At 74.2% G+C, this 106,721-nt stretch carries 114 protein-coding genes, 1 tRNA gene, 2 pseudogenes and 1 riboswitch (1 of these 118 running past the window's edge); of the genes and pseudogenes, 53 read left to right on the forward strand and 64 right to left on the reverse strand.

Features of this window, described 5'->3' with window-relative positions; translation table 11 throughout:
- Nucleotides 1-471 (forward strand): annotated as a pseudogene (locus ACFVFS_RS05075) (hypothetical protein); the annotation flags it as partial.
- 152 nt (nt 472-623) lie between these two features.
- On the opposite strand, the gene ACFVFS_RS05080 reads toward ACFVFS_RS05075, so the two are convergent.
- Nucleotides 624-1,199 (reverse strand): TerD family protein, encoded by a 576-nt coding sequence (locus ACFVFS_RS05080; RefSeq protein WP_380620288.1) that lies wholly within the window; start codon nt 1,197-1,199, stop codon nt 624-626.
- A gap of 114 nt (nt 1,200-1,313) precedes the next feature.
- Nucleotides 1,314-1,811 carry a hypothetical protein gene (locus ACFVFS_RS05085; RefSeq protein WP_380620291.1) on the reverse strand — a complete coding sequence of 166 codons (498 nt, stop codon included), beginning with the start codon at nt 1,809-1,811 and terminating at the stop codon, nt 1,314-1,316.
- Between the two features lie 69 nt (nt 1,812-1,880).
- Between ACFVFS_RS05085 and arfB the strand changes: the two genes are divergently transcribed.
- Nucleotides 1,881-2,315: an alternative ribosome rescue aminoacyl-tRNA hydrolase ArfB gene (arfB, locus tag ACFVFS_RS05090; RefSeq protein WP_380620293.1), complete on the forward strand. Its 435-nt coding sequence runs from the start codon at nt 1,881-1,883 to the stop codon at nt 2,313-2,315.
- 15 nt (nt 2,316-2,330) lie between these two features.
- Here the strand turns inward: arfB and ACFVFS_RS05095 are convergent, their stop codons facing one another.
- Complete coding sequence (locus ACFVFS_RS05095) at nt 2,331-2,948, reverse strand: flavin reductase family protein (RefSeq protein WP_380620296.1); 618 nt, start codon at nt 2,946-2,948, stop codon at nt 2,331-2,333.
- Between the two features lie 306 nt (nt 2,949-3,254).
- Here ACFVFS_RS05095 and ACFVFS_RS05100 point away from each other — a divergent pair, with 306 nt between their 5' ends.
- Together ACFVFS_RS05100 and ACFVFS_RS05105 are read left to right on the forward strand one after the other, a co-directional pair.
- On the forward strand, nt 3,255-5,141 hold the full coding sequence (locus ACFVFS_RS05100; protein ID WP_380620298.1) for a diguanylate cyclase domain-containing protein: 1,887 nt from the start codon (nt 3,255-3,257) through the stop codon (nt 5,139-5,141).
- Nucleotides 5,142-5,281: 140 nt separating this feature from the next.
- Nucleotides 5,282-6,274 (forward strand): hypothetical protein, encoded by a 993-nt coding sequence (locus ACFVFS_RS05105; protein ID WP_380620300.1) that lies wholly within the window; start codon nt 5,282-5,284, stop codon nt 6,272-6,274.
- An 85-nt stretch (nt 6,275-6,359) separates the two neighbouring features.
- Here the strand turns inward: ACFVFS_RS05105 and nagA are convergent, their stop codons facing one another.
- On the reverse strand, nt 6,360-7,532 hold the full coding sequence (gene nagA, locus ACFVFS_RS05110; RefSeq protein WP_380620303.1) for an N-acetylglucosamine-6-phosphate deacetylase: 1,173 nt from the start codon (nt 7,530-7,532) through the stop codon (nt 6,360-6,362).
- Nucleotides 7,529-8,476 (reverse strand): ROK family protein, encoded by a 948-nt coding sequence (locus tag ACFVFS_RS05115; protein ID WP_380620306.1) that lies wholly within the window; start codon nt 8,474-8,476, stop codon nt 7,529-7,531. Before ACFVFS_RS05115 ends, nagA begins: the two co-directional genes overlap by 4 nt.
- 328 nt (nt 8,477-8,804) lie before the next feature.
- On the opposite strand from ACFVFS_RS05115, the gene ACFVFS_RS05120 reads away from it, so the two are divergent.
- Complete coding sequence (locus ACFVFS_RS05120; RefSeq protein WP_380620309.1) at nt 8,805-10,091, forward strand: extracellular solute-binding protein; 1,287 nt, start codon at nt 8,805-8,807, stop codon at nt 10,089-10,091.
- A 28-nt stretch (nt 10,092-10,119) separates the two neighbouring features.
- Here the strand turns inward: ACFVFS_RS05120 and ACFVFS_RS05125 are convergent, their stop codons facing one another.
- On the reverse strand, nt 10,120-10,470 hold the full coding sequence (locus tag ACFVFS_RS05125; RefSeq protein ID WP_380620311.1) for a cupin domain-containing protein: 351 nt from the start codon (nt 10,468-10,470) through the stop codon (nt 10,120-10,122).
- Between the two features lie 103 nt (nt 10,471-10,573).
- Between ACFVFS_RS05125 and ACFVFS_RS05130 the strand changes: the two genes are divergently transcribed.
- Both ACFVFS_RS05130 and otsB read left to right on the forward strand, forming a co-directional pair.
- The gene (locus tag ACFVFS_RS05130) at nt 10,574-10,873 is read left to right on the forward strand and encodes a DUF3263 domain-containing protein (protein ID WP_380620314.1); all 300 of its coding nucleotides are present in this window, start codon (nt 10,574-10,576) and stop codon (nt 10,871-10,873) included.
- Nucleotides 10,874-10,903: 30 nt separating this feature from the next.
- Complete coding sequence (gene otsB, locus ACFVFS_RS05135; RefSeq protein ID WP_380620316.1) at nt 10,904-11,755, forward strand: trehalose-phosphatase; 852 nt, start codon at nt 10,904-10,906, stop codon at nt 11,753-11,755.
- Here otsB and ACFVFS_RS05140 read toward each other — a convergent pair.
- The gene (locus ACFVFS_RS05140) at nt 11,739-13,208 is read right to left on the reverse strand and encodes a trehalose-6-phosphate synthase (protein ID WP_380620318.1); all 1,470 of its coding nucleotides are present in this window, start codon (nt 13,206-13,208) and stop codon (nt 11,739-11,741) included. The two genes, otsB and ACFVFS_RS05140, sit on opposite strands and share 17 nt — an antisense overlap.
- A 38-nt stretch (nt 13,209-13,246) precedes the next feature.
- A complete protein-coding gene (locus ACFVFS_RS05145; protein ID WP_380620320.1) occupies nt 13,247-14,254 on the reverse strand; it encodes a glucosyl-3-phosphoglycerate synthase in 1,008 nt (335 codons plus the stop codon).
- Between the two features lie 161 nt (nt 14,255-14,415).
- Nucleotides 14,416-14,547: riboswitch (SAM riboswitch) on the forward strand.
- 15 nt (nt 14,548-14,562) lie between these two features.
- Between ACFVFS_RS05145 and thrC the strand changes: the two genes are divergently transcribed.
- The 7 genes and pseudogenes from thrC to ACFVFS_RS05180 all read left to right on the forward strand — a co-directional run bounded on the left by thrC (nt 14,563) and on the right by ACFVFS_RS05180 (nt 23,048).
- Complete coding sequence (thrC, locus tag ACFVFS_RS05150; protein ID WP_380620323.1) at nt 14,563-15,843, forward strand: threonine synthase; 1,281 nt, start codon at nt 14,563-14,565, stop codon at nt 15,841-15,843.
- Between the two features lie 71 nt (nt 15,844-15,914).
- A pseudogene (locus tag ACFVFS_RS05155) lies at nt 15,915-16,187 on the forward strand (ubiquitin-like small modifier protein 1); the annotation flags it as partial.
- Nucleotides 16,188-16,771: 584 nt separating this feature from the next.
- On the forward strand, nt 16,772-16,975 hold the full coding sequence (locus ACFVFS_RS05160; protein ID WP_030289665.1) for a cold-shock protein: 204 nt from the start codon (nt 16,772-16,774) through the stop codon (nt 16,973-16,975).
- A gap of 313 nt (nt 16,976-17,288) precedes the next feature.
- Entirely contained in the window at nt 17,289-18,911 is a 1,623-nt protein-coding gene (gene groL, locus ACFVFS_RS05165) for a chaperonin GroEL (RefSeq protein WP_344334086.1), read from the forward strand.
- A 95-nt stretch (nt 18,912-19,006) separates the two neighbouring features.
- Nucleotides 19,007-19,366 (forward strand): hypothetical protein, encoded by a 360-nt coding sequence (locus tag ACFVFS_RS05170; protein WP_380620326.1) that lies wholly within the window; start codon nt 19,007-19,009, stop codon nt 19,364-19,366.
- A gap of 170 nt (nt 19,367-19,536) precedes the next feature.
- Nucleotides 19,537-20,283, forward strand: a complete 747-nt coding sequence (locus tag ACFVFS_RS05175; RefSeq protein ID WP_380620329.1) for an ABC transporter ATP-binding protein — start codon at nt 19,537-19,539, stop codon at nt 20,281-20,283.
- Nucleotides 20,283-23,048, forward strand: coding sequence for an FtsX-like permease family protein (locus tag ACFVFS_RS05180; RefSeq protein ID WP_380620331.1), 2,766 nt, complete (start codon nt 20,283-20,285; stop codon nt 23,046-23,048). Before ACFVFS_RS05175 ends, ACFVFS_RS05180 begins: the two co-directional genes overlap by 1 nt.
- A 43-nt stretch (nt 23,049-23,091) precedes the next feature.
- On the opposite strand, the gene ACFVFS_RS05185 is transcribed toward ACFVFS_RS05180, so the two are convergent.
- Complete coding sequence (locus ACFVFS_RS05185; RefSeq protein WP_380620333.1) at nt 23,092-23,748, reverse strand: hypothetical protein; 657 nt, start codon at nt 23,746-23,748, stop codon at nt 23,092-23,094.
- A gap of 81 nt (nt 23,749-23,829) precedes the next feature.
- On the opposite strand from ACFVFS_RS05185, the gene ACFVFS_RS05190 reads away from it, so the two are divergent.
- The 3 genes from ACFVFS_RS05190 (at nt 23,830) to ACFVFS_RS05200 (ending at nt 26,061) form a co-directional block, all read left to right on the forward strand.
- A complete protein-coding gene (locus ACFVFS_RS05190) occupies nt 23,830-24,225 on the forward strand; it encodes a PadR family transcriptional regulator (protein WP_344334095.1) in 396 nt (131 codons plus the stop codon).
- The gene (locus ACFVFS_RS05195) at nt 24,222-25,214 is read left to right on the forward strand and encodes a hypothetical protein (RefSeq protein WP_380620336.1); all 993 of its coding nucleotides are present in this window, start codon (nt 24,222-24,224) and stop codon (nt 25,212-25,214) included. Before ACFVFS_RS05190 ends, ACFVFS_RS05195 begins: the two co-directional genes overlap by 4 nt.
- A 160-nt stretch (nt 25,215-25,374) precedes the next feature.
- Nucleotides 25,375-26,061: a copper homeostasis protein CutC gene (locus tag ACFVFS_RS05200; protein ID WP_380620339.1), complete on the forward strand. Its 687-nt coding sequence runs from the start codon at nt 25,375-25,377 to the stop codon at nt 26,059-26,061.
- An 86-nt stretch (nt 26,062-26,147) separates the two neighbouring features.
- Here ACFVFS_RS05200 and ACFVFS_RS05205 read toward each other — a convergent pair whose 3' ends face one another.
- The 3 genes from ACFVFS_RS05205 to ACFVFS_RS05215 form a co-directional block, all read right to left on the reverse strand.
- Nucleotides 26,148-28,223: a HelD family protein gene (locus ACFVFS_RS05205; RefSeq protein WP_380620341.1), complete on the reverse strand. Its 2,076-nt coding sequence runs from the start codon at nt 28,221-28,223 to the stop codon at nt 26,148-26,150.
- A 250-nt stretch (nt 28,224-28,473) separates the two neighbouring features.
- Nucleotides 28,474-30,111, reverse strand: a complete 1,638-nt coding sequence (locus ACFVFS_RS05210; protein WP_380620344.1) for a DNA repair helicase XPB — start codon at nt 30,109-30,111, stop codon at nt 28,474-28,476.
- Nucleotides 30,112-30,226: 115 nt separating this feature from the next.
- Nucleotides 30,227-30,631, reverse strand: coding sequence for a hypothetical protein (locus ACFVFS_RS05215; protein WP_380620347.1), 405 nt, complete (start codon nt 30,629-30,631; stop codon nt 30,227-30,229).
- Between the two features lie 129 nt (nt 30,632-30,760).
- On the opposite strand from ACFVFS_RS05215, the gene ACFVFS_RS05220 reads away from it, so the two are divergent.
- Nucleotides 30,761-31,033 carry a hypothetical protein gene (locus tag ACFVFS_RS05220; protein WP_380620349.1) on the forward strand — a complete coding sequence of 91 codons (273 nt, stop codon included), beginning with the start codon at nt 30,761-30,763 and terminating at the stop codon, nt 31,031-31,033.
- Between the two features lie 56 nt (nt 31,034-31,089).
- On the opposite strand, the gene ACFVFS_RS05225 is transcribed toward ACFVFS_RS05220, so the two are convergent.
- Complete coding sequence (locus tag ACFVFS_RS05225; RefSeq protein ID WP_380620351.1) at nt 31,090-33,597, reverse strand: helicase C-terminal domain-containing protein; 2,508 nt, start codon at nt 33,595-33,597, stop codon at nt 31,090-31,092.
- A gap of 197 nt (nt 33,598-33,794) precedes the next feature.
- Between ACFVFS_RS05225 and ACFVFS_RS05230 the strand changes: the two genes are divergently transcribed.
- Together ACFVFS_RS05230 and ACFVFS_RS05235 are read left to right on the forward strand one after the other, a co-directional pair.
- The gene (locus ACFVFS_RS05230; RefSeq protein WP_380620353.1) at nt 33,795-34,829 is read left to right on the forward strand and encodes a hypothetical protein; all 1,035 of its coding nucleotides are present in this window, start codon (nt 33,795-33,797) and stop codon (nt 34,827-34,829) included.
- 161 nt (nt 34,830-34,990) lie between these two features.
- Nucleotides 34,991-35,365 (forward strand): VOC family protein, encoded by a 375-nt coding sequence (locus tag ACFVFS_RS05235; RefSeq protein WP_380620355.1) that lies wholly within the window; start codon nt 34,991-34,993, stop codon nt 35,363-35,365.
- Here the strand turns inward: ACFVFS_RS05235 and ACFVFS_RS05240 are convergent.
- From ACFVFS_RS05240 to ACFVFS_RS05255, 4 genes are all read right to left on the reverse strand, one after another.
- Nucleotides 35,362-35,973, reverse strand: a complete 612-nt coding sequence (locus ACFVFS_RS05240; protein ID WP_380620358.1) for a potassium channel family protein — start codon at nt 35,971-35,973, stop codon at nt 35,362-35,364. The genes ACFVFS_RS05235 and ACFVFS_RS05240 overlap by 4 nt on opposite strands.
- Nucleotides 35,974-36,176: 203 nt before the next feature.
- A complete protein-coding gene (gene tatA / locus ACFVFS_RS05245; protein WP_380620361.1) occupies nt 36,177-36,476 on the reverse strand; it encodes a Sec-independent protein translocase subunit TatA in 300 nt (99 codons plus the stop codon).
- 335 nt (nt 36,477-36,811) lie between these two features.
- A complete protein-coding gene (locus ACFVFS_RS05250) occupies nt 36,812-37,450 on the reverse strand; it encodes a class I SAM-dependent methyltransferase (RefSeq protein ID WP_380620363.1) in 639 nt (212 codons plus the stop codon).
- A gap of 166 nt (nt 37,451-37,616) precedes the next feature.
- Nucleotides 37,617-39,164 (reverse strand): MFS transporter, encoded by a 1,548-nt coding sequence (locus tag ACFVFS_RS05255; RefSeq protein ID WP_380620364.1) that lies wholly within the window; start codon nt 39,162-39,164, stop codon nt 37,617-37,619.
- A gap of 109 nt (nt 39,165-39,273) precedes the next feature.
- Here ACFVFS_RS05255 and ACFVFS_RS05260 point away from each other — a divergent pair, with 109 nt between their 5' ends.
- Nucleotides 39,274-39,882, forward strand: a complete 609-nt coding sequence (locus ACFVFS_RS05260) for a TetR/AcrR family transcriptional regulator (protein ID WP_380620365.1) — start codon at nt 39,274-39,276, stop codon at nt 39,880-39,882.
- Between the two features lie 30 nt (nt 39,883-39,912).
- Here the strand turns inward: ACFVFS_RS05260 and ACFVFS_RS05265 are convergent, their stop codons facing one another.
- Nucleotides 39,913-40,230, reverse strand: coding sequence for a cupin (locus ACFVFS_RS05265; RefSeq protein ID WP_380620366.1), 318 nt, complete (start codon nt 40,228-40,230; stop codon nt 39,913-39,915).
- A 151-nt stretch (nt 40,231-40,381) separates the two neighbouring features.
- Here ACFVFS_RS05265 and ACFVFS_RS05270 point away from each other — a divergent pair, with 151 nt between their 5' ends.
- Nucleotides 40,382-40,648 (forward strand): hypothetical protein, encoded by a 267-nt coding sequence (locus ACFVFS_RS05270; protein ID WP_380620368.1) that lies wholly within the window; start codon nt 40,382-40,384, stop codon nt 40,646-40,648.
- Between the two features lie 113 nt (nt 40,649-40,761).
- Here the strand turns inward: ACFVFS_RS05270 and ACFVFS_RS05275 are convergent, their stop codons facing one another.
- Nucleotides 40,762-41,919 (reverse strand): acyl-CoA dehydrogenase family protein, encoded by a 1,158-nt coding sequence (locus tag ACFVFS_RS05275; protein ID WP_380620369.1) that lies wholly within the window; start codon nt 41,917-41,919, stop codon nt 40,762-40,764.
- Between the two features lie 347 nt (nt 41,920-42,266).
- Here ACFVFS_RS05275 and ACFVFS_RS05280 point away from each other — a divergent pair, with 347 nt between their 5' ends.
- Nucleotides 42,267-43,406: a TetR/AcrR family transcriptional regulator gene (locus ACFVFS_RS05280; RefSeq protein WP_380620370.1), complete on the forward strand. Its 1,140-nt coding sequence runs from the start codon at nt 42,267-42,269 to the stop codon at nt 43,404-43,406.
- A 36-nt stretch (nt 43,407-43,442) separates the two neighbouring features.
- Here the strand turns inward: ACFVFS_RS05280 and ACFVFS_RS05285 are convergent, their stop codons facing one another.
- Entirely contained in the window at nt 43,443-43,766 is a 324-nt protein-coding gene (locus ACFVFS_RS05285; RefSeq protein WP_380620371.1) for a hypothetical protein, read from the reverse strand.
- 266 nt (nt 43,767-44,032) lie between these two features.
- Here ACFVFS_RS05285 and ACFVFS_RS05290 point away from each other — a divergent pair, with 266 nt between their 5' ends.
- The 4 genes from ACFVFS_RS05290 (at nt 44,033) to ACFVFS_RS05305 (ending at nt 49,634) form a co-directional block, all read left to right on the forward strand.
- Nucleotides 44,033-44,752: a DedA family protein gene (locus ACFVFS_RS05290; RefSeq protein WP_380620373.1), complete on the forward strand. Its 720-nt coding sequence runs from the start codon at nt 44,033-44,035 to the stop codon at nt 44,750-44,752.
- Between the two features lie 130 nt (nt 44,753-44,882).
- Nucleotides 44,883-46,730, forward strand: coding sequence for a threonine/serine exporter family protein (locus ACFVFS_RS05295; protein WP_380620375.1), 1,848 nt, complete (start codon nt 44,883-44,885; stop codon nt 46,728-46,730).
- A 69-nt stretch (nt 46,731-46,799) separates the two neighbouring features.
- Complete coding sequence (locus tag ACFVFS_RS05300; protein ID WP_380620377.1) at nt 46,800-47,903, forward strand: hypothetical protein; 1,104 nt, start codon at nt 46,800-46,802, stop codon at nt 47,901-47,903.
- A gap of 282 nt (nt 47,904-48,185) precedes the next feature.
- Entirely contained in the window at nt 48,186-49,634 is a 1,449-nt protein-coding gene (locus ACFVFS_RS05305; RefSeq protein WP_380620379.1) for a C40 family peptidase, read from the forward strand.
- Between the two features lie 91 nt (nt 49,635-49,725).
- Here ACFVFS_RS05305 and ACFVFS_RS05310 read toward each other — a convergent pair whose 3' ends face one another.
- A complete protein-coding gene (locus tag ACFVFS_RS05310; protein ID WP_380620381.1) occupies nt 49,726-50,292 on the reverse strand; it encodes a dihydrofolate reductase family protein in 567 nt (188 codons plus the stop codon).
- 238 nt (nt 50,293-50,530) lie between these two features.
- Nucleotides 50,531-51,259 (reverse strand): dienelactone hydrolase family protein, encoded by a 729-nt coding sequence (locus ACFVFS_RS05315; RefSeq protein ID WP_380620383.1) that lies wholly within the window; start codon nt 51,257-51,259, stop codon nt 50,531-50,533.
- A gap of 136 nt (nt 51,260-51,395) precedes the next feature.
- Here ACFVFS_RS05315 and ACFVFS_RS05320 point away from each other — a divergent pair, with 136 nt between their 5' ends.
- Nucleotides 51,396-52,709 carry a GNAT family N-acetyltransferase gene (locus ACFVFS_RS05320; protein ID WP_380620385.1) on the forward strand — a complete coding sequence of 438 codons (1,314 nt, stop codon included), beginning with the start codon at nt 51,396-51,398 and terminating at the stop codon, nt 52,707-52,709.
- Between the two features lie 39 nt (nt 52,710-52,748).
- Here the strand turns inward: ACFVFS_RS05320 and ACFVFS_RS05325 are convergent, their stop codons facing one another.
- Entirely contained in the window at nt 52,749-53,543 is a 795-nt protein-coding gene (locus ACFVFS_RS05325) for a TetR family transcriptional regulator (protein ID WP_380620387.1), read from the reverse strand.
- Nucleotides 53,544-53,723: 180 nt separating this feature from the next.
- On the opposite strand from ACFVFS_RS05325, the gene ACFVFS_RS05330 reads away from it, so the two are divergent.
- Entirely contained in the window at nt 53,724-54,263 is a 540-nt protein-coding gene (locus ACFVFS_RS05330; RefSeq protein ID WP_380620389.1) for a GNAT family N-acetyltransferase, read from the forward strand.
- On the opposite strand, the gene ACFVFS_RS05335 is transcribed toward ACFVFS_RS05330, so the two are convergent.
- Both ACFVFS_RS05335 and ACFVFS_RS05340 read right to left on the reverse strand, forming a co-directional pair.
- Nucleotides 54,251-54,736 (reverse strand): macro domain-containing protein, encoded by a 486-nt coding sequence (locus ACFVFS_RS05335; RefSeq protein ID WP_380620391.1) that lies wholly within the window; start codon nt 54,734-54,736, stop codon nt 54,251-54,253. The two genes, ACFVFS_RS05330 and ACFVFS_RS05335, sit on opposite strands and share 13 nt — an antisense overlap.
- Before the next feature lie 9 nt (nt 54,737-54,745).
- Nucleotides 54,746-55,993 (reverse strand): MFS transporter, encoded by a 1,248-nt coding sequence (locus ACFVFS_RS05340; RefSeq protein ID WP_380620393.1) that lies wholly within the window; start codon nt 55,991-55,993, stop codon nt 54,746-54,748.
- A 145-nt stretch (nt 55,994-56,138) separates the two neighbouring features.
- On the opposite strand from ACFVFS_RS05340, the gene ACFVFS_RS05345 reads away from it, so the two are divergent.
- Nucleotides 56,139-57,104 (forward strand): LysR family transcriptional regulator, encoded by a 966-nt coding sequence (locus ACFVFS_RS05345; RefSeq protein WP_380620395.1) that lies wholly within the window; start codon nt 56,139-56,141, stop codon nt 57,102-57,104.
- 237 nt (nt 57,105-57,341) lie between these two features.
- Here ACFVFS_RS05345 and ACFVFS_RS05350 read toward each other — a convergent pair whose 3' ends face one another.
- Nucleotides 57,342-57,959: a YceI family protein gene (locus ACFVFS_RS05350; protein ID WP_380620397.1), complete on the reverse strand. Its 618-nt coding sequence runs from the start codon at nt 57,957-57,959 to the stop codon at nt 57,342-57,344.
- 171 nt (nt 57,960-58,130) lie between these two features.
- Here ACFVFS_RS05350 and ACFVFS_RS05355 point away from each other — a divergent pair, with 171 nt between their 5' ends.
- The 4 genes from ACFVFS_RS05355 to ACFVFS_RS05370 all read left to right on the forward strand — a co-directional run bounded on the left by ACFVFS_RS05355 (nt 58,131) and on the right by ACFVFS_RS05370 (nt 60,760).
- Nucleotides 58,131-59,252 carry a MerR family transcriptional regulator gene (locus ACFVFS_RS05355; protein ID WP_380620399.1) on the forward strand — a complete coding sequence of 374 codons (1,122 nt, stop codon included), beginning with the start codon at nt 58,131-58,133 and terminating at the stop codon, nt 59,250-59,252.
- 88 nt (nt 59,253-59,340) lie between these two features.
- On the forward strand, nt 59,341-59,754 hold the full coding sequence (locus ACFVFS_RS05360) for a helix-turn-helix domain-containing protein (RefSeq protein ID WP_380620401.1): 414 nt from the start codon (nt 59,341-59,343) through the stop codon (nt 59,752-59,754).
- A 20-nt stretch (nt 59,755-59,774) separates the two neighbouring features.
- Nucleotides 59,775-60,293 carry a hypothetical protein gene (locus ACFVFS_RS05365; protein WP_380620403.1) on the forward strand — a complete coding sequence of 173 codons (519 nt, stop codon included), beginning with the start codon at nt 59,775-59,777 and terminating at the stop codon, nt 60,291-60,293.
- Between the two features lie 113 nt (nt 60,294-60,406).
- A complete protein-coding gene (locus tag ACFVFS_RS05370) occupies nt 60,407-60,760 on the forward strand; it encodes a DUF2516 family protein (protein WP_380620661.1) in 354 nt (117 codons plus the stop codon).
- 76 nt (nt 60,761-60,836) lie between these two features.
- Here ACFVFS_RS05370 and ACFVFS_RS05375 read toward each other — a convergent pair whose 3' ends face one another.
- On the reverse strand, nt 60,837-62,339 hold the full coding sequence (locus tag ACFVFS_RS05375; protein WP_380620405.1) for a PP2C family protein-serine/threonine phosphatase: 1,503 nt from the start codon (nt 62,337-62,339) through the stop codon (nt 60,837-60,839).
- A gap of 241 nt (nt 62,340-62,580) precedes the next feature.
- Here ACFVFS_RS05375 and ACFVFS_RS05380 point away from each other — a divergent pair, with 241 nt between their 5' ends.
- Complete coding sequence (locus ACFVFS_RS05380) at nt 62,581-63,132, forward strand: O-acetyl-ADP-ribose deacetylase (protein ID WP_380620663.1); 552 nt, start codon at nt 62,581-62,583, stop codon at nt 63,130-63,132.
- A 152-nt stretch (nt 63,133-63,284) separates the two neighbouring features.
- Here the strand turns inward: ACFVFS_RS05380 and ACFVFS_RS05385 are convergent, their stop codons facing one another.
- On the reverse strand, nt 63,285-64,130 hold the full coding sequence (locus tag ACFVFS_RS05385) for a class I SAM-dependent methyltransferase (protein ID WP_380620407.1): 846 nt from the start codon (nt 64,128-64,130) through the stop codon (nt 63,285-63,287).
- A 319-nt stretch (nt 64,131-64,449) separates the two neighbouring features.
- Between ACFVFS_RS05385 and mshA the strand changes: the two genes are divergently transcribed.
- Both mshA and ACFVFS_RS05395 read left to right on the forward strand, forming a co-directional pair.
- Nucleotides 64,450-65,832 carry a D-inositol-3-phosphate glycosyltransferase gene (mshA, locus tag ACFVFS_RS05390; protein WP_380620665.1) on the forward strand — a complete coding sequence of 461 codons (1,383 nt, stop codon included), beginning with the start codon at nt 64,450-64,452 and terminating at the stop codon, nt 65,830-65,832.
- Between the two features lie 69 nt (nt 65,833-65,901).
- Nucleotides 65,902-66,435, forward strand: coding sequence for a YbjN domain-containing protein (locus tag ACFVFS_RS05395; RefSeq protein ID WP_380620409.1), 534 nt, complete (start codon nt 65,902-65,904; stop codon nt 66,433-66,435).
- A gap of 33 nt (nt 66,436-66,468) precedes the next feature.
- On the opposite strand, the gene ACFVFS_RS05400 is transcribed toward ACFVFS_RS05395, so the two are convergent.
- Nucleotides 66,469-67,815 (reverse strand): MDR family MFS transporter, encoded by a 1,347-nt coding sequence (locus ACFVFS_RS05400; protein WP_380620411.1) that lies wholly within the window; start codon nt 67,813-67,815, stop codon nt 66,469-66,471.
- A gap of 148 nt (nt 67,816-67,963) precedes the next feature.
- Here ACFVFS_RS05400 and ACFVFS_RS05405 point away from each other — a divergent pair, with 148 nt between their 5' ends.
- Entirely contained in the window at nt 67,964-68,722 is a 759-nt protein-coding gene (locus tag ACFVFS_RS05405) for a phosphoglyceromutase (RefSeq protein WP_380620413.1), read from the forward strand.
- A 233-nt stretch (nt 68,723-68,955) separates the two neighbouring features.
- A complete protein-coding gene (locus ACFVFS_RS05410; RefSeq protein ID WP_380620415.1) occupies nt 68,956-69,543 on the forward strand; it encodes a lytic polysaccharide monooxygenase in 588 nt (195 codons plus the stop codon).
- Between the two features lie 162 nt (nt 69,544-69,705).
- On the opposite strand, the gene ACFVFS_RS05415 is transcribed toward ACFVFS_RS05410, so the two are convergent.
- Together ACFVFS_RS05415 and phoU are read right to left on the reverse strand one after the other, a co-directional pair.
- Complete coding sequence (locus tag ACFVFS_RS05415; RefSeq protein WP_380620417.1) at nt 69,706-69,882, reverse strand: hypothetical protein; 177 nt, start codon at nt 69,880-69,882, stop codon at nt 69,706-69,708.
- A gap of 192 nt (nt 69,883-70,074) precedes the next feature.
- The gene (gene phoU, locus ACFVFS_RS05420) at nt 70,075-70,758 is read right to left on the reverse strand and encodes a phosphate signaling complex protein PhoU (RefSeq protein WP_380620419.1); all 684 of its coding nucleotides are present in this window, start codon (nt 70,756-70,758) and stop codon (nt 70,075-70,077) included.
- Between the two features lie 307 nt (nt 70,759-71,065).
- Here phoU and ACFVFS_RS05425 point away from each other — a divergent pair, with 307 nt between their 5' ends.
- Nucleotides 71,066-72,349, forward strand: coding sequence for a sensor histidine kinase (locus ACFVFS_RS05425; RefSeq protein ID WP_380620421.1), 1,284 nt, complete (start codon nt 71,066-71,068; stop codon nt 72,347-72,349).
- Between the two features lie 2 nt (nt 72,350-72,351).
- Entirely contained in the window at nt 72,352-73,044 is a 693-nt protein-coding gene (locus tag ACFVFS_RS05430; protein WP_030305055.1) for a response regulator transcription factor, read from the forward strand.
- 136 nt (nt 73,045-73,180) lie between these two features.
- On the opposite strand, the gene ACFVFS_RS05435 is transcribed toward ACFVFS_RS05430, so the two are convergent.
- Nucleotides 73,181-73,825 (reverse strand): DUF461 domain-containing protein, encoded by a 645-nt coding sequence (locus ACFVFS_RS05435; protein WP_380620423.1) that lies wholly within the window; start codon nt 73,823-73,825, stop codon nt 73,181-73,183.
- 416 nt (nt 73,826-74,241) lie between these two features.
- On the opposite strand from ACFVFS_RS05435, the gene ACFVFS_RS05440 reads away from it, so the two are divergent.
- From ACFVFS_RS05440 to ACFVFS_RS05470, 7 genes are all read left to right on the forward strand, one after another.
- On the forward strand, nt 74,242-74,724 hold the full coding sequence (locus ACFVFS_RS05440; RefSeq protein WP_030244332.1) for a CarD family transcriptional regulator: 483 nt from the start codon (nt 74,242-74,244) through the stop codon (nt 74,722-74,724).
- A gap of 259 nt (nt 74,725-74,983) precedes the next feature.
- A complete protein-coding gene (gene ispD, locus ACFVFS_RS05445) occupies nt 74,984-75,742 on the forward strand; it encodes a 2-C-methyl-D-erythritol 4-phosphate cytidylyltransferase (protein ID WP_380620667.1) in 759 nt (252 codons plus the stop codon).
- The gene (gene ispF / locus ACFVFS_RS05450) at nt 75,732-76,232 is read left to right on the forward strand and encodes a 2-C-methyl-D-erythritol 2,4-cyclodiphosphate synthase (protein WP_380620425.1); all 501 of its coding nucleotides are present in this window, start codon (nt 75,732-75,734) and stop codon (nt 76,230-76,232) included. The genes ispD and ispF overlap by 11 nt, the downstream gene beginning before the upstream one ends.
- 189 nt (nt 76,233-76,421) lie before the next feature.
- Nucleotides 76,422-76,817, forward strand: a complete 396-nt coding sequence (locus ACFVFS_RS05455) for a PPOX class F420-dependent oxidoreductase (protein WP_380620427.1) — start codon at nt 76,422-76,424, stop codon at nt 76,815-76,817.
- Between the two features lie 115 nt (nt 76,818-76,932).
- Entirely contained in the window at nt 76,933-78,327 is a 1,395-nt protein-coding gene (gene cysS, locus ACFVFS_RS05460) for a cysteine--tRNA ligase (protein ID WP_380620429.1), read from the forward strand.
- Nucleotides 78,328-78,465: 138 nt separating this feature from the next.
- The gene (gene rlmB, locus ACFVFS_RS05465) at nt 78,466-79,461 is read left to right on the forward strand and encodes a 23S rRNA (guanosine(2251)-2'-O)-methyltransferase RlmB (RefSeq protein ID WP_380620431.1); all 996 of its coding nucleotides are present in this window, start codon (nt 78,466-78,468) and stop codon (nt 79,459-79,461) included.
- Nucleotides 79,462-79,754: 293 nt separating this feature from the next.
- Nucleotides 79,755-81,464 (forward strand): DoxX family protein, encoded by a 1,710-nt coding sequence (locus tag ACFVFS_RS05470; RefSeq protein WP_380620433.1) that lies wholly within the window; start codon nt 79,755-79,757, stop codon nt 81,462-81,464.
- Between the two features lie 86 nt (nt 81,465-81,550).
- On the opposite strand, the gene ACFVFS_RS05475 is transcribed toward ACFVFS_RS05470, so the two are convergent.
- From ACFVFS_RS05475 to ACFVFS_RS05485, 3 genes are all read right to left on the reverse strand, one after another.
- The gene (locus ACFVFS_RS05475) at nt 81,551-82,336 is read right to left on the reverse strand and encodes an NDP-sugar synthase (RefSeq protein WP_376086379.1); all 786 of its coding nucleotides are present in this window, start codon (nt 82,334-82,336) and stop codon (nt 81,551-81,553) included.
- A 102-nt stretch (nt 82,337-82,438) separates the two neighbouring features.
- Entirely contained in the window at nt 82,439-82,882 is a 444-nt protein-coding gene (locus tag ACFVFS_RS05480; RefSeq protein WP_376086378.1) for a hypothetical protein, read from the reverse strand.
- 203 nt (nt 82,883-83,085) lie between these two features.
- The gene (locus ACFVFS_RS05485; protein WP_380620436.1) at nt 83,086-84,177 is read right to left on the reverse strand and encodes an ABC transporter ATP-binding protein; all 1,092 of its coding nucleotides are present in this window, start codon (nt 84,175-84,177) and stop codon (nt 83,086-83,088) included.
- A gap of 284 nt (nt 84,178-84,461) precedes the next feature.
- Between ACFVFS_RS05485 and ACFVFS_RS05490 the strand changes: the two genes are divergently transcribed.
- Together ACFVFS_RS05490 and ACFVFS_RS05495 are read left to right on the forward strand one after the other, a co-directional pair.
- A tRNA-Thr gene (locus tag ACFVFS_RS05490) sits at nt 84,462-84,538 on the forward strand.
- A gap of 523 nt (nt 84,539-85,061) precedes the next feature.
- Nucleotides 85,062-85,301 carry a helix-turn-helix transcriptional regulator gene (locus tag ACFVFS_RS05495; RefSeq protein WP_380620438.1) on the forward strand — a complete coding sequence of 80 codons (240 nt, stop codon included), beginning with the start codon at nt 85,062-85,064 and terminating at the stop codon, nt 85,299-85,301.
- Between the two features lie 8 nt (nt 85,302-85,309).
- Here ACFVFS_RS05495 and ACFVFS_RS05500 read toward each other — a convergent pair whose 3' ends face one another.
- The 5 genes from ACFVFS_RS05500 to ACFVFS_RS05520 form a co-directional block, all read right to left on the reverse strand.
- Nucleotides 85,310-85,591: a hypothetical protein gene (locus ACFVFS_RS05500; protein ID WP_380620440.1), complete on the reverse strand. Its 282-nt coding sequence runs from the start codon at nt 85,589-85,591 to the stop codon at nt 85,310-85,312.
- Between the two features lie 103 nt (nt 85,592-85,694).
- Nucleotides 85,695-85,838, reverse strand: a complete 144-nt coding sequence (locus ACFVFS_RS05505) for a hypothetical protein (protein ID WP_380620442.1) — start codon at nt 85,836-85,838, stop codon at nt 85,695-85,697.
- A complete protein-coding gene (locus tag ACFVFS_RS05510) occupies nt 85,835-86,038 on the reverse strand; it encodes a hypothetical protein (protein WP_380620444.1) in 204 nt (67 codons plus the stop codon). The genes ACFVFS_RS05505 and ACFVFS_RS05510 overlap by 4 nt, the downstream gene beginning before the upstream one ends.
- Nucleotides 86,035-86,217 (reverse strand): hypothetical protein, encoded by a 183-nt coding sequence (locus tag ACFVFS_RS05515; RefSeq protein WP_380620446.1) that lies wholly within the window; start codon nt 86,215-86,217, stop codon nt 86,035-86,037. Before ACFVFS_RS05515 ends, ACFVFS_RS05510 begins: the two co-directional genes overlap by 4 nt.
- Before the next feature lie 31 nt (nt 86,218-86,248).
- Complete coding sequence (locus ACFVFS_RS05520; protein WP_380620448.1) at nt 86,249-86,479, reverse strand: hypothetical protein; 231 nt, start codon at nt 86,477-86,479, stop codon at nt 86,249-86,251.
- 97 nt (nt 86,480-86,576) lie between these two features.
- Here ACFVFS_RS05520 and ACFVFS_RS05525 point away from each other — a divergent pair, with 97 nt between their 5' ends.
- Genes ACFVFS_RS05525 through ACFVFS_RS05535 form a run of 3 tightly spaced genes read left to right on the forward strand, consistent with a single transcriptional unit; the run spans nt 86,577 to nt 87,628 of the window.
- Nucleotides 86,577-86,900: a GntR family transcriptional regulator gene (locus ACFVFS_RS05525; RefSeq protein WP_380620450.1), complete on the forward strand. Its 324-nt coding sequence runs from the start codon at nt 86,577-86,579 to the stop codon at nt 86,898-86,900.
- 36 nt (nt 86,901-86,936) lie between these two features.
- On the forward strand, nt 86,937-87,341 hold the full coding sequence (locus tag ACFVFS_RS05530; RefSeq protein ID WP_380620669.1) for a UTRA domain-containing protein: 405 nt from the start codon (nt 86,937-86,939) through the stop codon (nt 87,339-87,341).
- 35 nt (nt 87,342-87,376) lie between these two features.
- A complete protein-coding gene (locus ACFVFS_RS05535) occupies nt 87,377-87,628 on the forward strand; it encodes a hypothetical protein (protein ID WP_380620452.1) in 252 nt (83 codons plus the stop codon).
- A 67-nt stretch (nt 87,629-87,695) separates the two neighbouring features.
- On the opposite strand, the gene ACFVFS_RS05540 is transcribed toward ACFVFS_RS05535, so the two are convergent.
- The 24 genes from ACFVFS_RS05540 to ACFVFS_RS05655 all read right to left on the reverse strand — a co-directional run.
- A complete protein-coding gene (locus ACFVFS_RS05540) occupies nt 87,696-87,896 on the reverse strand; it encodes a hypothetical protein (protein ID WP_380620454.1) in 201 nt (66 codons plus the stop codon).
- Between the two features lie 56 nt (nt 87,897-87,952).
- Complete coding sequence (locus tag ACFVFS_RS05545; protein ID WP_380620456.1) at nt 87,953-88,180, reverse strand: holin; 228 nt, start codon at nt 88,178-88,180, stop codon at nt 87,953-87,955.
- Between the two features lie 30 nt (nt 88,181-88,210).
- Nucleotides 88,211-89,272 (reverse strand): peptidoglycan-binding protein, encoded by a 1,062-nt coding sequence (locus ACFVFS_RS05550; protein WP_380620458.1) that lies wholly within the window; start codon nt 89,270-89,272, stop codon nt 88,211-88,213.
- 67 nt (nt 89,273-89,339) lie between these two features.
- Complete coding sequence (locus tag ACFVFS_RS05555; protein ID WP_380620460.1) at nt 89,340-89,720, reverse strand: hypothetical protein; 381 nt, start codon at nt 89,718-89,720, stop codon at nt 89,340-89,342.
- 10 nt (nt 89,721-89,730) lie between these two features.
- A complete protein-coding gene (locus ACFVFS_RS05560; RefSeq protein ID WP_380620462.1) occupies nt 89,731-90,192 on the reverse strand; it encodes a hypothetical protein in 462 nt (153 codons plus the stop codon).
- Nucleotides 90,189-91,277, reverse strand: a complete 1,089-nt coding sequence (locus ACFVFS_RS05565) for a hypothetical protein (RefSeq protein ID WP_380620464.1) — start codon at nt 91,275-91,277, stop codon at nt 90,189-90,191. Before ACFVFS_RS05565 ends, ACFVFS_RS05560 begins: the two co-directional genes overlap by 4 nt.
- Complete coding sequence (locus ACFVFS_RS05570; RefSeq protein WP_380620466.1) at nt 91,274-92,317, reverse strand: hypothetical protein; 1,044 nt, start codon at nt 92,315-92,317, stop codon at nt 91,274-91,276. Before ACFVFS_RS05570 ends, ACFVFS_RS05565 begins: the two co-directional genes overlap by 4 nt.
- 9 nt (nt 92,318-92,326) lie before the next feature.
- Nucleotides 92,327-93,199, reverse strand: coding sequence for a hypothetical protein (locus ACFVFS_RS05575; RefSeq protein WP_380620468.1), 873 nt, complete (start codon nt 93,197-93,199; stop codon nt 92,327-92,329).
- Between the two features lie 12 nt (nt 93,200-93,211).
- On the reverse strand, nt 93,212-97,285 hold the full coding sequence (locus ACFVFS_RS05580) for a phage tail tape measure protein (RefSeq protein ID WP_380620470.1): 4,074 nt from the start codon (nt 97,283-97,285) through the stop codon (nt 93,212-93,214).
- Entirely contained in the window at nt 97,278-97,547 is a 270-nt protein-coding gene (locus ACFVFS_RS05585; protein WP_380620472.1) for a hypothetical protein, read from the reverse strand. Before ACFVFS_RS05585 ends, ACFVFS_RS05580 begins: the two co-directional genes overlap by 8 nt.
- 50 nt (nt 97,548-97,597) lie before the next feature.
- Nucleotides 97,598-98,122, reverse strand: coding sequence for a hypothetical protein (locus ACFVFS_RS05590; protein WP_380620474.1), 525 nt, complete (start codon nt 98,120-98,122; stop codon nt 97,598-97,600).
- On the reverse strand, nt 98,122-98,601 hold the full coding sequence (locus ACFVFS_RS05595; RefSeq protein ID WP_380620476.1) for a hypothetical protein: 480 nt from the start codon (nt 98,599-98,601) through the stop codon (nt 98,122-98,124). The genes ACFVFS_RS05590 and ACFVFS_RS05595 overlap by 1 nt, the downstream gene beginning before the upstream one ends.
- Before the next feature lie 65 nt (nt 98,602-98,666).
- The gene (locus ACFVFS_RS05600) at nt 98,667-98,996 is read right to left on the reverse strand and encodes a hypothetical protein (protein WP_380620478.1); all 330 of its coding nucleotides are present in this window, start codon (nt 98,994-98,996) and stop codon (nt 98,667-98,669) included.
- A gap of 13 nt (nt 98,997-99,009) precedes the next feature.
- Nucleotides 99,010-99,417, reverse strand: coding sequence for a hypothetical protein (locus ACFVFS_RS05605; RefSeq protein WP_380620480.1), 408 nt, complete (start codon nt 99,415-99,417; stop codon nt 99,010-99,012).
- Complete coding sequence (locus tag ACFVFS_RS05610; protein WP_380620482.1) at nt 99,414-99,797, reverse strand: hypothetical protein; 384 nt, start codon at nt 99,795-99,797, stop codon at nt 99,414-99,416. Before ACFVFS_RS05610 ends, ACFVFS_RS05605 begins: the two co-directional genes overlap by 4 nt.
- The gene (locus tag ACFVFS_RS05615; protein WP_380620484.1) at nt 99,794-100,207 is read right to left on the reverse strand and encodes a DUF6093 family protein; all 414 of its coding nucleotides are present in this window, start codon (nt 100,205-100,207) and stop codon (nt 99,794-99,796) included. Before ACFVFS_RS05615 ends, ACFVFS_RS05610 begins: the two co-directional genes overlap by 4 nt.
- The gene (locus ACFVFS_RS05620) at nt 100,204-100,566 is read right to left on the reverse strand and encodes a hypothetical protein (protein WP_380620486.1); all 363 of its coding nucleotides are present in this window, start codon (nt 100,564-100,566) and stop codon (nt 100,204-100,206) included. The genes ACFVFS_RS05615 and ACFVFS_RS05620 overlap by 4 nt, the downstream gene beginning before the upstream one ends.
- Before the next feature lie 3 nt (nt 100,567-100,569).
- Entirely contained in the window at nt 100,570-101,751 is a 1,182-nt protein-coding gene (locus ACFVFS_RS05625; RefSeq protein ID WP_380620488.1) for a DUF5309 family protein, read from the reverse strand.
- 49 nt (nt 101,752-101,800) lie between these two features.
- Nucleotides 101,801-102,421: a hypothetical protein gene (locus ACFVFS_RS05630; RefSeq protein ID WP_380620490.1), complete on the reverse strand. Its 621-nt coding sequence runs from the start codon at nt 102,419-102,421 to the stop codon at nt 101,801-101,803.
- Nucleotides 102,422-102,466: 45 nt separating this feature from the next.
- Complete coding sequence (locus ACFVFS_RS05635) at nt 102,467-103,471, reverse strand: hypothetical protein (protein WP_380620492.1); 1,005 nt, start codon at nt 103,469-103,471, stop codon at nt 102,467-102,469.
- Nucleotides 103,464-104,846 (reverse strand): phage portal protein, encoded by a 1,383-nt coding sequence (locus tag ACFVFS_RS05640; protein ID WP_380620494.1) that lies wholly within the window; start codon nt 104,844-104,846, stop codon nt 103,464-103,466. The genes ACFVFS_RS05635 and ACFVFS_RS05640 overlap by 8 nt, the downstream gene beginning before the upstream one ends.
- A complete protein-coding gene (locus tag ACFVFS_RS05645; protein WP_380620496.1) occupies nt 104,846-105,037 on the reverse strand; it encodes a hypothetical protein in 192 nt (63 codons plus the stop codon). Before ACFVFS_RS05645 ends, ACFVFS_RS05640 begins: the two co-directional genes overlap by 1 nt.
- Nucleotides 105,037-106,668, reverse strand: a complete 1,632-nt coding sequence (locus ACFVFS_RS05650; RefSeq protein WP_380620498.1) for a terminase — start codon at nt 106,666-106,668, stop codon at nt 105,037-105,039. The genes ACFVFS_RS05645 and ACFVFS_RS05650 overlap by 1 nt, the downstream gene beginning before the upstream one ends.
- Nucleotides 106,669-106,670: 2 nt before the next feature.
- Nucleotides 106,671-106,721, reverse strand: the end of a protein-coding gene (locus tag ACFVFS_RS05655) for a hypothetical protein (protein WP_380620500.1). The gene runs 405 nt beyond the window's last position; the window shows 51 of its 456 coding nt (coding positions 406-456); the start codon falls outside the window, past its right edge — the gene reads right to left on this strand; the stop codon is at nt 106,671-106,673.

A 106,721-nucleotide genomic window follows, 5' to 3' on the forward strand; every position in this document is an offset into this window, starting at 1 on the left:
GCCCCGGCCCGGCCGGTGCTGACGGCGGCCGTCGGGCAGCTCGGCGGAGCGCCGGCCGCGCCGCCGGCCCGGGCGGCCGAGCGGCAGCGTCCGCGTCCGGCGGTCTCCCCGGCCCCGCGTCCGCAGGGCTTCAGCTTCTTCGGCCGCGGCTCCGGCGCGGCGGTCCGCCCGGCGGCTCCGGCGCCGGCCGTGCGCAGCGTCGCGGAGCTCGGCGAGCGCGCCGACCTGGCGGACGTGGTCGGCGACGAGGCGGTCGCGGCCCAGGCGCAGGAGCAGGCCGAGGCCCAGGAGCAGGCGCAGGCTCAGCTGCAGAGCCGGGAGCAGGAGCGGACGGCGGCGCGGGCGGCCGAAGCGGAGGCGGAGACCCGGGTGCTGCCGCTGGTCGGCGACGCGGACCCCGAGGTGGTCGACCTGACCCCGCACGACGAGACCGAGCAGATCGAGGTCCCGGAGCTGCGCGCCTCGCGCTGAGGCGGCGGCCGGCCGGGGAGCGGCGCCGGGTGGACGGGGACGTCCGCCCGGCGCCGTTCGCGTTCCCGCCGGACGGCCGGTCCGGGAACGACGCGGCGCCCGCCCCGCCGGGTGGCGGAACGGGCGCCGGAACGGCACGGCGTGCCGGAGCGTCAGATCTGGACGCCGAAGTCCTGGGCGATGCCGGCCAGGCCGGAGGCGTAGCCCTGGCCGACCGCGCGGAACTTCCACTCGGCGCCGTTGCGGTAGAGCTCGCCGAAGATCATGGCGGTCTCGGTGGCGGCGTCCTCGGAGAGGTCGTAGCGGGCGATCTCGGCGCCGCCGGCGGAGTTCACCACGCGGATGTAGGCGTTGCGGACCTGGCCGAAGTTCTGCGACCGGGCGACGGCGTCGTAGATCGAGACCGGGAAGGTGATCCGGGCGGCCTCGGCCGGCAGCGAGGCGAGGTTGACGTTGATCGCCTCGTCGTCGCCGGCGCCCTCGCCGGTGCGGTTGTCACCGGTGTGGACGACGGTGCTGTCCGGGGTGCTGGTGTTGTTGAAGAAGACGAAGTGGCTGTTGGACAGCACCTTGCCGTCCGCGTTCAGCACGATCGCGCTGGCGTCCAGGTCGAACTCGGCACCGGTCGTGGTGCGGACGTCCCAGCCGAGGCCGACGGTGACCGCGGTCAGGCCGGGGGCCTCCTTGGTCAGCGAGACGTTGCCACCCTTGGAGAGGCTCACTGGCATGGTGTGTGCTGTCCCTTCGATTGCTTGTTGCCGGGGATAACGCGGGAACCGCAGGAGTTGGTTCCGCGCGGCCGGGGCTTTTCCGTCACCGGCACGATTTCGGGTATTCCCACGTCAGACCCGTCGGAACCGGCCCTGGAGCTCCCAGATCGCCGGATTGTCGGCGAGGTCGGGGTGCATGTCGAAGAGGTCGGCGAGGGTGTCCTGGAGGAAGTCGCGGGCCTCGCGGCGCAGATCGGCGTGGCGCACCACGGCGGGCGGCTCGTCGGGCAGCCAGGTGGCGGTGACCTCGACCCAGTTGAAGCGGCGGGCGAACCGCAGCAGTTCGGTGTTCTGGGTGAAGTCGAGGTCGGCGGTCTGCACCCGGGCCGCGCGGCCGCCGGCCGGGTCGCGGTCGAGTTCCTCGACGATGTCGCAGAGCGCCCAGGCGAAGTCCAGCACCGGGACCCATCCCCAGGCTGTGGACAGGTCCGCGCCCTCGGCGTCCAGGTAGACGTCGCCGCAGAACAGGTCGTACCGCAGTTCGCGCACGCCCGCGGTCCGGTAGTCGGTCTGCGGGGGGTCGGGGAAGCGGTTGGAGAGGGAGTAGCCGAGCTCGATCACACAGGCCATTGTCGGGGTTCTCCGGTCCTGGCCGGATAACCGGGTGACCGGCGCGGCCCGGCGCGGGATGATGGGCGCATGCCCGAGCCCATTCGCGTCCGGGGATCGGTGGTCGTCCCCGACGCCGAGCTCGTCTGGCGCTTCTCCCGTTCCTCCGGCCCCGGTGGCCAGCACGTGAACACCTCCGACACCCAGGTCGAGCTCCGCTACGACCTGGCGGCCTCCGACGCGCTGCCCGAGGTGTGGAAGCAGCGCGCCCTGGAGCGGCTGGCGGGGCGGCTGGTGGACGGCCGGGTGCTGGTGGTCAGGGCCTCCGAGCACCGCTCGCAGTGGCGCAACCGGGAGGTCGCCGCGGCCCGGCTGGCCTCGCTGCTGGGCGAGGCGACCGCGCCGCCGCCGAAGGCGCGCCGGGCGACCAGGCCGAGCCGGGGCATGGTCGAGCGGCGGCTCTCCAACAAGCGGCACCGCTCCGAGCTGAAGCAGGGACGGCGCTCCCCGCGCGGCGAGGGGTAGCGCGGGCGCGCGGCTTCAGCCCAGGGCGCGGTAGCCGCCGCGGAAGTACAGCAGCGGGCGGCCGCCCGGGTCGGGCACCGTCGCCTCCAGCACCCGGCCGAGCAGCAGGGTGTGGTCACCGGCGGCTATCCGCTGCTCGGTGCGGCACTCGACGGTGGCGAGCGCGCCGTCGATCAGCGGGGCTCCGCTGAACGGGCCGCGGTGGTGCGGGGCGTCGGCGAACAGCAGCCGGTCGCTGAGCCGCCCCTTCATGGCGAACCGCGAACCGAGGGCCTTCTGCTCCTCCGTCAGCAGCGAGACCGCCCAGGTGTCGGCCCGGGAGAGCACCTCGTCCATCCGGGAGTCCTCCCGGACGGAGATCAGGACCAGCGGAGGCTCCAGCGAAACGGAGAGGAAGGACGTGGCGGTCATGCCGACGTCCTCGCCGTCGTCCGGGTCGTGGACGGTCACCAGGCTCACACCGGAGGCGAGCTGGGAGAGCGCCGCCCGGAACTCGTCGGGGGTCGCTTGGGTGGCAGCTTCGGGCTGCGGGGACGGGTACACGTACCGCACGGTAGCCCGCGACCGGGGGAAGCGACATCGGGCCCTGGTCGTAGGACCAGCGGCGCAGCGCCGTTCGGCCCGCCGAAGCATTGAAAAGGTTACGGTCCGCGTCCGGCCTCACTCGCAGGAGTGAAGGGGACGGGCTGCCCGGCGGTCAGCCGGCTACAGCGCGCGGCCCATGCGACCGACCACGGGAAATGTTCCGATGAGGCCTGATGTCCAGGTATGGGACGGATGAACTGATTAAGGGCGCATTAGTCTTGTGTGATTTAAGTCACAAGTGCTGACCTATTGCTGACCGAGCGTGCCGAACGCTGTGCTCCCTGTGATTCAGTTCTTCTGGCAATCGGACGATAACCAATCAAGACCTATCCGAAGCAGCCGGGGAGCCCCCGCATGGAAGCCGAGTCGGAGCCGTACGTCCGTCTCGCGACCCTCCGCACCTTGCACCGGGTCGTGGCGGACCTCAACGCTGCCCGCAGCCTGGCGGGCACGCTGCAGGCCGTGGTCGAGGGCGCGGTGCACGGACTCGGTTTCGACGCCGCCGCGGTCAGCCTGGTGCGGCCGGACGGCGACCTCGTGGTGGCGGCCGTCTGGGAGCTGGAGGAGAGCGCCATGGGCGGGCCCTCCGTCCTGCTCGGCCAGGTCGGCTCCCGCGAGTCCTGGGACCGGCTGCTCGGCGTCAGCGACCACTGGGGCACCCTGCGCTTCCTCCCCTACGACCGCGGCTGGGCGGTCGCCAGTGACATCCCGCGCTGGATCGGGGACGGTCCGATGCCCGTCTACGCCAACGACTGGCACCCCGCCGACGGCCTGCTCGCCCCGATGTACAGCGCCGGCGGCGACCTGCTCGGCGTCCTCTCGGTGGACCGCCCGCGCAGCGGCAAGCGGCCCGGCGCCTGGACCCGCGAGGCCCTGGAGATGTTCTCCCTGCAGGCCTCCATCGCGATCGGCAACGCCCGGCTGCGCGCCGAGATGCAACGCGCGCTGGCCCGCCTGGAGAAGGAGCAGCAGGCACTGCGGGCCAGCGAGGAGAGCTTCCGCCAGGCCTTTGAGTACGCCCCCAGCGGGATGGCCATCACCGAACTGCACGGCGCCGGGCGGGGTCAGCTGACCCGGGTCAACGACGCGCTCTGTCGCCTGCTCGGCCGCCCCCGGGCGGTGCTGCGCCAGCAGAGCTTCGCCGACCTCGTCCACCCGGACGACCGGGCGCTGCTGGAGCGCACCAGCGCCGAGAGCGGCCGGGCGGAACTGCGGCTCTCCCGCCGGGACGGCGGCTACCAGTGGGTCTGCCTGCGGAACTCGATCGTGGCCGACGCCGCCGAGGGTCCGAGCTTCCTGCTCACCCACGTCGAGGACATCGAGGACCGCAAGCGGCACGAACTCCAGCTCGCCCACCGGGCCAGCCACGACGCGCTCACCGGCCTGCCGAACGGCGCGGAGCTCAAGGCCCGGCTGGGGCGCCGGCTCTGCGCGCTCCCGCAGACGGCCGCCGCCGGGCACCAGGCCGGGCCCGCCGAGGCCGGCCACGGGGGCGGCGGACACGGCGGCGCGGCGTACGGGAGCACGGCGTACGGGGGCACCGGGCACACCGGGTACGGCGCCGACGGTTTCGGCGGGTACCCGGAGAGCCTGTTCGGCGACTCCTACCGCCCGGCCGGCGGCCAGGACCCGGAGGCGGCGCACGGCCGCGGCCTGCCGGACGGCTACCCGGCGCCCGGCACCGACGGCGCGCCGGGCGGCCCGAACGGCTGCGGGGACCACGTGCACGCGGTGGTCCCGGCCGACCACGGCCCCGGCGGGGAACTGCGGTCCGGCCCGTTCCGCTCAGGCGCGGCGGCGGCGGCCGCCGCCGTCGAGAAAGGGCTGGCGGTGCTCTTCTGCGACCTCGACGGCTTCAAGTCGGTCAACGACCGCTTCGGCCACAACGCCGGTGACGCCGTCCTGGTCGAGGTCGCCCGCCGGCTCAGCGCGGCGGTGCGCGACGGCGACACGGTGGCCCGGCTCGGCGGCGACGAGTTCGTGGTGCTCGCCGACGGCATCGGCCGCGACGAGGCCAAGGACCTCGCCCACCGGCTGCGCAACGCGATCATCCCGCCGATGCGGATCGACGGACGGGCGATGCGGGTCGGCGTGAGCCTGGGCATCGGCTGGGCCGGGTGCGGGATGAGCACCGAGGAGGTCCTGCACACCGCCGACGAGCGGATGTACGACGAGAAGCGGGCCCGCGGCGGCGCGGTGCGCGGGGCCCGCGGCGAGCGCTCGCACCGGCGGGCCGGGTAGCGGTTCGGGGCGGGGCTACTCGCGGGTCGTCAAGGGGCCTGTCCGGGGCGTGCGCGGCGGCAGGTAGGGTTCCGGGGTACGAGCGACCACGACCAGCGCCGGCGGCACGGCAGCCCGGCGGCGCGACCGCGATGGGGGAGTTGACCACCGTGACCACCGCCGGCAGCAGCGGAGCGCCCCAGGACCCGGAGGGCGGCGCCCCGCAGGAAGACGATCCGTTCGGCTACCTCTACCGTCCGGCCGACGGCGGCTCGGGTCAGCAGACCGAGCCTCAGCAGGGCGTGCCGCGCACGTCGTACAACCGCCCGATGGAGGTCGGCCGCGCCCAGTACGGCCAGCAGCCCCGGCCGCAGCAGCCGTACCCGCCGCAGCAGCAGCCCGGCTACCCGCAGGCCCAGCCGCCCCAGCAGCCGTACCCGCCGCAGGGCGACTTCGGCGCGGCCCCGACCCAGCAGACCCGCTACGCCGAGCACTCCCGCCCGCAGCCGGGCGAGGAGCGGCCGCCGAGCGGCGGCCGGAGCAAGGGCGCGGTGATCGGGGCGGTGGCCGTGGTCGCGGCCGTCGCGATCGGCGCCGGCATCGCCCTGTCCGGGGACCCGGACAAGGACAAGGACGACAAGGACGCCAAGGGCGGGAGCACGGCGAGCGCCCCGGCCACCCCGGGCGGCGCCACCGGCACCGCGAGCCCGAGCGGCTCCGCGTCGGCGACCCCCTCGGCGAGCGCCTCGGCCGGGCCGGGCACCGTGGACGCGAGCCAGTTGCAGGCCCAGAACGCGCCGGTCGGCAACACCGTCAAGGGCACCAAGTCGGCCGACGGCAGCTACCTGACGCTCAACCCGGGCGGCACCATCACCTGGACCGGCGACGTGCCGGCGGCCGGGACCTTCAAGTTCACCGTGCACTTCAACAACCCGGGCGCCGACACCAAGGCGATCGCGGCGGTGAACGGCAAGGACTGGCCGGGCGGACTCGGGCTCAAGAACTACTCGCCCGGCAAGGACCCGGCCTCGTCCTGGTACACCAGCTACATAACCCCGCCGCTGCAGGCGGGCAGCAACACGATCGTGCTCTCGCTGGCACCGGGCAGCCCCACGGTCCTGGTGGACCAGGTGACGCTGGAGGCGGCGGGCTAGAGGCCCCGGCCGCCCCGGTCCCGGACGCACGACGGCCGCCCGTTCCCCCGAGGGGGGCGGGCGGCCGTGTCGTGGGCGGGCGGGGTCAGACCGCCGCGATCGGGGCGAAGCGGTCGCCGCCGGTGATCCACTCGCCGCGGCGCATCACGGCGACCAGGTCGTAGCTCGCGGAGTCGACGACGGCGAGGTCGGCGAGCTTGCCGGGCTCCAGGCTGCCGACCTGGTCGGCGAGGCCGAGCAGCCGGGCCGGGACGGTGGAGAGCGACTCCACGGCCTGGTTGAGGCCGAGGCCGTTGACCGTGACCGAGCGCTTGAACGCCACGTCCAGGGTGAGCGTCGAGCCGGCGATCGCGCCGCCCTCGACCAGGCGGGCGACGCCGTCCTTGACCTCGACCTGGAGCGGGCCGAGCGGGTAGAGGCCGTCGCCCATGCCGGCCGCGCCCATGGCGTCGGTGATCAGGGCGACCCGGGAGGCGCCGGCGGTGCCGTAGGCGAGGTCGAGCACGGACGGGTGCAGGTGGACGCCGTCGTTGATCAGCTCGACGGTCACCCGCTCGTCCTCCAGCAGCGCCACGATCGGGCCGGGCGCGCGGTGGGCGATGCCGGGCATCGCGTTGAAGAGGTGGGTGGCGACCGTGGCGCCGGCCTCGATGGCCTCCAGCGTCTTGGCGTAGTCCGAGTCGGTGTGGCCGACGGCGGCGATCACGCCGAGGTCGGCGAGCATCCGCACGGAGTCGAGGCCGCCGGGGAGTTCGGGTGCCAGGGTGACCATCCTGGCATGGCCGCGGGCGGCGTCGACCAGCTTGCGCACCAGCGCCGGGTCGGGGTCGCGCAGCAGGTCCGGGCGGTGGGCGCCGCAGCGGTTGTGCGAGATGAACGGGCCCTCGAAGTGGATGCCGGCGAGGACGCCGTCCTCGACGAGCTCGGAGAGCACGGCCGCCTGGCGGGTCAGGTCGTCGATCTCGCCGGTCACGGTGGAGGCGACCGTCGTGGTGGTGCCGTGTTCGAGGTGGGTGCGGGCGACCTTGAGGGCCTCCTCGGCGATGCCGGAGGCGTAGGACGCGCCGCCGCCGCCGTGCACGTGCAGGTCGACGAAGCCCGGGACGACGGTGTACCCGGTGAGGTCGAGGTCGCCGGGCGTGGCGGAGCCGCCGAGACCGGAGATCCGGTCGCCCTCGACGGCGAGGCGGTCGCCCTCGACGACGCCTCCGGGCAGGACCAGCCGGGCGCCGGCCAGAGCGAGTCGGTCCGCGGTCACGCGGTCACCTCCATGGAGAGCAGATCCCAGGCGAGCAGGCCCGCGCCCAGTGACGCGGCGGTGTCTTTGAGCATGGCGGGTACGACCTCGGGGGGCATCTGGAAGGTCAGCCGCTCGGTGACCGCCGCCCGCAGCGGGGTGAAGAGGGTGTCCCCGGCCTCGGCCAGCCCGCCGCCGACGATGATCCGGGACGGGTCGAGCAGGCTCTGGGCGAGGACGATGCCGTCGGCCAGCGCCTCCACCGCGTTCTGCCAGACCGCGATCGCGCGCGGGTCCCCGGCGTCCACCGCGACGGCGCAGGATGCCGCGTCGGCGTCGGGGTCGCCCACGGCCTCGGCCCAGGCGCGGGAGACGGCGGAGGCGGAGGCGAGGGTCTCCAGGCAGCCGCGGGCGCCGCAGCCGCACTGCGGTCCGCCTGGGCGGACCACCACGTGGCCGATCTCGCCGCCGAAGCCGTGGGCGCCCGCCTCGATCCGGCCGTCGATGCCGATGGCGCCGGCGATGCCGGTGCCGAGGGCGATGAACAGGAAGCGCCCCACGCCCCTGCCGCTGCCGAGCCGGCCCTCGGCGAGGCCGCCGGTGCGCACGTCGTGGCCGAGCGCGACCGGCATCGCGCCGCCGTCCGCGGAGGACAGCCGCTCGCCCAGCAGCTTGCGCAGCGGCAGGTCGCGCCAGCCGAGGTTGGCGGAGAAGACCGCGATGCCGTGCTTCTCGTCGATCGTCCCCGGGACGGCGACGCCCGCCGCGAGGGGCGCGACGCCGAAACGGCTGCGGCCTTCGTCCGCCAGATCGGCGGCGAAGTCGAGGATGGCGGCGACCACGGCGTCCGTGCCGTGCTCCCGCCCGGTCGGGCGGCGTGCTTCGAACAGCACGGAGCCGTCCTGGGCGAGCAGCGCGGCCTTCATGCCGGTGCCCCCCACATCGAGTGCGATGACGTGCTTCACGGAGGACAGTTTCCCTTGGTCGGGTCTAAGAGGTCTAGTCCAGTTGTCGGATTGGTCTGGTCCATAGGGGTGAGCTTTGTCGCAGAAGCATGTGGTGTGCGGCACTTTGCACGAGCCCCCGGGCGGGGGTCGGGAGGTCGGATCCGCCGGTTTTGTTGCGCGGTGTGCAACAAATCCCGCACTTCGATAACTACCCGGCGCCAGGGCGTCGGAGATGTGGACCGCCGCGTGCCCGGTTTGGCAGCCTTGCGGCCTCCCCCCGGCCGGATCCCTTCCCCCCGATCCGGTCCGTTCCACCCCAGGATCCCCCTCGAAGGCGGTACCCGCGTTGGACAGACGCGCCCAGGTCCCCACCCGGTTGTTCGGCGTCGCGCTGGCCGGCGCCCTGGCCGGAGCACTGGTGCTCACCGGCTGCGGCGGCCAGGGCGACGGCCCGGTCACCCTCCGGCTGGTCGCGGCCGACTACGGCGAGAGCGCGGACACCAGCTCCAAGCTGTACTGGGACGACCTCGCCCGCCGCTTCGAGGCCGCCAACCCGGGCATCAAGGTGGACGTCGAGGTGGCGAGCTGGACCGACATCGGCAAGCGGGTCGACGAGCTGGTGAAGAGCGGCAAGTCGCCCGACCTGCTGCAGACCGGCGGCTTCGCCGACCAGGCCGCCGCCGACCGGCTGTACCCCGCCGCCGACGTGCTGTCCCTGGAGACCCAGGCCAACATCATCGACTCGTTCTCGCACGCGGGGCAGGTGCTCGGCACGCAGTACGGCATCCCGTTCGTCTCCTCCTCCCGGGTGCTCTTCTACAACAAGGCGATGTTCCAGAAGGCCGGCATCGCCCAGCCGCCGACCACCTGGAACGAGCTCAAGGCCGCCGCCGAGAAGATCAAGGCCAAGGTTCCGGGCGTGGTGCCGTACGGGCTGCCGCTCGGGCCCGAGGAGGCGCCCGCCGAGTCGATGCTCTGGACGCTGAGCGGCGGCGGCAGCCTCTCCGACGACGTCGGCAACTACACCATCGACAGCACCCAGAACCAGGCCACCTTCGGCTGGCTGAAGTCCAACCTGGTCGCCACCGGCCTCACCTACCCCGAGCCCGGCAAGATGAACCGCACCCCGGTGTTCAGCGACTTCGCGGCCGGCAAGGTGGCGATGCTCAACGGGCACCCGACGCTGCTGCGGATGGCCACCAACGGCAAGATCGACTTCGGGACGGCGCCGATCCCCAAGAAGGACGGCCTGGCGAAGACCGGCAGCCTCGGCGTGGCCGACTGGATGATGGCGTTCAAGGCCAACGGGCACCGCAACGAGATCCGGACGTTCCTGTCCTTCGTCTACGGCAAGGACAACCAGCTCAAGTTCGACGAGACCTACAACCTGCTGCCGGTCACCCAGGACGCCTTCGACGCGATGACCAAGGACCCGAAGCACGAGGACCTCAAGCAGTTCGCGGCCGGGCTGGGCAGCAACGCGAGCTTCTACCCGTTCGGCGACCCGGCCTGGGCGGAGGTCTCCAACCGGATCAAGGCCGGCATCGGGGCGGCGGTCACCGCCGAGCCCAAGCCGGTGCTGGAGGACCTCCAGCAGGCGGCGGTGAAGGAGGCGGCCCGGATCCGCAAGTGAATCCGGGCCGGGCGGGCGTCGGGGGGCGTCAGTAGGTGATCGTGTAGACCTTGCGGAGCGTCTCGTGGACGGTCCAGGTGGTGCGGTCGCCCGCCCGGAGCACCCCGCAGTCGCCCGGGCCGAGCTCCAGCACCGGGCCGCCGTCGACCGCGACGGTGGCCCGGCCGCTCAGCACCACGAACACCTCGTCCGCCTCGACGTCGGTGGCCACGCCCGGGGTGATCTGCCAGATGCCGGTCTCCCCGGCGGCCGACCCGGTGAGCACCAGGCCGGACACCTCCGGGGCGCCGGAGACGATCTGTGCCGGGTCGAGCGGGTCGGCGACGAGTTCCGCGGTCGGGACGTGCAGGCTGAAGGCGGCGGTCGGGATGCTGGTCATGGGGGTGACGCTAGTCGCGGGGCCGCGGCCGCACAGGACGCAGAGTGTGTCGGGTCCCCGGGGGAGAATGACACTCCGTAGTGACGGACGGAGGTGGGCCCGGATGGGCGCGGACGACGAGGCGGCACGGGAACCGGGTGCGCCCGGAGCCCTGGACGAGCGGGACCGGGCCGTGCTGGAGCTGGAGGGCCGCTCCTGGCGGACGGCCGGTGCCAAGGAGCGCGCCGTCCGGGAGGAGCTGGGGCTCTCCAGTACCCGGTACTACCAGCTGCTGAACGCACTGCTGGACCGGCCGGAGGCGCTGGCGCACGCGCCGGTGCTGGTCAACCGGCTGCGCCGGGTCCGGGACGCCCGCCGGATGGCACGCCAGGCACGCCGGGGCGGGTCCGGGTCCGACGGGTGACCCCCGGCCGGGGTGGGTACGGTGCCAGGCATGGGTCTTGCCGACATGACGCGACCGCTGACGGATGCCGGGCGCGCGGGGCTGGCGGCGCTGCTCGACGCGCCCCGGGACGCCGTGATCGCCCTCGACTTCGACGGGACGCTCGCCCCGATCGTCCCCGACCCCAGCCGGGCCCGGGCGCACCCGGGCGTGGCGCCCGCGCTGCGCGCGCTGGCACCGCGGGTCGGCGCGGTCGCGGTGGTGACCGGCCGCCCGGCCGCCCTGGCCGTGGAGTACGGCGGGCTCGCCGGGCTCGACGGGGTGGTGGTGCTCGGGCACTACGGCGCGGAGCGCTGGGAGGGCGGCGAGCTGACCGCGCCGCCGCCGCACCCGGGCGTGGCCGCGGTCCGCGAGCGGCTGCCGCGGGTGCTGGCGGCGCTCGGCGCTCCGGAGGGCACCTGGGTGGAGGACAAGGGCCGCTCGGTGGCCGTGCACACCCGGCGCACGGCCGAGCCGGCCGCCGCGTTCGAACTGCTGCGCGGGCCGATGGACGGGCTGGCGGCCGAACACGGGCTGGTGGTGGAACCGGGCCGGCTGGTGCTGGAGCTGCGGCCGCCGGGGGTGGACAAGGGGGCGGCGCTGACCGGGCTGCTGCGCGAGCGCGGCGCCCGTTCGGTGCTCTACGCGGGCGACGACCTCGGGGACGTCCCGGCCTTCGCGGCGGTGGAGCGGCTGCGCGGGGAGGGCCTGGCCGGGCTGCTGGTGTGCAGCGGCGCGGTCGGCGACGTCCCGGACGCGCCGGTGCGCGAGCTCGCCGACCGGGCGGACCTGGTGGTCCCGGGCCCGGCCGGCGTGGTGGAACTGCTCGGCGCGCTGGGGGAGGAGCTCAGCGCAGGGCGTTGAGCTGGTCGAGGAACCACTGCTGGGGAGGCAGCGCCGTCGCGGCGGCGGCCAGCCGCTTGGTGCGGTCGGCGCGCTCCCCGGCCGGCATGGTGAGCCCGGCGTGCAGCGCCTCGGCGGTGGCCACGACGTCGAACGGGTTGACGCTCAGCGCGTCCTCGCCGAGTTCGGCGTGCGCGCCGGCCTCCCGGGAGAGCACCAGTGCGCAGCCCCGGTCGGAGACCACCGGGACCTCCTTGGCGACCAGGTTCATGCCGTCCCGGATCGGGTTGACCAGGGCCACGTCGGCCATCCGGTAGGCGGCCAGCGAGCGCGGGAAGTCGTCGTCGACGTGCAGGATCAGCGGCTTCCAGCCGGGTGTGGCGAACTCCGCGTCGATCTCGGCGGCGAGCGCCCGCACCCGGTCGGTGTAGGCCCGGTACTCGGCGAGGTCGGTGCGGGACGGGTAGGCGAAGGCGATGTGCACCACCCGGTCGTGCCACTCGGGGCGGGTGCGCAGCAGGTGCCGGTAGGCCAGGAAGCCGCGGACGATGTTCTTGCTCAGCTCGGTGCGGTCGACCCGGACGACGGTGCGGCGCTCGCCGACGGCGGTGCGCAGGGCGGCGAGCCGCTCGTCGACGTCCGGGCGGTGGGCGCGCTCGCGCAGGAAGTCGGCGTCGGCGCCGAGGCCGTGGACGCCGAGGGCGGTGGTGCGGCCGGCGTGCGTGACGGTGAGCGCCTCGCGGTCGACCGCCGCGCCGAGGAACCGCTCGCAGCAGTCGGCGAAGGCGAGAGCCCAGCGGCGGGTGAGGAAGCCCGCTCGGTCGGCGCCGAGGATGCCGGTGAGGACGGTCCCGGCGATGTCGTCGGGCAGCAGCCGCAGGTACTCGGCCGGCGCCCAGGGGGTGTGCGAGAAGTGGCCGATCCGCAGGTCGGGGCGGGCGGCGCGGAGCAGCGCCGGGACGAGCGAGAGGTGGTAGTCCTGCACCAGGACGGCGGCGCCGGGGGCGGCCTCGGCGGCGAGCGCCTCGGCGAAGGCGCTGTTGTAGGCGGTGTAGGCCTGCCACTCGGCGCGGAAGCCGGCGTCGAAGGCGGGGGCGGTCGGGGTGTCCCAGAGCAGGTGGTGGACGAACCAGAGGGTCGAGTTGGCGATGCCGTTGTAGGCGCGGGCGAAGGTCTCGGGGTCGATGTCGAGCATCCGCACGGCCTGCCCGCCGACGTCGTGGCCGGCCCGGTCGAGGCGGCCGTCCGGGGCCTCCCGGGCGGCCCGGCGGTCGGCGTCGGAGAGCGCGGCGCAGACCCAGACGGCGTCCGGGTCGTCGATGGCGGAGAGCCCGGAGACCAGGCCTCCGCCGCCTCTGCGGAGCGTCAGCGTCCCGTCGTCCGCGGTGCCGAAGGACACCGGCCCCCGGTTGGACGCCACCAGGACGGGGGCGGCGCCGGTCGGATTCGAACGCTCGGTCGTGTCAGAGCCCATGGTTGGTTGGTTGCCGGGGGTCCGGCGCGGCAAACGTGTCAGTGCCGGGTGGCGTACTCGGGAACGGTGTGCATCGGCGGGCGCTCGGTCGCGGTGACCGGGTGGGTGTGGGCGGTGAAGGCGCGGGTCCGAGGGTCGCGGGTGAACTGGGTGAGCCGGGGGTGCAGCAGGTCGGCGGAGGCCTTGAGCCGGTGGGAGCGGTCGAGCCGTTCCAGCGCGGTGCGGTAGATGGTGGCGGCCATCCGGCCGAGTGCCTGGCCGTCCTGGTGCCGGTGGTGGCGGACGCCGACGTCGACCTGGGCGAGCGCGTCCAGGCCGGCCGTCTCCAGGGCGTCGACCAGCAGGCCGAGTTCGACCCCGTAGCCGGTGGGGAAGGGCAGCCGTTCGAGCAGTGAGCGCCGGGCCGCGTACTCGCCGCCGAGCGGCTGGACGAAACCGGCGAGTTCCGGCCAGTGCAGGTTGAGCAGCGGGCGGGCGACCAGCTCGGTGACCCGGCCGCCGCCGGCCGGTACGACCGCGCCGTCCGTTTCGAGCGGCCGGTCGTACATCGCCTTGACCAGCTGGATGTCCGGCTCGGTGAGCAGCGGGCCGATGATGCCGGAGACCAGGGCGGGGTCGAACTCGCGCAGGTCGGCGTCCACGAAGCAGACGATCTCGCCGCGGGTGACCAGCAGCGAGCGCCAGAGCACCTCGCCCTTGCCGGGGGCGGCGGGTATCCGGGGGAGGATCGCGTCGCGGTGGACGACGGTGGCGCCGGCCGCGGCGGCGACCTCGGCGGTGGCGTCGGCGGAGCCGGAGTCGACCACCACCAGTTCGTCGACCAGCGGCAGCCGCTCCATCAGCTCGCGGCGGATGACCCGGACGATCTCGCCGACGGTGGCCTCCTCGTCCAGGGCGGGCAGCACGACGCTGACCGTGCCGGCCGGGCCGAGCGCGCGCTTGGCCGCCGACAGCGTGTGCACCGGTCGGTCGGCCGCGCTCCACGAGCGTCGGCGCAGCCAGGACGCCGTCTCGGGGAGGAGCTCGGGGGTCGGTTCGGCGGGCACGGTGCGCTCCTCGGCGGGTTCGGGTACGGGTCCTGGTGGGACGGGGCATCTCGCGTGGCGGACGGTGCCGTTCGGGGTTGACGCCTTCGGATACAGTCTTCGTACAGCGGTCGGACCTTCGCACGCCGGGGTCACCGCTGAGCAGGACCACAACTTCACAGAGCTCATCCAGAGGGACTGAGGGAACGGCCCGTTGACGTCCCGGCAACCTTCTCGCACGGTCGGCTTCAGGCCCCGGCGGGACAGGTGCCAATTCCGGCCCGGGCGCGACCGCGTCACGGGGAAGATGAGGAGAGAGGCCTCGCCACATGGCTATCGACACCACCGCACCCGTCACCGTTGACCTCGGTCCCGCAGCCCAGCTGTCCTGTCGGGAGTGCGGAACCAGGTTCCCGCTCGGTCCCAGCTTCGCCTGCCTGGAGTGCTTCGGCCCGCTGGAGATCGCCTACGACTTCGGCAGCGAGGGCGCCGAGGAGCTGCGCAAGCGGATCGAGGCAGGCCCGGCGTCGATCTGGCGCTACGCGCCGCTGCTGCCGGTCCCCGCGGACGTCGCGACCAAGCCGAACCTCAACCCGGGGTGGACCCCGCTGGTGAAGGCCGACAACCTCGGCCGCGAGCTCGGCTTCACCGCGCAGCTGCACGTCAAGGACGACTCCGGCAACCCGACCCACTCCTTCAAGGACCGCGTGGTGGCCTGCGCCATCGAGGCGGCCCGCGCGTTCGGCTACACCACGCTGTCCTGCTCCTCGACCGGCAACCTGGCCGGCGCGGTGGGCGCGGCGGCGGCCCGGGCGGGCTTCCGGTCCTGCGTGTTCATCCCGCACGACCTGGAGCAGGGCAAGGTCGTGATGGCCGGGGTGTACGGCGGCGAGCTGGTCGGCATCGAGGGCAACTACGACGACGTGAACCGGTTCTGCTCGGAGCTGATCGGGGACCCGGCCGGCGAGGGCTGGGGCTTCGTCAACGTCAACCTGCGGCCGTACTACGGCGAGGGCTCCAAGACGCTCGCGTTCGAGATCTGCGAGCAGCTGGGCTGGCGGCTGCCGGAGCAGATCGTGATCCCGATCGCCTCGGGCTCCCAGCTCACCAAGATCGACAAGGGCCTGCAGGAGCTGATCAGGCTCGGTCTGGTCGAGGACCGGCCGTACCGGATCTTCGGCGCCCAGGCGGCGGGCTGCTCGCCGGTCTCGGCCGCCTTCAAGGCCGGCCACGACGTGATCCGACCGGTCAAGCCGGACACCATCGCCAAGTCGCTGGCGATCGGCAACCCGGCCGACGGCCCGTACGTGCTGGACATCGCCCGGCGCACCGGCGGCGCGGTGGAGGACGTGACGGACGAGGAGGTCGTGGCCGCGATCCGGCTGCTGGCCCGCACCGAGGGCATCTTCGCGGAGACCGCGGGCGGCGTGACGATCGGCGTGCTCAAGAAGCTGGTCGAGACCGGTCAGCTGGACCCGTCGAAGGAGACCGTCGCGATCAACACCGGCGACGGCCTGAAGACCCTCGACGCGGTCGCGGAGGCCGGGATGACCGCCGTCATCCGGCCGAACCTGGAGTCCTTCCGGGACGCCGGCCTGGCGTCCCTCTGACACCCGCACCCCACCCGCGCCCCACCCGCACCGCCCCGTACCGCCCGCGCGCCCGCACCGAGGAGACCCCCATGAGCGCCAACGTCCGCATCCCGACCATCCTGCGCACCTACACCGGCGGCGCCAGCGAGGTGCCCGCCGAGGGCGCCACGCTGGGCGAGGTCATCGCCGACCTGGAGAAGAACCACGCGGGGATCGCCGCGCGCGTCCTGGACGACACCGGCAAGCTGCGCCGTTTCGTGAACGTCTACGTGAACGACGACGACGTGCGCTTCGCCGAGGGCCTCGCGACGGAGATCAAGGACGGCGCGAACATCTCGATCATCCCGGCGGTCGCCGGCGGAGCCGCGCCGCGCCCGTTCCCGCCGGGACGGGTGTGCCGTCACCGGCCGTCCGCGGCACGGAATTCGGTGCCGCGGACGGCCGTGCGCATTTTGGCGGGAATATTTGCGGTCCCGCTCGGAGTAAAGTGTCGCTCGACCGGGAACAGGGGCCGCCCTCCCCCTTGTCCGGGAACGAATCCACCGCACCGTCACCACCGCCGCCGTCCGCCCGTCGAGACCGGGAGCGGGCCCGGGGGCCGGGAAACATGTCAGGCCGGTGTCAGAATTCTGGCGGCATTTTTAGGCAATACGTCCGCTATGTCCGGTGGGAATTGCGGCTTTCCTCTCTATTGCTCCCGTGCTGTCCTCCGGGGTCCCGGGTGAATTCCCCGGCATTGGCCCTGTTGCAGAGGGCGTCGATCCGGATACATTCAGCCGCGGTCGACGCAATCGCCCGTTCGCCGGATGTCGTTCGGTGACATCGGGAGGATCGCGGCGTGCAGGGCCACGCCCAGGGGGGGTTCCCCGGGCCGGCCTCCAACCAGACCCGTGCCCGCAGACCTGCGGGGGCGCGAAGGGCCAGCACAGCACTAGGGGAGTTCGGAATGGCTCAGGGCACCGTCAAGTGGTTCAACGCGGAGAAGGGCTACGGCTTCATCGCGGTCGACGGTGGTGCGGACGTCTTCGTCCACTACAGCGCGATCCAGATGGACGGCTACCGCACCCTTGAGGAGGGCCAGCGGGTCGAGTTCGAGATCTCTCAGGGGCAGAAGGGCCCGCAGGCGGACATGGTCCGCGCGGCGGTCTGACCTTTCCGACACCCAGGAGTTCGGCTCGGCCCATCGGCTGGTGCGCCTCTTGCTTCACGGCGGGCCCGTGCGACACGCGTCGCACGGGCCCGCCGTCATGCTGTCGCGGCTCGCGGGTTGGTCATTTGGGCTTGCACTCGCCCACCCGGAGTGCTAATCATTGGCGTTAGCACTCACAGCGTGAGAGTGACAGCGGACCGGGTCGGTGAGGCCCCCGGGAGCGGTAGGGGAAAGGACCCCCGCACACCAGGGCCGTCCGTCGCGGGCACCCCTTGGTCCGAGCAGTCGACCGTGTCCCGGAGGACCACTTCTGATGGCCAAGATCATCGCCTTTGATGAGGAAGCTCGCCGCGGCCTTGAGCGTGGCATGAACCAGCTCGCCGACGCAGTGAAGGTCACGCTCGGCCCCAAGGGCCGCAACGTCGTGCTGGAGAAGAAGTGGGGCGCCCCCACCATCACCAACGACGGTGTCTCCATCGCCAAGGAGATCGAGCTCGAGGACCCGTACGAGAAGATCGGCGCGGAGCTCGTCAAGGAGGTCGCCAAGAAGACCGACGACGTCGCGGGTGACGGCACCACCACCGCCACCGTGCTCGCCCAGGCGCTCGTCCGCGAGGGTCTGCGCAACGTCGCCGCCGGCGCCAACCCGATGGCCCTGAAGCGCGGCATCGAGAAGGCCGTCGCCGCCGTCTCCGACCAGCTCCTGGCCCAGGCCAAGGACGTGGAGACCAAGGAGCAGATCGCCTCCACCGCCTCCATCTCCGCCGCCGACACCCAGATCGGCGAGCTCATCGCCGAGGCCATGGACAAGGTCGGCAAGGAAGGCGTCATCACCGTCGAGGAGAGCAACACCTTCGGTCTGGAGCTTGAGCTCACCGAGGGCATGCGCTTCGACAAGGGCTACATCTCGGCCTACTTCGCCACCGACCTGGAGCGTATGGAGACCTCGTTCGAGGACCCCTACATCCTGATCGCCAACTCCAAGATCGGCTCGGTCAAGGACCTGCTGCCGCTGCTGGAGAAGGTCATGCAGAGCGGCAAGCCGCTCGTCATCATCGCCGAGGACGTCGAGGGCGAGGCCCTGTCGACCCTGGTCGTGAACAAGATCCGCGGCACCTTCAAGTCCGTCGCCGTCAAGGCCCCGGGCTTCGGCGACCGCCGCAAGGCCATGCTCCAGGACATCGCCATCCTCACCGGTGGCACCGTGATCTCCGAGGAGGTCGGCCTGAAGCTGGAGAACGCCGGCGTCGACCTGCTGGGCACCGCCCGCAAGGTGGTCATCACCAAGGACGAGACCACCATCGTCGACGGTGGCGGCGACAGCGAGCAGGTCGCGGGCCGCGTGAACCAGATCCGCGCCGAGATCGAGAACAGCGACTCGGACTACGACCGCGAGAAGCTCCAGGAGCGCCTCGCCAAGCTGGCCGGCGGCGTGGCCGTCATCAAGGCCGGCGCGGCCACCGAGGTGGAGCTCAAGGAGCGCAAGCACCGCATCGAGGACGCCGTCCGCAACGCCAAGGCCGCCGTCGAGGAGGGCATCGTCGCCGGTGGTGGCGTCGCCCTGCTGCAGGCCGGTGTCGCGTTCGACAAGCTGGAGCTGGACGGCGACGAGGCCACCGGTGCCAACATCGTCAAGGTCGCGCTGGAGGCCCCGATCAAGCAGATCGCGACCAACGCCGGCCTGGAGGGTGGCGTCGTGGTGGAGAAGGTGCGCAACCTCCCCGCCGGTCACGGCCTGAACGCCGCCACCAACGAGTACGTCGACCTGGTCGCCGAGGGCATCATCGACCCGGCCAAGGTCACCCGCTCCGCGCTGCAGAACGCCGCCTCCATCGCGGCGCTCTTCCTCACCACCGAGGCCGTCATCGCCGACAAGCCGGAGAAGGCCGCCGCGGCCGCCGGCGGCGGCATGCCGGGCGGTGACATGGACTTCTGATCCTGACGGATCGGACGGTTCCTCGTTCGCACGGGCGGTTCCCCTCGGGGAGCCGCCCGTACGGCGTTCTCGGACGTTCTTGGGAGACTGGACGGATGGCTACGACAGACGACATCGAGACGGCGCTGCACACCGCGCGGGCGCTGATCCTGGCCGACCTGACCGCGCGGGACGCCGCCGACGCCGCCGTGGTGTCCCTGGTCGAGCAGGCCGTGACGCACCGCCGCTGGTGGCTGGAGCAGTGGCCGGACGGCACCGAGTACGTGCTGGGCCTGGTCGCCCAGGACGTCCAGGACGCGCTGCTGGAGAGCCACGGCCGCTGGCCGCTGTGCGCGGACTGCGCGGCGGAGGGGGACCCGCACGCGCTGGGCGTGGAGCCGGAGCTGGGACCCGAGCCGCACTGGGTGTGCGGCAAGCGCGGTGCCGTGGTCGCCGCGGTGGGGGAGCTGACGTAGCCGCCCCTGCTCCGCGGGCATCCGCCGCCGTCGCGCCTCCGGGCGCGGCGGCGGTTTTTTCGCGCCGCTTGGAACCGATGGACGGCATATGTAGTCTACCGACTTATACAGTCCATCTGAGCTTTGAGCTCCGGAGCTCCTGAGCTCTCGCGGCAACGAGGGGGAAACCCATGTCCCAGCCAGATCCGACCCGGCCCGTCCTGGAACTGCGCGCCGTCACCCGGGTGCACGGACAGGGCGCGGCCGAGGTGCACGCCCTGCGCGGCATCGACCTGGCCGTGCACGCCGGCGAGTTCGTCGCCGTGATGGGGCCCTCCGGCTCCGGCAAGTCCACGCTGCTCACCCTGGCCGGCGGCCTCGACCGGCCGAGCGGCGGGCAGGTGCTGGTCGAGGGCGTCGAGCTGGGCGGGCTGAACCGCACCGCGCAGGCCGCCGTGCGCCGCCGCTCGGTCGGCTACGTGTTCCAGGACTACAACCTCGTCCCGGCGCTGACCGCCGCCGAGAACATCGCGCTGCCCCGGGAGCTGGACGGCGTCTCCGGGCGGACCGCTCGCCGCGAGGCGCTGGCCGCGCTGACCGAGCTCGGCATCGCCGACCTCGCCGACCGCTTCCCCGAGCAGCTCTCCGGCGGCCAGCAGCAGCGCGTCGCGATCGCCCGCGCCCTGGTCGGCGAGCGGCGCCTGGTCCTCGCCGACGAGCCCACCGGAGCCCTCGACTCCGCCACCGGCGAGGCCGTGCTGAGCGTGCTGCGGGCCCGCTGCGACGCGGGCGCCGCCGCCATGATGGTCACCCACGAGCCCCGGCACGCCGTCTGGGCCGACCGCGTGGTGTTCCTCAGCGACGGCCGGGTCGTCCAGGAGGCCACCGGGCAGCAGGCCGCGCAGCTGCTGCACGCCGGCCGGAACGGCGGCCGGTGATGAAGCTCTCCGCCCTGCGCGTCGCCCTGCGGATCGCCCGCCGCGACGCCCTGCGCGCCAAGGGCCGCAGCGCCCTGATCGCCGCCATGGTCGCCCTGCCGGTGCTCGGTGTCGCCGGCGCCGACGTCGTCCACCGCAGTGGCCAGCTCACCCCCGGCGAGCGGGTCGAGCGGCTGATGGGCGGGGCCGACGCGCTGGTCACCGCCCACCGGCCGGGCCGCTCGGTCGACCAGGGGCCGTTCGCCGAGGACGGCGTGCAGGTGCTGCCGGAGAACCGGACCGATCCGGCCTCCGTGACGGCCGCCGCCGCGGCGGGTTCCCCCGCCGAGCTGGTCGTCGGGCTGCTGCCCAAGGGCGCGGTGCTGCTGCCGGCCGCCCCCGGACCGGCGGTCAGCACCTCCACCCGGGAGGGCCTGTTCACCACCGCGACCGCCGAGGCCGACCTCGCCGACCGGGTCTGGCAGGGCCGGCTCGACCTGGTCGAGGGCCGGGCGCCGAGCGCCTCGCACGAGGCGGCCGTCACCCGGGCCTTCCTCGCCGAGGCCGGACTTCGGATCGGCGACTCCACCACGGTCAAGGGCCTCGACAAGGCGCCGTTCAAGCTGACCGGCGTGGTCGAGTACCCGGGGAACCTCGACAAGGTCGAGCTGGTGGCCCGGCCCGGCGAGCTGATCGCCCCGCTGGCCGCGGCGGCCCCGTCCGGCGCGGCCCCCTCGGCCGGGCTGACCGCGGCCGGGGCGGACGAGGGCCGCCCCGAGCGCTGGATGGTGCGGATGCCCGCCGGCGCCGCGCTGGACTGGCCCGCCGTCCGCAAGCTCAACCGGTACGGCTTCACGGTGACCTCGCGCGCCGTCGCGCTCGACCCGCCGCCCGCGTCCGCCGTCACCTACGACCCCGACCTGTTCAAGCTCCCCGACGCGGACAAGCGGGTCGTGGTGCTCGCGACGGTCGTCGGGATGGCGCTGCTGGAGGTCGCGCTGCTGGCCGGCCCGGCCTTCGCGGTGGGCGCCCGTCGCTCGCGCCGACAGCTCGCCCTGATCGGCGCCGCCGGCGGCAACCGCGGCCACGTCCGCGCGGTCGTGCTCGGTTCCGGGCTGGTGCTCGGCACCGTCGGCGCCGCCGTCGGCCTGGTGGCGGGCGTCGGCCTGGTCGCCGTGCTGCGGACCTGGGTCGAGGAGGCCGGCGGGAGCCGCTTCGGGCACTTCGGGATCGCGCCGCTCGACCTGCTGGCCGTCGCCGCGGTCGGCGTGGTCACCGCCCTGCTGGCCGCCGTGGTTCCGGCGGTCCAGGCCGGGCGCCGCGACGTGGTGGCCGGCCTCACCGGCCGGGACACCGTCGGCGAGCCGGGCCGCAGGCTCCCGCTGCTGGGCGGGCTCCTGGTCCTCGCGGGCGCGGGCCTGGCGCTCTACGGCGCCGGCAGCCCGGACGCCACCGGCCTGCCGGTGTTCAAGGGCCTCACCATGAAGGCGCTCACCGTGCTCGCCGGGGCCGTCACCGCCGAATGCGGCTTCCTGCTCTTCACCCCCCTGCTGGTCGCGCTGTTCGGCCGGCTCGCCGCCCGACTGCCGCTCGGCCCCAGGCTGGCCCTGCGCGACTCGGCCCGCCACCGCGGCCGCACCGCGCCCGCCGTGGCCGCGGTGATGGCCGCCGTCGCCGGAGCCGTCGCCGTCGGCGTCTACACCACCGGCACCGAGGCGCAGGACCGGGTCGCCTACCGCCCGACCGCCCCGTTGGGCGCCGTCGTGGTCGAAGCCCCGATGAAGTCGGACGACCCGCAGCTGCCCCGACTGCGCGCCGCCGTCGAGCGCGGCCTGCCGGACGCGGGCACCCGCGCCGACGTCCAGAGCATGCTCTACGTCTTCTGCGAGGGCTGCTCCAGCGCCGTGCAGGTCAAGGGGACGGCGGGCGGCCGGTTCGACCGGGGCGGGGCCGGGAGCCGCGCGCTGGTCGGCGACGCGACGGTGCTGCACAACCTGTTCGGGGTGAACGACCGGGCCGTCGAGGAGGCGCTGGCCGCCGGCCGGGCGATCGTCTTCGACCGCGACCGGGTGCAGGACGGCCGGGCGGTGCTCACCATGCTGGGCGCGGCCGGCGGCGGTCCGGTCCAGCCCGGGGAGACCCCGCAGACGGGCACCAAGGAGATCGCGGTCGACGCGCTCCTGGTCGACAACCCGGAGGCCGCCCGGTACGGGGGGCTACTGATGAGCCCGGACGCGGTGCGCAAGGTCGGCCTCTCCGCCGAGTCGGCCGGTTCGGTGTGGCGGCCCGCGCACCCGCCCACCGCCAAGGCGCAGCAGCGGGTGGAGGCCGACGTGGCCCAGGTCGCCCCGCACGCCCAGCTGCACGTGGAGCGCGGTTTCCAGCCGAAGGACGACGTGACCGGCCTCGCGCTCGCCGGTTTCGCGGTGGTGGTGGTGCTCGGCGCCGCGGCCGTCGCCACCGGACTGGCCGCCGCCGACTCCCGGAACGACCGGGCCACGCTGGCCGCGGTCGGCGCGCCGCCGCGGATCCACCGGGTGCAGGCCGGGCTGCAGAGCACGCTGATCGCCGGGCTCGGCGCGGCGATCGGCACGGTCAGCGGGTTCGTGCCCGCGGTGGCGCTGCTGCGCTCGCACGCGAGCGGGCAGATCGGTGTGCCGGCGGCCCCGTTCACCGCGCCGTGGGGGCTGCTGGTGACGATCACGGTGGTGCTGCCGGTGGTGGCGGGCCTGGGCGCGGCCGTGTTCACCCGGTCCCGGCTGCCGCTGGCGCGGCGGGAGGGGTGACGCCGGGCGGTCCCGGCCGCCGGCCGCGCGGGTTGGCCCGTGCTCAGCCGGCGGCCTCCAGCCCGGCGATCTCGGCGGCCAGGTTGGCCCGGGCGGCGGCGTCGAAACGGGCGCGCGCGGTGGGCGTGCGGTACAGCGCGGGGAGTGCGAGCAACTGGCGGAGCACGGCCGCGCGCCCGGCGCGGAACTCCGGCTCCGGCACGAAGGCGTACTCCTCCCGGACGGCCGCCGCGTACGCCGCGTAGGCCTGCGGCGGACCGCCGAGTACGGCGAGGTCTGCGTCGCACAGCACCTCGCCGTCGCGGTCGCCCGGCTCGGGGTGGTGGGTGACGGTGAGCCGGACCAGCCGGGCGACCTCCGCGACCAGGGCCGCCGGGAGTCCGGCCTCGTCGAGCGCCCGGACGGCCAGGACGGCACTGCGCTCCTCGTTCTCGGAGCGGTCCGGACGGTAGACGGCGTCGTGGAACCAGGCGGCCAGCCGGACGGCGTCCGGGTCGGCGGCGTCGTCGGCGAGCGCGTCGACGTGGTCCAGCACCGCGCGCAGGTGGGCGACGGTGTGGTACCGGCGCTGCGGCTCGGACCAGCGGCGCAGCAGCTCCCGGCCGGCCGGGGCGGGGTCGCCCGCCGCACCGCGGCGGTGGAGCAGGGCGGTCCAGGCGGCGAGCAGGTCCTCGGGGACCGGGGTAGCGGTGTCGGACATGGGGCCATTCTGCTGGGCCGCGCCGGAGCGGACCGGGATTCCACTGGACGTGATATGTCGATGAAAGGTATATGTAGCTTCATGACTGAACGGGCGATGCAAGAGCCGACACTGCTCCTGCTGACCGCACTGGCCGACGCCCCGCGGCACGGTTACGCGCTCATCCAGGAGATCACCGCGATCTCGGACGGCCGGGTCAAGATGCGCACCGGCACGCTGTACGGCGCGCTCGACCGGCTGCTCCAGCAGGGCCTCATCGAGGTCGCGGCCGAGGAGATCGTGGACGGCCGGGCCCGGCGCACCTACGCGCTCACCGAGGGCGGGCGCGGCGCCCTGGCCACCGAGGCGGAGCGGCTGCGCGCCGTCGCCGAGGAGGCCCAGCGCCGGCTGGCGGCCGTCCGCCCGGCCGGTTTCCGTCCGGTCGGCGGCGGGGCCGCCACACTAGCGTTCACCAGGGTCAGGGGGGCTTACGCATGACGATCCAGACATTCCCCGGAGTGATGGGGGAGCCGGTGGCGCTCCGCGCCGCGCTGATGCTCTACCCGGCCCGCTACCGGCGCGAGCGCGGGGACGAGCTGTCCGCGGTCTTCGCCGACAGCACGGCCGGGACCAGCCGGCTGGCCACCGCCCGCGAGGTGCTCGACCTGGGCGCGTACGGCCTGCGGATGCGCACCGGTCTGACCGCCTCCTCCGTCGTCGGGCAGCTGTTCGCGCTGGCCGCGCCGCTGGTCGCGGGTGCGGTCGCCGGGCTGTGCGCGGCCTACACGGTCGACCAGGTGGTGAACCCGGCCTGGGTCCCGGCGTGGGCGCTGCCGGACCGGATCGGCGAGGTGCCGGCCTTCGTCTGGTTCCTCGGGCAGGCGCTGCTGCCGCTGCTGCTGGTCGCCGCCGTCCTGGCCGGCCGCCGGCGGGAGGCCCGGTACGCGGCGTTCGGCGTGGCCGGTGTCGGCGCCCTGGGCGTGCTGACCGCGGCCGTGCAGCACACCCCCTCGCTCTGGTGGTTCCTCTCGCAGTCCGGCGAGTCGACCCCGCTGCTGCTGGCCGGCCTGCTGTTCGCCTTCGCCCCGCAGGAGCTGATGGAGGAGCGGCCGGACGCCCGCGGCCGGATCGCGGTGCTGGCCGCCGCGGCCGGCGGCGCTCTGATCCTGACCGCGGAGGGGTTCTACAGCTCCTTCGGCCTGCTCGACCGGGACGCGGCGGTCGCGCTGCTGCTGGTGCCGGCGGCCGCGCTGCTCTTCGCGGCGCGGGGGCGGCTGGCACCGGCCGCGATCGGCCTCGCGGCGCTGCCGATGACCCTCGGCTTCAACGTCTTCCGGACCTGGCAGTCGGTCGGCGGCATGTGGCGGATGGCGCCGCTGACGGTCGCGGTGGTGGTCGGGCTGGTGGCGACCGGATGGATGCTGCGCCGGGCCGGTGACGGGCGGCGGACCGGCGCGGGCGCGGGAGGTGTCCGGAGCCTCGTCTGATCGGGGACGGCCGGAGCACCGCTGCTCCTCGAACGGCCGGACGAACGGGTTGTGGGCCCGTTCGTCCGGCCGTCGCGCGTTGTCGCGGCGGTGTGCGCCGTCCGGCCAAGTGGCCGCACGGGGCTCGCCGGGGACGGACCGATGTGGCAGGCTATCTGATATGTCTAGACCAATTTTCGAAGTCATCGCGCTGACGCCCCAGGACGCCCAGGCCGCCGAGTCGGGCGGCGCCGACCGGCTCGAACTGGTCACCGACATGGCCGCCGACGGGCTCACCCCCTCGGTCGAGGACTTCGCCAGGATCCGTGCCGCCGTCGAACTTCCGCTGCGCGTCATGCTCCGCATCCGGGACGGCTTCGCCCCCGGCGACCTGGACGGGCTGCGCACCCGCGCCGCCGCGCTCCGGGCCGAGGGCGCCGACGAGTTCGTCTTCGGCTTCCTGGACGCCGGGGGCGGTGTCGACCTGGCCGCCACCGAGGCCGTCGCCGAGGCGGTGGCCGGCTGCCGCTGGACCTTCCACCGGGCGATCGACCACAGCGCCGACCGGGCCGCCGTGCGCGCCGCCGTCGGCGCGCTGCCCGGCCTGGACACCTTCCTCACCTCCGGCGCGGCCGGCGGGGTGGACGCCGGCCGGGACGTCCTGCTGGCCGAGCTGGCCCGGGCCGGCGAGCCCGGCTACACCCAGCGGATCCTGATCGGCGGCGGCCTGCGCGCCGAGCACCTGCCGGGCCTGCGGGCGGCCGGGTTCGACGCCTTCCACGTCGGCGGCGCGGTCCGGGCGGACGGCTGGCAGTCGCCGGTGGACGCGGCCAAGGTCGCCGAGTGGCGGGCGCTGATCGGCGGCTGAGCGCCGCCGGGGGCACCGGGGCCGGCCGTCGCGTGACGACGGGCCGGCCCCGGCCGTTCCGGCCGCAGCCGTTCAGCTGCGGCTGCTCAGCCGGCGTCGTCCGGCCGGGAGCCGTCCAGCTGCGCCGGAAGCGGCTCGGCGTGCAGCACTTCCAGGCCGGACACCGCTCGGGTGAGCGCCACGTACAGCCGCCGCAGGCCGGTCCGCTCGTCCGGCTCGCCCGCGACCACCGCGGCCGGCTCGTCCAGCACCACGTAGTCGTACTCCAGACCCTTGGCCAGCGACGCCGGGACGAGCGTCAGCCGGGCCTCGGCGCTGGTCTCGGCGCCGGGGGCGAGGTGCGCCAGTCCGGCCTCCGCCAGCGCCCCCGCCAGCAGCGGGACGCGCGCGTCGGCCGCGATCAGACCGGTCGACCCCTCCCGCTCCAGCGCCCGTCGGCAGGCCTCGACCACGGCCTCCGTCCGCTCCTCCTCGGCCACCTGGCGGATCGTCAGCGAGCCCGGGGCCTCGCGGACCGAACTGGCCGGGTTGAGGCCGGGGGCGATCGACGGCAGCAGCCGGGAGGCGTACGCGATGACCTCCTCCGGCACCCGGAAGCCCTTGGTCAGCTCCTCGATGTGGGCGGCCGGCTTGCCCAGGTGGTGCAGCGCCTCCGGCCAACTCGCCGTCGCCCAGGGGGTGGTGCCCTGGGCGAGGTCGCCCAGCACGGTCGCCGAGCCGGTGGTGCAGCGGCGGCCGACCGCGCGGTACTGCATCGGCGAGAGGTCCTGCGCCTCGTCCAGCACCACATGGCCCAGCGAGGCGGTGCGCCGGACCAGGTCGGTCGCCTCGTCGACCAGCACGGCGTCGGCGGCGGTCCAGCGGGCGGTCTTCACCGAGCGGCCCGGCTTGGGCCACCGCACGGCCGCCTGCTCCTCGGCGCTCAGCACGCCGTCCGCGCAGGCGGCCAGGAACTCCGGATCGGAGAGCAGCCGCAGCACCAGCCTGGCCGGGTCGACCGCCGGCCAGCACGCCTTGACCACCGCCTTCACGGCGGCGTTGCGGGCCACCGCGTCCTGCACCCGGTCGTCCGGGGCCTCGCCGCCCTGCTCCATCTTCAGCAGCACGGTGTGCGCGATCCGCTGCGGCAGCGCCTCGGCGGCCGCGCCGTAGCGGATGTCGCGGCCCTTCAACTCCTCGATGATCTCGATCAGTTCGTGGACCGGGACGCGCCAGCGGCGGGAGCCGCGGATCACCACGCACGGCTCGGTGGGCAGCGCGATGCCGGAGCGGACCGCCCGGCGCAGCACCTCCGCCATCCGGGCGTCGCCCTTCAGCCGGGCCGCCTCGGGGGAGTCCTCGCCGCGCACCTCGACGTGCCCGACCAGCTGCTGCACGGTGGCCTGCGCGACGTCCAGCTCGCCCAGCGCGGGCAGCACCTGCTCGATGTAGGAGAGGAAGGCGTTGTTCGGGCCGATCACCAGGGTGCCGGTGCGGGCCAGCCGCTCGCGGTGCGCGTACAGCAGGTACGCCACCCGGTGCAGGCCGACGGCGGTCTTCCCGGTGCCGGGGGCGCCCTGCACGCAGAGGGTGCCGGAGATGTCGGCGCGGACGATCTCGTCCTGTTCCGGCTGGATGGTCGCCACGATGTCGCGCATCGGGCCGACGCGGGGCTTCTCGATCTCGGCGGCCAGCAGGGCCGAGGAGGTGTCGTGCTCGGCCGGGTCGGAGAGGTGCTCGTCCTCGTACGCGGTGAGCTCGCCGCCGGTGTAGCCGAAGCGGCGGCGGCGCTCGACGTCCATCGGCTCGGTGCGGCTGGCCCGGTAGAACGGCTGGGAGACCGGCGCGCGCCAGTCGATCACCATCGGGTCGCCGTCGGCGTCGTGCACGTGGCGGCGGCCGATGTAGAAGCTCTCTCCGCCGGAGCCTTCGCTCAACTCCTCGCTGATCGCGTGCAGGTAGTCGAGCCGGCCGAAGAACAGCGGGGTGTGCGAGAGGTCGGCCAGGGCGGCGATCCTGGCCTCGATCTGGTTCTGCAGCACGAGGGCGGTGACCCAGGTGCCGGTGACGTCGCGGATGTCCAGGGACTCGACGTCCTCGCGCATCGCGCGCAGCGCGGACCTGGACGAGGCCAGGTGGTCCCGTTCGCGCTGCAGGGGGTCGGTGGTGGGGGTGGCGGGCACAGCGAACCTTTCCGGCTGCCCCTGGTGCGGGCGCAGCGGATCGTAGGAGCTCACGGTGGATACCGGCCGGTTGCCGAACGGCCGGTACCTCCCCCGGCTGCCTGCGCGACTACAGCAGGTACCACGGTTCGGGAGGGGGCAGACGGACGATCCTAGTCGCGTCCGCCCCCCGGTTCCAGCCCCGTGGGCCCCGCCGGCCCCGCCGGCCCCCTTGCGGCACGTCGTTACAGCACGTCGCTACAGCACGTCGCTACAGCACGTCGTCCGCGTCGATGATGCGGTACGCGTAGCCCTGCTCGGCGAGGAAGCGCTGGCGGTGGGCGGCGAAGTCCTGGTCGACGGTGTCCCGGGCGACCACCGAGTAGAAGTGGGCGGCGTGGCCGTCCGCCTTGGGGCGCAGCACCCGGCCGAGGCGCTGGGCCTCCTCCTGCCGGGAGCCGAAGGTCCCGGAGACCTGGATGGCGACGGTCGCCTCCGGCAGGTCGATGGAGAAGTTGGCGACCTTGGAGACGACCAGGACGCCGATCTCCTTGTTGCGGAAGGCGTCGAACAGCTTCTCGCGCTGGGCGTTGCTGGTCTCGCCCTTGATCACCGGGGCGTCCAGGGCCTCGCCGAGCTCGTCCAGCTGGTCGATGTACTGGCCGATGATCAGGGTCTGGTCCTTCTCGTGCTTCCTGACCAGGGCCTCCACCACCCGGCGCTTGGTCGCCGTGGTCGCGCAGAAGCGGTACCGCTCCTCGGGCTCCGCGGTCGCGTAGGCGAGCCGCTCGGAGTCGGTGAGGGTGACCCGGACCTCGCAGCAGTCGGCGGGCGCGATGTAGCCCTGCGCCTCGATCTCCTTCCACGGCGCGTCGAAGCGCTTGGGGCCGATCAGGCTGAACACGTCGCCCTCGCGGCCGTCCTCGCGCACCAGGGTGGCGGTCAGACCGAGCCGGCGGCGGGCCTGGAGGTCCGCGGTGAACTTGAAGACCGGGGCCGGCAGCAGGTGGACCTCGTCGTACACGACCAGGCCCCAGTTGCGGGCGTCGAACAGCTCCAGGTGGGCGTAGACGCCCTTCCGCTTGGTGGTCATCACCTGGTAGGTGGCGATGGTGACCGGGCGGATCTCCTTCCTGGTCCCGCTGTACTCGCCGATCTCGTCCTCGGTGAGCGAGGTCCGCTTGACCAGCTCGTGCTTCCACTGGCGGGCCGAGACGGTGTTGGTGACCAGGATCAGCGTGGTCGACTTGGCGTGCGCCATCGCCGCCGCGCCGACCAGCGTCTTGCCGGCGCCGCAGGGCAGCACGACGACGCCCGAGCCGCCGTGCCAGAAGCCCTCCACCGCCTGCGCCTGGTAGGGGCGCAGGCTCCAGCCGTCCTCCTCCAGGTCGATCGGGTGCGCCTCGCCGTCCACGTAGCCGGCGAAGTCCTCGGCGGGCCAGCCGAGTTTCAGCAGCACCTGCTTGATCTGCCCGCGCTCGGAGGGGTGCACCACCACGGTGTCCGGGTCGACCCGGGCGCCGACCAGCGGGATGATCTTCTTGGAGCGCAGCACCTCCTCCAGCACCGGCCGGTCGGTGGTGGTGAGCACCAGCCCGTGGGTCGGGTGCTTGAGCAGTCGCAGCCGCCCGTAGCGGGCCATCGTGTCGGCCACGTCGACCAGCAGGGCGTGCGGCACCGGGTAGCGCGAGTACGTCACCAGGGCGTCCACGACCTGCTCGGCGTCGTGCCCGGCGGCCCGCGCGTTCCACAGCCCGAGCGGCGTCACCCGGTACGTGTGCACGTGCTCGGGCGCCCGCTCCAGCTCCGCGAACGGCGCGATGGCCCGGCGGCAGTCGGCGGCCTTGGGGTGGTCGATCTCCAGGAGAAGAGTTTTGTCGCTCTGGACGATGAGCGGTCCGTCGTTCACGCGGGGGAGCCCTCCACTGGCTGACAGGTCGGTCGGGTCTGCGGGTCCTTCGGGACGCCGACCCTCCAGTGTCGCCCATCCGGCCGGGTGCGCGGGACCGCTCGGGGCGGGAGGGCTACTTCCACTCGTGGAAGGTGCCGGTGGACTTGCCGTCCGGGGTGACCTCGTACTCGAAGAGGCCGACGACGTGGTTGAGGCGGTCGAGCCGGGGCGAGGCGGTGTGGAAGAAGAGGGCGCCGCGCCAACTGGTGCCGCCGCCCTCGGTGAAGTGGCCGATGCCGGTGCCGTGCCAGACGACGCCCTGGCCGTCGGCCGTCATGTCGACGCCCTGGCCCTCGCCGCGCAGCGTGCCGTCGGCGCGCAACTCGGACTCGTAGGTGCCGAAGCCGGTGACGGCGGTGCCGTAGTAGCTGCCGCTGCCCTCGAACGAGACCTCGACGACGACGTGGCCGTCCCCGGCGTCGAGGACGCGCCGGCCGGTGTCCTGGCCCTGGGTCTCACCGATGAGATCGCCGAGCATGATGACTCCTTTCGTCACCCCCCGCATTCCGGACTACGCCGGTGGGAGCGGGGCGTCAACCGGCGGTACGCGCGGTGCGGACGGGGTGGCGGGGGGTGACCGGCGGCGGGGTGGCTCGTTGGGGAGGGCATGAACAAGTCGAAGCGTGTTCTCACCGCTCTCGCCCTCGTCGGGACGGCCTTCGCCGCCACCGCCACCACGGCCGGCTCCGCGCAGGCCGTCGCGGGCATCGGGGAGGGACCGGGCGGGCTGTTGGCGGCGCCCGGGTTCCTGCTCGCGGACCTGTCCGGGGCCAATGCGGTGATGCCGGTCGGGCAGGGGGACCTCGCCGCCATGGCGGAGAAGGCGATGAAGGAGAAGCAGGCGGAGCGGGAGGCCAAGGAGCAGGGGCAGGCGCACTGAGGCCCCGCAGGGGTCCTGAGGTTCCGGGGCACTGAGGTCCCGGAGGCCCGGGGCCGCTACTCGTCGAGTTCGGCGACGCCGGTGATCCGGTGCAGCGCGAAGGTGCGCAGTTCGCCGTCGTGGTGGTCGAAGGCGGTGACGTAGCCGCCTTCGACCTTGACCGGGTCGATGATCCGCTGGCTGGCGAGGCCCTCCGCGTTGAGGTAGCCGATCCACATCCGCTCGCCGAGCAGGACCGCGGTCTGCAGCGCCGCGAGGGTCTCGGCGGCGGCGGTGCGCGGGAGTTGGCGCCCCGCCGGGACGCCGGGCTCGCGGCGGACGGCGGTGGCGGCCCGGTCGCCGGCCCGGATCGCCTTGACGGCGGCGGCGAGCAGGGTGTCGTCCGGCACGGGCGGGCCGTCCGGGACGGGCACCGGCGCCGCGCGCGGCGGGGTGCGGTGGCTGTCCGGGCGGGTGATCAGCACATCGCCCTCGGCGGACTCCGCGGCCGGCGCGTACCCCATGGCGCGCAGGCCCGCGAGCAGGACGTCGGGGGCGGCCTGGGCGGCCAGCACGGTGGGCGCGAGCAGCCGCAGCCGCAGGTCCGCGGAGCGGCGGTCGGCCAGGATCTCGTTCAGCAGCGCCGGGTCGTCGCAGCGCAGGTAGGACGAGGCGGCGCCGACCCGCAGCAGGCCGTGCCGGCGGGCGACGTCGTCGATCAGGTAGGCGAGCGGCTGCGGGACGGGTGTGCGGGAGTGCTGCGCCAGGAAGGCCCGCAGGTCGGCGGCGGTGCGTCCGGCGTCCAGCGCGCGGCGCACCGAGCCGGGGGTGAACCGGTAGACCGTCGCGCCGCCCTTGGACTCGATGTCGGCGCAGAGCGCGAGCGCCTGGGCGAGCGGGGTGAGCAGCGGGCCGGGGGCGATCGCGGTGAGGTCCGGCTGCAGGATGACGTGGTCGAGCGGCCTGGGCAGCAGCGGGTCGAGCACGGCGGCCGGGTCGTGCTCGGCGGTGAGCAGGGCCCGGGCCGGGGCGGCGAGCGCGCCGCGGCCGGTGACGCCGAGGAGCTCGGCCTCGGCGAGGGTCCAGGCGACCAGCTGGTCGCGCAGGTCGCCGCCGCCGTCGGGGGCGGCCGGACCGCCGCGCAGCGGGCGCTGCCAGCGCAGGGTGGGCAGCAGTTCCTCGGCGGTGGCCGGGGTGCCGGGCGGGAGTTCGGCGAGCAGGGCCAGGGCGGCGCGGCGGACGGACGGGGCGAGGGTGCGGTCCAGCTCCGGGCCGAGCGCGGCGCGCGGCCTGCCCTTGCCGTCGGCGGTGCCGGCGAGGGCCGCGACCCGGGTGGCGGCGAGCCAGGCGCGGGCCAGGACGGTCCAGCGCTCGGCGGTGTCCAGCCGCAGCCACTCGTCGTAGCCCGGGGTCGGCGCCCAGCGCTCGTCCGCCTCGCCGTCCGGGGCCAGCAGGCCCGCGGTGTGGGCGAGTTCGAGCCAGAAGGCGGCGATCGGCTCGGTGCCCTCCAGGGCCTGGGCGGTGCGCTTGAGGTCGCGCACGCCGAGGCCGCCGGCGCGCAGGGTGGGCGGTGGGGTGAGGCCCCAGAGGTCGAGCAGTTCCTCGACGGTCCGCACGGCGGTGTGCGCCTGCCCGGCGGCGGCGCCGTCCACCATCCGGGGGTCGCGCGGCGCGGCGGCGGGCGCCGGCTCGGGCGCGAGCGGCTCGACGGTGCGGTGCGCGCGGCCGCCCCGCAGGTGGAGGGCGAGTTCGCGGGGCAGCACGACGCTGCCCGGGCTGCTGGGCAGCAGCAGACCGCGGGCCAGCAGCCACTCGACCGGGCTCTGCGCGTCCTCGGCGGTGACCGGGCGGGTGGCGTCCGGGACGGTGCCGCTGGGCGGGCCCCAGACCAGCCGGTCGAGCAGCCGCAGGGCGGCTTCGGGGGCGGTGGCGAGCAGTTCCTCGCAGCGGGTGCGGTCGGTGAGCAGCGCGGTGAACGCGGCGACGGCGGAGACCGGGTCGGGCGTCGCGGGCTGCCCGGCGGAGGCCAGCAACTGCTGGAGGCGGGCCGGGGACATGCCGGTGCTGGCCTCGGCGAAGGTCGGGCCGAGACCGGTGCGGCCGGGGTTGGCGGCGGTCGGGGCGAGCGCCTCGCGGGCGGCGATGACCAGCCGCAGGCCGTTGTCCGGGCCCCAGAGCAGCGCGCGGTCGCGCAGGGTGGCCAGGGCGCGGGGGAGCGCGGAGGCGACGGCGGACCGGTCGGCGGCGCTCAGCGGGGTGGCGCCGGGGTGCGGCTTCACCTTGACCGGCCCGGCCAGCAGGGTGCGGACGGCGGTGGACGGGGAGCCGTCGGGGAGCGCGGCGAGGGCCTCGGCGGTCTGCAGGGTGAACCGGTCCAGCCGCTCCAGCGCGCGCAGGGCGGAGGCACGGGAGGAGAGCCGGGCGGTGAGCTGGGTGAGGTCGCCGGGCACGGGGTTGAGCAGGTCGGGGCGGGACCGGAGCAGGGCGGCGAGGTCGTCGTCGGGCCGGGCGCGGAGCTCCTCGGCGAGGGTGCGGGGGCCGGCGGCGGGCTTGGCCTGGCGTTGGGGGCCCTGCTGTGTGGTCATTCGACCTAGGTTAGTCGGGCGGCGGCCGGGCGGGAGGGTGCCGGCGGCGGCGCGACGGCCGCCGCGGTGGGGCGCGCCCGGGGGCGCTCCGGCTCGCGTGGCGGGGCGGCGGGTGGGTACCGTCACGGTCGGCGGGGCTGACGCCGCGTCCGGACGCGTGGCGGGTCCGGTTCGGTACGGGCAAGGCGGGGTGTGGGATGTCGGACGGCGAGTGGTGGCGCAAGCAGGGGCCCTGGAGCGAGCCGCCGGCCGCCCCCGGGCCGGCGGGCCGGGGCGGTGACGGGGACAGCGTGTACGCGCAGGAGCCGGCGCCCGCCGCGCCGCCGCGCCCGTCGGTGCCGCCGCGCCCCGCCGGACCTCCGTCCGCGCCGGCGTCCGCGCCGCCCTCCGGGCCGAAGGACGGCGCGCCCGGCGCGTTCCTGCCGCCGCCCACGCGCTCCCCTGGGCCGTCCGCCCGGTTGACGAAGCCCGGGCGGGACGGCGACTCGCCGTGGACGGCGAAGCCGGCCGAGGGCGCCCCCGCCGACCCCGAGGCGCTGCCGCCCGCGTACCGCGCCGTGAACACGGGCGACTGGGACTACGTGAGCATCGACTTCGGGGACGGCCCGGTCGTGTCCAACCGGCCGATCCCCGATCAGCGGACCGCCTCCGAGGACGGGAAGGGGCCCGGCGCGGAGGGCGAGGAGCCCGCGCCGGGCGGGGCCGCGGCCGCCGAGCCGCCCGCCGCCCCGAAGAAGAAGGGCCGGGCGGGGAAGGCCAAGGCGCGCCGGGGCCGGGCGGCCGAGGAGGGGGCCGCCCCCGCCGAGGGCGCCCCCGCGGCCCCCGACGCCTCCGCGCCGCCCGCCAAGGCCGGGGGGTCCGCCCGCCACCGCCCCTCACCGCTGCTGCTGCTCTCCGCCGCGGTGCTGATCGGCGGCGCCGTCACCGGACAGCTGATCGCCGTGCTGATCGGCTGGGCGCTCGGCTACGTCTCCCGCCACCTGTCCGACCTCGCCCGCAAGGTGGCCGTGTTCGGGATCCCGCTGATGACGATCAGCGGCAGTTCGCTCTGGGTCTGGGGCCGCGCCCAGGGCCGCTGGGGCACGGCCCTGAACCCCGGCGAGCAGGCCAACCAGGTGGTGTGGGAGTCCGCGCCGGGCGTGCTGCGGGTGGCGGCCGTGCTGTCGGCGGTCTTCCTGCTCCTGATGTCGCTGCGCCGGCGCGGCGGTGGAGCGGGCGGCGCGGGCGGGTAACTCCCCTCCGGCGGCGGGGAAGAGGGGGAGGCCGACCCGGTGGTGCCCGCCTGGACGGCGGGCGAGCCGGTCCGGTCCGGCCTGTCCGCGGCCCTGACCGGCGGCCTGACCGGCGGCCTGTCCGTTCCCTCCGTCCCGTCCCGTCCGGCACAATCGCCGGCATGCTGAGAATCGGTTCGGTGGTGCTCGGGGTGGCCGACGTCCGCCGCGCGGCGGCGTTCTGGGGCGAGGCCCTGGGGTACGTCCCCCGCGACGGCCTGGTCGAGGACGACTGGGTGGTGCTCGTCCCGGCGGACGGCGCCCCCGGGGTGCAGGTGGCGCTCGGCCGGAGCGCCACCCCGCCGCAGCCGCACCCGCGGGTCCACCTGGACCTCTACGCGGCGGACGCGGCCGACCAGGCGGCCGAGGTGGCGCGGCTGGTCGGCCTCGGCGCGCGGCGGGTCGACTGGGACCTCTACCCGCCGGACCCGGACTTCGTGGTCGTCGAGGACCCTGACGGCAACCGCTTCTGCGTGATCGACAGCAGCCGTTCCTAGCCCTTGCGGCGGCGCCGGCGCCGGACGTGGTGGTGCTCCTGCCCGTGCCCGTGGCCCTCGCGGTGGGCGCGGGTCTCCATGCCGCTGCGGACGGTCCGGCTCAGCGCGCCGGCCGCCGCCGCCAGGAAGACGAAGTTGTAGGCGATCTGCAGCAGCACCACCAGCCGCGGCCCCTGCCCGGACGCGGTGATGTCGCCGTAGCCGATGGTCGCCATCGTGACGACCGTGAAGTACAGCGAGTCGAGCCGGGTCTCCAGCCCGACGAACTCGCCCGGGTGGTCGGCCAGCACGTAGTAGGTGCCGGCGAAGACGGTCAGGGAGAGGCAGATCAGGAAGGCCAGCCACACCACCGGGTGACGGCCCGTGCCGCGGAAGGTGTCGATGATCCGGGCCACCAGCAGCCCGGTCAGCCCGGTCAGCACCACCCCGAAGAGCAGCCAGCTCAGCAGCGGGCGGTCCTGGCCCAGGACGCGCAGCGGCACGGTGAAGTAGCCGACCATCAGCAGGGTGAACGAGCCGAGCAGCAGGCCCCAGGCCCGCAGGTCGAGGTTCTCCCGGTGCGCGGACGGGGAGGCGGGCCGGGTCGCCGGCGGCTGCTGGCTGCTCATGCCGGTCAGCGCGCCCCGGCCGGCGCGCCGCCGGGCTCGTTGGTCGCCATGCCTCGACTCCGTTCCTCCTGTCGTGCACACCAGGAGACAACGGATCACAAGGGACGGCCAGTCGAGCCCGCGGGCGGGGCGGCCGAACAGCCGGACACGACGAAGCCCCCGCCGTGGGGCGGGGGCTTCGGCCGGATTCGCGCCGCCGGGTCTCAGGCGGTGGTGGTGGACCGCGGCTGCTCGGCGGCCTTGGTCACATTGGCCGGGTTCACGGCCTGGCGGGGCTGCTCGGCGGCCGGCTGCGCCGGGGCGGCGGTGCTCTGAGCGGTACCCTGGGCGGCGTCGGCGGCGGGGGTGTCGTCCTCGCGCATCGCCTTCGTCTCCGCCTTGAGGATCCGCATCGACTTGCCGAGGCCACGGGCCATCTCCGGCAGCTTCTTCGACCCGAACAGCAGGATCACGACAGCCAGCACCACGAGCACGTGCCAGGGCTCAAGACCGTTACGCAGCATCCCTGGCCACCGGTCCCTTCTCGTCTAGAGTCATACGTCACAGTTGGGCAAAGCGCCCGTCCTGGCCAGTATGCCTGCCCGTGGCGGCGAACGTATACACCGGCCGGGAAACGCTGGTCAAAAACCAGATGTTGCGGGGGCGGCCGGGGGCCCGCCCCGCAGGGCCCGCCGGGAGCACCCGCATCATCCGAGGTCAGACCGCTTCCCGGCGGCCCCGGGCGCCGGCCGGGCCGCGCCGCCGCCCGGCTCCCCGTCCGACCGCACCCCCGCGGACCACCCCTCTTCGAGCCACCCCGCCCCCGCGTTTTGGCCGGTTCCGCACGCCGCGCGGGGGGTCAGTCCCGGCGGGCGACCAGGTAGCCGCGACGCGTCTGCGCCTCCTGCGGGTAGGGGCCGCGCTCCAGCCGGGCCGTCACGGTGAACCCGGCCGAGGCCAGCAGCCCGGCGACGGCCTCCGTCTCCAGGAAGTGGAAGTCCACGTCCACCCGGTGGCCCCACCACTCGTCCAACCGCCGGACCCCGGTGCCGAGGTGGAAGGCCACCAGCAGCACGCCGCCCGGCCGCAGGACCCGCCGCATCTCCTCGAAGGCCGGCCGCAGCTCCTCCGGTTCCAGGTGGATCACCGAGTAGAGCGCCACCGCGGCGGCGAACTCGCCGTCCGCGGCGGGCAGTCCCAGCAGGTCCCCGACCCGGAACTCCGCTGCGTGGTGGTCGCGCCGGGCGACCGCCACCATCGCCGGCGAGAGGTCCACGCCGACCGCGGCGACCCCCTGCCCGGCCAGCCACCCCGTCACGTGCCCGGGCCCGCACCCCAGATCCGCCACCGTCCCCCCGGCGGCCTCCTCGACCACCACTCCCAGCAGGGCCCGGTCCATCACCTTGAACCCCAGTTCGTCCCCCACCCGCTCCCGGTACTCCTCCGCCACCGCGTCGTAACTCCCGCGCACCCGCTCGTGGTTCACCTCGTTGGTCATCCCCGAAGCCTGGCACGGCGCCCCGTCGGCCGCGGCCGCGCGGGGTCGCGCGGCCGCGCCGGGCCGCCCGCCCGCCGGGATGCGGCTCCGGGAACGCGGCAGCCCCCGGCCGGGTGGGGGCGGGGGCTGCGATGACGCGCGGCGGGGGATCGGCGGTGGGGCGGGGTCAGGCGGCGGCCGGCTCGGGGGTGGGGGCCGGGGTGCTGGCGGGGAGGTGGCGCAGGAGGCGGTAGGCGAGGAGGGAGGCGCCGACCGCGAGGACGAGGCCGACCACGGCGGCGACGTGCAGGCCGTCGGTGAACGCGGTGCGGGCGGTGGTGAGGAGTTCGCCGCCGAGCCGGCCGGGCAGCTGGGCGGCGACGGTGACCGCGCCGCCGAGGGTGTCCTGCGCGGCGTGGGCGGCCTCGCCCTCCACACCGGCCGGGAGGCCGCCGTCCAGCCGGGAGCGGTAGACCGCGGCGCCGGCCGCGCCGAGCAGCGCGATGCCGAGGGAGCTGCCGAGCTCGACGGCCGTCTCGGAGGTGGCGGAGGCGACGCCCGCCCGCTCGGCGGGGGCGGCCGAGACGACCATCTCGGCGGTCAGGGTCATGGTGCCGACGGTGCCGGCGGCCAGCACGCCCGCCGCGGTGAGGATGAGCGCCAGCGGGGAGTCCGCGCCGACCTGGGTCATCAGCGCGAAGCCGACCGCGCCGATCAGGAAGCCGCTCGCCATCATCACCGCCGGGCGGACCTTCCCGGCGAGCGCCGAGCTGATGCCGACGGCCGCGCCGACGCCCACGCTGGGGACGAGCGACCAGAGCGCGGCGGTGAGCGGGCTCATGCCCTTGACCAGCTGCAGGTACTGCGAGGTGAAGAGGGTGAAGCCCATCATCGCGAACATCGCCACGGTGTTGACGCTGATCGCCCCGCTGAAGGCGCGGATCCGGAACAGGCCGAGGTCGAGCAGCGGGTGGGCGGCGGTGCGCTGCCGCCAGTAGAACGCGCCGCCGAAGAGCAGGCCGACCGGGACGGCGATCGCGGCGAGCGGGTCCCAGCCGTCCACCGCGAGCGTCTTGACCCCGTAGACGAAGGGCAGCACGGCGGCCAGCGAGAGGGCGGCACCCGGCAGGTCGAAGCTGCCGCGCTGCGGGGAGCGGTACTCGGGCAGCAGCACCGGGGCGGTGAGCAGGACCAGGACCATCACCGGGATGGCGAGCAGGAAGACCGAGCCCCACCAGAAGTGGTCGAGCAGCAGTCCGCCGGCCACCGGTCCGAGGGTGGCGCCGGCGGTGAGGATGCCGCCCCAGGCGCCGAGCGCGATCTGGCGCTGCTTGGGCTCGTGGAACATGTTGCGGATCAGCGCGAGGGTCGAGGGCATCACGGTGGCCCCGGCGGCGCCCAGCAGGGCCCGGGCGGCGATCAGCTGGCCCGCGCCGTCCGCGTAGGCGGCGAGCAGCGAGGCGCCGGTGAAGCCGACGGCGCCGATCATCAGCAGCAGCCGGCGGCCGATCCGGTCACCCAGCGCGCCCATCGTGATCAGCAGCCCGGCGAGCAGGAACGAGTACATGTCCATGATCCACAGCTGTTCGGTGCCGCTCGGCGCCAGCGTGGTGGAGATGTAGGGGACGGCGAAGAAGAGCACGCCCATGTCCATGGTGAGGACGAGGGTCGGGAGCAACAGGACGGCGAGGCCGATCCATTCGCGACGGCCTGCGCGGCCTGTGGTGGCGGTCATGGGAAAGACGGTACGGATGTGTCAGACGATTGTCTAGTACGAGCGTCTAAATCATGCGTGCCAGACGGGTGTGCAAGACATCCGTCTTGATCGGACGTAGCATTCGGGCATGGGAAATCGAGAGGACCTCATGGCCGGCGCCAAGCGCTGCCTGATCGAGAAGGGCTACGGGCGGACCACCGCCCGGGACGTCGCCACCGCCTCCGGCGTGAGCCTGGCGGCCATCGGCTACCACTTCGGCTCCAAGGAGGCGCTGCTCAACGCGGCGCTGATCGAGGCGACCGGGGAGTGGGGCGCGATGGTGGGGGCCGTGGTGGCGAAGGCCAACGAGGCGTCCGACGACCCGGAGGAACGGTTCGTCGCCGTGTGGGACGGCGTGCGGGACACCATCGCCGAGCACCGCGGCCTCTGGGTCGCGCAGTTCGAGGCGATGGTGCAGGTGGAGCGGGCGCCCGAGCTGCGGGAGGCGCTGGCCGGAGCCCAGAAGGACGGCCGGCTCGGACTGGCGGCCGTGTTCCAGGGGCTCGCCGAGGTGTCGGACACCGAGGAGGAGCTGGCCCGCGGCACCTTCTACCAGGCACTGCTGGTGGGCCTGGCCGGGCAGTGGCTCGCCGCGCCCGAGATGGCGCCGGGCGGGCGGGACCTGCTGCGCGGGCTGGAGATGGTCGGCGGCGCGCTGCTGAAGCCCGCGGGGGCCTGGCACGGTCCCGCGTCCTGAGCCCGCCCGGCGACCGCCGGGGGGCGGGACTCAGGCGGTGACGGCCGTCAGCAGCACCACCGAGTCGATGTGGGCCAGCAGGCCGTGCCGCTCCTGCGGGACGGCCTGCAACTGCCCCGTCGAGAGCTCCTCGCGCCGCCCGGCGATGGTGAGCGAGACCCGCCCGCGCAGCACCTGGACGCTGGCGGCGGCCGGGGCGTTGTGCTCGTCGAGCGAGGTGCCCGCGGTCAGCGCGATCACCGTCTGCCGCAGCACCCCGTCGTGCAGCACCAGATGGGCGCTGCGGCCGTGCGGGCTCTCGGCCGCCAGGGCCGCGTGCTCCGCGACGAGCTGTTCGAGATCGACCATCGCGCGTCCTCCTGCCGTCCGGTGCCGTCCTGCTGCGCGGGCGCTCCTGCGGCCCAGCGTCCCGGACGCGCCCCGCGCCCGCACGCCGAGCCGGGTCGCGGGCGGGTGCGCTCGGCGTGCGGAGGCGGCCGACTGCCCCCATCGTGGAGGCATGGCGACCAACGAGCGTTCTTTCAGCGGGTTCCAGGTCAACCGCTCGCTGCTGGCCGGCGGGGCGGTGCTGACCGGCATCGGCGCGCTGTTCGGCACGGCGGGTGCGGTGATGGTGTGCGCGGCGCTGGCCACGGCCGGCCGAGCCTGGGTGCGGGGACTGGACACCCCGCCGACCGCCATGGCCCAGCGGGCCCTGCACGAGGCCAAGGTGGCGTCCTCGGCCGGCTGGGACGCCTGGCGTGCGGAGCACCACTCGCCCAACTGAGAGCGGAGCCCCGGCCGTTCACCCGCCCGACTCCGCCGGCCGGGTGAACGCGGTGCGGGTGCCGCGCCCGGCCGAGGCCCGAGCGGCCCGGTTTACAGCCCGAGCGGCCCGGCCTACAGCCCGAGCGACTTGGCGACGATGCTGCGCATGACCTCGCTGGTGCCGCCGTAGATCCGGAACACCCGGTTGTCGGTGTAGAGCCGGGCGATCGGGTACTCCAGGATGTAGCCGTAACCGCCGTGCAGCTGAAGGCACTTGTCGATCACGCCGGACGCCGACTCGGTGCAGAACAGCTTGGCGGCCGCCGCGTCCGCCACCGTGAGCCCGCCGCTCTGGTACAGCTCCAGCGCGCGGTCCACCATCGACTGCTGCGCCACCACCTGGGCCTCGCAGTCGGCCAGCGTGAACTTGGTGTTCTGGAACTCGGCGACCGCCTTGCCGAACACCTTGCGGTCCTTGACGTACTGCACCGCGAACCGCACCGCCGCGGCGGAGGCCGCGTACGCCCCGACCGCGATCGCCAGCCGCTCCTGCACCAGGTTGTGGGTCAGGTACGCGAACGCCCGGCCCTCCTCGCCGAGCAGGTTCTCCACCGGCACCTTGACGTCCGAGAAGGCCAGCTCGGCGGTGTCCGAGGTGCGCAGGCCGATCTTCTGCAGCTTGCGGCCGACGCTGTAGCCGGGGGAGGAGGTGTCCACACAGAGGATGGAGAGCCCGGCCCGGCGGTTCTCCGGGTCGTACGGCGCGGTGCGGCAGACCACCAGGACGAGGTCGGCGAGGACGCCGCCGGTGATGAAGGTCTTGGCGCCGTTGAGGACGTAGTGGGTGCCGTCCTCGGAGAGCCGCGCGGTGGTCGAGATGCCGGCGAGGTCGGAGCCGGCGCCCGGCTCGGTCATCGCGATCGCGGTCATCAGGTCGCCGGAGACGAAGCCGGGCAGCCAGCGCCGCTTCTGCTCCTCGGTCGCGTACTCCAGCAGGTAGGGCAGCACCAGGCCGGTGTGCACCCCGGAGGAGCCGAAGCCGACGCCGGCCCGCGCCGTCTCCTCGGCGATCACCGCCTGGTACTTGAAGCCGCTCTCGCCCGCGCCGCCGTACTCCTCGGGCACCTCGATGCCGAAGACGCCGAGCGCGCCGAGCCGGCGGTAGAAGTCCCGCGGCGGGTGGCCCTCGGCCTCCCAGTCCTCGTAGACGGGGACGACCTCGTTGGCGATGAAGTCCCGGATGGTCTCCCGGAAGGCCTCGTGGTCCTCGGTGAACACGGTGCGGCGCACGGCGGCGCCTCCCTTCGGCGGTGCCCGGCGTTCGGTGCTGCCCGGCGTTCGGCGGAGTCCGGCGTGGCGGGCCCGGACGGCCCCGCCGATCGCCCCACAAGTTAATCCCCGGTAGCTTCGGCTGTCCAGGGTCGGGGGAGCGGCGTCCGTGCTGCTGCGAGCGGCCCTGCGGCCGGTCCGACGGGCCCTCAAGTGAACGCCTGCTAGCCTGCCGGGCGGCCTTCGAACGGCTGTCCGGCTGTCCGGCTGCCCGGCGGGGCGAGGGGGCGGAGCCGGTACGGGGAGGGGCTGGCGTCATGGTGGTGCGGCGGCCGCCCGCGGCGGTCCGGCGGGCGAGGATCCTGGCCGTGGCCGCCGAACGCTTCCACCGCGGCGGCTACCACCGGGTCTCGATGGCGGAGGTCGCCGCCGGCGTCGGCATCACCGCGCCCGCGCTCTACCGGCACTTCCGGAGCAAGGCCGAACTGCTCGACCGCACCGTCCGGGTGGGCCTGGACGCGCTGGCGGACGGCGTGCGCGCCGCCGGCTCGACGGCCGGACTCGCCGCCGCGCTGGCCGCCGTCGCGGTCGCCCACCGCCCCCTGGGCACCCTGGTGCAGCGCGACGCCCGGCTGCTGCCACCGGCGCGGCGGGCGGCCCTGCGCCGAGAACTGCGCGCCGTCGTCCGCCGGATGGCGGCCGTGCTGCGCGCCGAACGCCCCGGACTCACCGCCGCGGACGCCGAGTTGCTCTGCCGGTCGGCGCTCTCGGCGGGTGCCGGGCTCTCCCGCCTCTCCGCCGCCCCGCCGCCGCGCCGGGCCGAGCGGCTGCTCCGCGAGCTGCTCACGGCGCTGCTCGCCGTCCGCCTCGACGGCGCCGGCCCCCGCCTCGGCCCCGCTTTCGTGCCCGCGCCCGACCCCGGCCCCGCGCCGGGCGGACCGTCCCGCCGGGAGGACCTGCTGGCCGCGGCCGTGCGGCTGTTCCACCGGGAGGGTTTCGAGAACGTCGGCACCGACCGCCTCGGCGCCGCCGTGGGGATCTCCGGGCCCAGTGTCTACCGGCACTTCGACAGCAAGGCCCGCCTGCTGGCGGCGGTCCTGGCGCGCGGCCGGGAACGGCTCCGGCGCGAGGTCGGCGGCGCGATCACCGGGACCCCGGGCGGGCCGGAACGGGCGCTGGCGGCGGGCCTGGCCGCGTACGTGGCCTTCGCCCTGCGCGACGGCGGCCACCTCGGGCTGACGCTGAGTGAGACGGAGCGGCTGGAGCCGCCGGACCGCCGGGCCGCGGTGGACTTCCGGCGGGAGTTCCTGCGCGTCTGGGTCGACCTGCTCCTGCGGATGCGGCCGGAGGAGGACACGACGGCCGCCCGGATCCGGGTGCACGCGCTGTTCTCGCTGGTCGACGACGGGGTGCGGAACGGTCCGCGCGACGGACGACCGGATCTCGGCGACGGGCTGCTGCGGCTCGGCCGGGTGGTGCTGGGCCTCCCTCAGTCGGACCCCCGCTGACCCGGCCGACGAGGTCGGCCGGGTCCGGCGCGCCGCTCAGCGTCCGCGCTGCGGGGCGGCCGGGGCGGCCGGGACGGGGAGCTCGCCGTTGCCCTGCAGGACGCCGATGCTGCCGGTGTTCCCGGCCGCGGCGAGGGTGTTGCCCTGGTTGCCGGCGCCGGAGCCGAGGGCGGTCTGCTGAGCGCCGGCGAGGTTGCCGAGCACGTTGCCGACGACGTTGCCGGAGCCGGTGTTGCTCACCACGCCGCTGTTGGACTGGTGGTCCGCGCCGGCGGTGTCGTCGGCGCGGGCGGCGCCGGCGCCCGCGAGCAGGAAGGCTCCGAGGACGGTGACGGCGGCGGCTGCGCGGATACGGGACACGGTGGTCTCCCCGGGGGTGGAGTGCGAAAGGGCGGCGGCTGCCGGAGTGGCCGCTCCGCGGCGCCGTGGCCCGGCGCCGCCCGCCCAGGATTCACCGGGGTCCCGGAGGAACTCCACCGAAGGGAGGGGGATTCGCCCGATGGTGTTATCCGGATGATGGTCGGACTGCGGCCCGTAGCAGGGCCGTTCGATGCGCCCTTGGTGAATGCTTTACTGTTTCATTGCCAAGAGTCGACCTATCCTTCAGGCCCTCAGGAGTCCGCCCCGTGACCAGCCTCGCCCTCGGCCCGTCCTGGCTCGATCCGACCCACCTGATCTCCACCTTCGGGCTGATCGGCATCCTCGCCATCGTGTTCGCCGAGTCCGGCCTGCTGATCGGCTTCTTCCTCCCCGGTGACTCGCTCCTCTTCACCACCGGCCTGCTGGTGGCCGGCGGCACCTACCTGGACCAGCCGCTCTGGCTGGTCTGCGCGCTGATCGTGCTCGCGGCGGTGGCCGGCGACCAGGTCGGCTACCTGTTCGGACGGAAGGTCGGTCCGAGCCTGTTCCGGCGCCCCGACTCCCGGCTGTTCAAGCAGGAGAACGTGGAGAAGGCGGCGGCCTTCTTCGACCGGCACGGGCCGAAGGCGATCGTGCTGGCCCGCTTCGTGCCGATCGTCCGCACCTTCACCCCGATCGTCGCCGGGGTGAGCAGGATGAACTACCGGGTCTTCGTCCTCTTCAACGTGGTCGGCGGCGTGCTGTGGGGCGCCGGCGTCACGGTGCTCGGATACTTCCTCGGGCAGATCCCGTTCGTCCGGGACAACATCGAGGCGATCCTGATCGGCATCGTGCTGGTCTCGGTGATCCCGGTGGCCGTCGAACTGCTCCGCGCGCGCCGCTCCGGCCGGGCCGCCCCGGCCGGGAGCGCTTCCGCCGAGGCCGGCGCCGTCCGGGCCGACGCCGCCGCGACCCCGGCCGCCGGCGGCCGCCACCGCGCCGGGTAGGCGTCCGGGGGCGCCCGCGCCCGCCGCCGCGTACATGTGCGTCCGGCAGTTCGATCAGGCAAGGTGTATCCGGAGATCGAACGGCGGCCCGGGGGACCGGCACCGCCAGGGGCGGCAAGGAGCGGAAGAAGTGCCGAAGCGGGGCCGACCGGGCGGCGGCAAGAGGGCCAGGGGCGGCCGGGGCGGCCGTCCGCAGCGGCAGGCCCGCCCGGCCGCCGGTGCGCAGCCGCTCCACCCCTCCGAGGCGCCGCCCACCGAGGGGCTGCTCGGGCACCCCGCCCCGGTCACCGAGCCGACCGTGGAGATCCCGCTCGCCCCGCCCGTCCCCGAGACCAAGGGCCTGCTGGCCCCGGAGCCCGAGCCGGCCGCCCCGGCCGGGACCCCGGAGCCGTCGGCGCCCGCCGGGCCGCGGGAGGCCGCCGGCGAGCCGCTCGCCCCGGTGTACCGACGCCGCCCGGTGGCCGAGGACACCCTCACCCCCGAGGAGTGGCGGGCCGCCGGCTACACCCCGCCGACCGGCATCCCGCTCGGCGCCCTGAGCCCCGGCGCTCCCGGCGAGGCGCCCTGGCCGGACCGGATGCGCACCCTGCTGCGCACCCCGATGTCCGAGCGCCCCGCCTTCGAGCGGACCGCCCGCGAGCTGCACCCCGCGGCCGCCGCCGCCCGCAACGTGCCGCGCATCCTCGACCTCACCCTGCGCATCGGCGAGCTGCTGCTGGCCAGCGGCGAGGCCGCCGAGGACGTCGAGGCGGCCATGCTCGGCATCGCGCACGCCTACCGGCTGGACCGCTGCGAACCGCAGGTCACCTTCACCCTGATCGGCATCTCGCACCAGCCCTCGCTGGTCGAGCCGCCGATCACCGCCGACCGGGTGGTGCGCCGCCGGACCTCCGACTACACCCGGCTGAACGCGGTGTACGAGCTGGTCGCGGACATCACCGCCGAGCAGGTCAGCGTCAACGACGCCTACCGCCGGCTCGCGGTGATCCGCCGCAACCGGCACCCGTACGCGGCCTGGCTGCTCGCGCTGAACACCGGCCTGCTGGCCGGTGCGGCGACCTTCCTGGTCGGCGGGAAGATCGACGACAAGGCCTGGCTGGTCTTCCTCAGCGCCTTCGTCGCCGCCGTCCTGGGCGACCGGCTGGCCTCGCTGATCGCCCGCCGCGGGCTGCCGGAGTTCTACCAGTTCGTGCTGGCCGCGATGCCGGCCGCGGCCTCCGGCATCGTGCTCTCCTTCAACGACCTGGGCCTGCGCGGCTCCGTGGTGATCACGGGTGGACTGTTCGCGCTGCTGCCCGGACGCGCCCTGGTCGCCGCCGTGCAGGACGGCCTGACCGGCTTCTACATCACCGCCGCGGCCCGGCTGCTGGAGGTGATCTACCTGGTGGCGGGCATCGTCATCGGCGTGATGCTGATCCTCTACCTGGGCGTCGGCTTCGAGGCGAAGCTGCGGCCGGACGAGTCGCTGGTCGGCAACAACTACCCGCCGGTCCAGATGGCGGCGGCGATGGTGCTGACCCTCGCCTTCGCGATGCTGCTGCAGACCGACCGCCGCTCGCTGGCCCTGGTCACCCTCAACAGCGGCATCGGCTGGGCCAGCTACGGCGTGCTGGCCTACAACGCCGGGATCTCGCCGATCGTCGCGACCGGCGTGGCGGCCGGACTGGTCGGCCTCTTCGGCCAGCTGATGGCGCGCTACCGCAACGGGTCCGCGCTGCCGTACGTCACCGCCGCGATCGGGCCGCTGATGCCGGGTTCGGCGCTCTACCTCGGGATGCTCTCGTTCGCCCAGGGCCACCCCAGCGGGGGCCTGGTCCAGATCACCCGGGCCGCCGCGATCGCCATGGCGCTGGCCATCGGCGTGAACCTAGGCGGCGAGATCGCCCGGCTCTTCATGAAGCTCCCGGTCGGGGTCGAGCGCCCCTCGCTCGCCCCAGTGATCCCCCGCCGGGCCGCCAAGCGCACCCGCGGCTTCTGACGCCGGCCGTTGGCCCCCGGGCCATGTCGCGGCAGACCGCACGCAGTACCAGGAACGAAGGTAAGACGCATGACCACACTGCTGGACGGCTACCGCGACCACATCGTCGCCGCGCACAAGCAACCGCTGTTCCTGCTGCTGGTCGGGTTCATCACCTCCTTCGTCTTCATCCGGTTCAGCGTGCGGATGATCAGGGCCCAGGTGCGCTGGTGGCCCGGCAACGTGACGCCCGGCGGGCTGCACATCCACCACATGGTCTTCGGGCTGGGCTTCCTGCTGGCCGGCGGCATCGGGGTGTTCGCGACCTACGGCGGGCACCCGTGGATCGACGTCTTCGGGCTGCTCTTCGGCATCGGCTGCGGCCTGGTGCTGGACGAGTTCGCGCTGATCCTGCACCTGGACGACGTCTACTGGAGCGAGCAGGGCCGCAAGTCGGTGGACGCGGTGATCTTCGGCATCCTCTTCACCGGCCTGCTGCTCGTCGGGTACGTCCCGCTCGGCGCCGAGCCCACCGGGGAGACCAGGTGGGGGCTGGTCACCGTCATCTCGGTGAACGCGCTGGCGATGATCGTCACCCTGCTCAAGGGCAAGGTGTGGACCGGGCTGCTCGGCATCATGGTGCCAGGCCTCTCCTGGGTCGGCGCGATCCGGCTGGCCCGCCCGAGCAGCCCCTGGGCACGCTGGCGGTACGCCGCGAGCCCGCGCCTGCGGGCCCGGGCGCTCCGGCGCGAGCGCCGTCTGCACCGGCGCGCGGACCGGGCCCGGACCTGGCTCTTCGACCTGATCGCCGGGGCGCCCGACAAGGTCCCGGCGAACCATCCGGCCGCCCACCGGGTGGCCGAGCGGATGGCCGCCCGGGCCACCGCCCACCTGGACGCGCACGCCGCCCGGGCGCTGGCCCGGCGGTCCGCCCGGCTGGCCGACCGCCGCTCGGCGGCGGGTGCTGCCGTGGAGCACCCGTCGGGGAGCCACCGCGGTGTCGCCGCGGCCGGCGGCCCGGGTGGGTACGACGGGCCGGCCGACCGGGCGGGGCGGCACGGCCGCTCCCAGCAGCGGCGGCGGGCGGTCCGCGCCGGGCGCAGCCGGACGTACGCCGTCGGGTCGGCCGGCCAGGCGCCCCGGGAGGGACGGCATCGCTGGCTGCGGCCGCGCACCCGCAGGATGAGCCGCTAGCCCGGCCGCTCCGGAGGCCTGACCGCCCGGAGGCCGTCCGCTCCAGGTGCGGTCCGATCATCGGATCGACACCCGGTCGGCGGCGCGGGCTTGAGGGGGGAAAGCGGTCCGGCTTGAGAACATGGCGGTCAGTGACCGTCTTGTCACGGAATGGGAGGCTTCGCTGGGCCGCCGGGTCACCGGCGGCGGCGGGCACCGGCCGGTGCCGTCGTCACCCCGGTCCTGCGGCGGTGCGCGCGTGCGGCCGCTCCACTCCCTCGTGACCGTTCGAAGGGGTGAACCGTGGCGCGCAGGCTCCTGCCGACCCTCCTGTTGTCCCTCACCGCCCTGATCGGACTGCTCCCCGCCGCGGCCGCCGCCCCGGCGGAGCCCGGGCCGTCCGCCCCCGCCGGGCCGCCCGGTCCGTCGTCGGCCCCCGGTCCGTCCGGGGCCCCCGCCGGACCGGGGGAGCAGGCCTTCCCCTCCGCCGAGGAGATCGACCGGGCCCGGGCCGAGGCCGACCGCCGGGCCGGTACCGTCACCGCCATCGAGGCCGCGCTCACCGAGGCCGAGGCCGAGGTCGACCGGGCCGCCCGGACCGCCGAACAGGCCGTCGAGGCCTACAACGGCGCCCAGCTCGCCCTCAGCCGGGCCCGTACCGAGGAGACCGCCGCCGTCACCCGGGCGGCCGTCGCCGAGACCGAGCGGTCCGAGGCCGCCGAGGAGGCCGCCGCCCTGGCCGCCGAGACGTACCGGCAGGGCGCCGGCGCCGAACTCTCCGCGATCAACGCGCTGCTCGGCGCGCACGGCCCGCGCGAGGCCGGGGACCGGGCCGCGGTGATCGGGGTCGCCAGCGACCGCACCCGGCAGATCCTCGACGCGGCGGTCTCCACGGCCGCCGGGGCGGCCCGGGCCTCCGCCGCCGCGCGCACCGCGACCGGGGCCGCCGAACGCGCCGCCGCCGCGGTCGGTGCCGCCCGGGCCGGCGCCGAGGCCCGGCTGGCGGACCAGCGGTACCAGGTCGCGGCCACCGGCCTGCGGCGCGAGCAGCTGCTCGCCGAGCTGGCCGCCGCCCGGAACACCACCGTCGAGCTGGAGCGGCAGCGGCGCGAGGCGCTGGAGGCGATCGCCGCCCGGGAGGCCGAGGCCGCCGCCCGCGCGGCCGCCGAGAAGGCCGCCGCCGAGCGCGAGGCCGCGGAGCGGGCCGCCGCCGAACAGGCCGCGGCGGAGCAGGCCGCCCGGGAGGCCGAGGCCAGGGCCGCCGCCGAACGGGCGGCCTCCGAAGCCGCCGAGAAGGCCGCCGCCGAGAAAGCGGCCGCCGATGCCGCGCGGACGCCCCCGCCGGCCGGCTCCGCCGCCGCACCCCCGCCGCCGCGCTCCTGGTCGGCCGAGGGGGCGGCGGCCGCCATCGCCTTCGCCCGCACCCGGATCGGCCTGCCCTACGTGTGGGGCGGCGAGGGCCCGGGCGGCTACGACTGCTCCGGGCTGACCATGATGGCGTGGCGCGAGGGCGGCAAGCGGCTCAACCACTTCGCCGCCGACCAGTACGCCCAGTCCACCCCGGTCGGCTACCGCCAGCTCCGTCCCGGCGACCTGGTCTTCTGGAGCACCACCGGCCGGGCCGCCGACATCCACCACGTCGGCCTCTACATCGGCGACGACCAGATGATCGAGGCCCCCCGGGCCGGCATGCCGATCAAGCAGGCCAGCCTCTGGATCATGGGCACCCCGGACTTCTTCGCCCGGCCCTGACGCCGGCCCCGGCCCCGACCTCGTGCGGGGCCCCGGACCCCGCGGCCGCACCTCACGGGCGACGGCCGGCCGCGGGGCGGCGGGGCGCCGCTCAGCGCCTCGTCCCGTACCGGGTCAGGACCACGCCGCCGGGAAGCGTCCGCGCCTCCACCAGGTCCAGGCCGACCCAGCCGTCCAGCGCGGTGAAGAACGGAGTGCCGCCGCCCACCAGGACCGGATGGGTGGCGATCACGTACTCGTCGATCAGCCCGGCGCGCATGGCCGCCCCGGCGAGCGTCGCGCCGCCGATGTGCATCGGGTCGCCGTCCCCGGCCTTGAGCCGGGTGATCTCGGCGACCGCGTCGCCGGTGACCAGCCGGGTGTTCCAGTCGACCCGGTCGATCGTCGAGGAGAACACCACCTTCGGCGTGTCCCGCCAGTTCCGCGCGAACTCGATCTCCGCCGGAGTGGCGTCGGGCCGCCGGTCGCCGGTCGGCCAGTAGGAGCTCATCGTCTCCCACAGCTTGCGCCCGTACAGCGACAGGCCGCCCGCCCGCTCGTGGTCGAGCCACCACTGGAACAGCTCGGGGCTCGGCGGTCCGCTCCAGCCGATGTCGTCACCGGCCGCGGCGATGTAGCCGTCCAGGGTCAGGTTCATGCCGTAGATCAGTTTCCGCATGGCCCGGCCTTCCGTGCGTGGGTGTCCGCCGCGGGGGCCCGCGCGGCGCGGGAGACCCGTCGGTGCGCGACCCGGGCGCGCGGGTGGTCCTCGTGCCCGGGAATCAGCCTGGTGCACTCGGCCGACCCGGGCAAGCCGCCCGATCGCGACCGCGCCCTCGACCGCGCGGGGAGGCACCGAGGATCCGGGACCGGCCACGGGCGGCGAGGCCCCGCGGCCCGGTCCGGGCGCCGGAGGCTCACCCGGCCGCCACCGGCAGGCATTCCGCGAGCAGGCCGAGGACGTCGCGCCAGGCCCGCTCCGCGTGCCGCGGGTGGTGGCCGACGCCGGGGAGCACGGCCTGGTCGACCGGCGGGTGGTGGAAGGCGTGCAGCGCCCCGCCGTAGACCACCAGGCGCCAGTCGACGCCCGCGGCCTGCATCTCGGCGGTGAACGCCTCCCGTTGGGCGGGCGGCATGATCGGGTCCTCCGAGCCGACCCCGGCCCACACCGGGCAGCGGATGCGCGCCGCCTCGCCGGGCCGTCCCGTGGTCAGTCCGTTGACCGTGCCGATCGCCCGCAGGTCGACCCCGGCGCGGCCGAGTTCGAGCGCGATGGCGCCGCCGGTGCCGTAGCCGACGGCGGCGATCCGGTCGGGGTCGGTCCGCGGTTCGGCGCGCAGCACGTCGAGTGCCGCGTGGCCGATGTCCCGCATCCGGTCGAAGTCGGCGAGCAGCGGCATCACCCGCGCGAGCATCTCCTGGGGGTCGGTGAACCAGCGTCCGCCGTGGAGGTCGAAGGCCAGTGCCACGTAGCCGAGTTCGGCGAGGGCGTCGGCCCGCCGGCGCTGGACGTCGTTCAGGCCCGGACCCTCGGGGCCGAGCAGGACCGCGGGCCGGCGGCCGGTGCCGGCGGGGAGCGCGAGGTGTCCGATCATCGTCAGTCCGTCGGCCGGGTAGGTGACCGTGCGTGTGGTGACCGTCGTCATGGGACCGGACGCTAGCGCGGGCGCTGACCGGCGCGGGGCGGTCTTCGCCGTGGGCGGACAACGGGGGGCCGAGGCCGCTTCCCGCACCCGGAATAAATCGGATGCCCTCGCCGAAATCCCGCCGTACGGTGAGCGAATGGGCAACGAAACGACTGACGGCCCCCGTGATCCGGGCAGCGGCCGCGTGAAGGAGCAGGGCGACGGCGTCGACGCGATCGAGATCCGCGCCGTCGGCGTGGACGAGGTCGAGGCGTGGGACCGGGCGCTCGCCCTCGGCTTCCTGCGCTCGCACGTGGGCCGGGCGACGGAGTTCCGCCGCCGCCAGTGGGAGCCGGGCCGGATGATCGGGGCGTTCGACAACGACCGGATCGTCGCCACCTTCCGCAGCTTCGACGCCGAACTGACCGTCCCCGGCGGCGCCGTGGTGAAGGCCGACGCGATCACCGCCGTCACCGTGACCGCCACCCACCGGCGGCGCGGCCTGCTCCGTCGGATGATGACCGGGGACCTCGCGGCGGCCCGGGAGCGCGGCGCCGCCGTCGCCATCCTGATCGCCGCCGAGTACAACATCTACGGCCGGTACGGCTTCGGTCCCGCCACCCGCGGCCACGGCTGGAACATCGACCTGCTCCGTGCCGGCGGTCTGCGGGCCGGCCTGCCCACCGTGCCCGGCGGGCGGATCGACCTGGTCACCATGGAGGAGCTGCGCAAGGTCGGCCCCGAGCTGTTCGACCGCTGGCGGGTCACCCAGCCCGGCGTGATCGACCGCGACGAGCTCACCTGGCAGCGCCACACCGGTGAGATCGAGGTCCCGGGCTTCGACTGGAAGGAGCCCTTCGCCGTCATCCACCGGGACGCCGAGGGCAACCCCACCGGCCAGGCCGTCTACAAGGTCGACGACACCTGGGACGGCTCCTACCCGAACTGCACGCTCACCGTCCTCGACTTCTTCGCCCTCGACCGGCCCACCGCCGTCGAGCTGTGGCGCTACCTCTTCTCGGTCGACTGGGTGCGCAAGGCCGTGGTCGAGAACGTCGGCCCGGACGACCCGCTGCCGATGCTGCTGAACGAGCCGCGGGCCGCCACCCCGCACGCCGAGAACGCCGACTTCATGTGGCTGCGGGTGCTGGACGTCGAGGCCGCCTTCAACGCCCGGACCTACGGGGCGCCCGGCCGCGTGGTGCTGGACGTCGAGGACCGGGACGGCTACGCCGCCGGCCGCTGGGCGATCGAGGTCGCCGCGGACGGCACCGGCCGGTGCGTGCGGACCACCGACGAGGCCGACCTGGCGCTGGACGCCTCGGCGCTCGGCGCGCTCTACCTGGCCGGCGAGACGCTGCCCCGGCTCGCGGTCGCGGGCCTGGTCACCGAGCTGCGCCCGGGCGCGGTGGCGGCCGCGGACCTGCTGCTGCGCACGCCGCTGCTGTCCTGGAACATCGACGGCTTCTGACCGGCGCCCACCCCCGGCCCGCGCGGCCGGGGGTGTCCGCTACTTCACGGCGGTCTTGCCGATGGTGGGCAGGATGAAGTCCTGGATGAGGCCCTTGGCGTCGCGGACGATCGGCCGGAACACCCGGTAGCGCGAGAGGTTGATCACCCGGGCCGCCATGGGGGTCGACCGGCGGACGAACTCCCGGGTCCGCTCGGTGTCCTCGGTGCGGTCGAAGACCCAGTAGAGCACCACGACCATCAGGTGCAGCCAGAGCACGTCGGGCAGCAGCTCGACCAGTTCGGCGTCCAGCTTGGGCGCCAGGTCGGAGCCCTGGAGCACCTCGCGGAACAGCTCGACGGCCGTCGCCCGGGCCGGGTGGGACTCGTTGGAGAACGGGCTCAGCGAGCTGCTCGGGTCGGCGGCCGTGCGGAAGAACTGCGCGGCGAACTCGTGGTACGGGGCCGCCGTGTCGAGCCAGGAGACCAGGGCGATCTCCAGGCGCTCGGCGAAGTCCCGGGTGTGCGCCATGCGGTTCCTGGCGTCCGCCGCGTGGTCGTGCGTCATCCGGTCGTAGAAGCCCTGGATCAGGAACTCCTTGGCCGAGAAGTAGTAGTAGGCGTTGCCGACCGAGACGCCCGCCTCGGTGGCGATGGCGCGCATGGTGGTCTTCTCGTAGCCGCGCTCCTGGAACAGCCGCATCGCGGTCTCCAGGATCAGGGCCCGGGTCTGCTCGCTCTTGTCGGTCTTCGGCTGCGCGCGGCTGCCGCGCGTCTCGGCGGGGCCCGCGGCGCCCCCGTTCGTGCCGGTGCTGTCGTTCGCCGCGCTCGTGCCGTTGGCTGCCAGGTCGTCCACGGCCCCGAGCCTAGCCCGATCGGGTCAGTCCCAGGCGGTGTCGGTGCGTGCGGCACCGGACGACCCCTCCGCATCCGGTACCGACTCCGCCCGTCCGTATTTTTCGAACACGTTCAAAGGCATGGGTTGACTCTAGGTCATCACTTGAACGCGTTCAAGTGGGGATGCGATGCTGGACCCGTGAGCACTGTGATCCGCCCGGGCGGCCCCCGGGACACCGAGGCCGTCGCCGAACTGCACGCCGCCAGCTGGCGCACCGCGTACGCCGGGATCGTCCCCGACGACGCGCTCGGCGACGGGCTGGCCGCCCAGCGGCGCGAGATCTGGGAGCTGCGGCTGGCCGCCGAGTACGGCGGCCCAGAGAACACCCCCGAGCTGCTGATCGCCGAACGGAGCGGTGAGGTCGTCGGGTTCGCCTACCTCGTCCCGGACGGGGACGGCCGGATCCTGCTCGACAACCTGCACGTCCGCCCCGGGCTGACCGGCGGCGGCATCGGCCGGGAGCTCCTGGACGCCGCCCGCGCCCACACGGCCCGCCGCCACCCCCGGACCGACCTCTACCTGGAGGTGCTGCAGGCCAACACCCGGGCGATCGCCTTCTACGAACGCGAGGGCGCCCACCGCACCGCCGCGCGCGAGGGCGTCTTCCCGGGCGGCCACACGCTGCCGGAGTACGAGTACACCTGGCCGGCCTCCGACCTCGCCCGTCACTGGTCGTAGACGGTCACCGGTACCCCCCGGTCGCTCAGCCGGGCCGTCACCAGCGGCTCCACCGACGTCCAGCGCCCGCCCGCCAGCCCGCACCCGATCCGCGGCATGTGCACGGACGCGCCCAGGTCGAGCGCGTGCCCGCCCAGCGTCGCCAGCGCGGCGTCGATCGCCCCGTACCGCACCGGCGGCCCGGAGGAGCGGCCCGTGCGGATGCCCCGCTGGCCGACCATGTTGGCCACCCAGAGGTACGGTCCGACCCGCACCAGCTGCACGGCGCCGAGCCCGAAGTCGTTCCCCGCCCGCTCCCGGTGCCACCGCCGGTACGCCGCCTCCGGCTCCGGCCAGCGGCGGGAGACCGCCAGCACGAACCCCTTCCCCCAGCCGCCGAGGTCGTTGCAGACGTGCGCGACGACTTTCACCCCCTTGCCCAGGGGTGCCGTGGCGTCGCCGCGGACGTAGCTGATGGTGTTCGCGGGTGTCATGCCCGAACGCTAGCGCGCCGCACCGACAGGGCGTTCGGGATCTTCCGCCGGAACGGCCAGGTGGCGGCGGCCGGCGAGGGCGATCAGCAGGGCGAGCGCCGCCGCCCCCGCCGGGATCCAGTAGCCCGCGCCCGGCCCCGCGTGCTCGGCGACCGCGCCGGCCAGCGCCGAACCGGCCGAGATCCCGACCAGGATGCCGGACACCGCGATCGCCATGCCCTCGTTCAACCGCCGCCGCGGCAGCAGCTCCTGGAGCAGCGTCATCCCGGTGACCATGGTCGGCGCGGTCCCCGTCCCGGCCGCGAACAGCGCCGCCCCGAGCAGTGCGAGCCCCGCGCCGCCCAGCCCGGCGGCCAGCGGCAGGAGCAGCAGCCCCGCCATCGCCGCGACGCCCCGCAGGAAGCGGGCGCCCGCCGGCCCGCTCGGCCGCAGCGTCCCGAAGACCAGCCCGGCCACGCAGGAGCCGGCCGCCACCAGGGCCAGCAGTCCGCCCGCGACCGGCCGGTGCCCCAGCGCGTCCGCGTAGGCGACCGTGGTCAGGTCGAGTGCGCCGAAGACCATGCCGGTGCTGAGGAAGGCCAGCGTCAGCACCCGCAGTCCCGGCACCCGCAGCGGCGGACCGTGCCGTCCGGCGGTGGGCCGGCCGGGGAGCGGGTGGTCGGCGAGCGGCGGCTCGGTGCGGCGCTGGGCCGCGAAGAGCAGCGCGCCGGCCGCGCCGAGCCCGCCGGCGGTGAGCAGACCGGCCTCCGGCGCGACCGCGGTGCACAGCACCATGCCGAGCACCGGCCCGGTCATGAAGCAGAGTTCGTCCAGCACCTGCTCCAGGGAGTTGGCGAGGTGCAGCTCGTCCGGCTCCTCCCGGAGCAGGTGCGCCCAGCGGGCGCGGGCCATGCCGCCGAGGTTCGGCGCCGCCGCCCCGGCCGCCCAGCAGACGTGGAGCGTCCAGTCGGGCGCCCCGGTGCGGACGCAGAGCAGCAGCGCGGAGAGCGGCAGCACGTTGTAGAGCACCGCCGGGACGGTGACCCGTGCCTGCCCGAAGCGGTCGACCAGCCGGCCGATCAGCGGCATGCCGATCGCCCCGGTGATCAGGCCGACCGCCCCGACGGTGCCCGCCAGCGCGTACGAGCCGCGCCGTTCGGCGAGCAGCACCACCAGGGAGACGCCGGTCATCGACATCGAGAGCCGGCCGAGCAGCCCGGCCAGGGTGAAGGCGGCGGTGCCGGGGCGGGCGAACAGGCGTCGGTAGGGGGCGAGCACGGGACTCCGTCGGGCGAGGGGAGGGGGCCCCTCAGCCTCGGGCCGCCGACGGGGAGCGGTCCAACACCTGTTCGGCCGCATTGACAACAGCACGTTGTCAACGGCCCGGGGCCGCCCGGTCCCGGGCCGTTGCTAGCCTGCCGCCATGCCCCGTGACCTGCACCCCCGTCTGCTCCGCGGCTTTGTCGCGACCGCCGAGACGCTGCACTTCGGACAGGCCGCCGAGCGCCTGCACGTGGCCCAGCAGGCGCTCAGCCGGGACGTCCGGACGCTGGAGCGGCTGCTCGGCGACGCGCTGTTCACCCGCACCACGCGCAGCGTCGAACTCACCGCGGCCGGGCACGGGTTGCTGCCCAAGGCGCGCCGGCTGCTGGCGCTGCACGACGAGATCCTGGCCGGCACCGCGCACCGCGCGCTGCTGCTGGACCTCAACAGCGACGTCACCGGACCGGACCTCACCAGCCACCGGCTGCTCCAGCGGGCCCGCGCCGCCTGGCCGGAGGGCGAACTCCTGGCCCGCTTCCACGGCGGTCTGGCGGCCGCCGCCGGTGAACTGCTCGCCCACCGGCTGGACGTCTCGTTCGGCCGCTTCGCCGGCCTGGCCCCCGGGGTGCGCGCCCAACTCGCCCAGCGGCCGGTCCGGTTCGAGCCGGTGTCGGTGATGATGGCGGCCGGCCATCCGCTCGCGGGGCGGCCGGTCCTGCGGATGGCCGACCTGGCCGGCCATCCGGTGGACGTCTGCGCGGGCAACCCGGCCACCAGCGAGTGGGCCGACCTCGGCCTGCGGCTGCTGCGCGAGCACGGCCTGGTGCCGGCGCCGCCGCGGGTCCCGCCGGTGGGGGTGGGCGAGACCGCCCGCTACCTCGCCCGGCACGGCGATCCGATGCTGACCACCGCCGGCGGCCCGGTGCTGCCGGGCGCGGTGAACGTGCCGCTGGCCGAGCCGGTGCCGCTCAGCCTGGTGAGCCTGGTGCACCGCCCGGACCTGAAGCATCCCGGGCTGGCCGCGCTACTGTCCGCGGCCGCCGAACTCGGCGCGCGCGAGGCGTGGTTGCGCCGCCCGGCGGACAGCTGGCTCCCGGCCCCGGACGCCGCGCTGCTGGCGCCCTGAGCGGCCCGCCTTCCGGGCGTGCGGCGCGGCCGCGGCCCCGGCGAAGGTGGTGTGCGAACCTGCCCGGATCGCGGAATCGCCGGGCGCCGGAAGGTTGTTCGATCCGAAGACGACTCCACCCCTGCCGCTCGGGGGTCGGCAGGGGTGGAGTCGGGTGCGGGCGCGCGGTCGTCAGGAGCGCCACGCGCGCCCGCGGTCGGGGCGGGCCCACCGGGCCCGGGGCCGCAGTCGGCCGGGTCAGGCCGCCTTCACGGCGGAGATGTCGAAGGTGAGCTTCACCTTCTCGCCGATCAGCACGCCGCCGGTCTCCAGGGCCGCGTTGTAGGTCAGGCCCCAGTCGGTGCGGTCCAGGACGGCCTTGCCCTCGAAGCCGACCCGGTCCACGCCGTAGGCGTCGACGGCCGCACCGGTGAAGTCGAGGTCCAGGACGATCGGGCGGGTGACGTCCTTGATGGTCAGGGTGCCGCTCATCCGGTAGGAGTCGTCGCGCACGCGCTCGGCGGAGGTGCTGCTGAAGCGGATCTCGGGGAAGGTCTCGGCGGCGAAGAAGTCGCTGGTGCGCAGGTGCTCGTCGCGCTGGGCCTGGTTGGTGTCGACGCTGCCGACCTTGATGACCAGCTCGGCGCTGGAGTTGGTCGGGGTGGTGCCGTCGAGGTGCAGCTTGCCGTCGTACTCGGTGAAGCGGCCCTTGACGTTGGTGACCATCGCGTGGCGGACCGAGAAGCCGATCTCGCTGTGCGTGGCGTCGATGGTCCAGTCGCCCGAGAGGTGGCCGAGGTCCGGGCCCTCGGTGACGGCGACGGTGGTGGTGGTCGCGGTGGCGACGTTGTTCTTGGTGCGGTTGAACAGGCCCATGGCTCCTCCTCGGGTTCGAAGCCAGTTGTTTAGGCTTCAACTTGTTGGCTCCACTGTAGACCGGTTTCGTTCAAAGTTCAACCATGCTGGTCGGGGGCCTGTCGGTAGGGTCGGATCCGGTCGGGCCGCCCGGTTTGACCCTCGACCTGGTCGAGGCCCCAGAGTCCCCGCATGGAGAGCGACCTGCGCAGCATCGGAGAGCTGGCCCGCGACAGCGGTCTGAGCGTGAGCGCCCTGCGTTTCTACGACGGCGCCGACGTGCTCGCCCCCGCCCGGGTGGACCCGCGCACCGGCTACCGCTGGTACGCGCCCGAGCAGCTCGCGGACGCCCGGCTGCTGGCCCGGCTGCGCCGGGTGGGCCTGCCACTGGCCGGCATCCGGGCCGTGCTCGGCGCGGCCCCCGGCAGCGGCGAGGGGCGACGGGTGCTCGACGCCCACCTGCGCCGACTGGAGGACGGCCTCGCCGACGCGCGCCGGGAGCTCTCCCTGATCCGACGGCTGATCGACGAGAGGGAGAACCCGATGACCGCCACCCCCGAAGAGCACCGCTTCACCGTCCCCGCCCGCGCGCTGGCCGGGGCCCTGGACGCCGTCCGCTTCGCGGTCGGCGGCGACCCGGAGCTGCCGGTCCTGTCCGGTGTGCTGTTCGACCTGGACGGCGGACTGCTGCGGCTGGTCGCCACCGACCGCTACCGGATGGCCCTCGCCGAGATCCCCGTCGACGCCCCCGAGGCTCCCGATGCGTCCGACGCCTCCGGGGCCTCCGCCGCCGCGATCGTGCCGGCCGCCCTGGCCGACGCCGTCCGGGCGCTGCTCGGCCCCGCCGCCGGGCCGGTGGAACTGGTGCTCGGCGGCCCGGCGGTGCGCGTCGCGGTGGACGGCCACCGGATCGAGGGCGCCGCGCTCGACCACGACTACCCCGACTACCGCGCGCTGGTCCGGCTGGACCCGGTCCACCGGGTCGGCCTGCCCGCCGCCGACCTGCGCGAGGCGGTCGCGTCCGCCCCGACCCGCAGCCTCCCGTCCGGCCCGGACGGCGCCGACTGCGAGGTCACCGTCCTGGCCGTCGACGAGGCCGGCCGCCTCACCGTCGCCGACCCCGACGCCGGCGCGCCGGGACCGGACGCCCTCCGGGTGGCGGTCAACCGGGACTTCCTCCTGGAGGCCCTGGCGGCGGGCGCCGCGGGCCAGCTCGTCCTCGAACTCGGCGGCCCGGTCGCCCCCCTCGCCATCCGCACCCCCGACCGCCCCGGCACCTTCTCCGTGCTCATGCCGGTCCGCCTCCCGGCCTGACGCGCCCCGGCCGGTCCGGCGGACCGGGTCGTTTGCTGGTGCTAGCGCCGCGCTTGCAAAAGCAAGCAGGGTGGGGCAGGGTGGCCCCATGGCCTCCCTGAACGTCGGCTCGCTGGGCGAGTACATCCGCGAACAGCGGCGCAGTGCGCAGTACTCGCTGCGTCAGCTGGCGGAGGCCGCCGGCGTGTCCAACCCCTACCTCAGCCAGATCGAGCGAGGGTTGCGCAAGCCGAGCGCGGAGATCCTGCAGCAGATCGCCAAGGCGCTGCGGATCTCGGCGGAGACGCTCTACGTCCAGGCCGGGATCCTGGAGGAGCGGCGCGGTGAGGGCCTGGAACTGCGGGCCTCGATCCTGGCCGATCCGCTGATCAACGAGCAGCAGAAGCAGGCGCTGCTCGCGGTCTACGACGCCTTCCTCAAGGAGAACGCCGCCGGGAGGCCGTCCGGCGCGGACGAGGGTGCGGACGGGAGCGCGGACGAGCACGAGGGCAAGGCACCCTAGACACCACGGGAGGACCGGCCGTGCCGATCACGGACGAGATCAAGAAGACCCTGACCGACCCGACCCCGCTGTACGCCATCGCCGGCGCCGGGGACCTCGCCTACGAGAAGCTGCGGGAGGTGCCGGGCCGGGTCGAGGCGCTCGCGGCCGACCGCAGGGGCGCCCAGGAGAAGGCCACCGCCCGGCTGGCCGAGGCCCAGGCCCGGCTGGTCGAGGCGCAGTCCAAGGTCACCGGCACGGTCACCGCGCTGCCGACCGACCTCAAGGTCCTGCAGGAGAAGGCGCAGACCTTCGCGCTCCAGCAGGTCGGCCGCGCCGTCGAACTGGCGGTGAGGGCCAAGGAGACCTACGACGGGCTCGCCGAGCGCGGCAAGGTGGCGGTCGAGCGCGGGCGCGAGGCCGAGGCCGGTGCGGACGAGGCCGTCGCCGAGCGGGTCGACGCGTCGGCGGCCGAGGGCGAACTCGTGGAGGGCGAGCTGGTCGAGGACGAGGCGCCCGTCGCCCCGAAGCGCGGCCGCTCCCGCAAGACCGCGCAGTAGGGCCGCGGAGCCCCGGGGCGCATCGGGCGCCGCCGGGTCGTTGACCCCTTCGCGGACGCCCCGTCGTGCCAGGATGGACCGACGGGGTGCCGCAGCGAGACGAGGAGGCCGTGATGGGCGGAGTGGCCCAGATCCTGATCCTGGACTACCTGAATCCGTTCTGGTGGCTGGCCGTCGCCATCCTGGGCTACAAGCTGTTCGCCCTGATCGACGCCGCCACCCGCCCCGAGGACGCCTACCGGGCGGCCGACAAGAAGACCAAGGGCTTCTGGCTCGCGATCCTCGGCATCGCCTTCGGGCTGGACCTGCTGTTCGGCGCGAACTTCATGACCAGCTTCCTCACCCTGGCGGGCCTGGTCGCCGCGATCGTCTACGTGGTCGACGTCCGCCCGGCGATCCGGGCGCTGACCAACCGGGGCGGCGGCCGGGGCGACCAGCGCAACATGGGGCCGTACGGGCCCTGGTGACGGCGGGAGCACCGCGCCCCGGCGTCCGGCGGATCCACCGCCCGGACGCCGGGGCGCGGTGCGTCCGGCACCGGAGTCAGCCGAGGATCAGCTGCACCGGGTTGCGCTCCAGCAGCAGCACCGCGACGTCGTCCGTCAGGGCGCCGCCGTTCAGCTCCTCGACCTCGGCGATCGCGCTGTCGACCAGTCGGCCCCGGGTGAGCCCGGCGGACTGGTGGTCGCCGATGAGGTCGGCCAGGCCGTCCTGGCCGAGGCGGCGGGAGCCGGCGCCGATCCGGCCCTCGATCAGCCCGTCGGTGTAGAGCAGCAGCCGCCAGCCGGGGCGCAGCTCGAACCGGTGGGCCGGCCAGACGGCCTGGCCGTCGTCGCAGGGGAGCAGGCCGAGCGCGGGGCCGGCGTGCTCGGCGGGCAGGCCGAGCGGGGTGTGGTCCTCGCCGAGCAGCAGCGGCGGCGGGTGGCCGGCGAGGTGGAGCCGGGCCCGTTCGGCGGCTCCGGGGGCCTCGGCGTCGTTGGGCTCGATGCTCAGCATGCAGAGCGTCGCGAAGATCTCGTCGCTGCGCCGTTCGTGTTCCAGCACGTGCTGGAGGGTGGTCAGCAGGGTCTCGCCGGTGAGGCCGGCGAAGACCAGGGTCCGCCACGCTATCCGCAGCGCCACGCCGAGGGCCGCCTCGTCGGGCCCGTGGCCGCAGACGTCGCCGATCACCACGTGGACGGTGCCGTCCTCGGTGCGGACCGCGTCGTAGAAGTCGCCGCCGAGCAGGGCGCGGCGGCGGCCGGGGCGGTAGCGGCGGGTGAAGGAGAGGTTCGCGCCGTCGAGCAGCGGGGTGGGCAGCAGATGGCGCTGGAGGCGGGCGTTCTCCTGGCCGCGCAGCTCGGCCTCGACGAGCCGGCGCTGCGACTCGTCGGCGCGCTTGCGCTCGACGGCGTAGCGCAGGGCGCGGGCCAGCAGCGGGCCGTCGGTCTCGTTCTTGACCAGGAAGTCCTGGGCGCCGGCGGCCACGGCGGCCGCGCCGAGTTCGGCTCCGGCGGCGTCGGTGAGGACCACGACGGCGGTGTGCGGGGCCCGGCGGAGCAGTTCGTGCAGGCCCTCCAGCCCGTCCGAGGGGTCGGAGGGGTGCGGCAGGTCGGCGGGGGCGGCGAGGTCGAGCAGGACGCAGCTGAAGTCGCCGCGGCCGAGGTCGGAACCGCGCGGGCGGCCGCGCCGGGTGCCGGGGGCGAGCAGGGCGAAGGCCTGGTCGAGGCCGCGGGTCCAGTGGATCTCGATCGGGGCGCCGCTGTCGGCGACGGCGGCCTTGAGCAACTGGGCGTCGCTGGCGTCGTCCTCGATCACCAGCAGCTTGAGCGGGGCGGTGGCGGGGGGAGCGGTCGCGGGGGCCGCGGGGGCGGCGTCCGAGCGGGGGTGGGGTATCGGCGCGGCCGCCGTGGCAGGGCCGGCCGACTGCCGGGTCGCCGCGGGGGAGCGGTCGGAGGCGGACCGTTCGGGGACGGACCGTTCGAGGGGGCCCCCGGAGCGGGCGCCGTGCTGGGCGCCCGGCGGGTCCGCGGCAGCAGGTGCCCGCCCGTCTCCCGTTGCGGGCATCGGCTGATCCTCCCTTTCCCCGCATGCGTAACGGCCGGCGTCCGTCCGCAGTGCCCGCTTGGCACCCTGCGTCGGGGAACTTCTCGCGACCATAACGTGATCTCCGGGGATTTCTCTGACCGACCGGCGCCGTTGTGGCTATCGCCACGCCGGTGGCGGTGTGTTGGATGGGTGCTGGGAGTACGAGCGGAGGCCCGTGCCGACGGGTGTCGGGGCGGGCGGGAAGAGGAGTTCTGTGATGGTGACGCGCATCACCCTGGTCGAGGGTGACATCACGGCGCAGCAGGTGGACGTCGTCGTGAACGCGGCCAATTCCTCCCTGCTGGGCGGCGGTGGTGTGGACGGGGCGATCCACCGCCGGGGCGGGCCGGGGATCCTGGACGAGTGCCGCGGGCTGCGGGCCTCGCGGTACGGGCGGGGGCTGCCCACCGGGCGGGCGGTGGCGACCACGGCCGGCGACCTGCCGGCCCGCTGGGTGGTGCACACCGTGGGGCCGGTCTACCTGGCGGACGAGTACGAGGGGCGGGCGGAGCTGCTGGCCTCCTGCTATCGCGAGTCGCTCCGGGTGGCGGCGGAGCTGGGTGCGCGCACGGTGGCCTTCCCGGCCGTGTCGGCCGGGATCTTCGGGTGGCCGCCGGCGGATGCGGCCAGGATCGCGCTCGGCACCGTCGCGGCGGTGACGGCGGAGCCGGGGAGCGGACCGGAGGAGGTGCGGTTCGTGCTGTTCGGGGCCGAGATGTACGGGGTGTTCGCGGGTGTCGGGCGGGAGCTGGGGCTGACGGGACCGGAGTGAGCACCGGGCCGGATCCCATGGTGGCGTGACGAGGCGTCAACACGCCAGAGATATTCGATAACTCGTTCGAGTGAAACCACGGACCCGGTCGCCATCGCCCGCCGGGCACCGCTGACCGGGACCGGCGGGTCCGGGTGCGGCGGGTCCGGGGCCTACGGGGCCAGCGCCGTCCAGGGCAGGGTGACCTCGCCCTGCCGCCACCGCCCGCGCGCGTCGACCAGCGGCCAGGACCCGGCCAGCGAGCCGCAGGCCGCCACCCAGCGCTGCCGGGCGCCGAACGCCCCGTACGGCGCGGCCGCCGCCCAGGCGCGGTCGAAGTCGCGCAGGAACGCGTGCACCGGCCGCCCGGGCACGTTGTGGTGGATCAGCGCCTTCGGCAGCCGTTCGGCCAGGTCCGAGGGTTGGCCGAGGCCGCCCAGCCGGGCCGCGAAGGTGACCGTCCGCGGCCCCTCCGGGCCGAGCGCCACCCAGACGTGCCGTCGGCCGATCTCGTCGCAGGTGCCCTCGACCAGCAGCCCGTCCGGGGCCAGCCGGGCGCACAGCCGCTCCCAGACCCCGGCCACCGCCGACTCGTCGTACTGCCGCAGCACGTTGGCGGCCCGGATCAGCTGGGCGGGGGTCCCGCCGTCCAGCGGCACCTCGAAGCCGCCGCGCCGGAAGGTCAGCAGCGGCGGCACCGCGTACGGCAGCGCCGCGGCGACCCGGGCCGGCTCGATCTCGATCCCGACCACCCGGACGTCCGGCCGCACCGCCCGCAGCCTCCCGGACAGCTCGACGGCCGTCCACGGCGCGGCGCCGTAGCCGAGGTCGACGGCGACCGGCGGGTGCCCGGCGGACCGCAGCGCGGGGCCGAGCGCGTGGGCGATCCAGCGGTCCATCCGGCGCAGCCGGTTGGTGTTGGTGGTGCCGCGGGTGACGGTGCCCACCGGCCTCCCGGCCCGTCCGCGGGCGGGCGCGGGCGCGGGCGCGGTCGCGGTGTCGGGGGAGGAGGCGGCCATGCCCCACAGGGTACGGGGCCCACGGCGGCCGCCGGCGGTGCGGCCCGTGGCGTGCGGCGGCCGGTCCCGTGCGGTGGTCCGTCCCGTGCGGTGGTCCATCTCATGCGGCGGCCCGGGAATGCCGGTCGGCGATCGCGTGGTTGGCAGACTGGTGGTGATGTGTGCCCGGACGGGGCAGCGGTCGGGCGCGCCGCACCGGGCGCCGCGGACGTGCGGCCCGCGGGCGGTGGCGCACACACCGGACAGCAGGCAGAACAGCAGGCAGCAGGCAAGCAGGGCTGCTGAGGCGGGCAGTACACGAGGAGGCTCCAGCCAGGTGATCCAGCACCCCGTCCGTTCGGTTCGCCGTGCCCAGCCGGCCACGCCCGCGCGCGGCCGGCTCCAGTCGCTCGTCCAGGGCGGCCGGCGCCGCCCGCGCCGGATAGCGATGCTCAGCGTCCACACCTCCCCGCTGCACCAGCCGGGGACGGGCGACGCGGGAGGCATGAACGTCTACATCGTGGAGCTGGCCAAGCGCCTGGCCGAGCTCAACATCGAGGTCGAGGTGTTCACCCGGGCGATCTGCTCGGACGACGCGCCCACCGTGGAACTGGCCCCGGGCGTGCTGGTCAGGCACGTCACGGCCGGCCCGTACGAGGGACTGGTGAAGGAGGACCTGCCCGCCCAGCTGTGCGCCTTCACCCACGGGGTGCTGCGCACCGAGGCCGGCCACCGCCCCGGCCACTACGACCTGGTCCACTCGCACTACTGGCTCTCCGGCCAGGTCGGCTGGCTGGCCGCCGAGCGCTGGGGTGTGCCGCTGGTGCACACCATGCACACCATGGCGAAGGTCAAGAACGCGGCGCTGGCCGAGGGCGACACCCCCGAGCCGCCGGCCCGGGTGATCGGCGAGACCCAGGTGGTGGAGGCGGCCGACCGGCTGATCGCCAACACCACCGAGGAGGCCGCCGAGCTGGCCCGGTTCTACGCGGCGCGCCCGGACCAGCTGGCCGTCGTCCACCCGGGCGTCAACCTGGACGTGTTCCGCCCGGCGGCACCGGGCGCCGAGCGGGCCCGCCGGGCCGCCCGGGCCCGGCTCGGGCTGCCGGCCGACGCCGCGGTGCTGCTCTTCGCCGGCCGCATCCAGCCGCTGAAGGCCCCGGACGTGCTGCTGCGCGCGGTCGCCGTACTGCTGGAGCGGCGCCCGGAGCTGCGCGAGCGGCTGGTGGTGCCGGTGGTCGGCGGGCCGTCCGGCACCGGGCTGGCCCGGCCGGAGAGCCTGCACAAGCTGGCCGCCCAGCTGGGCATCGGCGACGTGGTGCGGTTCCACCCGCCGGTGGGCCAGGCGCTGCTCGCCGAGTGGTACCGGGCCGCGACGGCGCTGGTGATGCCCTCGTACAGCGAGTCGTTCGGGCTGGTCGCGCTGGAGGCGCAGGCCTGCGGCACGCCGGTGGTGGCGGCCGCGGTGGGCGGTCTGCCGGTCGCCGTCCGGGACGGCGAGACCGGCACCCTGGTGGCCGGCCACGACCCGGTGGACTGGTCGTACGCGCTGGAGCCGTACGCCACCGACCCGGGGCTGGTGGCCCGGCGGGGCGCCGCGGCGGCCCGGCACGCGGCCGGGTTCGGCTGGGACACCGCCGCCGCGACCACCGCCGAGGTGTACGCCGGCAGCCTGGCCCGGTCGGTCGGCCGGCTGGCCGGGGCGCGCCAGCGGCGGCCCTGAGCCGCCGCCCGCGCGGCTGCTCCGGATCCGCTCCTGCACGCGCGCGTACCGCCGAGTAACGTCACCCCCATGGCAATCCGCACCAAGGACGAGGCCCTGACCCTCCTGCGCACCGCCCTGGACGAGGCCGGGGTGGCCTGGGAGCCGGCCGCCGCCGACCCGTACACCCTGGTGGCGGCCCTCCCGGGCACCCGGAAGCTGAGCACCACCTGCGCCCTGCGGGTCGGCGACCACACGCTGTCGGTGAACGCCTTCGTGGTCCGCCGCCCGGACGAGAACCACGAGGCGGTCTACCGCTGGCTGCTGGAGCGCAACACCCGGCTCTACGGCGTGGCGTACGCGGTCGACCGGCTCGGGGACGTCTACCTGGCGGGCCGGCTGCCGCTGGAGTCGCTGACCCCGGACGTCGTGGACCGGCTGCTGGGCACGGTGCTGGAGAACGCCGACGAGCCGTTCAACACGCTGCTGGAACTGGGGTTCGCCACGGCGATCCGGCGGGAGTGGGAGTGGCGGACCAAGCGCGGGGAGTCGACCCGCAACCTGGCCGCCTTCGCCCACCTCGCCGTCCCGGGCCCGGACGCCCCGCCGGTGTCCGCCGAGTAGCCGCGGCGCCGTCCTGCTCAGCCGCCGTCCTGCTCAGCCGCCGGCCGGGGCCCGCTCCGGCTCGGCGGCCCGCTCCGCACCGGGGACCGGGGGCGTGTCGGCGACCGGGGACGCGCCGGGCGCCGGGGCCGCCGCCACGGCCGCGGACTTCGCCAGCGCCGCCCCCGGCCGCCGGCCGAGCAGGACGTACCCGCCGGCGGCGACCGTGCCGAGCACGGCGCAGGCCCCCCACATCACCCCGCTGCCGGCCCGCTCCAGCAGCACCCCGCCCGCCGCCGGGCCGAGGAACGAGGCGAGCGACCAGGAGAGCGAGTAGACGCCCTGGTAGCGGCCGCGCGCCTCGGCCGGCGACAGCTCGGAGACCAGGCCCATCATGGTCGGCGCGTTCAGGATCTCGCCGAGCGTCCAGACCGCCACGGTGAAGGCGTAGAACCAGGCCGAGGAGCCGGCCAGCGCGGTCAGCCCGAAGCCCCAGCCGATGAGCAGCGCGCTGGCGACCAGCAGAGCGGTCCGGTCCCGGCCCTCCATCCACCGGGTGAGCGGGATCTGGAGCACCACGATGAGCAGGCCGTTGAGGCCGATCACCAGGCCGTACTGGGTGGAGGTGATGCCGGCCCGGCCCATGTCCACGGCCAGCGTGGTGGAGCCCTGCTGGGCGACCAGGGCGAGCAGCAGGTTGAGCACCACCACCGCCATGAAGCGGCCGTCCCGGAACACCGCGCCGAGGCCGATCGCCGGCCGGGCCGCCGCTCCGCCCGGGGCCGCGGCGGCGTCGGGCCTGGTCTCCGGGATGCGCACGAAGATGACCACCGCGCAGACCACCGTGGAGAGCGCGTCCAGCAGGAACAGCGTGAGGTAGCCGTGGGTGGCGATCAGGCCCGCGACCGCCGCGGAGAGGCCGAAGCCGATGTTGATCGCCCAGTAGTTCAGCGCGAAGGCGCGGACCCGGTCCTCGGCGGGCACGATGTCCGCGATGATCGCGGAGGTCGCCGGCCGGGTTGCGTTGTTGCAGAAGCCGACCAGGAAGGCGACCGCCGCGATGGCCACCTGCCCGTCGCTGAAGCCGAGCAGCGCGGTGAACAGGGCGGTCCCGAGCTGGGCGGCGACCAGGGTCGGCCGCCGTCCGATCCGGTCGGCCAGCACCCCGGCGACGAGGGAGGCGATCGCCGAGCCCAGCCCGAACAGCGAGGCGACCAGACCCGCGTACGAGGCCGAGTAGCCCCGGTCGGTGGTCAGGTAGAGGGCCAGGAACGTCACCACGAACGCGCCCAGCTTGTTGATGAGCGTGCTGGTCCAGAGCCACCAGAACTGGCGCGGGAGTCCGCTCACCGCCTCGGTGACGGCTCTGGAGGCACGGGTGGTGAGGGACGGGTCGGGCATGTGGGGGCTCCCGGGCAGGCGGACGTCCGCTGAGCCGTACGGGCAGGACCGCTCAGCAGGCAGGTAAGAGTCTCTGGTGCGGAGCACACCTTACCCGCCTGGCGAGGCCACGACCAGTGGTTTTCGGGGCTCCACTAAGCTGGGGGCCATGGCTGACACGACGTACCGACTCATCCTGCTCCGCCACGGCGAGAGCGAGTGGAACCAGAAGAACCTGTTCACCGGTTGGGTCGACGTCGACCTCAACGAGAAGGGCGAGAAGGAGGCCGCGCGCGGTGGCGAGCTGCTCGCCGCCGAGGGCTTCCTGCCGGACGTGCTGCACACCTCGCTGCTGCGCCGTGCCATCCGCACCTCGCAGATCGCCCTGGACAAGGCCGATCGCCACTGGATCCCGGTCAGCCGCAGCTGGCGCCTGAACGAGCGGCACTACGGCGCGCTCCAGGGCAAGGACAAGGCCCAGACCCTGGCCGAGTTCGGCGAGGAGCAGTTCCAGCTCTGGCGCCGCTCGTACGACACCCCGCCGCCGGTGCTGGCCGACGACTCCGAGTTCTCGCAGGCCGGCGACGCCCGCTACGCCGAGATCCCGAGCGAGCTGCGTCCGCGCACCGAGTGCCTGAAGGACGTCGTCGAGCGGATGCTGCCGTACTGGTACGACGCCATCGTCCCGGACCTCGCCGCGGGCCGGACCGTCCTGGTGACCGCCCACGGCAACAGCCTGCGCGCGCTGGTCAAGCACCTCGACGGCGTCTCCGACGCGGACATCGCCGGCCTCAACATCCCGACCGGCATCCCGCTGGTCTACGAGCTGGACGCCGACTTCAAGCCGATCGTCCCGGGCGGCCGCTACCTCGACCCGGAGGCCGCCGCCGCCGCGATCGAGGCCGTGAAGAACCAGGGCAAGAAGTAGGCCTGACCGGCCGTCGAGGGCCCCGCTCCCGGTTTCGGGGGAGCGGGGCCCTTCGCGTTCAAGTCGACGGCGTTCCGGGGGAGTTCGCCCTGTCGCAGAAATGGTTCAGACCATTGACGGCCCGGGTGGCGGCTCCTACGGTGTGACCACCGACCTGGCGCAGGCATGCCAGCCCCCCACGCGCGCGTGTCCGCGCCCGGCGCACTCTCCATCCACCCCCACGGAGGAGCACCATGCGCACACGTCATGTCGTCGGAGCCGTGACCGCCGCCCTCGCGGTGCCGGTCGCGGTCGCGCTGCCGGCGCAGTCGCACGGCTACATCACCACCCCGCCCAGCCGGGCCGCGCTCTGCGGTGCGGGGACCGTCACCGACTGCGGAGCGATCCGCTGGGAGCCGCAGAGCGTCGAGGGGTCGAAGGGCTTCCCGGGCGGAGGGCCGGCCGACGGCCTCATCTGCGCCGGGGGCAACAGCCGGTTCGCCGAGCTGGACGACCCGCGCGGCGGAGCCTGGCCGACCACCGCGGTCTCCGCGGGCCAGCGGCTGACCTTCACCTGGCGGTTCACCGCCCGGCACGCCACCTCGGGCTTCCGGTACTACCTGACCAAGCCCGGCTACAGCGCGACGCAGAAGGTCACCCGGGCCAACCTGGAGCTGACGCCGTTCCTGAACGTCCCCTACAACGGCACCCAGGTGCCCAGCACGCTCAGCCACACCGCGACCCTGCCGTCCGGCCGGACCGGCCACCAGGTGGTCGTCGCGGTCTGGGACGTCGCGGACACCGGCAACGCCTTCTACTCCTGCACGGACGTCACGTTCTGACGCCCGGCCCGTCGGGCGGGACCACCGCCCGGCGGGTGCTCTCCCAGCGGACCCCGTCGGCGGCCCGGCGGTGAGGAGACCGGGGTGCGCGGCCGTCTCCCACGGCAGCCGCGCACCCCGGAGCTCCGCGGTGGCGCCGGGGGAGGAGATGGACGGACGGTCTCAGTGGCCGCAGCAGCCGCCGTCGACCCCGCCGCACTGGCAGGGGGCGCCGGACTGGCAGCCGCAGCCGCAGCCCGGTCCGCAGCCGCAGCCGGCCGCGAGGACGGGCAGCAGCTTCGGGGCGGGCGGTTCGATGGTCTCGGGAGCCGATGCCGGGCCGGTCGGGTGTGCCTTCATCGCGCTGACCCCTCCTTCGGACGGGCACGCTTCGGTGCCCACGGCTTCGAGTGAAACCGCTGACCGGAGGGAGCGTCAACGGGCGCGCAGTGGTGGGGAGTCCGGCTGCTCGTGCTCCCCCACCACCCCGGCCCCGGGTTTACCCGCCCCCGGGGACGACCGCCGTCCTCGGGCGGCGGACCGCCCCGAAGGTCACTCCACCGCGGCGGCGGCCTCGGTCGCCGCGACGAACTCCTCCACGTGCTCGCCGGTCACCAGGTACACCACACGCTTGGCCACCGAGACCGCGTGGTCGGCGAACCGCTCGTAGTAGCGGCCGACCAGGGTGACGTCCACCGCGGTCTCGATGCCGTGGTGCCAGCGCTCGTCGATGAGGTGCGCGAACAGCTCGCGGTGCAGCGCGTCGATCGCGTCGTCGTCCTGCTCCAGCTCCAGCGCCTTGTCGACGTCCTTGGTGGCGATCACCAGGCCGGCCTTGGCGACCAGCCGCTGGGCCAGCTGGCCCAGCTCCAGGACCGTCGAGTGCAGGTCGACGGGGACGGCCGACTCGGGGTAGCGCAGCCGCGCCACCTTGGCGACGTGCTGGGCGAGGTCGCCGCAGCGCTCCAGGTCGGCGCTCATCCGCAGCGAGGTGACCACGATGCGCAGGTCGGTGGCGACCGGCTGCTGACGGGCGAGCAGGTCGATCGCCCGGTTCTCCAGCTCGTGGTGCAGCTCGTTGATCTTCTCGTCGGCGGCGATCACGCTCTCCGCCAGCGCCAGGTCCGCGTCGAGGAGCGCGGTGGTGGCCCGCCCGAGGGCCGAACCGACCAGCCGGGCCATCTCGACCAGGCTGTCGCCGATCGAGTCGAGTTCCTCGTGGTACGCGTCGCGCATGCTCTCTCCTCAGTAGCTGTGTCGGTGGCGGTGCCGACCGGTCGTCCGGTACGGCGTTCCGGACGCCGTACGGATGACCGCTGCTGGTGGCGCGCATCGTACGCGCACACCCGGGGCGGCGGGCGGCCGTCCGGCCGTGCCGTCCCTCCCACACGGGCTCCGGCGCCCACTCTGGGCCGTCCGGGCGACCACGCACGACCCGTTCGGTGAATCGACGGCCACCTGAAGGTGAATTCTCGGCAACGCGTGGCCGATCCCTTGATCGGGCCCTTGGGGAGCGCCCGCACCGTGCGCTTAGGCTGGCGGTATGGACGTGAACGTGGCCGCCGCCGCTGCCTGCGCCATAGCCGGGCTCGGCGTCGGCCTCACGGCCTCGATCGCCTTCCGTTGGAGCGAGCGCGAGCAGGCGAGGGGCAGGTACGGCGGAACCAATCGGAACCAGGGCCGTCACCAGGGTCTGGCCCCGGCGCAGGAACCCCCGCTGCCGCCGGGGGTCGACACGGTCCTCTCCGTGCTGCGCTCCTGCGCGATCGTGCTCGGCGAGGGCGACGACGTGGTCAAGGCCAGCTCGGCGGCGTACGCGATGGGCCTGGTGCGCGGCGGCGCGGTCGCCGTCGACCAACTGCTCGCGCTGGCCCGCTCCACCCGCCGGGACGGCGAGATCCGCCAGCTCGAACTGGAGCTGCCCCGCCCGGGCGCGGCGCGTGCCGTCGAACCGCTCGCGGTCTCGGCCCGGGTCGCCCCGCTGGGCTCCCGGCTGGTCCTGGTGCTGGTCGAGGACCAGACCGAGCGCCGCCGGGTGGAGGCCGTCCGCCGCGACTTCGTCGCCAACGTCAGCCACGAGCTCAAGACCCCGGTCGGCGCGCTCTCGCTGCTCTCCGAGGCGGTCGCGGACGCGGCCGACGACCCGGAGGCGGTGCAGCGCTTCGCCGGCCGGATGCAGATCGAGGCGACCAGGCTGGCCAGCCTGGTCCAGGAGATCATCGACCTCTCCCGGGTCCAGGACGACCGGCTGATGGTCGACCCGGAGCCGGTCGCGGTGGACGAGCTGATCGCCGAGGCGATCGACCGCTGCCGCCAGCAGGCCGCCGCCAAGCAGATCCTCATCGCGGCCGGCGGCATCGCCGGCCTCTACCTGCACGGCAACCGCGGCCAGCTCGCCGCCGCGCTCGGCAACCTCGTCGAGAACGCCGTCAACTACAGCCCGCCGCGGACCAGGGTCGCGATCGCCACCCGCCGGATATCCAGCGCCGCCGCGCTGGGCGAGGCCGACGGCGAGCTCATCGAGATCTCGGTGACCGACCAGGGCATCGGCATCTCGGAGAAGGACCGCGAGCGGGTCTTCGAACGGTTCTACCGGGTCGACCCCGCCCGCTCCCGGCAGACCGGCGGCACCGGCCTCGGCCTCTCCATCGTCAAGCACGTGGCCGCCTCGCACGGCGGCACCGTGTCGGTGTGGAGCGTCGAGGGCCAGGGCTCCACCTTCACCCTCCGCCTGCCCGCCGGGCAGGCACCCGTGGACCGGCCCCGTGCGGGGGCGTCCGCGGAACCCCTGTCAGAAACAACCCCCCAGCTTGCCCCGGAGGCCTGATCGTGACCCGAGTACTGGTGGTCGAGGACGAGGAGTCGTTCAGCGACGCCCTCTCGTACATGCTCCGCAAGGAGGGCTTCGAGGTGGCCATCGCCGCCACCGGCCCCGACGCCCTGGAGCAGTTCGAACGCAACGGCGCCGACCTCGTCCTGCTCGACCTGATGCTGCCGGGGCTGCCCGGCACCGAGGTCTGCCGCCAGCTGCGGGTCCGCTCCAACGTGCCGGTGATCATGGTCACCGCCAAGGACAGCGAGATCGACAAGGTGGTCGGTCTGGAGATAGGCGCGGACGACTACGTCACCAAGCCGTACTCCACCCGTGAGCTGGTCGCCCGGATCCGCGCGGTGCTGCGCCGCCGAGGCGAGAACGAGGGCCCCGGCGACGGCGGCGGCCCGGGCGCCCTGGAGGCGGGCCCGGTCCGGATGGACGTCGACCGGCACGTGGTGACCGTGGACGGCGCCAAGGTCGACCTGCCGCTCAAGGAGTTCGACCTGCTGGAGATGCTGCTGCGCAACGCCGGCCGGGTGCTCACCCGGATGCAGCTGATCGACCGGGTCTGGGGCGCGGACTACGTCGGCGACACCAAGACGCTGGACGTCCACGTGAAGCGCCTGCGGGCGAAGATCGAGCCGGACCCGGGCGCGCCGCGCTACCTGGTCACGGTGCGCGGCCTCGGCTACAAGTTCGAGCCGTAGACCCGGGTCAGCGGGCCCGGTGACGCGGGAACGCGGCACCGCGGCACCGCGGGAACACCAGCGCGGGAACACGAAACGCCCCTCCGGCACCGGCCGGAGGGGCGTTCGCGTTGTCGCGGTGCGACGGCGCCGGGCCTCAGTGGGCGGCCGGCACCGCCGGGACCGACGCGGTGCCGGTGGCACCCGGGGTGGCGGCCGTGCCGGTCGTGGCGCCGGCGGCCGGGGTGCCGGTCGCGGTGGCGGCCTTGCTCGGCACGGCGGCCGGGGCCGTCGGACCGTAGCCCTTGTACAGGTCCTTGTTCGGGCTGACCTGGGCCTCGGTGTCGAGCTTGTCGTGGTTCTTGAACGTGAAGGAGGTCGCCACGTAGCCGCCCACACTCACGGTGGTGGAGGCGACCCTGGCGGTCGGGTTGCCCGGCCCGCCGAGCAGCAGCGCGCCGCCGGCCGGGACGGAGATGCTGGTCAGCGGGGCGCCCTTGTCGTCCGCGAAGGTGGCGGGGGCGCCACCGGCGACGGTGATGGACTGAAGCTCGAGCACCTCGGTCCCGCTGTTGCTGATGTTCACCGTCACATTGGCGGGGCCGGTGTGCTCGCCGGAGGACTCGTCCCCGGTGACCACGACGATGTTGTTCAGCCGGACGTCGGTGCCCAGGGTGGCCGACGCGTTGTCGGGCTTGATCTGCAGCGTGGCCGGCGTGTTCCCGGCGGCGCAGGAGGACAGCGAGGCGATGGCCAGGGCGGCGAGGGCGGCGATGCTGCCGCGTCGAAGGCTGCGGCTCACGGCGGCGGCTTCTCCTAAGTCACGTGTCGGAAGGTCAGGTCTCAGATTATCGACCTCGCTTATGCCGTCCTCACGGGGTGGCCCCTTCGTGTCGCGCACCGGGTGCGGACGGGCGTCCGGACGGCGGCACCTCCGCGTGTCCAGGTCAAGCGCCGACCAAGATCGGATCACGATCCGGAAACGGCCCGATAAACGGTGAAAGCTCAAGATCAAATCACGGTTTCGGGAGTGTTGCCAGAGGTTTCAGCGGGCGGCGGAACCGCCTCCGACCTGCGGGAAGCCTTCCTCGAACACCGGTCGCAGCACGTCATGGGGGTCCTTGTCAAGCCCCGAGACCGGCCCTGACCTGCGAAAACGCCCTTCGGGTGCGCCGAAAAGCGTGTTATTCTGGAAAGCCACGGAAGGGGTCCTGTCACATGACGTTCAAGGTTGGCGACACGGTGGTCTACCCCCATCACGGGGCCGCGCTGATCGAGGCCATCGAAATTCGCCAGATCAAAGGTGTGGACAAGACCTACCTGGTGCTCAAGGTGCAGCAGGGAGACCTGACGCTCCGCGTGCCCGCTGAGAACGCGGAGTTCGTCGGCGTTCGCGACGTGGTCGGCCAGGAAGGTCTGGACCGGGTCTTCGAGGTGCTGCGCGCACCGTACACCGAAGAGCCGACCAACTGGTCCCGTCGCTACAAGGCGAACCTGGAGAAGCTCGCCTCGGGCGATGTCATCAAGGTCGCCGAGGTCGTGCGCGACCTCTGGCGCCGCGAGCGCGAGCGCGGCCTCTCCGCCGGTGAGAAGCGCATGCTCGCCAAGGCGCGCCAGATCCTCGTCAGCGAGCTCGCGCTGGCGGAGAACACCAACGAGGACAAGGCGGAGACGCTGCTCGACGAGGTGCTCGCCTCGTAGCGGCCGTCCGCTCCACAACGCTCACAGCGCCCGATGCCGGCGCGCCGCCCACCGGACCGAAGGTCCGCGGGTGGTGCAGTGGCACTTCGGGCGCTGAGGCGTGTCCGGACGACGCCCCCGCACCCGAGCGGCCTGGACGGCCTCGGGTCTGCATGACCGTTTCTTCTGCTGTAGCGGGCGGAAGACGGTGGTGCTTCGGAAGGGGTCCGCGCCCGTCGTGCACGCCATGGCCATACCCACTTCGCCGAAGGAGTGAAACCTGAACGCCACAGCAGCAGTCGCAGCAGCAGTGGTGCCCGCCGCCGGCCGCGGCGAGCGCCTCGGGCCGGGCGCCCCCAAGGCCCTGCGTGAACTGGGCGGCGTGCCGCTCCTGGTGCACGCCGTCCGGGCGCTCACCCGCAGTCGGGCGGTCGGCCTGGTCGTGGTCGCCGCCCCCGCCGACGGGGTGGCCGAGGTCGTCGCCCTGCTCGACGGCCACGGACTGGAGGGCAAGGACATCCGGGTGGTGGCCGGCGGGGCGACCCGCCAGGAGTCGGTCCGGCTCGGCCTGGCCGCCATCCCCGCCGAGGTGGGCATCGTGCTGGTGCACGACGCGGCCCGCCCGCTGGTCCCGGTCGAGGTGGTGGACGCGGTGGCGTCCGCCGTCCGGGCCGGGGCCGAGGCGGTGGTGCCGGCGGTGCCGCTGGCCGACACCGTCAAGCGGGTCGAGCCGGTGCCCGGCGGGCCCGAGCCGGTGCTCGACACGCCCGACCGGTCCACCCTGCGCGCGGTGCAGACCCCGCAGGGCTTCCGCCGGGACACGCTGGCCGGGGTGCACGCCAAGGCGCTGGCCGAGGAGTCCGCGGCGGCCGGCGGCGGCCTGCCGCCGGTCACCGACGACGCGGGCCTGGTCGAGCGCTTCGGCGGCCGGGTGGTCGTCGTGCCCGGCCACGAGGAGGCCTTCAAGGTGACCCGTCCGCTGGACCTCGTCCTCGCCGAGGCCGTACTCGCCCGCCGGAGGGCCGCCGATGCCTACTGATCCGCAGACCCCCGTCATCCCCCGGGTCGGCATCGGCACCGATGTGCACGCCTTCGAGCCCGGCCGCCCGCTCCGGGTGGCCGGGCTGGAGTGGCCGGGCGCCGGGGACGGCCTGGCCGGGCACTCGGACGCCGACGTGGCCGCGCACGCGGCCTGCGACGCGCTGTTCTCGGCCGCCGGGATCGGCGACCTGGGCGCGCACTTCGGCACCGACCGGCCGGAGTGGGCCGGCGCCTCCGGGGTGACGCTGCTCGCCGAGGCGGCCCGGCTGGTCCGCGCGGCGGGCTTCGAGATCGGCAACGTCTCGATCCAGGTGATCGGGGTCCGGCCGAAGATCGGCAAGCGCCGGGCGGAGGCGCAGGCCGCGCTCGGCGCCGCGGTCGGCGCCCCGGTCGCGGTCTCCGGCACCACCACCGACGGGCTCGGCCTCACCGGGCGCGCGGAGGGGCTCGCGGCGATCGCCACCGCGCTGGTGTACGAGCGGCGTTGAGGCCCGCGGCGGCGGTCCTCGGCCGGGGACGCGGCTGGGGAGGCGGCTGGGTGGCGGCGGGGGAACAATCCCGGGCTGACGGGTGTTCACCGGGGGTCAGGCGGGCCCGGGTCGATAGTGTTCGGGTTCGGGCCCGTGCGGGGCTTCCCCCCTCGGGCCGTACCCGCCACCGACGAGATGAGGTATCCGATGAGCGCCCAACTCTCCGATCAGGCCAAGGCACTGATCGACGCCAAGAGCTTCGCCGTGGTCACCACGATCCAGCCCGACGGCAGCCCCCAGTCCTCCGTGGTCTGGGTGAAGCGTGACGGCGAGGACATCCTGTTCTCCACCGTCGAGGGGCGCCGCAAGCACCTCAACCTGGTGAAGGACCCGCGGGTCTCGCTGCTGGTCAACCCGCCGGAGAACCCGTACACCTACCTGGAGGTGCGCGGCGAGGTCACCCTGACCCGCGAGGGCGGCCGGGAGCTGATCAACGAGCTGTCCCAGAAGTACCAGGGCCAGGAGACGTACGGCTACGACGGTCCGGACGACGTGCGCGTGATCGTCCGGATCACGCCGCGGAAGGTGGTCGGCTCGATCTGAGCCACGGGCGGCGGGGGCGGTCCCGGGGTGTCACCCGACGGAAAAGGCTCTGTCGGGGGTCTTGACATTCCGGAATGTCGCGGGGCACCCCCTGCCGCCCACTACGCTTGACGCTGTGAGCATTCGACTGTACGACACCAGCACCCGACAGGTACGCGACTTCGTCCCGCTTGTACCGGGTTGTGTCTCGATCTACCTGTGCGGCGCTACCGTCCAGTCGGCGCCACACATCGGGCACATCCGGTCCTACCTCAACTTCGACGTCATGCAGCGGTGGTTCGCCTACCGCGGCTACCAGGTGACCTTCGCCCGGAACGTCACCGACATCGACGACAAGATCATCGCCAAGGAGCGCGAGCTCGGCACGCCGTGGTGGCAGATCGCCTACGAGAACGAGCGCGCCTTCAACGACGGCTACAACGCCCTCGGCTGCCTGCCGCCGACCGTCGAGCCGCGTGCGACCGGGCACATCCCCGAGATGGTCGAGATGATGCGCGGGCTCATCGAGAAGGGCCACGCCTACGAGGCCGACGGCAACGTCTACTTCGACGTGAAGTCGTACCCCGACTACCTCGCGCTCTCCAACCAGAAGCTGGACAACCTGCTGCAGCCCTCCGGCGAGGGCGAGACCGGCAAGCGCGACCCGCGCGACTTCGCGATGTGGAAGTCGGCCAAGCCGGGCGAGCCGAGCTGGGAGACCCCGTGGGGCCGCGGCCGTCCGGGCTGGCACCTGGAGTGCTCGGCGATGGCCCACAAGTACCTGGGCCCGGCCTTCGACGTCCACGGCGGCGGGCTCGACCTGATCTTCCCGCACCACGAGAACGAGATCGCCCAGTCCAAGGCCTACGGCGACGACTTCGCCAACTTCTGGGTGCACAACGCCTGGGTCACCATGGCCGGCGAGAAGATGAGCAAGTCGCTCGGCAACTCGGTGCTGGTCTCCGAGATGGTCCGGCGCTGGCGGCCGATCGTGCTCCGCTACTACCTGGCCGCCCCGCACTACCGCTCGATGATCGAGTACAGCGAGGAGTCGCTGCGCGAGGCCGAGGCCGGATTCGGCCGGATCGAGGGCTTCGTCCAGCGCGCCGTGGAGCGCTGCGGGCCGGTCGACGCGGCGCCCGAGGTGCCGCCGGCCTTCGCCGAGGCGATGGACGACGACCTGGGCGTGCCGCAGGCGCTCGCGATCGTGCACACGGCCGTCCGCCAGGGCAACAGCGCCCTCACCGCGGACGACAAGGAGAGCGCGGTGGCGCGCTTGGCCGAGGTCCGTGCGATGCTCGGTGTACTGGGTCTGGACCCGCTCGACCCGCAGTGGGTCGGGGCGGAGCGCGGCGAGGACCTGCACGGCGTGGTCGACTCGCTGGTCCGCCTCGTCCTGGACCAGCGCCAGGCGGCGCGGGCCCGCAAGGACTTCGCGACCGCGGACGCCATCCGCGACCAGCTCGGCCTGGCCGGGCTGGTGATCGAGGACACCCCGTCCGGCCCGCGCTGGACGATCAACAGCCAGTAACCCCCCGGTGACCGGGGGGTGAGGTGGGCCGCACCGGACCGGTGCGGCCCTCCCGCATGACGGAGCGCATGCCGTCGGGCGCCACCGGCATGGCCGGGGCGGCCGGCCATGCCGGACAGACAGACAGGAAGTACAGCCATGGCCGGCAACAGCCAGCGCAGGAACCGCCGCAACCCCGGGTCGAAGAAGGGCGCGAGTGTCGGTACCGGCGGCCACAGCCGGAAGTCGCTCCAGGGCAAGGGCCCGACCCCGCCCGGGGAGGAGCGCAAGGGCCACCCGAAGCAGCGGGCCGCCAACGCCGCGCTCAAGCGCGAGCGGGACGCCAAGGCCCGGGCCGGCATGCGCCGGGCCGGGGGCGGCGGCCGGGGCGGCCGCGGCGGCGCGGGCAGCGCCGAGCTGGTCTTCGGCCGCAACTCGGTGGTCGAGGCCCTGCAGGGCGACGTGCCGGCCAACGCGCTGTACGTCCAGCAGTTCATCGACACCGACGACCGGGTCCGCGACGCCTTCCAGGCCGCCAACGACCGCGGCATCCCGCTGATGGAGGCCCCGCGCCCGCAGCTGGACCAGATGACCGGCGGGATGAACCACCAGGGCCTGGTGCTGCAGGTCCCGCCGTACGAGTACGCGCACCCCGAGGACCTGCTGGAGGAGGCCGCCGACTCCGGCCGGGACGCGCTGATCGTGGCGCTGGACGGCGTCACCGACTCCCGCAACCTGGGCGCCGTGGTCCGTTCCGCCGCCGCCTTCGGCGCGCACGGCGTGGTGATCCCGGAGCGCCGGGCGGCCGGTATGACCGCCGGTGCCTGGAAGACCTCCTCGGGCGCGGCGGCCCGGCTGCCCGTCGCCCGGGCCACCAACCTGACCCGGGCCCTGGAGGCGTACCAGAAGGCCGGTCTGCTGGTGGTCGGCCTGGCGGCCGACGGCGAGGCGGAGATCGGCGACCTGGAGGCGCTGACCGGGCCGGTGGTGATCGTCGCGGGCAGCGAGGGCAAGGGCCTGTCCCGGCTGGTCTCGGAGACCTGCGACCTGCGGGTGCGGATCCCGATGTCCGGCCTCACCGAGTCGCTGAACGCGGGCGTCGCGGCCGGCGTCGTGCTGTACGAGGCGGCCCGGCTGCGCGCCAAGGTCGGCTGACGCCCGGCGGCGCGTCCGGGCCCGGGCACCGCGGGACGGCCCGGGCGGCGCGTCCGGGCCCGAGCACACCGCGGGTGTCCGGCGCAACGGGTTCTCCGGAACCGCCCGCCGTCCGCCCGCAAGTCACGGGAAAGCGATCGGATCCGCCCGGGTCCGATCGCTTTTCCCGTGATCACTTCAAGGAGGCTCCCGACATCCACTCGGGAGAGTGTCCTAACCGGGCGTCACCCGGTTAGACGGGCGTGGACACCAGAACACCTCGGCGCCCGCTCCTGGGCGGTGGCAGCACCGGGATGGACGACACGGGCCCCGGCCTCAACACCGTCAAGGTGCCGTCGGACCCGGCGCGCCTCAGCAGCACCCAGGCGAGCTTCCGGCTCAAGCTCGGCGCCCCGGTGGCGCCGTTGATCGACGCCCCGGCCGGGCTGCTCTCCACCGGCGCCGCGTTCGGCGACCCGTACGGCACCCAGGGCCTGATCCGCCGCCCGCTGGTCACCCCGCAGGTGGTCGTCGCCGCCGTGGACGTGCCCGCGCTGGTCGGCGGCCCCGCCGGGGCGCCGCCGCGCCGCAAGGGCCGGGTCACCCCGGTCACCTGGACCGGCGAGGCGCGCCCGGACGACGTCGCGGCCACCCGGCTGCTGGAGGCCGTCCGGCTGGGCGCCGTCCCGGCCGGGGTCGGCGGGCGCGGCGGACGGTCCGGCGGCTCCCTGGCGGACGCGGACACCCAACTGCTCCCGCCGTACGGCGCCCGGGCGGTGCCGCGCCAGTCCCGCGAGGGCGACGGCACCGCCACCGAGGCCGGCATCGGCCCGGTCGGCGCGCCGCAGGGCTGGACGCCCAGCGGCGAGCTGCCCGAGGTCCCGGCCGCCGCCGCCGAGGGCAGGCAGCCCTGGTACCCCGGCCGCCGGGTCGACCTCGGCCTGGTGCTGCTGCCGCTGCGCGCGGTGCTCGGCTCGCTCTCCGTCTACGCCGGGTTCAGCAAGCTCTGCGACCCGGTGTACTTCGACGGCGGCGAGCGCGGCTCGATGATGCGCTGGCTCTCCTCGCTGCACCCCTGGAAGGTCGCCGAGCCGCTGCTGGCCTTCGCCATGGCGCACCCGGTCGGCGCCGGCCTGGTGGTGTCGTTCACCGAGATCGTGGTCGGCGTGCTGACCGTCCTCGGCCTCTGGCAGCGGCTCGCGGCCGGTGCGGCGATGACGCTCTCCGCCGCGCTGCTGTTCACCGTGAGCTGGCGGGCCGTCCCGGTGTACGACACGCCCGACCTGATCTTCCTGGCGGCGTGGAGCCCGCTGCTGATCGCCGGGGCGCCGTTCGCCTCCCTGGACGGGCGGCTCGGCCTGGAGGCCTGGCGGCGCCACGGCGCGGGGCCCCCGGCGGTGCTGCGCCGCCGGGTGCTGCGGCGCGGCGCGGTGGTCACCTCGGTGGTCGTCGGCCTGACCCTGCTGCTCGGCTCGATGCTGGGCGCGGCGGTCCGCACCGGCGCCCGGCCGCAGCACCCGGCGCCGTCCCGGCCGGCCACCGACTACGGCACGCCGGTCTGGCCGAGCGGCGGGCCGTCCGCCACCCCCGGCGGCAAGGCTCCGGCCGCCTCGGCGACCTCGCCGGCGCCGTCCCGGCCGGCCGCGCCGAGCGCCGCGGCCGGCACCGCCGCGCCCTCCGGCACCCCGACGCCGACCCCGACCCCGCCGAAGCCGAGCACGGCCACGCCGAGCGGCAAGGCGAGGTCCTCGGCCAGGCCGGAGACCGGCGCGCCCTCGGCGGCGGCCTCCGCGTCGCCGGCCGGGTCGGCGCCCGCGCAGCGCGGCACCCCGGCCCCGGCGGCCGGCACCGGCTCGGCGCCGAAGCCCGCGCCGAGTGCCGGGGCCGGGGCCCCGAGCGGCGCGGGCAACGGCTCCGGCGGCTCGGGCGGGCTGCTGGGCGGGGTGCTGGGCAGCGCGCCGCTGGCGCAGCTGTCCGGCGGCGGTGCGTCCTCGGCCCGTCCGGAGGCGCCGACGGCCACCTGAGACGGGCCGGGCGAACGACCCGGTGACGGCGATCGGCCGGGTGCTCCGTGGGGGAGCACCCGGCCGATCGCGTGGCCGCCGCGCCGCTACCGCGGGGCGCGGCCGGCGCCCGAGGCGAGCTCCTTGGCGGCCTCGGTGAGGTCCTTCGCGGTGTCGATGGCCCGCCAGTAGACGCCCTGCGGCAGCTGGTAGCCGGCCAGCCGCTTGCCGCGCGCGAGCTGCGGGAAGGTGGTCCGCTCGTGGTCGCCGACGTCCGGCAGCAGCTCGGCGAACTCCGGGCTGAACACGTAGAGGCCGGCGTTGATGAGGAAGGGCGACGGCGGGGCCTCGATGAAGTCCAGGACGTTGCCGAACTGGTCGGTCTCCACGGCGCCCCACGGGATCCGCGGCCGGGCCAGCGCGAGGGTGGCGACGGCGTCCCGCTCCTGGTGGAAGGCGGCCATGTCGCGCAGGCTGAACCTGGTCCAGATGTCGCCGTTGGTGGCGTACCAGGGCTCGTCGGGGCGGGGCAGCGCCTTCGCGGCGTACTTGAGCCCGCCGCCGCGGCCGAGCGGCTCGGCCTCGACCACCGTGCGGACCCGCAGCGGCAGGTCGGCCTTGTCGAGCCAGTCCTCCAGCACGTCCGCGAGGTGGCCGCAGGAGATGACCACGTCGGTGACGCCCTCGGAGGCGAGCCAGGCCAGCTGGTGGCCGAGGATCGGGGTGCCCGTGCCGGGGATCTCGACCAGCGGCTTGGGGCGGTCGTCCGTGTAGGGGCGCAGCCGGGAGCCCTGGCCGCCGGCCAGGATGACGGCCTGGGTCACCTGGACCGGTACCGGGTTGACGGCGGGGGTGTGCGCAGGAGCGGCCGTGGGGCCGGAATCAGCGGTCATGGCTGAACAATAGGCGCACCCGTCCCGGTCGTTGCGCCGTCGCCCGCCCGGGCCGGGCCCGGCCGGTCGGACCAGGCCCGGTCCGGGCGGCTCGCGGTGCGGTCAGCTCGCGGCGCCGGCGGCGAACGAGCCGTCGCAGACCGGGCGGGCGAAGGAGCGGGCCCGCTGGACGTCGCCCTGGTACTTGCGCACCGCGGCCCGGCCCAGCTCGGTGGCGAGCGAGCTGCAGTACGGGGTGAGCGCGGGCTGCTCGCGCATCGAGCGCTCCAGCAGGTCGAGCGCGCTGCCCGGGTTGTGGGCGCGCAGCTCGTCGAGGAGCGTGACGCGCAGGGCGTCCTGCGGGGCGAGCCCGTCCGGGGTCCGTCCGGTGCCCGCCGTGCGGCCGATCCCGGCGCCGTCCTCGCTGGCCGCCGCCACGACCTGCTGGTCCAGCGAGGTCGGCGGGGCCCACGGCACCCTGGTCACGGCGAGGGTGCCGGTGGTCACCAGGACGACGGGCAGGGCGAGGGCGACGGTCTGGCCGATGCGGCGAACTAGCTGTTTCACGCACAGGAGCGTAGCGGTGCGTGGGGTCCCCATCGCCCTCCGTTACCCCATCGGGTGACACGATGTCCCGGTTCGTCCCGGCGCCGTGTTGACGGCCGTCACCCGTCGGGGTGGCCGCGGACGGCGGGAGCCCCGCCGGACCGGGTGACGGTCCGACGGGGCTCCGCGGCGTGCCGGGGTGCGTTGGGGTGCGCTCGGATGCCTCAGTTGGAGAGGCGGGCGCCGCTGGTGGTGGAGAACACGTGGGTCTCGCCGGCCACCGGCACGACGTGGATGGTCTCGCCGCGGGCCGGGATCTGGCGGCCGTGCACGCGGACGACCAGCTCCTTGTCCTCACCACCGATCTTGGTGGTGCCGTACACGAAGCCGTCCGAGCCGAGCTCCTCGACCACGTTGACGGTCACGGCCACGCCCTCGATGCCGCCGCCCGAGACGATCTCGAAGTGCTCCGGGCGGATGCCGACGGTCACGGTCTTGTCGGTGCCCGCGCCGGCCAGGTCCTCGCGCGAGATGTTGACGACCGAGCCGCCGAACTTCACGCCGCCGTCCACCAGCGGCACCTCGACCAGGTTCATCGCGGGCGAGCCGATGAAGCCGGCCACGAAGAGGTTGGCGGGCTTGTCGTACATGTTGCGGGGGGTGTCGACCTGCTGCAGGATGCCGGCCTTGAGCACCGCGACCCGGTCGCCCATGGTGAGCGCCTCGGTCTGGTCGTGGGTGACGTAGACGGTGGTGATGCCCAGGCGGCGCTGCAGGCCGGCGATCTGGGTACGGGTCGAGACGCGGAGCTTGGCGTCCAGGTTGGACAGCGGCTCGTCCATGAGGAAGACCTGGGGCTCGCGGACGATCGCGCGGCCCATCGCGACACGCTGGCGCTGACCGCCGGAGAGCGCCTTCGGCTTGCGGTCCAGGTACTCCGTCAGGTCGAGGATCTTGGCGGCCTCCTCGACCTTGGTGCGGATCTCGGTCTTGTTGACGCCGGCGATCTTGAGCGCGAAGCCCATGTTCTCCGCGACGGTCATGTGCGGGTACAGCGCGTAGTTCTGGAACACCATCGCGATGTCCCGGTCCTTCGGCGGCAGGTGGGTCACGTCGCGGTCGCCGATCCGGATGGCGCCGCTGTTGACGTCCTCCAGGCCGGCCAGCATGCGGAGGCTGGTCGACTTGCCGCAGCCGGAGGGGCCGACCAGGACGAGGAACTCGCCGTCGGCGATCTCCAGGTCCAGCGCGTCGACCGAGGGCTTGGTCGCCCCGGGGTAGACACGGGTCGCCTTGTCGTACGTCACAGAAGCCATGGCTGTGCTCTCCTTCACCGGCAGGAACGTGCCGGACGATCCGAGTAAAGGTGGATGGTGTCGCCGCGTCGGCGGCCAGTGGTCTGAACCACTGGGCAAACCGGCTCCCGGCGACGCTACCTGCGCTTCCGCCGCTTGTCAGCCCCCGGCCGACCGGATTTCGGCATCGGTTCCATCACGCCCGCCGCCGCCCCCGCCGCCCCCGGGATATCCCCCCACCGCCCGCGCCCCGCCCGGTAGACTGCCCCAGGTGCCGCCGTGACCTCGTCGCGGACGGTCACCATGCCTCCTTAGCTCAGCTGGCCAGAGCACCGCTCTTGTAAAGCGGGGGTCGTCGGTTCGAACCCGACAGGGGGCTCCAGTCTCTGACCAGGCAAAAGGCTCCGAACGCGATCATGGTTCGGAGCCTTTGTGGATCTTGAAAGTCCGCAAAAAGTCCACTACCCCAACAGCCTGGGCAAAGAAAGATTCAACAAAACCTTGCGGAGCCGTCAGGCCCGTCGCGTACAGTCGTACCTGTAGGGGCGGCCGGGTACGCACGGCCGGATACGCCCCCTTCGCGTACGTGGCCGGCCAGGGGAGGACAACCCGCACGGTCGACCACGCAGAAGCCCCCGCCGCATCACTCGGCGGGGGCTTTCTGATGCCACGGTAACCCCTCTACACGCGTGTCGAGAACTGGCGCCCGGACAACGAAACCGCCCCGACACCACAGGGGCATCGGGGCGGGACGCCGACGGGCGGCGTCTAACGGGAGCCAGGGGATACGCGACCTCCGACTCCCGCTCCTGGGCTCCTTGCGGAGCTGTCCGGGGCGATGAGTATCGCCAGATTTGCTACATGTGGCAAAGACAATGCTGGTCAGGGGCCATAGACGTGTACAGGTGCCCACTGATGATCAACGAGCAGACGTCCAGCGCCACCGTTGGGAGGTCGGGCGCCGCATTCGTGCACACCGGCTCGCCGTAGGCCTCTCGCAGGTGCAGCTTGCTGACCGGATCGGGATGGACCACCGCACCATCAGTAGGGCCGAGAACGGCCGGCATGCCATCAGCATCGACATCGCCTTCCGCATCGCGGAGGGGCTCGGCTTACCCAGCTGGCGGCTCTTCCGAGACGAGTAGAGCAGCGCTTACTCGGACGGCGGCGGCGGGGGCGGGGGCGGGGTCTTCGGTCCGGCCGGCGGCGCCTTGGGGCCGCCGATCCCACCGCTGCCTCCCGACGGGTCCTTCTGGGGCGTCATCTCGTCCTTCTCGTTCTCGATGGGCTCCGGCTCGTCCGGGGCCTCGATCAGGTCGGCCGGGATTTCTCCCGGCAGCAGCATGCTGGTGCGGGCGGTGCGGCCGGGGCCGCGGCTGCCGCCGCGCTGGTCCCGCCACTGGCTCTGCCGGTCGGGCGGGATTCGGTCGCTCATGGGGTGGTCCTCCTGGGTGGTGCCGGCCGGGTCGGCCGGGGCGTCCATCCTGGCGCCGACGCGCGGGCGGATGCTGGCGTTCGACGGGATCGGTACCAGGCGGTCAGCAGCGGAGGGCGCCCTGCCGCCTGCGCCCGCCGTGCTGGTGCGCGGGCGCGTAGCCGTTGAGCGGGATCAAGTGCCCGCACTTCGGGCACTGCCAGAACCGGCCGTTGATGTACATGGCGCCGCCGCAGTGGCACGTCACTGGGGATCACCCTCTCCCGGGCCCGCCAGGCGGAGGATCTCCCGGCCCAGCACGCGGGCCTGGTCGGGGGCGAGGGCCACCACGTCGGCGCCGTTGAACTGCACGACGACCTCGCCCATCGCTGCCGTGCGCGCGTACAGCGTCTCGCCGTGGAGTCCGCGGATTCTCTGCGGCGTGGGGTTGCCGCCGGCGGCGCTCACGGGGTGCCGACCGGCGGTGCGGCGGGCGGCTGCTTCGCGGGCCGAGCGGCCTCCCGGCGTTCCTGGTTTCGCCCGATCATGTCCTCGACGCCCTGGATGGCCTCGTCCCACGCGGGGCCGGACGGGGCGAAGTACAGGGTCGGGCCGACGGGGTCGTCGTCGGGGTCGGCGAAGGTCACTGCTCCTCCTGAAGGGAGAGGGAGAGGTACGTCATGGCTCCTCGACTTCGGTCCAGACACGCACTTCGCCGGTCGCGTCCATGGATCCCCAGGTGCGGCCGGCCTGGATGACCTCCAGTACCTCGGGCCACCGGTCGATCTCGGTGGGCGCCGCGGCGATGAGCCGCACGATCCCGGGTGCGGTGCGTTCGACGCGGACGCGGGCCCCGGTGGCCTGCCCGAGGGCTGCCCGCAGGGTGCTCGCACGCATGCCGATCTCCACACCAATCCCCCTATGCGTAAGGTGAAGGTCTATGCATAGAGTAGGCCGCGAACCCATAGTCTGTCACCCAGCGAGCACGCACAGTAGGAGGACACGCATGTCAGACGACTCGGCCGTCTCCCCGTACCTGCGCGTCGCCGACGAGCTACGGGCCCGCATCAGCTCTGGGGAGTTCCAGCCCGGAGACCGGCTGCCGAGCCTCGCGTCCCTGAGCGCGGAAACCGGCTACTCGATCGCCGTCGGCCAGAACGCCTACCGCGTGCTGGAGCAGGACGGCCTGGTGCTCGCTCGGCAGGGGCGCGGGTATTTCGTCCGGTCGCCCGAGCCGCCCGAGGTGCTGCTGCGGCGTCAGCGCGTCGCGCCCGGCGAGGGGTCCCCGGTTCAGACGCTCCTCGCCCGCCAGGGCGTGGCCGGCACCTAGCGGCACGAATCCCAACCCCGCGCCGGCGAGGAGCGGATCGCGGCCCGCCTGGAGATCCGACCCGGCGACCCCGTGATGCACACCAGCTACACCTATCTGGCTGACGGCATCGCGGTGCAGCTTGCGGAGAGCTGGGAGCCGATGGCGATCACAGGTGGGTCGCTGATCGTCCTGCCGGAAGCCGGCCCGCACGCGGGCATCGGCGTTGCCGACCGAATGGCCACCATCGGCATCGACGTGGGTGTCCCGGTCGAGCGTGTCAGTGCCCGCGGAGCCACCCGCGCCGAGGCCCAGGCGCTCGGGATCATGCCGACTGCACCCGTGATGGCCATCGAGCGCACCTACTACGACCAGGCCACCGGCCGCCCGGCCGAGACCGCCGACATCGTTCTGCGCGGGGACCGCTGGGTCAGCGAGTACGGGCACCGGCCGAGCCGCTGACCTGCTATGTCGGTGCCTCGTCGTAGGCTGGCGGCATGGCTGATCTCCCCGATGACCTGCTGCCCCTCCACGTCACCGCCCTCCGCACCGAACGCGCGATGACGGCGGTCCGGGAGCAGGGCGGGGACGTCGACGTCGCGCGCGACGCCTACGTCGAAGCGGCGCTCGTTCTCCGCGCGCACCCGTTCTGGGAGACCGCCCGGCAGGCCGGCGAGCACCACACGATGTGGCAGAAGTCGATCAACGCCGCGCGCCAGGCGCTCGATGCCGCGGCCGCCGCAGCCTGACCCCGGACACGACGAAGCGCCCCCGCCCGGCGCGAGGCCGAGCGGGGGCGTGACGTGCAGGACGGGCTTACCGGGCGATCAGCTGGGCAAGGGCGCCGCCGCTGGCACCGAGCACCGCGGCCGCCCCCATCGCCATCCAGACCCTGAACTCCAAACTCCGCAGGCGCTGCTCGTGATCGCCGAGCGTCTCCCGGTCCTCGGTGCGGTCGTCGAGGAGCCGGTCCAGTTTCCCCTCCATCCGGATCTGGCCGTCGGCGATCCGCCTCACCTCCGCGAGCGTCTGGGCTGGGCTGATGTACACCCCGGGGTCCGGGGCCGGGCTGGTCACTCGCGCGTCCGGCCGAGCAGCGCGGCCGACTGCGGGTCACCCACCAGGCTGGCCAGCGCGCCCTTGAGGACGGTCAGGCCGGCCGGGATCGCGGCGATCGCGGCCGCGCGCAGGGCGCCCAGGTCGGTCAGGTCGACGGCGCCCGCGGTGAGCAGGCCGAGGAGCGTGACCGCGTAGGTCGCGAGGGTGCGCTCCAGGAGGTCACGGATGAAGCGAGTGGACATGAGGTAGGTCTCCGATCAGGTGTGGGTGGGTCAGGAGAAGAGGCGGGCCCAGGTGCCCGGGCCCGGGTAGCCGTCCGCATCGGCGCCGCGCCAGCCCTGGGCCTCCTGGAAGGCCTGCACGTTGCGCCGGTCGGCGTCCGTCCAGCGCGGGCCCGGCCCCTGGGTGTAGAAGCGGCCGTAGCCCTTGCGGACCAGCTGCTCGCCGAGCAGGCGCACGAAGTCGTTGCTCGCGCCCTGGCGGAAGCACTCGCGCCCGGGGAAGGGCGGCGGGTTGTCGCCCGGCAGCTCGCCGAGCAGCGCGCGGAGCGAGGCCTCGCCCGGCACCCCGTCCGCGTCCGCCCCCGAGTACCCCAGACTCTGCTGGAACGCCTGGTAGTTGCGGGTGTCCGCGTCGCTCCAGTCGGGGCCCGGGCCGACCGCGTAGTGCCCGCCGAAGCCGTGCCGGATGAGCGCCTGGCCGACTGCGGTGACCTGGTCGCCGTGCGCGCCGTACCCGTACTCCAGACCGTTGACCGTCACCCGGTAGCGGGCGGGCGCCGGGGGCTCGTTGGTCGGCTCGGCGGGCTGCTCGGCACCCGGGGCCGGCGGCGAGCCCGCACCCGGCTCCAGCGCGCCGGAGGTGACCAGCTGGTAGAGCGGCCCGCCCGGGCAGTCGGTCGCGTAGCCGTCCCGGTGCCCGCGGATCTCCCCGCCCGCCCCGTTCGCCCGCAGGTAGGCGATCGCGTCCCGCAGGCCGGCGACCTGCTCGGCCGTCGGGCTGGTGTGGCCGCTGTCGCCGACGAACGCGACCACGGCGAAGTGGCCGCGGTTGAGGGTGGTGTTGCCGTTCGCCGCGTTCTGCGCGTTGCGGCCCCGGCCCTCGAAGACGTACCCGTGCTCGCAGACGGCGAGGTTGTACGCGAAGTCCGACCAGCCGTTGCCGTCCATGTGAGAGTTCTGGAGCTTGCGCATGTACCCGGCGCAGGTGCCGTGTTCGCCGGCACTGTACGGGCTCCCCAGGTAGTGGACCTTGACGCCCTGGTTGCTGCTCACCGGGGGGTGGTCGTTCCGGGGCGGCCGGGCGCCCCACTCGGAGCGGCTGACGAACAACATGGGTGCCTCCTGGGCATGAAGAAGCCCCCGGGCCGGAGCGGCGCGGGGGCGCGGGGCGGGCGGGTGCTCAGGCGAGCGGGATGTTCTCGTCGATGTGCGTCTCCGCGAAGTGGCTGTACTTGCGGAGCGCGACCTGGAGGCCGGCGTCGGCGAGAGCCTGCGCCACCTGCCGGGGATCCCGCAGGCCGCCGTTGTAGTAGCCGGTCTGGTGCGGCCAGCCGGGAACGTCCTGGTCGGACGTCAGCGCGTAGACCACCCACTCGCCGGGGTCGGCGGAGACCCGCGCGATGGCGAGGAGCCACAGGTCCGCGCGGATCTGCGGCTGCCCGGCGGACGCCGAGGACAGGGCCCCGGCCCGGCCGGCGCGGTGTTCCTCGACGGCGAGGACCGCCATCCGCTCGGCGAGCTGCTGCGGGTCGTCGGCCCGCAGGGTGTTGACGGTGTACAAGGGGTGTCTCCTAGTCGAGGGCGCGGATGAGCTGGACCTGGGCGTGGACGGCGCCGGTGCCGGACGTGCGCGACGCCTGGACCTCCAGGAGGTACTGGCTGCCGATCGGCACGCTGGCGGGCAGGGGCAAGGTGACGTCGAGCAGCGGCCCGGCCGTGCCGGAGGCCCACACGGTGCCGTTGATCAGCACGCGGACGGCGCCGGTGGAGCCGCCGGACGTGGCCGTCGCCAACGCCACCCGCAAGCGGCGCTTCCAGGCGACGTTGGCCGCGCGGGAGATCTGGACGTACGTGGCCGAGGTGGTCTGCGGCCACCGGCTGAGGTCCGAGTCGAGCGGCGGCAGCAGGGCGTCGGCCGCCGCGCTGTCGGGTGTGCGGGCCCGCAGGTGGTCGAGCGCGGCCGCGACCTCCTCGATCCGCCGGGCCAGCCAGGACGGCTCGCGCGGGAGCTGCTGCTGACGGATGGAGCTCATGCGTCCTCCAGGAGGATCGGGGCCAGCCGGTCGGCGGCCGGGTCGAGGGTCCAGCCCCAGGCGCGCGCCACGACGTCGACGCCGCGGGGGTGCCGGGGCGAGTACTCGACCGCCAGGCGCACGCTGTCGCCGAGGCCCCAGGTGCTGCCGAGCCGGGGCGCCCGGGACGCCTCGGCCTGGAGGGACCACGACCTGCTGCCCGTGCCCATCAGGGCGATCGCCTCGGCTGCGTGCCGCTCCAGCTGGTCGGCGGACGTGATGCCCTGGCCGGGCGCCCACCGGTGCTCCCACAGCGGCCAGCCGGCCGCGAGGAGGGCGTCCGCCTGGTGGGTGGTGCTGGTGGCTCGCTCGCCGCCGGTGCGGTCCCCGCGGGCGACGACGCAGGTGGCACCGCGACCCCGCTCGTACGACTCCGCCAGCGAGTAGGAGGCGATGCACCCGGGCATGTCGAACACGGCCTCGGGCTGGTCGGACTGGACGCCGATGGTGGGCCTGATGCGGAGCACGATGGCGAAGCGCGAGTGCGCGGCGTCCGCCCAGACGACATCAGCCGTCAGCTCCGGGCCGCCGGCCATCGCCCCGATCTCCTGCTCGTACGAGAGGATGCTGCGGTCGTCGCCGTCGACCACCGTGTAGTCGATCGCGATGCCGGAGCTGACCGTTTCCAGGGTGATCGGCGGGCCGCCGGTCAGCGCCGGGGCGGCCAGTGCGGCCATGACGGTGCTCTGGTCCAGGCCGGTCGCGGCGTAGGCGCCGGGGTAGCGCCGGTCGAGGTAGACCTCCGGCGTCGCGGCCGCCAGGCGCACGGTGTCGTCCGAGCCGCCCTCGCGGGTCAGCACGGGCCCGCCCCACACCGGGATCTCCGTGGCCGTGTCGACCGCGACGAGCAGGGTGCGGCCGGGGTCGGTCGCGGATTCCCATTCGTCGGGGGCCCCGGCAAGGTCGAGATCGAAATTCACGGACGTGTAGGAGCCGATTCGGCGGCCGATCTGGCCGGACGGCCGCAGAGACCGGAGCTCCTCGGCGACCGCGCCCGTTCGCAGGTCAGCGCCGTACCAGGCCAGCTCCAGCGGTCCAGTGGTCACGCCGCGGCCTCGTACGTGATGTTCCACATCAGCCGGTTGGAGGCCGACGTGGTGACCGGCGTGCCATTGCCGACATTCGCGAAGAAATAGGAGACGGAAGTCTTGACCTTGAATACGGCAGTGCTATCCCCCGGCGCGATTGTGGTAATTCCGATGTACTCATTATCGGACACATTCTGGAAATTCGCGGATCCGATGTGCGGGATGCCGGTCGAGGCGGCGGCCACCGGGGTGGACATGCTCCAGGTGCCGGACCCGCCATTCGTCGTGCTGCCGACGATGAGGTAGCCCATCCAGGAGATGGTCCGCCCGATCCGCGTCCACCTGGAGGTCAGGCTCCCGTTGTTGAGGATCGGCGCGCCGGACGTTGCCGTCCACGTCGGCACGTAGGTCTGCCAGTCGCCCTGAGCCGCCCAGGCCGAACCGGTCCAGAACTCGGGGACCATCCGCACCGTGTTGAACCGGGCCTGGCCGACGTAGCTGCCGACGAGCGCGAGGTCTGCCGTACTGCTGACCGGCAGGATCCCGCCCGGGGCGACCGTGAACTGGCGGATCGCGGTCGAGACCGTGGCCGAGCCCGTGCCGCCGGACCCGACCGGGGGCACGGTGATCGTGGCGAGCGGGATGTAGATCTGGGTGCCGGCCGGGGTCGGGGCAGACGGCGCCGGGCCGGGCGTGCCCGCCAGGTAGACCGTGTCGGCCTTCCGGAAGCCGCTCGCGTCCACCGAGGTGTCCCACACGCGCAGGTAGACCAGGTCGATGCGGCTGTAGGTGCCGTCCGCGGCGGTCAGGTTGCCGGGGGTGCTGGCCGGGAGCTGGGCGCGGTAGACGCCCTGCCCGGACCGGTGCAGCGCGGCGACGCCAGCACCGACGTTGACCGCGGTCCCGGCCAGGGTCACAGCGAAGCCGGGGTCTCCGGGCCGGACGCCGGGCCGGGAGCCGCGGGCGGTGCCGTCGGCCATGAGGAACGGCGAGTCCATCAGGCGGAACTCGGTCTCGTCGTAGCCGAGCGTCGGGAGCCAGAGCGGATCGGTGGGCATGACGGCTCCTCACAGCCAGGCAGACCGCACCGTGGCGGCCAGCAGCGCGGCGGGGTCGGGGGCGGGGCTGGTCCACTGCACGGTGACGGTCTGGTGGGGCGGGATGGTCGGCCACTGTCCGGACAGGTAGCGGCGGCGGGAGACGGCGCCGCCGAGGGTGACGCTGTGCGCATCGGTGTCGATCAGCAACTGCTCGCCGGCGAGCAGGGTGTCCGAGTAGGTGAGCGCGCGGACGGTCGCGTCCGGGTACTGCACGAGGATGGTGAAGCCGCCCACCGGGCCCGTGACGGTGAAGGTCGGCCGGGTGTCGGCGGACCCTTCGTTGGTGAGGGTGAGGGACCCCGAGCTGCTGCCCGCCGGGATGACGAGCGGCAGCGTGATCGGCAGGGTGACGCCGCCACCCGACACGGGCAGGCCGACCGGGGCCGGGGCCTGCAGCACGGTCGAGTAGCGGCGCGGATCCTCCGCCGTCAACATCACGCTGAACCGGGCGATCCGGTCGGTCTCGGGGTCGACGAGCGGCTCGCCCGAGCGGCGGACCACCGCTTGCTTCGGGATCGTCTCCCCGACGGTCAGCAGCGTGTCGTCGAGCGACGCCGCTTCGAGCAGCTGCTCGACCGCCTCGTCGAGCGTCGCGGCGTCCGGTGCCGTGATGGTGCCCGCCAGGGTGATGACCCGCGCGCCCATGTACGTCCGGCCCGCCCACACGCCGTGGTCGGCCTGCCGGTCGCTGTACTGCGTGCGGACCGCGCTGCCGCCCCAGCCACGCAGGCCGTCCTTCCCGACGGCCCACGCGACCCCGGCCCCGTCGACCATGCCCAGCGCGAGGGCGCCGAGCTGGACGACGCGGCCGAGGACCAGGCCCGGAGGGTATCCGGCCACCGCCACCTCCTCTCAGCCGATGTGCTCCAGGTGCCGTTGCAGATCGGCGAGTTGCTCGGCGCCGGTCTGCCGGGCGCCCTGGAGGATGATCGTGGTGTCGCCCCTGCCCGTCCGGCCGGCGGGCGCCGGTGCGGGCGGTGCGGCCAGGGACCGGGCGGGGATCAGGTCCCGCGCCTGCGGCGTCGCGGGGATCAGCTGCTGCCCGAAGACGCCGGCCACCTCGCCGAGAAGCCGCATCGAGCGCTCCCGCCGCCCGGGGGACAGCGGGATGTACGCCTCCGGGCCCGCCTCGGCCCAGAGGATCGGCCGCCGCGAGACCATCGCCTCCCGCGCGGACAGGCCGTCGGCCGCCGCCCGGACGCCGCCCGCCGCGTACCGGATCACGCTCCCGGCCGCCTGCTCGTTCGGCCGGTCACCCGCCCGGTGCAGACCCGCCGGGAAGTTGGCCACCACGTCGACGGCAACGGCCCGGCCCCTGATGCCGTTGATCGCCTGTTGGATGCGGGTGGTCCCGTCGAACGCGTCGCCTGGCGGCACGGTCACCTTGACCTTGCCGTCCGGCAGTTTCTCGACCGCGTAGCCGATGGTCTTGAGGTCCTGGATGGCGTCCGCTGTCGGCGCGTTGACCGTGATCGACTTGCCGGGCGGGACTGCGGCCAGCTTGTCGCGCAGCACCTCCAGGTCCGTGATGGTCTGGATCGCGCCCGGGTCGGTGACTCGGGTCTCTTTGACCGGTGGCAGGGTGGCGTAGGAGATCGTCAGCTGGTCGATCTGCTCCTGTGTGAACCCCGCCTGGCGCATCGTGGCCTTCAACGCCTCGACGTCCCGGCCGAAGGCGATCGTGCCGGCCTCGACCTGCCCGGTCTGCTCCGCCACGGCCTTGGCGTGGGACATCGCTGCCTCGGCCGCACCGAGGACCGCGCTCTTGACCGCGCGCCCCTTCTCGGTGCTGATGTCCAACTGGACGCCGTTCTCCTTGACGGCGTCGCGCAGGCCCTGGAGGTCGGACTGGAACGCGATCGCGCTCTGCGCGACGCTGATGTTCGTGCCGTTGAGGCCGTCGAGCGCCTTCTTCAGCTGGTCGGCGGCCGTCTCCTCCTTCTTCAGGTCGCCGCTGGTCGCCTCGGCCTCGTCGCCGAGGGTCTTGGTGCCCACGGCGGCCTTGCCACTGGCCTCGCCCTCCTGGGCAAGCGCGGTTGCCGCGTCGGCGACCGCGCCCTTCGTCTGGTCGACGCTGGACTTCAGCAGGTCGAGCTTCTTGGTGTAGTCGTCGACCCGCTTCCCGCCGCCGAAGATCTCGCCCGAGCCGGCGGCGATCTGGGCCTGGACGGCCTTCCACGCGTCGCCGCTTCCGAGCGCCGCGTCGGTCAGGTCCTTCAGGGAGACCCCAAGTTCCTTGGCGGCCGCCATCGCGCCGCTCTTCTGGAGACCGTTGACGGCGTAGGCGCGGGTGTTCTCGCCGATGATGCCGCTGTCCTGCTTTACGGCCGCCGACAGGCCCTCGACGTCGATCACGGCCCGCTTGTGGCTGCCGCTGAACAGCGCCATGGCGGCGACGGCGCCGCCGATCGCGAGGCCCCACGGACCGAACAGCGTCGCGGTCGTCGCCGATGCCACCGCCGCGAGGCGGGGCATCGTGACGGCCAGCTCCACCAGCGCCGTCCGGAACGCAGCGATGCGCGGCAGAGCGAGGACGAAGCTGCCGACGGCGACGGCCAGGATGCCAGTGATGCCGGCCACGCCGGTGACGGCCTCCTTGAGGGGGCCGGGCAGGCTGCTGTAGGCGTCGATCACGCTGGTGATGCCCTTGACCATGTCCCGCAGCACCGAGTTGGCACCGGACCCGGACTCGATCAACGCCGTCTCCAGCGTTCCTTTGAGCCGCTCCAGGTCGCCGATCAGATTGTTGGTCTGCTGGGCGGCGGTCCTGGTGGCGAACCCCTCGTCGTTGACGGCGCCGATCCAACCGCGGACCTGCTGCTCGCCCGCCTTGTAGAGGATGCTCGCGGCCCGGACAGCGTCCGATCCGAAGATGACGCCGAGGGCTGCGTTCCTGGCCTCCGGGGTGAGGTCACCGAAGGCCGTGGCCATGCGGCGCGCCAGCTCGGTGATGCCAACGAACTGGCCCTGCGCGTTGTAGGCGCTGAGACCGACCTGCTGCATCATCGCGGCCGACTCGGCCGACTGCGGGGTGAGCCGCTGCAGCATCACCTTGAACGAGGTGCCGGCATCGCTGCCGGTGAGGGCGTTCTGCGCGAAGAGCGACAGCACCCCTACCGTGTCCTCGAGGGTGAGGCCGGTCTGCTGGGCGACCAGCGCGCTCATCCGGAAGGCGAAGCCCATGTCGTGGACGTTGGTCGCGCTCTTTCCGGCACCGGCGGAGATGACGTCCGCGATGTGTCCGACCTGCGCGCCCCGCAGGTTGAAAGCGTTCATCGCCTGGGCTGCAATGACGGCGCTCTCGGACAGGCCGAGCTGCCCGGATGCCGCCAGGTCCAGAGCGCCACGCAGGGCGCCGCCGACGATGTCCGCGGTCGCGATGCCCGCGCGGGCCAACTCGACCTCGGCCTCCGCGGCCTCCCGCGCACTGAAGACGGTCGCCTTGCCCGCCTCCAGGGCGGACTTGCGGAGCGCGTCCAGATCCTTGCCGGTCGCGCCGCTCGCCGCGCCGACCACGCTCATCGCCTGCTCGAACCGCGCCGCGGCCACCACGGCGCCGGCGAACACCGCCAGCAGGGCGATGCCACCCATGCGGACCGCCCGCCACGCGGCCTCCGACGTCTCCGCCGAAGCCACCATCGAGGCTGCCGTCGCGGCCGCCTGAGCCCGCATCGACGCCGCCCACGCGGTCGTCGCCGCCCGGCTTCGGCCCAGGAGCGTGGCCTGAGCGGCCGTCGCCTCCGCCGTCACCACACCGACCGCGGCCGCCGCCTCCGCGATCGCCGACCGCGAGGCGAACGTCAAGGCGGACGCCGACGCCGTGATCGTCACGGTCGACGCGGCTGCCACCTGCGCGAGCGCCATCGACGAACGCGTGCTCACCGCAGTGATCTGGGCTACCGCGCTGGTCGCTGCCCCAGCGCTCCCGGCGAGGGTCCCGGTCAGCTCGGACGCCGCCATGGTCGCCCGCTGGCTCACCCGAAGGGCGCTCGTCGCCGCAGCAACGGTGCTCGCCGTGATCGCCGTCGAGGCCTGCGCGAACGCCAGCGACGAGCGGGTGCTCGCGGCAGCCACCTGCGCGAGGGCCGCGCTCGCCGCAGTGCCCGCGGCTGCGAACGTGGCCGGGATCTCGGCGGCGGCCGTCGCCACGCCGCGCGTGGCCGCAGCAGCCGACCCTGCCGAAGTCGCGGCCTCGGCCATCGCGGCACGGGAAGCCGCGCCGAGACGGCCCAGGGCCGCGCTGGCCTCGCCCGAGAGATTCACGGCCGCGGCACCGGTCCGGGCCAGAGCCTGCGAGGCGCCGAGCGCCGATGTCGAGATCTCGCCGAGCGCGCGGCTGGCGGTGGCGCCAGCGGCCCGGAAGGTCGGCGGGACATCGGCGGCGGCCAGGCCGACGCGCTCGGTCGCGGCCGCCGCCGGCTGCGCGGAGGCGGTCACCTCGCCCATCGCGGCGCGGGCGGCGGCACCGAGGCGCCCGAGAGCGGCGCTGCCCTCCGCCGAGAGCTCCACAGCCGCCGCGTCGGTGCGCGCCAGCGACTGGGAAGCGCCGGCCGCTGCCGCCGAGACCTCGCCGAGCGCGCGGGACGCGGACGACCCGGCGGCGCCGAACGTCGCCGGAATGTCGGCGGCCGACGCCGCCACGCGCTGGGTGGCGGCCGCCGCGGCCTGGCTGGCCTCGGCGGTGACTCGGCCTGCGGAGACCGCGGCCGCGGCGGCGCGTTCGAACGCGGCCTGCTGGGCGCGCTGAGCCGCCGTTGCCGCGGCCGACGTCTCCCGGAACGCCGAGTTGAACGCGCGCTCGGTCTGGTCGGCCGCAGCGGTCGCGGCCGTCGCGATCCGGCGGCTGTCCTGCTCGGCCTGCGCCGAACCCCGCCGGAACTCGCTGGTGTTGAGGTTGAGGCGGACGTTCACCGTGCGGTCAGCCACGGTCGACCTCCTTCCGGGTCACGCGCACCTGGGCGCCGCGGGTGTCGCCGCCGGCGTCCCGCCAGCCGTCCACGTGCCGGGCGCCGGTCGCACACGCGTGGCAGCGCAGCACCTCGGCCCGCCAGTGGTCTTCGAGGTCGACGTCGAGGGTGTCGGCCAGCGGGTGGCCGCAGCCAGAGCAGGTCTCGGCCTCGACGGCGAGCAGGGCGAGCGCCCACGCCCGGTCCTCGTCCGTCCATAGCGGCTCACCCGGGCGCGGCATCGGCCGGCCGAGGAAGACTGAGCGGGGGACGCCCCAGGCGCGGGCCGCTTCTACCTCTCGCCGGTGGAGGCCCGAAGCGCGGAGGCGGCCAGCGAGAAAGGGACGCTGACCGCCTCGTTGTTCACCTGCCAGGCCTCCAGCTCCAGCTGGTCGCGCTGGCCCTGGTTGAGTACCTCGGCGAGCTGTCCGTACTCCTCCGCCGTCATGGCGGGCTCGACCAGGCACGCCGAGACGAGTGCCCCGGGCAGGGTCTCCGGGTTGTAGAGCTCCTGGGCGTGCCGGGGCGGGTGCAGCGCGAGAAGGTCGCTCCACGCGAGACGCCCCAGCGCCCGGAAGGTGAACTGGGTCGCGGAGTCTCGCATCTGGTCCTGGAGTTCGGCGATCTCCTGGGCGAGCGCCCGGCGCGGGTCCGGGTCGGCCAGCGATTCAGGCTGCCAGTCGGCAAGCTCGGCGACCCGGGCCTCCAGCTCGGCGATCCGACCCGAGGCCTCGCCGTCCAGGTAGAGCGTGACGGTCGCGGTGCGCGGCTTGACCCGGGCGATGATGTCGGCCGCGGTGGCCTTGCGGGCCGCCATCAGGCCACCGTCACGTAGGTGTTGGGCTCGGTCGTGACCTTCATCGGCGACTTGAACTTGCCGACTTCGTTGGCGGCCGGCGGGGTGTTCGCGGGCTCGCCGCAGGCCATCAGGTACACCTCGACCTGCTGGCCCGACGCCCAGGCGGTGGCGTAGGCGAGGTTGCGGCGCACGACGAGGTAGCCGTGCACGCCCCTGCGCAGGGTCGCGAACGGCAGGTCCTCGGCGGGCGTGGTGCCGCGCTTGAACGTCAGCTCGACGTCGTAGCTCACCCTCCCGACTTCCTTCGTGTCGAAGGTGCTGGCGAGCGAGCTGGTGTCGACGTCGGCGGTGGACGGGTCGAGCTTGAGCCCGTCGGGGGTGATCCGGGGCGTCAGGTCGATGCCGCCGTTCAGCTCGGAGACGGCCGGAGCGGCGGGGTTGGCGATCGACGCGACCCAGGCGACCCGGGTCGTGCCGTCGACGATGGTGTCGGACACGGTGCCCTCCTCGGGCATGAGAGAAGCCCCGGCCAGGAGCGGGGGCTTCGGGGGTGGGCGAGGGGTCAGATGCGAAGCGCGGCGATGGTCACGGAGGCGGACGCCGAGTAGCTGATCGACGCGAGGCTGTCGGTGGGGCCCGCGAGCAGCTCGGCCGGCAGCGGCCCGATCATGCGCTCGCCGGACGCGGGGACGGACACGGTCGGGGAGGTGACTGTCTGGCCGCGCACGCTGCTGGTGGCGGTCAGCGTCACCGTGACCGGCGATGCGGAGCCGTTCTTCACGTGGAGGAAGGTCCGCTCGCCGCAGGCGACCTTGTCGCCGCCGGCCGCCGCGCTGGCGTAGGTGGGGTTGAGGCCGGCGATGGAGACGGCCTGAAGGGGCAGGGTGGCCATGGGGCCCTCCAGATCATGCGGGGATGGATCGGAGCCGGTACTGGACCGGCACGTAGTAGGCAGGCGGGGTGACGTCGTCGTCCCGCGCCAGGGGCGGCCCGCCGAGTTCCTCCGGGCGCCAGCACGCACGCCCGCCGACGACCAGCGGGGCGGTGAGGGCGGCGCGGACCCGGTCGGCCGTGCCCAGGGCGCCCTCGGGGGTGCTGGCCACGCAGGTCACCTGGAGCAGGACGTCCAGCGCGGTGCGCTCGTCGGCGAGGCTGGCCGGGGAGGCCTGGCCGCCGGCCGGGTAGAGCACGGCGTAGGCCTTCGGGAGTGGGCCCGGGCCGGCCGGGGCGCCGCCGACGTACACCGCCAGCGGCACCGCCGCGAGGACGGCCCGGACCGCCTCGACGTGCGGCAGGACGGCCGGGGTGCTCACAGCAGGCCCTCGACCAGGGCCTCGACGGCCGCGACGAACCGCGGCTCCTCGGCGAGCAAGGCCCTGCCGCCGTCGTTGTGCGGCGGAGACTGCACGGACCCGTACTCCAGGATCGCGCCGAGCGGGCCCTGCGTGGCGCCCTTGTCCGGGCCGATCACCGCTCCGGTGCCGGCGCCGGGCACGGTGGTGAGGTCATAGCCGATGGAGCCCGGGTAGTGCGGCGCGTACCGGCCGGAGCTGGACCGGGCGTTGTCGCGCCAGCCGTTCTTGATGTTCAGCGCTCCCTTGGACACGACCTGCCGGGCCTGCCGCTCCGCCTCCGGGCCCGCCCGGGCCAGCTCGGCAGCCATGAGTTCGAGCTCCCGTGCGTCTGCGCTCATGACCTGTCCTCCGCACTGATCCGCCACGCGGTGGCCGTGGACGATTCCGACACCGAGGTGACCCACAGGGTCCGGCCGACGAGCCGGACGTCCGGCGACGCGTCGACGAGGACCTGGTCGCCGGGCACCGGCCGCTCTCCGCCGACGGGCAGGGCCGCCCAGGGCAGGGCGACCTCGTAGCGGCCGAGGACGACGGCGCGCTGCCCGGCCTGGACGTCCTCCGCGAGCGCGGCCGCCGGCCTCACCCGGCCCGGGCCCGGGCCGTACAGCACTCGCGAGTCCGGCTGCACGGTCGCACCGGTCACCGGGTCGTACACCTCGGCGCCCGGGCGGACCAGGCGCACGGTGTCGACCATCAGCGCCTCGTGCGCCGCCCGGCCCCGGGCGAGAAGGGGAGCGATGTCGATCACGACGTCACCGCCGGGGCGCCCGGCACAATGCTGAACGCCGCCGTCCGGACGGGCCGGAGCGTGTCGGCCTCGTGCTCGGTCAGGTACAGCTCGCCAGCCGACCGGGCGCTGTCGATGGTGTAGCTGTAGTCGTCGATCTGCTCGCTCCTCTTCCCCTCGGGGTTGCGGAGCACGCGCAGCACCATCGCGCAGCACACCGCGGTCGAGGCGTCGGTCGGCGTGGTCGCGTACCGGGGGAAGCGGTCGAGGATGATCGCGGTCGCGTCGTGGAGCAGGGCGGTGGCCTGGCGGGTCTCAGCCGAGGTGAGGTCGCGGCCGAGCCGGTCCGCCAGGTCCGCGAGCGTTGCCAGGTCCGCCACGGCTCAGACCGTCAGGCCGGTGATGACGCCGTGCGCCCGCTCGTTGCCGTAGGCCAGGCCGACCTCGCCGTAGAGCTGGGTCCGGTCCTTGGAACCGGTCTTGGCGAGCGGCTCGGCGAAGAAGTGCCCGCGGCCGGGGGTCTCCAGGTAGACCGGCTGGCACTGCTCCAGCGACGCGACCACGATCTTGTGCTTGGGCAGGTACCGGTTGAGCATGATGTTCAGCGTGCCGAAGTCGGTCTCCAGCGTGGTCATGTTGACGCCGCCGACGTTGCGGCTGGTCTCCATGTACTTGCCGAAGAGGTTGCCGTAGGCGGTGGTGATCGCCCGCTTCTGGGCGGAGTTGGCGATTAGCGTGCCGGCGGTGGCCTCGGACAGGCCGCCGTTGTCGAACACGGCCTGCATCAGGGCGCCGATCGCGTCGGCGCTGGCCGCGGCGGACTTGGTGACGTTGGCGGTGCCGTCGCCGACCAGGTCGATCGCGGCGCCGCCCTTGGTCGCGGCGAGCTTGAACGTGTTCGTGGTCGAGCTGACGACGTAGTACACCGTGTCGGCGGACACACCGGTGGTGGTGGCGATCGTGTCGAGGATGACCTGGTCGCCGTTGGCGAGGCCGTGGGCGTTGATGGTGACGGTGTCGCCGGTGCCGGCCAGCGCGCCGGACCCGAGGGCGGTGCCCGCGTTCTGCGAGTTGGTGGTGATGGCCTGGAGCAGGCCACGGGTGCGACGCGCGGTGGTGTTGTCGGCCGGCTTGTTGTAGGTGCCGTTGAGGAACGACCACTCGATGTCGCGGATCATCTGCTTGAGCATCAGCTCGACCTGGTGGTCGAGCTCGCTGGTCACCGGGTTGGCCGCCTCGATGTTCAGGCCGGAGTGCTGGCCGAACGCGGCGAGCTTGGTGTAGCTGACGCCGACGGTCTCGTGGTGGATCTGGCAGATGTTGTCGACCGAGGCGCGGACGCGGTTCTGGTCGGTCGGCGCGTCCTGGCCCTCCAGGGCGACGTTCTGGCCGGCCGCGCGCAGGTCCTCGACCTGCCACTCGAACTGGGTCGCGGTGGTCTGGCCGCCGCCGCTCAGGCCGCCGATCGCCGAGAAGAACGGCGCGTCGGTCGGGGTGAGCAGGTGCAGCATGCCGGTGTAGTTGGGCAGGTTGTAGGTCGTGCCCAGTGCGGTGATCCCCGCCATGGGGGTCCTCCTTCGGTGCGGGGGCGCGGCGCGGGCCTGCCCTCATGGACTACTTGGGGGTGGGGAGCGAGGCGAGCTTGCTGTTCTGTAGCCGCAGGGCGGTGCGCCAGTCGCCCTTGGCCTGGGCCTCGCGGATCTGGGTGTCGATGTCGACGGTGCCGCCGGGCCGGGGGCCCTGGGAGGGGTCCGGGCGCGGGGTGCGCGGTCCGGGGTCGGCCTTCCAGTGGGGCTTGCGCTCCAGCAGGGCGGCGAGTGCGGTCTCGATGGCGGCGGCGTCGACGGTGCCGGTGTCGGTGAGGAAGTCGGCGCCGAGGGCGTCGACGGCGTCCTGCGGGTCGGCGAACCGGCCGGTGGCGAGTGCCTCGATCTTCGCTGCGACGGCCTGTTGTACGGCGGTGGTGGCGCGGTCCTCGGCGGCCTTGAGGCGGTCGGCGAGTTTCTCCGCGTCGGACTTCTGGGCCTCCTCCAGCTCGGCGAGGCGGCGGGCGGCGTCGGCGTTGGCCTTGGCCCGGGTCTCGTTCTCCCGGCTCAGGGCCTTCCACTTCGCGGCCTCGGCCTCCCAGTCCTTCGGCTCGGGAGGGGTGGGCGGCGCGGGCGGGGCCGGAGTCGGCGGACCGGGCTGCGGGTCAGGGGCCGGGGCCGGCGGGTCGGTGGGGGTGGGCGTGGACATGATCTCTCCCGTTTCGGGTGAAGGGGGACCGGCCCCGTTGCGGGGTCAGGTCAGGTAGCCGTAGCGCCGCAGCATGCCGATCAGCTCGTCGCGGGTGCCGGCGCGCTTGTAGATCTCCTCCGGCAGCAGGCGGTGGGCGGTCAGCCGGAAGCGGCGGCGCTCCAGGTTGCGGGGCACGAGCCCGCGGTCGATAGCCCGCAGCCACTCCGAGCGGAAGAAGGCGCCGCGCGGGGTGGTGGCGTCGTAGGTCGCGCGGAGCTTCTGCCCGTACGCCTCGGCGGTGTACATGCCCCGGCGGGCGTTGACGACGCTGTTGATGTCGGCGCCGTCCCGGATCGCCTGGGCGCCGGCCTGCGTGAAGATCCGATCCTGCTCGGCCCGGGACAGGCCGTGGAAGTAGTCTCCGGCGTCGACGGTGCGGCCACGGAACGCCGTGCCGCGGGTGATCGGCATGTGGACGCAGTCGCACCGCGGGTGGCGGGCGAAGCCCTGGTTGAAGCCGTACTCGCGGCCGGCCAGGATCGCGCACCGGGCACAAGACGGCGGCGAGAGCACGCGCACGTAGCCGCGGGTCCGCCGGTTGCCCGCCAGGCTCACCCCAGTGGCCTCCCTGCCCGCGTCCGGAACCTCGGTGCCGACCTTGCGGATCAGCGACGCGAGTCCGCCCCGCAGAGCCTCCGGCGGGCTCTGGCCTGCCGTGAGGCGCCACCGGGTCTCGATGACCGGCTCGTACAACAGGCTGGTCAGGGACCGGCCGTCGGCTGCCCGGCCGACGAACGCCTCGACGGCCAGGCGCCCGGCCGGCTCGCTGGCCGCCCCGTCCGCCTCGACCACCGCGGTGATGTAGCCGTCCGCCGGGGCCGCCGCGCGCCGTTGTCCGGCGGTGACGGCCTGGACCAGGGCGGGGGCCGCCGAGCGCCACGACTCGTCGAGGGCGGCGATGTCGACCGTCCGCCAGGCCGCCTGTGCCTGCTCTGCCGCCAGCCGCGCGGTGAGCTGCTGCTGGCGGTAGTAGGCGGCGGCGAGCTCCTCCGCGGTCTGGTCAGCCACCCGGCACCAGGTCGGGCTTGGGGCCGAGCAGCGCGGCGAGGTCGCCGCCCATCGACCGGTCGAGGGCGTCGGCCTGCATCTGCCGCATCCGGGCCTGTTGGGCGCTGGAGTAGCCGAGGTCCTCCCAGGCCTGCTCGATCGGCAGGATCCCGGCGCCCACCAGCTTGGTGACGGCGTCGGCCTTCTGCGCGTAGGTCGGCGTCGCGGGGTTGGCCCACAGCGTCTCCAGTTCGAGGAGCCTCGGGTCCCACTCGCCGGTCTGGAACCGGCGCACGAACCGCTGCATCCGCTCGTACCCGTCGCCCAGGGCGCCGCACTTGCGCTCGGCCCGCTTCACCAGCCGGGCCTCACGCGAACGGATCGCCGCGTCCGAGGCGGCGTCGTCCGCCGACAGGCCCATGTAGTTGGGCGGCAGCGCGGCGAGCGCGGCCGCGATCCGGGCGAGCAGCTCGATCGTGGAGTGGAAATTTTTCAAATCCGCCTCGGGGAACTGCCCGACGTCCACCCCGTCGTCCTTGCGGTTCTTCGCGGTCGCCCAGATCCGGCCGGCCAGCCGCGACCACACCGACACCGGCTTGCCGTCCGCGTCGGTAAAATCCTCCTGGTCGAAACCAAGGGCGTACCGGCGCGGCATGGCGTGGAACTCGGAGCCGACCATCATGTCCGTCGCGATCTTGCAGGCCGCGTCGGAGATCGGCAGGACGTCCGCCAGTTCGGTCACGCCGCCGGGCACCAGCAGGCGCCCGCGGTTGGCCAGGGTCGCGACTGGGACCGCGCCGAGGCCGTGCTCGTCGCGGTCGACCTCCGTCCAGCCGGCCTTCCCCTTGAACTCGTAGTGGTGCGTGGCGTCGGGCAACTTCAGCGTGGCGAACTGGTCCCGCACGGCACCGGTGAGCGGGTCGACGTCGTGGTAGCGCTTCACCACGGCCCGCTCCTCGCGGGTCGCCGGGTCGTAGTCCGCGTGGACCTGGAGGGGCGACTCCGCCGTGATCAACGGGGTGTCCGGATCGGCAGGGTTCGAGCCGACGAAGACGAACGCCCGGCGCATCACCAGCGACTCGACGTGTGCCTTCTGGGACTGGCCAGCCATCTTGTTGGCCTTCCAGACCCGCCACATCTCCTTGTCGCCCGACTCGGCGTCCGGCAGCCGGAACCCGGTGACGTCCAGGCGTTCTTCGACCGCGTCGACGATCAGCCGGGGCCAGTTGATGACCACCTGCTGCAGCTGCTCGCCGAGCTCGGCCAGCAGCTCCGGGTGGAGGTAGGCGAGCGGCTGCGTGCCCTCGTAGTAGCGGTTCAGCGCCTGGAGCTGGGGGAGCTCCTGCTCATGGCGGAACAGCAGGTACCGCAGCCATTCCTCGGGGGACAGGTCCATCAGCCGCCCCCGTCCGTCACGTCGAGATGCCGCCGCACCGCGCAGAGATCGACCGGACCAGGCAAGCAGAGCACCATGGCCACCCCCAGTACCTGCTGAAGGATCGGGAAGAGGTTCTGGTCGACCTCGGCATAGTCGACGTGTCCGATCACGAGCACGTCGTCCGCCTCCAGTTGCACGATCCGCACCATCAGCGCATCACCACCATCCGGCCGGAGCGTTTGCGGTTGGCCCCGGCAGCGATCGCGTCGCTGCGGGCCTCCCAGGACAGGACACCGGCCATCGCAGCGTCGATCTTGAACGGGCTGTCGTGGCGCTCCTTCTCGATGACCCACAGGGGCTGGCCCTGGTCGTCGAGGATGCGGAGGTTGCGTTTGCGGGCGTTGGCGATGTGCTGGGCGAAGACCTTGTCGCCGTTGTTGCGGACATCGCCGGCCTGCTGGGCTCGCTCGTAGGCACGCAGCGCGTACCCGATCTGCTTCGGCCGGTTGGTCCACCACTCAACCACCCGGTCCTTGCCCCATCGCCCGGCCCAGTGCGTCACCGTGCCGTCCCACCACGGCGGGTCGGCGTAGACCCGCAGGACCTTGAAGGTGTCGAAGGCCTGCGCCAAGGTGGCGTTCACCTCGTCCTCGGGGCACTCCCAGTCGGTCGCGCCCGGCGGGCACTCCCAGACGCCGAGGGGCCACTGGAAGCCGGTCTCGACGTGGGTGGCGATCAGGGCTGTCGCGTCGCGGAACTGCGCGCCGTCGAACCCCACCACGATCTGGTCGCGGGGCGGCACCACGAACGCCGGGTCGGCGAGATCGGCCCACCGCGAGACGTCGAAAGCCTGCCTGCCGGCCTGGACCCGGCGGTTCAGCCAGACCCGCTCGAAGTAGCCCTTGTCGGTGTCGGGCTGGTGGTACAGCGACGCCACATAGTCGACCTGGCCCTCAAAGTCCGGCCACGCGGCGATCGCGGGCCCGGACGCCTCCCGGATCGCGGCCCGGAGCTGCTGCTCGTCGCCGAGGTCCTCGTCGGGACGGGGCGCCGCCTCGCGGTGGAAGAAGAACAGCGTCTTGTCGGGCGTCTTGCCCTTCGCCACCAACTCGGCGTACTCGTGCGTACCCTCCGCCACCGAACCCTCGCCCGGGGTGTAGGTCGTAGTCGTCTCCAGCGACCACGGGTCCGCGAGCATCCGCTTCGGGATGTTGGCCAGCATCGTCTGGTGGGCCTCGCGCAGCCTGGGCAGGACGAAGCGGTGCGTCTCGTCGAAGTGCTGGAACGTGGTGCGGGCGCCGTCGCGGGAGTCCGGAGAGGACGCCAGCGCCTGGGCCTTGCCGTCGCCGCCGATGCGCATGATGCGCTCCAGGCCGACGTCGAACAGGTCCGCGTCCTCGCCCTCGGAGACCATCACCAGCAGGGCACCGTAGGCGAGGTCCGAGGTCTGCTCCTCGGTGTAGGCCACCATCGGGATGTACGGGTCAGTGACGGGCATGCCGACCGGCCGACCGTAGGCGTCGAACCCGTCGCACCGCACCGGGCCCTCGGGGTGGAGCTCGGCGAAGGCGACTGCCGCGGCCAGCTCGGTCTTCGCGGTGCCCTTGCGGACGGACAGGGCGGCGCGCTTGAAGCGGCGCCGTCCGGCACGAGGGTGGCCCTGCGGGTACACCTCGTACCAGCGGTAGATGAGTGCCCGCTTCTCGGCGTCCAGGGTGTACGGCTTGCCGCGGAGGTCGCCGGGGCCGTGGACGGAGCGCTCCTCAAGCAGCTCGCACACCTGCGGGCCCAGGGTCGGCCAGGGCTCCTCATCGACCTGCGGGACGATGAGGACGCCCATCGTCAGACCGCGTACAGGATGGAGCGGGGGTCAGCGGGCTGCCCCTCGGGTGC

Source organism: Kitasatospora sp. NPDC057692, assembly GCF_042799475.1.
Taxonomy (GTDB): Bacteria; Actinomycetota; Actinomycetes; order Streptomycetales; family Streptomycetaceae; genus Kitasatospora.

Excerpts from the sequence above, each read along its gene's own strand:
- ACFVFS_RS05080 (WP_380620288.1), bottom strand. The coding sequence starts at position 1,199 with ATGCCAGTGAGCCTCTCCAAGGGTGGCAACGTCTCGCTGACCAAGGAG.
- ACFVFS_RS05085 (WP_380620291.1), bottom strand. The coding sequence starts at position 1,811 with ATGGCCTGTGTGATCGAGCTCGGCTACTCCCTCTCCAACCGCTTCCCC.
- arfB (WP_380620293.1), top strand. The coding sequence starts at position 1,881 with ATGCCCGAGCCCATTCGCGTCCGGGGATCGGTGGTCGTCCCCGACGCC.
- ACFVFS_RS05095 (WP_380620296.1), bottom strand. The coding sequence starts at position 2,948 with ATGCTTCGGCGGGCCGAACGGCGCTGCGCCGCTGGTCCTACGACCAGG.
- ACFVFS_RS05100 (WP_380620298.1), top strand. The coding sequence starts at position 3,255 with ATGGAAGCCGAGTCGGAGCCGTACGTCCGTCTCGCGACCCTCCGCACC.
- ACFVFS_RS05125 (WP_380620311.1), bottom strand. The coding sequence starts at position 10,470 with ATGACCAGCATCCCGACCGCCGCCTTCAGCCTGCACGTCCCGACCGCG.
- ACFVFS_RS05130 (WP_380620314.1), top strand. The coding sequence starts at position 10,574 with ATGGGCGCGGACGACGAGGCGGCACGGGAACCGGGTGCGCCCGGAGCC.
- otsB (WP_380620316.1), top strand. The coding sequence starts at position 10,904 with ATGGGTCTTGCCGACATGACGCGACCGCTGACGGATGCCGGGCGCGCG.
- ACFVFS_RS05140 (WP_380620318.1), bottom strand. The coding sequence starts at position 13,208 with ATGGGCTCTGACACGACCGAGCGTTCGAATCCGACCGGCGCCGCCCCC.
- thrC (WP_380620323.1), top strand. The coding sequence starts at position 14,563 with ATGGCTATCGACACCACCGCACCCGTCACCGTTGACCTCGGTCCCGCA.
- ACFVFS_RS05160 (WP_030289665.1), top strand. The coding sequence starts at position 16,772 with ATGGCTCAGGGCACCGTCAAGTGGTTCAACGCGGAGAAGGGCTACGGC.
- groL (WP_344334086.1), top strand. The coding sequence starts at position 17,289 with ATGGCCAAGATCATCGCCTTTGATGAGGAAGCTCGCCGCGGCCTTGAG.
- ACFVFS_RS05170 (WP_380620326.1), top strand. The coding sequence starts at position 19,007 with ATGGCTACGACAGACGACATCGAGACGGCGCTGCACACCGCGCGGGCG.
- ACFVFS_RS05175 (WP_380620329.1), top strand. The coding sequence starts at position 19,537 with ATGTCCCAGCCAGATCCGACCCGGCCCGTCCTGGAACTGCGCGCCGTC.
- ACFVFS_RS05180 (WP_380620331.1), top strand. The coding sequence starts at position 20,283 with ATGAAGCTCTCCGCCCTGCGCGTCGCCCTGCGGATCGCCCGCCGCGAC.
- ACFVFS_RS05185 (WP_380620333.1), bottom strand. The coding sequence starts at position 23,748 with ATGTCCGACACCGCTACCCCGGTCCCCGAGGACCTGCTCGCCGCCTGG.
- ACFVFS_RS05190 (WP_344334095.1), top strand. The coding sequence starts at position 23,830 with ATGACTGAACGGGCGATGCAAGAGCCGACACTGCTCCTGCTGACCGCA.
- ACFVFS_RS05195 (WP_380620336.1), top strand. The coding sequence starts at position 24,222 with ATGACGATCCAGACATTCCCCGGAGTGATGGGGGAGCCGGTGGCGCTC.
- ACFVFS_RS05200 (WP_380620339.1), top strand. The coding sequence starts at position 25,375 with ATGTCTAGACCAATTTTCGAAGTCATCGCGCTGACGCCCCAGGACGCC.
- ACFVFS_RS05215 (WP_380620347.1), bottom strand. The coding sequence starts at position 30,631 with ATGCTCGGCGATCTCATCGGTGAGACCCAGGGCCAGGACACCGGCCGG.
- ACFVFS_RS05220 (WP_380620349.1), top strand. The coding sequence starts at position 30,761 with ATGAACAAGTCGAAGCGTGTTCTCACCGCTCTCGCCCTCGTCGGGACG.
- ACFVFS_RS05225 (WP_380620351.1), bottom strand. The coding sequence starts at position 33,597 with ATGACCACACAGCAGGGCCCCCAACGCCAGGCCAAGCCCGCCGCCGGC.
- ACFVFS_RS05230 (WP_380620353.1), top strand. The coding sequence starts at position 33,795 with ATGTCGGACGGCGAGTGGTGGCGCAAGCAGGGGCCCTGGAGCGAGCCG.
- ACFVFS_RS05235 (WP_380620355.1), top strand. The coding sequence starts at position 34,991 with ATGCTGAGAATCGGTTCGGTGGTGCTCGGGGTGGCCGACGTCCGCCGC.
- ACFVFS_RS05240 (WP_380620358.1), bottom strand. The coding sequence starts at position 35,973 with ATGAGCAGCCAGCAGCCGCCGGCGACCCGGCCCGCCTCCCCGTCCGCG.
- tatA (WP_380620361.1), bottom strand. The coding sequence starts at position 36,476 with ATGCTGCGTAACGGTCTTGAGCCCTGGCACGTGCTCGTGGTGCTGGCT.
- ACFVFS_RS05250 (WP_380620363.1), bottom strand. The coding sequence starts at position 37,450 with ATGACCAACGAGGTGAACCACGAGCGGGTGCGCGGGAGTTACGACGCG.
- ACFVFS_RS05255 (WP_380620364.1), bottom strand. The coding sequence starts at position 39,164 with ATGACCGCCACCACAGGCCGCGCAGGCCGTCGCGAATGGATCGGCCTC.
- ACFVFS_RS05260 (WP_380620365.1), top strand. The coding sequence starts at position 39,274 with ATGGGAAATCGAGAGGACCTCATGGCCGGCGCCAAGCGCTGCCTGATC.
- ACFVFS_RS05265 (WP_380620366.1), bottom strand. The coding sequence starts at position 40,230 with ATGGTCGATCTCGAACAGCTCGTCGCGGAGCACGCGGCCCTGGCGGCC.
- ACFVFS_RS05270 (WP_380620368.1), top strand. The coding sequence starts at position 40,382 with ATGGCGACCAACGAGCGTTCTTTCAGCGGGTTCCAGGTCAACCGCTCG.
- ACFVFS_RS05300 (WP_380620377.1), top strand. The coding sequence starts at position 46,800 with ATGACCACACTGCTGGACGGCTACCGCGACCACATCGTCGCCGCGCAC.
- ACFVFS_RS05310 (WP_380620381.1), bottom strand. The coding sequence starts at position 50,292 with ATGCGGAAACTGATCTACGGCATGAACCTGACCCTGGACGGCTACATC.
- ACFVFS_RS05315 (WP_380620383.1), bottom strand. The coding sequence starts at position 51,259 with ATGACGACGGTCACCACACGCACGGTCACCTACCCGGCCGACGGACTG.
- ACFVFS_RS05320 (WP_380620385.1), top strand. The coding sequence starts at position 51,396 with ATGGGCAACGAAACGACTGACGGCCCCCGTGATCCGGGCAGCGGCCGC.
- ACFVFS_RS05335 (WP_380620391.1), bottom strand. The coding sequence starts at position 54,736 with ATGACACCCGCGAACACCATCAGCTACGTCCGCGGCGACGCCACGGCA.
- ACFVFS_RS05345 (WP_380620395.1), top strand. The coding sequence starts at position 56,139 with ATGCCCCGTGACCTGCACCCCCGTCTGCTCCGCGGCTTTGTCGCGACC.
- ACFVFS_RS05350 (WP_380620397.1), bottom strand. The coding sequence starts at position 57,959 with ATGGGCCTGTTCAACCGCACCAAGAACAACGTCGCCACCGCGACCACC.
- ACFVFS_RS05355 (WP_380620399.1), top strand. The coding sequence starts at position 58,131 with ATGGAGAGCGACCTGCGCAGCATCGGAGAGCTGGCCCGCGACAGCGGT.
- ACFVFS_RS05360 (WP_380620401.1), top strand. The coding sequence starts at position 59,341 with ATGGCCTCCCTGAACGTCGGCTCGCTGGGCGAGTACATCCGCGAACAG.
- ACFVFS_RS05370 (WP_380620661.1), top strand. The coding sequence starts at position 60,407 with ATGGGCGGAGTGGCCCAGATCCTGATCCTGGACTACCTGAATCCGTTC.
- ACFVFS_RS05375 (WP_380620405.1), bottom strand. The coding sequence starts at position 62,339 with ATGCCCGCAACGGGAGACGGGCGGGCACCTGCTGCCGCGGACCCGCCG.
- ACFVFS_RS05385 (WP_380620407.1), bottom strand. The coding sequence starts at position 64,130 with ATGGCCGCCTCCTCCCCCGACACCGCGACCGCGCCCGCGCCCGCGCCC.
- ACFVFS_RS05395 (WP_380620409.1), top strand. The coding sequence starts at position 65,902 with ATGGCAATCCGCACCAAGGACGAGGCCCTGACCCTCCTGCGCACCGCC.
- ACFVFS_RS05400 (WP_380620411.1), bottom strand. The coding sequence starts at position 67,815 with ATGCCCGACCCGTCCCTCACCACCCGTGCCTCCAGAGCCGTCACCGAG.
- ACFVFS_RS05405 (WP_380620413.1), top strand. The coding sequence starts at position 67,964 with ATGGCTGACACGACGTACCGACTCATCCTGCTCCGCCACGGCGAGAGC.
- ACFVFS_RS05410 (WP_380620415.1), top strand. The coding sequence starts at position 68,956 with ATGCGCACACGTCATGTCGTCGGAGCCGTGACCGCCGCCCTCGCGGTG.
- ACFVFS_RS05415 (WP_380620417.1), bottom strand. The coding sequence starts at position 69,882 with ATGAAGGCACACCCGACCGGCCCGGCATCGGCTCCCGAGACCATCGAA.
- phoU (WP_380620419.1), bottom strand. The coding sequence starts at position 70,758 with ATGCGCGACGCGTACCACGAGGAACTCGACTCGATCGGCGACAGCCTG.
- ACFVFS_RS05425 (WP_380620421.1), top strand. The coding sequence starts at position 71,066 with ATGGACGTGAACGTGGCCGCCGCCGCTGCCTGCGCCATAGCCGGGCTC.
- ACFVFS_RS05440 (WP_030244332.1), top strand. The coding sequence starts at position 74,242 with ATGACGTTCAAGGTTGGCGACACGGTGGTCTACCCCCATCACGGGGCC.
- ispF (WP_380620425.1), top strand. The coding sequence starts at position 75,732 with ATGCCTACTGATCCGCAGACCCCCGTCATCCCCCGGGTCGGCATCGGC.
- ACFVFS_RS05455 (WP_380620427.1), top strand. The coding sequence starts at position 76,422 with ATGAGCGCCCAACTCTCCGATCAGGCCAAGGCACTGATCGACGCCAAG.
- rlmB (WP_380620431.1), top strand. The coding sequence starts at position 78,466 with ATGGCCGGCAACAGCCAGCGCAGGAACCGCCGCAACCCCGGGTCGAAG.
- ACFVFS_RS05470 (WP_380620433.1), top strand. The coding sequence starts at position 79,755 with ATGGACGACACGGGCCCCGGCCTCAACACCGTCAAGGTGCCGTCGGAC.
- ACFVFS_RS05475 (WP_376086379.1), bottom strand. The coding sequence starts at position 82,336 with ATGACCGCTGATTCCGGCCCCACGGCCGCTCCTGCGCACACCCCCGCC.
- ACFVFS_RS05485 (WP_380620436.1), bottom strand. The coding sequence starts at position 84,177 with ATGGCTTCTGTGACGTACGACAAGGCGACCCGTGTCTACCCCGGGGCG.
- ACFVFS_RS05500 (WP_380620440.1), bottom strand. The coding sequence starts at position 85,591 with ATGAGCGACCGAATCCCGCCCGACCGGCAGAGCCAGTGGCGGGACCAG.
- ACFVFS_RS05525 (WP_380620450.1), top strand. The coding sequence starts at position 86,577 with ATGTCAGACGACTCGGCCGTCTCCCCGTACCTGCGCGTCGCCGACGAG.
- ACFVFS_RS05535 (WP_380620452.1), top strand. The coding sequence starts at position 87,377 with ATGGCTGATCTCCCCGATGACCTGCTGCCCCTCCACGTCACCGCCCTC.
- ACFVFS_RS05545 (WP_380620456.1), bottom strand. The coding sequence starts at position 88,180 with ATGTCCACTCGCTTCATCCGTGACCTCCTGGAGCGCACCCTCGCGACC.
- ACFVFS_RS05550 (WP_380620458.1), bottom strand. The coding sequence starts at position 89,272 with ATGTTGTTCGTCAGCCGCTCCGAGTGGGGCGCCCGGCCGCCCCGGAAC.
- ACFVFS_RS05560 (WP_380620462.1), bottom strand. The coding sequence starts at position 90,192 with ATGAGCTCCATCCGTCAGCAGCAGCTCCCGCGCGAGCCGTCCTGGCTG.
- ACFVFS_RS05570 (WP_380620466.1), bottom strand. The coding sequence starts at position 92,317 with ATGCCCACCGATCCGCTCTGGCTCCCGACGCTCGGCTACGACGAGACC.
- ACFVFS_RS05585 (WP_380620472.1), bottom strand. The coding sequence starts at position 97,547 with ATGCCGCGCCCGGGTGAGCCGCTATGGACGGACGAGGACCGGGCGTGG.
- ACFVFS_RS05590 (WP_380620474.1), bottom strand. The coding sequence starts at position 98,122 with ATGGCGGCCCGCAAGGCCACCGCGGCCGACATCATCGCCCGGGTCAAG.
- ACFVFS_RS05600 (WP_380620478.1), bottom strand. The coding sequence starts at position 98,996 with ATGGCCACCCTGCCCCTTCAGGCCGTCTCCATCGCCGGCCTCAACCCC.
- ACFVFS_RS05610 (WP_380620482.1), bottom strand. The coding sequence starts at position 99,797 with ATGAGCGCAGACGCACGGGAGCTCGAACTCATGGCTGCCGAGCTGGCC.
- ACFVFS_RS05625 (WP_380620488.1), bottom strand. The coding sequence starts at position 101,751 with ATGGCGGGGATCACCGCACTGGGCACGACCTACAACCTGCCCAACTAC.
- ACFVFS_RS05630 (WP_380620490.1), bottom strand. The coding sequence starts at position 102,421 with ATGTCCACGCCCACCCCCACCGACCCGCCGGCCCCGGCCCCTGACCCG.
- ACFVFS_RS05640 (WP_380620494.1), bottom strand. The coding sequence starts at position 104,846 with ATGGACCTGTCCCCCGAGGAATGGCTGCGGTACCTGCTGTTCCGCCAT.
- ACFVFS_RS05645 (WP_380620496.1), bottom strand. The coding sequence starts at position 105,037 with ATGGTGCGGATCGTGCAACTGGAGGCGGACGACGTGCTCGTGATCGGA.
- ACFVFS_RS05650 (WP_380620498.1), bottom strand. The coding sequence starts at position 106,668 with ATGGGCGTCCTCATCGTCCCGCAGGTCGATGAGGAGCCCTGGCCGACC.